Here is a 115,343-nt window from a genome sequence, read left to right as displayed (position 1 = left end):
GGAACAGAAGTTGGTGGGCACGATTTGCTTTTGCTTGTTCTGTTTTATCAGCAACGCGTTTATCGAGCAACTGCACGATGTGCCAGCCGAAGGTACTTCTGAATGGCTCACTGATCTCATTTTGCTCGAGCGACATTAATGTATCGCGAAACGCAGGCACATAGGTGGTTGGATCTGTCCAGTCATATTCACCGCCTTTAAGCGCTGAGCCGGGGTCTTCCGAGTGCTCTTTAGCCAGTTCGGCAAAATCGGCTTTACCGGCACGCAGGTCTGCTGCAAAGCCCGCTAACATATCCCGCGCTTTTTCTTCACTGAGGATAATAGACGGCTTGATCAGAATATGGCGAGAACGCATTTCAACCCGCTCGACAACCTGACGACCACGGATATCTTGTACTTTCAGAATGTGGAAACCGGCACCCGAGCGCAGTGGCCCTATGATGTCGTCTTTCTTTTTGCCTTTGACGGCTTCTGCAAACAGGGTGGGCATTTCATTGATGCCCATCCAGCCCAGCTGACCGCCGTCAAGCGCTTTTGCACCGCTGGAAGAAGCGATGGCAATGCGTTTAAATTCGCGGCCTTCATTGAGAAACTCAATGACTTTTTCGGCGCGTTCGCGGGCATCCTGAATGTCTTCTGGATTTGCTTTGCTTTCCACTTTGATCAGGATGTGGCCGATGTCATATTCTTCAGACTGGCCTGTTTGTTGTGCCAAAATTTGTTGTAAGTTGGCGATTTCCTGCGGGCTGATATAGATACGGCGATCCACCGCTGCGCGTTGCACCTGCGATACCATGATCTCAGTACGAATCTCTTCCCGGTAAGCCTGGAAGCTCTCTCCTGTGGCTTCAATGGAATTACGTAAGTCGGCGATGGTGCCGCCCTGATCTTTGGCCATGTTGGCCAGTGTCTGATCAAGTTGCGCGTCGGAAATTTCCATCCCCATACGTGTTGCCATTTGCTCCATCAACACTTGATCAATGAGCTTTTCAATGGCCTGGATCCGAAGCACCTTGTCAGACGGCAGCTCGGTATTTTGTTGCTCGGCCTGCTCTTTTACACGGTTAATGATTTTATCTACTTCACTTTTGAGTACCACACCGTCGTTAACCGTTGCGACTACTTTATCCAGCTGGACACGCTCTGCCCAAACGGGTTGTGCCAGCGTCATACTTAAAATTGGAACTAATAACAGCTTTTTTAAATTCATAAGAGTCTTTGTTGTTAATTATTTAAAAAGAACGGTCTGCGGTAACCAAAGATACCCGAACGTAGTAACTGGCTAGCATCATATCTTGATTTGCTGCCTAACCCTTTTAACACAAAATTGATACCAAAGCTTGTGTCAAAAATGGCGTCATCACGTGAAATCGTTTGGTTGAGATCCGTTTGTATCTGGCGTTTACCTGTTATGCGCACCGCCCAGCAGCACGATTCGTACTGCAGACCGGCAAACACTTCAACGCTGCGGCTTGCCGTCAGGTCGCGATGATAGCTGGCAATCAACTGCCAGTTTTCATCTATGGGTAAACTACTGAACAGACCGATTTGATCAATTTCGTATCCTGAGACATCACTGGCGTAGTGATGGTTCAATTGAACGAGTTTTTTATTGCTGCCCCGGTAGTCGAGCGTCATATGAGACTGGATCAGTTCTTTCTCATCGGCATCATACTGCAAACCGGCGGAGAAGTACCAGCGGCGATGCCAGTGCAGCATACTTTCGGCCGCAAACAAGGCGTTGTAATTCTTGCTGCCAAACTCTTGGGTATTCTGGTTGAGCGGGTTGCTTTCCAAAGATTGTTCTGTGGGCTTGGCGGAATCACTTAAGTACAGGATCTGGCCCATGCTTAAGTTAAAGCGTTCGATGTTTTGAGTGTCGAACAAACGGGTGGTTGCACCCAGGGTAAACTGGTTTGCTTGCGCAATAAAGTCGACACCCGAGAAGCGTTGCTCGCGAAACAGACCAAAAAAGTCATCCTGCATTTTTATGGTGTCATACAAGGCAATACCGGATTGGTCCTTTTTAGGGGTGTATAAGTATTGGATCTGTGGCTCCAATGTTTGCGTACCTTGCTCTAAAATAAAGTTGGTCGGACGCTCCAGGTTCAGCTGGCCGTGTAAACGTAGTTTAGGGAGGGTACGGGAAACAGATTTCTTATACTGAGATTGCGCGAATGCCTCGTCTCCTTCCTGCTCATAATAGGTATGCATCAGGCTCAGATTGGAGGCGAAAGACCAGGCATGGGCATTGTAATCATAAGAAATACCCGGTTCGAGATGCACTCGGGTTGCGTCTGTCACCGTCAGCTCATCGTTAGTAAAGTGACTTATTTGTCCGGTGAGTCCCCAATTAAAGCCCTGATAGTTACGAGTGACATGATTCACAGTCAACTGAGGTAAAACGGCATAGGATTCCGTATGGTTACCCAGAACTTCAAAGTTTTGTACTTTCAAATCGACAGACCAGTCTTCTCCCAGGTAACTGAGTTGCCCGACACGATAGAGCTGCGTGTCTGTTTCATTGGCGTACTGGGAATCGAGGTCTGAGATATAGGCATCATCACTGACATTGGTGATGTCGACGCTGGCGCGCCAGTTTTCATCAAAATAACTGTTTTGCGTCCAGTTGACCAGGTAGCGCTCATCCAGCTGTTTGGCAGAGTCGTCCTGCTCCAGAAATTCAATAGCGAGCTGACCCTGATGTTGTTGGGTCAGATAGCGGAATTCAGAAATCAGCTGAGTGCCTTTTTTAGACATATAGCGGGGTGTGATGGTTGCGTCGTAGTTGGGTGCCAAATTTAAGTAGTAGGGCACTGCAATCCCTAAACCACGGCGACTGGAGCTACTGATGGTTGGCGTTAGTACACCTGATTTGCGGCGATCATCAATGGGGAACGTAAAATAAGGCACATAGATAACGGGCGTATCGAGTATTTTCAGGACGGTATTGTGGGTTTCTCCCCAGCCACTGTCGCGGTTCATGACGATATTACTGGCCTCTATCGACCAAAACGGGGTTTCTCCCGGACAGGTGGTAAAGCTGGAATTGAGCAGGTCTACCTGGTTGCTGGTCGCATGCAGTTTCTCGGCGCTGCCGTGGCCATTTTGCTGAGTCAGCCAGTAATCGGCCCCCAGCAGACTGAATTCATAGTCTTTAAGGTTGGCAAACATACCGGTACTGTTAACGAGTGTATAGGCATCCTGAAACACCAGTGGACCGGTGGCATTGAGCAGCCCCTGTTGTTTGTCAATCAGCGCAGCCTGAGCAGATAAGCTCATTACATTGGAGCTTATTACTACATTACCGCTGAATTCAGCGCTGTCGACGCCTTGCAATTCTACATTATCGGACTGAATGTCGATGGCGCCTTTGGGTAAATCAGCGAGGGGTTGCCAGTTTTTAGGCTGAAAGTAGTCTTTACACTGAAGGCCATCAATGTTCGAATTAGCAAAAGTCGCTGTACTGATTAGGGGAAGCACGAAAAGGCCCCAAGCTTTGCTCATTTATCAACCTTGTTTGCCGAAATTCATTTTCAAGCCAGACATAATAAATGAAAAGCGTGTTAATTACAGTAGTTAAGAATAGGAAATAGTAAGAAAAATGACCCCAAGCTTGTCACCTGAGGTTGTGTCCCGAGCGCAGGCCAGAGCGGCCTTTTTACACAACCATTTTTATGCTGAGCCACAGCAGGTCACGGCCCTTGACGGAGACGCGAGTTTTCGTCGCTACTTTCGTATTACGCACCGTGAAAACACTTTTATTTTGCTCGATGTTGCCCCTGAGGCGGGCAACGTCAGTGCCTTTGTTGAGCTGAACAAAGTATTCAGTGCAGGTCAGGTCAGGGTGCCGCAGATCTTTGCTGCGGATTGTGCGCTGGGGTTTGTGTTACTGGAAGACCTTGGTGCGCAGCATCTGGCGGACAGACTCAGTGCACAGTGCCATGCACAGCAAGACTATGAGTCCCTGATCAACATGCTGCCTGACATTGCCCGACTACCTGCGAGTCCTTATATGAAACCCTATGATGCGGCTTTCATTGATATGGAGCTGGAAATTTTTAGTGAGTGGTTGCTCACTCACTGGTTGGGTTTTGAAATTAAAGAGCACTGGCAGCAGCAGTGGGCAAGCCTAAAGCAGGCTCTGGTGGCTAATATGCAGGCGCAAACCCAGGTGACAATGCATCGTGATTTCCACAGCCGTAATATCATGTGGCACAATCAGCAGTGGGTGGTTATCGACTATCAGGATGCCGTTCAGGGACCGGTTACCTATGACGTTGTTTCGTTACTTAAAGATTGTTATCACAGGCTGCCCGAGGCGCAATTTAATCATTTGCAGCGCCACAGTTTCGAGGTGTTAAGTCAAGCCGGGCTACTGGCCCTAAGTGATTATGAAGAGTATCAACAACAGCTGGCTTTGACCGGGTTGCAGCGCCACCTTAAGGCCGCGGGGATCTTCGCACGCTTATACTTGCGCGATGGTAAACCGGGTTACTTAAAGAACATTTTGCCAACTTTGCAATACATTCAGGACGCAGCAGAGTGTTTTGATGCATTTCAATGGCTTGCAACCAGTTTGCAATCCGAGATAATACCTTTAGTAAAGGCTAAACTGGAACAGCAACAATGAAAGCAATGATTTTGGCCGCGGGCAGGGGCAAGCGTATGATGCCGCTGACGGCCACCATGCCAAAGCCCATGCTGGAGGTAGCGGGAAAGCCCTTGCTGGCATACCACGTAAGCCGTCTGGCAGATGCCGGCGTGACTGATATCGTCATTAACCTTGCCTGGCAGGGTGACAAGATACGTGATTATTTTGCCGATGGCTGTGCGTTTGGGGTGTCTATCCAGTATAGCGAGGAGCCCGAAGGGGGCCTGGAAACCGCGGGCGGCATAGTCAGGGCATTGCCTTTGTTGTGCGACGAAGGCGATACCTTTATCGTGATCAATGGCGATATTTTTACCGATTACGCAGTCCATGATCTGTGCCGGTTGCATCTGCTTCCCGGTGAAGCACATCTGGTACTTGTCGAAAACCCGCCACATAATCCGCACGGCGACTTCCCGCTGGCTCATCAGAGCAATAAGGAGCAGGCCTATACCTTTGCTGGTATTGGTTTGTATCACAAAGACTTCTTTAATGAAGTCAGTGAACAGGTTGTGGCGCTGGGGCCGATGCTCAAAACAGGTCTGGCCCAAGGCCGTGTCTCGACGGAACTTTTTTTGGGGCAGTGGCAGGATATTGGCACGCCTGAACGTTTAGCTCAGATTAACAAGACAATGGAGCAGGCTGATGTGGGGTAAGTTGCTGGGCACCGCCTTTGGCTTTTTATTTGGCAAATGGCTGGGGGCAATTCTCGGCTTTTATCTGGGTCACTTGTTCGACAAAAGCCTGAAACAGGATTTTGACAAGGTCGGCGGGTTTCAGGGTTTTTTGAATGGCGATGATCTCAGTGAGCGTCAGGCACTGTTTTTCTCCAGTTGTTTTTCTGTAATGGGACATATCGCTAAATCGAATGGCCGAGTCAGCGAAGTCCATATCCGTGCAGCAACGGCATTTATGGATGAAATGGCGCTGGCAGGAGACGACCGTCGCGAAGCGCAACATGCATTCAGAGCTGGCAAAGAGGCTGATTTTTCGATTAAGGAAGCGGTCCGTGAAGTCAGAGAGGCGTTTGCCAGACGCTATGATCTGCTGCAACTGTTTTTGGAAATTCAAATTCAGATGGCCTTTTCTGATGGCCACGTTTCTGAGCAGGAGCAAGCATTGCTGCGCGAAGTCAGCAAGCATCTGGGTATCTCTCAGGCTCAGTTTGGCTTTTTACTCAAGCGCTACCAGGCGGAATTCCGTTTTCGCCAGCAACGTGCTCAGTGGCAGTCGCAGCAATCTCAGCAGCGCCACAATCAGCAAAGGCAGCAACGCAGTTCTGCACGAGAGCCTCAGCACAACGTGATATCTCGCAGTGAAGCACTGGCCGTGCTGGGGCTAAGTGACGGAGCATCTGACAAAGACATCAAACGTGCCTATCGTAAGCTGATGTCACAGCACCACCCGGACAAGTTGGTCTCTCAGGGTCTGCCCGAGCATATGATGGAAATTGCTAAACGGAAAAGCCAGAGTATTCAATCAGCTTATGAGCTCCTGAAGCAAAAACGTTAAAGCCAGAGTATCCAGTCAGCCTATGGGCGCCTAAAATAAAAACGCAGCAGCTGAGGGGCGTCTGTGCTGAAGTAAGCCAAAGCAGTATTGCCAATCAGCTTATGGGCTCCTGAAGCAAAAACGTTAAGATTCAATGTATCATCAAAGGCGTCTTAAAAACCCCGTTAACTCTTTGCGCAGCCGCTGATGCTGCATCGGCTGATGTTGTTGACCGAAGAGCTCTCTTTGGCGGTAGTCAAGTTTACTGTTGCGTCTGGCCCAGCGTCGGCGCTCGTCTATGGTATCCAGTACCAGAGGGCTGTCAAAGGTGTAGAAGACATCCAGCAGCGCCGGGGTGACCAGCGATAAACTGGCGGGCAGGTGGCTGTTGCGCTGCGCATTGGCCAGCTGGGCACTGACGGTGATCAGCGCATCGACGCGAATGCTGGGTAACGTGGCCAGGTACTCCGCAAACAGGCCGGCGCTGTTACCAAATGCCACAATGGCAATGTGCTCGTTCTGACGTAAGGCCAGTGTTTTATACAGAGCCTCAAAGCGCGCGACCAGCGCGGCTTTGTAATTGTCCAGCGCCAGTTCACTGAGTACCGGGATGGCAGTACTTTTTACTTCATTTGGCGCCTCTTCGATTATGCCCGTTGCAATATCGCCGCTGTCAATCAGGTCGGGTACCGGCAGGGTATAAGTGTCGTAACCGTCATCTGTCAGCGTTTGGTGTAAGTAACTCAGGCCATTATTGTAGAGCTGACTTTGTTCAAGTCCGGGGAGTAATACTATGATACCGCGCTTGGGGGCTGCCATGTACTCGGAGAATAGCACGGCTATCTCCTGCTCTTCATCTTTGATGGTCAGCAGCTTTTCGCTGCTCAGCCAGTAGCGCAAGTCGCTGTCAAATTGTGATGATTTACTCGGTGGTGGCTGATGCTCTGCAGCGTTGGCTTCGCCTGTAACAGCCAGGCCGAACAACAAGCTGAGGATCAGAAGTAACCGGGAGTTTGTAAACATATTGCGCGCACCTTACCTTTCTTTGCCCTGTTATCGGCAAATTCCCGTAAAGCTTGAGCCCATTGTGAGCGCTGCTATGTGCAGCGTCACAAAATTTCGGTAAACTCGTGCCGAAAAAAATCGATGGAGAGTGCTTTGAGCAATAAAACTGACAGCAAACGTGATTTTATCTGGTTGTTTTTTAAAGGGGCTGGTATGGGCGCCGCCGATGTTGTTCCGGGTGTTTCCGGTGGTACAATCGCCTTTATTACTGGCATTTATGCCCGCCTGCTCGGGGCTATCAAAAGTGTCAACCTGGATGCCATCAAAACCCTTAAAACGGACGGGTTTAAGGCGGCGTGGCGACATATAGACGGCACCTTCTTGTTGGTTTTGTTTGGTGGCTTGCTCACCAGTGCTGCATCTCTGGCTAAGCTCATCACCTATTTGCTTGAGCATCACCAGTTGTATGTCTGGTCTTTCTTTTTTGGTCTGATCATCGCCTCCTTTGTTCATGTTGGTAAGCAAGTGACCCGCTGGCATATGCCGACAATCGCTGCGTGCCTGGCAGGGGCCGCTATCGCCTATATCATTACTTCTTTGGCACCTGCCGAAGCCGTACCGCAAACCTGGTATTATTTTGCCGCCGGCGCAATCGCAATTTGTGCCATGATCCTGCCGGGTATTTCCGGCAGTTTTATCCTCTTACTGCTGGGTATGTACGGACATGTATTGAGCGCGGTCAATGAGATGCAAATCATGCTAATTGCGCTGTTTCTGGGCGGGTGTGTTATCGGCCTAATGGCGTTTTCGCGGTTGTTGTCGTGGCTGCTGAGTCGCTTTGAGCAGGTGACGTTTGCATTGCTGTGTGGCTTCTTGCTCGGTTCGCTGAACTTGCTGTGGCCCTGGAAGCAAGTATTGACCAGCTATACCAATTCTAAGGGGATCGAAAAGCCCCTGATGCAGGCGAACGTATTGCCGGCAGAGTTTGCCCGGTTAACCTCTCAGGACCCTCAGGTTTTGGCTTGTGTGTCTCTGGCAGTAGCGGGGCTGGCGCTGATCCTACTTATCGAATGGATAAGTAGCAAAGACGCATAATTGCGCCAGCCCTGAGGTCAACTGATAAAATTTCATGCTCTTTTCATACGGGCGTGTGACACTGTTCACACGCCCGTTTTTGTTGGCTATCAGAGGCGTGCACGACTCACCGTGAGAGGCGGTTTAGACTTGTGTCGAATGCAGATAAGACAAAAAATGTGCTATCAAGTAGCCGCGCTAAAATTAACCAAGTTTTAACTCTGTTTCGGACCTAATAACTTATGAAAAACTCGCTTTACGCTCTGCTCGCCTTACTCTGTGTGCTCTGGCACCCGGTGGCCCTATCGGCTGCTGCAAATCATGTTGCAACCCCCATAGATCTCACCTCGGCCACCCTTGGCTGGATCTGTATTGCCATTTTTGTACTGGCCTATATTCTGGTCATGCTGGAAGAGAAGCTGCATATGCGTAAATCTAAGCCTGTGCTGGTGGCGGCAGGTTTGATCTGGATGCTGATCGGTGGCTATTACGTCATGAATGAAATCCCCGAGCTGACCGAGCACGCTTTTCGCCATAATCTACTTGAGTTTTCGGAACTGATGCTGTTTTTGCTGGTGGCGATGACCTATATCAATGCCATGGAGGAGCGCCGTTTGTTCGATGCGCTGCGGGTGTGGATGGTGCGTCGCGGCTTTAACTTTCGTACCCTGTTTTGGCTCAGCGGGCTGCTGGCCTTTGTGATTTCACCGATTGCCGATAACCTGACCACCGCTTTGCTGATGTGTGCGGTTGCGATGAAGGTGGGGCAGGGTGATAAGCAGTTTATTAACCTGAGTTGCATTAATATCGTTGTGGCTGCCAATGCCGGCGGCGCGTTTAGCCCCTTTGGCGATATCACCACGCTGATGGTGTGGCAGGCCGGTATCGTCCATTTTGCTGAATTCTTTTCGTTGTTTTTCCCGGCGCTGGCGAATTACCTGGTGCCAGCTTTGATCATGAGCCTGTTTGTGAAGAATAAGAAGCCAGCAGCAAGTGACGAACAAATTGAGCTAAAACGTGGCGCAAGGCGCATCATGGTGCTCTTTTTGGTCACCATTGCCACGGCGGTTTCCTGCCATAGCCTGCTACATCTGCCTCCTGTGCTGGGGATGATGATGGGCCTGGGTTACTTGCAATTCTTTGGCTACTTCTTGCGTACCACCTTGCCCAATTCTCTGGATAAAAAGCGTGCTGCGGCGCAGCAGGCAGGCGATCAGGAGCGTTTACAAGCGCTTGGTAACGTGGTGCCCTTCGATGTTTTTGCCAAAGTGTCGCGGGCTGAGTGGGATACCTTGTTATTTTTCTACGGCATTGTTATGTGTGTGGGCGGGTTAGGGTTCCTGGGTTATCTGAGCCTGATGTCTGAAGTGCTTTATGGCGGCTGGTCCGCAACCGCCGCTAACGTGTTCCTTGGGGTGGTATCCGCCGTGGTGGATAATATTCCGGTGATGTTTGCGGTGCTCTCAATGCAACCCGAGATGTCCCATGGTCAGTGGTTACTGATCACTTTGACCGCTGGCGTGGGCGGCAGCTTACTGTCCATCGGCTCAGCGGCAGGGGTGGCGTTAATGGGTCAGGCCAGAGGCTATTATACATTCTTTGGCCACCTCAAATGGACGCCGGTCATTGCATTGGGCTATGCCGCCAGCATCCTGGTTCACTTGTGGTTAAACGCCGAGCTATTCACTGTGTTTGATTAGATACTCGGTGAGCACGTCTTCGTGTGCCGCTACCCAGCGGCCATTGACCGGCTTGGCATCATTGATAGCCCCGCTGAGCGGCACAGCTTGCAAGGTGCTGCCCTGTTTACCAATCATCACGCTATCGCGATTGCGGCTGACGGCATTTACCGCTTCCAGCCCTAATTCTGTGGCCAGCAGGCGATCTTCCGGCGCAGGACTGCCACCGCGCTGAATATGCCCCAGTACACACACGGCGCTGTCAATGCCTGCCTGCTCGGCCAGTTGTGCTTTGAGTGCCTGAGGCCCACCCGGCCAGAGGTTTTCTGCAAGCACGATCACAAAGCTGTCGTGGTTATGTTGCTGCTGCACCTGGATCTGTGAGATCAGGCGTGCCAGCTGAGGCGCGGTATCAGAGGGGTCACAGTTTTCGAATGACAGGATGGCCTCCGCGCCCGTTGCCAGCCCAACATTGAAGGCAATATGACCACTGTGTCGCCCCATCACTTCGACAATAAACACCCGCTCGAAGGCGTTGGCGGTGTCGCGAATTTTATCTATCGCGTGGGTGGCGGTCGTCACCGCAGTGGCAAAGCCTATGGTGTTGTCACTACCCGCCAGATCATTATCAATTGTGCCGGGCAGGCCGATGACCTGACCTTCCCAGTGTGCTTTGAGCGCCTCCAGACCTCTGAACGAGCCATCCCCGCCAATCACGATAAGGGCGTCAATCTGATGTTTTCTGAGTGTGTTAGCAGCTTGCTTTGGACCCTTTGGGTCGCACATTGCCGGGCAGCGGGCACTTTTTAAAATCGTTCCGCCAAATTGCAGGATGTTACCGACATCAGCATGTGTTAGTGCTTGCCATTCATCGTTGAGCAGGCCGTTATAACCATGGAAAAAGCCGATACACTCGTACTGGTGGTGCTGGCAGCTGTGTACTATCGCGCGGATGGCCGCATTCATGCCGGGTGCATCGCCCCCGCTAGTGAGTAGTGCAATTTTGGTCATTCAATTCTCTGTACTGTGGCTGTGCTATACAGTGTTTAATGTACAGCAGGGAGCAGCCACAGTACAAGACAAGCGGTTTTACTTCTGAGTTAGTGACCAGATAGCAATACTGCCCGAAATTTCATTGCCAACAATCAGTAATGGCGTGCTGGTCGGGCTGTGCTCGGCACTGACAAAGGTCATGCCTTCTGGTGCCAGATCACCTGAAATATCCGCACCCTCCTCAAGACCCCGGTTGATGAGGTAAGTCGTAAAGGTGACATTAAACGGGTTGGTGACATCATAGACCAGGATGCTGCCCATACGCTCAAGCCCGACAAAGGCATAAGTGCGCTCACCAATCTGGCCCAGTGTCAGCGCTTCCGGCTCTGCGCCTTTGGCATCAGAGCGGGTGTCTCCCTCGTTGGTGTCTTCATCGTTATTGAATTGCGCGCCATGCAGCGCGGAGGTGATCCGCACCACTTCATCGCCGGAATCGAATACCCGGGCACCATTTTGATCCCAGATAGAGAATGAGCGCGCGCCATAGGTATAGAGTTTTTCGTACTGACCATCATTGTCCTGATCGCCCATCACAGTAGTCACTTTGAGGCGACCCAGATCGTCATTGTCATTGTTGATATACGCAAAGTTATCCGCCAGGGTGAGGTCCTTGGCTCGGATCTCGTCGGTATAGGCCAGACAGCCATCATCCTTGTCGTAATCCAGTCCGCCATTGGCCGTACACTCGGCTTCATCAGCCGCAGGGAAGAAGTACTCACGCCCGTCACCCTCGTTAGCCGTGACGATAAAGTTGGCTCCCTGCCATTGATAAGTTGCAATGGAGTCCGGCTGGTACATGCCGTATAACCCCGGGTAGCTACGCAGATTAATGCCGTCGTCTTTGTCGGACGCATCCAGTCTCCATTTACCCCAGTCTTTATAACCCAGGCCTTTTATTGTTAGTGAGTTATCGCTTAGATCAACAATGGCCAGCGCATTGTTCTCTTGTAGTGACACATAGGCATAACGGTTGTCTTTGCTGACTGTGACGTATTCAGGCTCAAGATCCATGGCAACGCTGGTATTGATTACCTGTCCTTTAATCGTACGTCCGGTTGGGTTAGCGAACACCACGCCTTGCGCCTGCAACTGGGCTTGCTGATCATTAAAGGCTTCGAAACCTAACAGCGTGGCCTGACCGGCCACCTGTCCGTCGTTGATGTCGATGATGGCGATACTGCCTTGCGGGTCAACGCTGTAATCACCCGCCGGTTCACCTTCATTGGCCACCAGGATCTTGCTGCCGTCCTGGTTAAAAGTGACCATGTCAGGCAGGTATCCGACTTCGACCGACTTCAGCAGCTGAGGTGTTTGATCGGCAATATTGTAGACCAGCACAAACCCGGTTTCGCCGGTCGCACGCGCCATTGCAACGGCAAGCATATCGCCATGAATGGCCAGGCTGTTCGCATCGGCTGCCACCTCTTCACTGACTGCAATGGTCTGAGTGACCGTTAGATTGGTATTTGTGACAACCCCCTGGTTGTCTTTGCTGAGTTTATCCGCGTCGATCTGCGCAGCCGCAATGATAGCAATTTGTGGAGTGTCGCCGGAGCTGTCAAGCGCAAAAATACGTTGACTGGCTTTATGGTAAGCGACGATTTCAGCAGCTCCCTCCGGACTTGCCACGTTCAACACGGCCCGACCAACCAACTGTGCTGACAAGTCGCCACTCATGCGGGCACCACTTTCTCCCTGCGGCCCTTGCTCACCCTGTGCACCGGGGTCACCTTTATCGCCTTTCTCGCCGGGTTGTCCTGCCTGGCCAGTTTCACCTTGCAGGCCTTGTTCGCCTTGCTTACCTGTTTGTCCGTCGTCGCCATCCAGAGCACAGCCGCTGAGTAGGCCCAGTAGCGTTAGTGAGATCAGTGTTTTTTTCATTGTCTTTATTCTGTGTTGTGAAAATCACTGTCATTAAAACAGGGATAATTGACATCAGAATGACAAGGGAGGGTTAAAGAAAAGGAAAGAGAAAATGGCCCTCGCACTGGGTGCGAGGGAAACCAATGATGACGGCCACTCTAAGATTGAGTGAGACGGTCAAGCTCTGCGCGTTGCGCGCTGGGTAAGTTATCAACCACTATCTGATAGGAGTCATCTATCATGCGTTTGATCTCTTCTTCCGGGATGCTGCCATCCAGTATGATGGTGTTCCATAGTCGTTTATTCATATGATAACCCGGTACAATTGCAGCGTACTTATCGCGTAACAATAGCGCTTCATCCGGATCACACTTTAGGTTAAGCCACCAAACTGGCTCACCATTCTCACCCATTTGACCCTCTTTCCCTTCATATAAGGTAGCAAACATCTTGTGCTGTACCTTGTAAACGTCCACGTCCTGTGCAAACGGTTTTGTGATAAAGGTCCCAGGCTTAGCCTGTAAATACTCATGTACGAATTTCTGATCCATAGCCCGTGTCCTTGAAATAACAAATTAAATTAACAAAACATGGGGCTGATTTTAGCAGCTTTTGTGAGATTTCTGTAATTGGGAATAAGTAAAAACTATCAGTCAGTTAAGACCAAATAGGAATATACCTGAATAACCTTATCTAAGCTGCGCAACAATATCAGTATATTTCACTCAAACGAGAAAATAACGTCTTAAACTGCACAGAGGTTAACCAGTCCATTTATCTTTACAGTTCCAATTTCAAATCTGCTCAAGGAGGAGTTTACTCCCACTCTTTGACTGCTAACCACACCATGACCAAATGACAAATGCCCACTTCATTAAACATTCATCCGACGGTAGATAGGGGAGGCCCTCTCCACATACGGTGAAAGTGCAATCAAATTGGCACGCATAAGCTTACAATCCCGTTCGGCTTAACCTAAGTGTAGGAAAATCAAACCGGATCGCCAGCAAAAGTAGCAGGTGTTCAGATCTGCCCGTGATCTAATCCGCCACTTTGCTTCACTTATATTAGTGTCAACGCAAATAATGCTTAGTTAAAATAATAAGTTAGCGATTATTTGCGCACTCAGGAGAGCGCTCTCACGGCAACCTGAATGAGAAACCAAGCGTTTCTGGGGACGTATTAAATTAAATAATGCAATATTTTGCAACAATTTAAGTGTTTTTGCGTGCTTTTTAGACTTATTGTACACTACGCGAGAAAAAAATTACCCATTTACTTAACGTGTCGCAGTGTCTGGCTTGACGCGCACGTCCGAAACGAGATTACGGAGGCTGAGTGCTGTTATTGTATGCTGTATTGATGTGCCTGGGCGGATTGCTGATGCTCAATGAATTGCGTTGTACCGGAGTTACAAGGCGCTCCTGGGTGCTGTTAGCTGCGTTAGCGGGGCCTATGGTGTGGATCATGTTTCGGGCACACTATCGGCTGGCCTGGCTCAGACGGGTCGGTCAGCGGTATTCAGTGTTGCGCGCCTGACTGGTGTGGTAACGGAAAATAGGGGTCAGTTAACCAGCTGCAAAGAGGGCTTTTCGCTATGCTGTGAGCGCAGGAAGTGTTCAAATTCTTGAGCGGAGAGTGGTTTGGCGTAGTAATAGCCCTGAATTGTCTGGCAGTTCAGACGCTGTAATTGATGCAGCTGTTCTTCATGCTCAACGCCCTCTGCCACCACGTGCAGGCCCAGGTTATGTGCAATCGTGACTATTGAGTCTACCATGTTGCAACCGCGCTCTGTGTTCATATCATCCACAAATGCTTTGTCTACTTTGAGGGTATTTAGCGGAAACTGTTTGAGATAGGCGAGCGAAGAGTAGCCAGTGCCAAAATCATCCATGGCCAGGTGGATCCCGCGTGAGCTTAAAGAACGCATAATTGAAATTGCTTCTTGTGGATCGTCCATAACCGTTCCTTCCGTAATTTCCAGTTCGAGAAAATAAGAAGGAAGTTGATTCTTTTGCAAGATGAGGTCTATCCGCGCGGTGAGGTCGGGCAAACTAAACTGTCTGGCCGACAGGTTCACAGCAACCCGGCCGTTGAACAGGCCCTGATCTATCCAGCGTTTAACATCCTTACATGCTTTATCGAGTACCACTTCACCTATTTCGACAATCTGACCCGTTTCCTCTGCAATGGGAATAAACAACCCCGGACTGATCACGCCTTTTTTGGGGGTAATGAAACGCACCAGCGCTTCCATTCCCACCAGAGCACCGGTAGCAATGTCCATTTTGGGTTGGTAGTAAACCACAAAGTGATCTTCTTTTAATCCAAAGCGCATGAGGTTTTCAATTTGCAGGCGTTTAACCGCTTGCTCATTCATTGAGTCATTGAAAAACAGGTAGTGGTTGCCTTTTTGCTTGGCATGATACATGGCGGTATCGGCATTTTTTAGCAAGATCTCCGGTGTACTGCCATCTTCCGGGAATAACACTATGCCCACTGAAGAGGTGATCACCAGCTCATGATTGGCCATTTTAAACGGCGTCGCGATGACGGCCAGAAACTGTTTAGCGGCCTTGGTAATGGTATGAATGTCGTTGGTGCCCGACATCACCAGGGCGAACTCGTCGCCCCCCAGGCGGTAAAAGGTATCCTGCTGGCGGCATAACTTATTGAGTCGCATGGCCAGTTTTGCCAGCAAGCTGTCACCCAGCTGGTGGCCAAGGGAGTCGTTAATTTTTTTAAAGTTATCTAAGTCAAAGACCAGCAATGCGTGATCGCGCTTCTGATCGACCAGCTTTTTCAGGTTGGTGAAGAACAGGTTGCGGTTGGGCAGGCCTGTGGTGCGGTCGCGGTTCGATAAGTTGTGCAGTTGCGACTCGGCTTTTTTACGCTCGGTCAGATCAGAAAAGACCACAACATAATTGGTAATGTGGCCGTGGTTGTTCTTAATCTCATCGATGGAGATTTCGATTGGCAGCATAGTTCCTGTTTGATCGTAGAGTTTCAGCTCTTCCTGCCAGTGCTCACTCTTTTTTAATGCGGCCTTAATCTGGCGGATAAACTGAGCATCGTATCCGGGGAGCTTAAATTCCGTATTGATATACTGCTCTCGCACGCCGCCGAAGATACGAATATAACTCGGGTTTAAATCGACCAGACGAAAAGCGTGATCATAGATGGCAATGGCGTCGGTCAGCGACTCTACGCACTTGGCGAACAGGTTCAGGCGCTCTTCCGTGCTTTTAAGGTGGTTAATATCACGGATGGTGCCCGTCATGCGCAGCGGGTTGAGGTTTTCATCTTTGGCGATGATTTTGCCTTTATCCAGGACCCAGTGATATTGATCCAGGCTGTTTCTAACCCGATAGGTGGCTTCGAAGAAGGCGGTTTTTTCCGCGAAATGTAACTTTAGCTGTTTTTCTACCAGTGGCAGGTCCTGGGGGTGGATCAGGCTGGCGTTGGGAATGAGGTGTGCACCTGGGGTGGTATCCATCATAAACTTGTCGTTTATACGATTGATTTCGCCACTGCGAATGTTCCAGTCCCAGAGGGTATCACCGCTGCCTTCCACGGTGCTTTTAAGGCGTTGCTCTGAATGCCGCAGTGCCCTCAGTGCCCGTTTCGTTTTGTGGTTAGAGACTGCCAGATAGAGCAAAGTCGCAGTTGTGACAACGCCCACCAAAATAATCAGTGTCAAATGTTGATTTTGCATAATACCTGCGGCCAAGGGCGCACTCATCGTCGGCCAGGCCAGAAGCAACAAAATAGATGTAATTGTTTTTATAATTGTTGTTTTCGTCATAAGGCTTAAAGAGTCAATTACAATTGCTAATCTAATCTAAGCCCCAGGCAGAGTCAAAAAGAAAGTCAGAAAAAATCCCTATTTTCGGGCCCGGCTAGCATGTCTGAGCGAATTTCGCGCATTAGATCCGCATGATAGCCGGGAGCTGACGGTGTGTGAGACAGGTCCGCAAGCAAAGCCCGATACCGCGGCGCGTGCTTGTGAAGCCGCTGCATGGTTACGGGCGAGAGTTAATTACATCTGAGCGTGATCCTGGCATGCTGTTTTGAGAGCAGTTTGATTATATCGTGTTTCAGGGTGTCAAAGGTGAGCGCATCGAGCGCTGCTATCAGCTTCTCCTGCATGGAAAAGGTGTGATCATCGGTGCCAATGGCTATCCACAAACGCTGTGAGCGCAGCCGCAGATTTTTGTCCTTTTCTGCAATCTGAGCGTGCAATGCCGCTTTCACCTGCGTCCATTGAGTGGCTTCATAGCCATCCAGCTGGGCAACTAAGTCAGCCATGTATTGGTGATGGCGTTGCAATAAAGTGTCACTGTCATAACTGGATGACTGCACGTAAAATGCAATGCCGGCACGGGTATTAAAGGGGGCGTAGCCCGCACCAACCAGATATCCCAGCTGCTGCTGCGTGCGCAGCGACTCAAAATAATCCTGACTGATCAGCTGATTAAACGCCATCACTTTGACTTTATCTTCGACACTGGCTGTGGGGGCCTGGATATACTCAACGAATGCGTGCTCCGCACCCGGTTTTTCAATGTGCACTTGCTGGTGCGAAGTGATTGGGTTGAGTGGTTTTTTCAGGTCGTCGAGAATTTCACTGTAGGCAAACAGGGCATGAAGCTGCTTTTGCATGTCGAGCGCATGATCCAGCTGCCAGTTGCCGTGCATAAAGGCCTTAATATGAATGGCCCTGAAAAAGTCCTCGCGAAACAGACAAAACTCATTGAAGCTGATATTTTTCAGCGCCTTGGCTAGCTGCTCTGGGGTTGGATTCCAAGGCATCAGATGTGCGCCCAATAAGCTGAACAGCTCGCTGACGGGTTTACTCTTATTGTGGTTTTTCCAGTGCCGGATCAGTTGCTTCTTATATTCAGCAAAGCGGGTTGCACTAATGGGTTGTTTTAGCAAGGCTTCGACCAGTTGCAACACGAGCTTGAGCTGACTGGCAGACAAGCCAGCGGTTTGCAGCGTTAAGCCGCCCTGATGAGAGCTGAGGTGGTAGCTCAAACCCGCCAGCTCTGCGGCATAAAATTGCTCGGCCACACTGTCCATAAATAGGTCGGCGAACAGCCGGGTCATGGCCATGCTTTTGTGGCTTTCTACTGAGCATTGCGAATCGATCTCCAGGTAAAAGTGGCCTTTGGTGACACGAAAGCGGGTGTCTTGCTTAAACCAGAAGGCAAACCCGGGTCTGTCGGTGAGCAGGGTTGGGGTTTTGCGACCAGGCTCTATGTCGTACAGACGGTTCTCGAACGCCAGATAAGGATTGGCTGCGGGCAAGCGCATCTCGGGCAGCGGCGTGGTAATGTTGGCCAGGGTTTGCAGCCACTCTGCATTGATGCGCTCGACCTGGTAAGGTGTATTATACCACTGTGCGACCTTGCGGGTGGCGTCGTTTTCACACGTGATGTCTGGGTGGATCAGGATCAGGCGCATATTGTGCGGTGACAGCAGGTCCATGAGCTCTTCATGCAGGGCATGATTGAAGGCGGTCATACAGTAATCACCGTACAGAATGTCGTCTTCGTCATAATGGTGCATATTGATGCTCAGGGCGCTGACCCAGTCGAGCAATTTACTTTGCTCCTGGTTTTCAAACGCCAGTTCCAGCAGGCGCTTTTTATCTTCATACAGCGCTGGTAAAGACGCGAGCTGTTCGGTTATCAGACTGATGTACTCAAACAGCATTTCGACGATGTCTTCATAGTATTCAATGCCATCGTCGGTCAGTGCAAAACTGATATTAAAGTCTTTAAAGTTACTGCCATCGACACCGCCCCCTGCGGACAGGGCATTGATCCAGCCATTTTTCTTTAAAATGGCGTACAGCGAGCCGTCGCCTTCATAACCCAGTAGGTGAGCTAAAAAGCTGAGGCTTTTAAACTTATAAAGGCGCTCAACATCGGGCATGGCAAAGCTGACAATCAGCTTTTGCATGTGTTTGCGCGGCTCTATGTGTAGCAGCAGCCCCAGGTCCTGCTGGCGATATAAAGGGACCTGAATGGGTGGCTTTGGCGTATTATTTCCGCCAATGGCACTAAAATAGCGCTTTGCCAGCCTGGCCAGCTCATCCAGGCTATGAGGCCCGGCTAAGACCAGGGTCATCCACTGCGCCTGATAGTGGGCGCCAAAGAAGGCTTCTATCTCTTGTTTAAAGTCTCCGCTGTGGTCGGCCAGCGTGTTATGGTTACCCACGGAGAACTTAGCAAACGGGTGGGCTGGGTTGACGGTCTCTTTGTGGACCTGAATGATCCGACGATTATCGTCTTTAACCTTGAGGTTAAACTCAGAGTCAATGGCGTTGCGTTCATCCTGCAGCGCGTCCTCTGCAAACAGGGGGGCGTAAAAAAATTCACTGAATCGCTCCAGAGCTTGTTCAAACAGCGGGGCGCGGCAATCAAAAAAGTAGCAACTGTGTTCGGTGCCCGTCCAGGCATTACTTTGCCCACCGGCCTGGCTGACAAATTGCGAAAATTCTCCCCGGACAGGAAAACTTTGGGTACCAAGAAACAACATGTGCTCAACAAAGTGCGCCATGCCCTGACGGCTCTGCGGATCGTCGAAATGGCCAACATTGATAGCCAGTGATGCGGCGGATTTATTGCTTGATGTATCTTCTACAAGGAGAACTTTAAGACCATTGTCCAGTGTCAGGTGACGATAATTTCTTTTATCATTATTACTCAGTTTCAATTGTGTGCCGCCGATATAATGGTTAGAGACGTGGCTGCTGTTTCCGGGCTACTGCTGGCAACCGACACTTTGAGTCGTTGCGATAGCCGGTCACCTCTGAATTAGCCTGTATTTAAACTTAAGGTTTAGGTGCTTTTGTTTTAATATAGCGGACAATTTGGGGCAATAGCTACAGCTTGCTTTTAATTTTCTTGCCAACTTTCGGAGTGCTATGAAAACAATTCTGATCATGCGCCATGGCGAAGCGGGTCCTATGCAGGCCAACGATGCAGCCAGAACACTGACATCGCGCGGTCATACTCAGGCTGTTGAGATGGGCCAGTGGCTAGCTCAACATTATCCGCCACAGGCTGTTCTTGCGAGCCCCTACGTCAGGGCGCAGCAGACGGCACAGGCAGTACTACAAAATAACTCAGTGTCGTTTGAGCAGACCTGCCAGGATATTGTGCCCAGTGGCAATGCCGCTGTGGCAATCGACTACCTGGAAACCTTGATAAGCATGCATGACACCCTGGATACCTGGTTGGTTGTGGCGCATATGCCCATAGTCAGTTATTTGGTTGACCAATTGGTACCGGGCGAAATGCCTATCTTTGCAACGGCCTCAGTTGCAGTGATCCAGTATGACCCAGAAACACTTAAAAGTGACTTAGTGAAGCTAGTAAATCCAACAAGCTAATAATTTGACCCGGTGCGGTCTAATGTCCTCCTTTTCATAACGGCGCTTTTATACAATGGCGTCGCTTTCATGACACCGGTTACCACCATTGGGCGGATGGTATCCGGTTGCATTATCTATAGTGACTAAACACGGTATCTCGATATGAGTCTGGCTTGCTTTGCAAACGGGTAAGCTGTGCTTTATCAGATAATATTGTGGCTGGTGTATGTTTTTCAGGGACGTCACTAGCGGGCTGTTGATGAAAACGAGACAATGACACCTGTATTTCAATTCGGTAAATCCTTTTCCTGCCATCATATAGGTAAGAGTTTGGTAAGGACAAATGTCCTTATTTTGAGGCTTTTTGTTGCGAAAAGTTGTTAACTCTTAGCTAACTTTCACGATATTTACAAAAATGTGGAAAATTTATATGCATAATTGCAGCAATTTGAAAATTTGCTGCTATAATTACGGCCGTCTCGTTCAGCCTCACCTAGTTGCTTTGCACTCTCGCTAGTGAGGTCCGCGCTGCTCGTCATTTGCGCGTAAAATTGAGCGAACCAGCCATTGTGATACGGCGCCCAAATCAAAACCGTTGAACTCAAGAGTGCATACAAAAGGTTAAATCCCAACATGAAAGCAATGAAAAGATCTACGTTAGCAACTTTAATCAATGCGACGTTGTTCTCTGCTGTAGCAGGTACTTCATTCTCTACGCTTGCAGAAGAAGCGCAAGCCAAAAGCAATCAACTGGAAGTGATCCAAATCACCGCGCGTAAGCGTGTTGAGAACGCACAAGAAGTGCCAGTTTCTGTGTCTGCTTTACAAGGCGACAACCTGGATGCATACAGCTCTGCTGGTATGGATATCCGCTTTATGAATGCGAAGATCCCGAGTCTGTCGGTTGAATCTTCATTCGGACGTACATTCCCACGCTTTTATGTTCGTGGTCTGGGTAACACCGACTTCGATCTGAACGCCTCTCAGCCAGTTTCATTGGTGGTTGACGAAGTGGTTCAGGAAAACCCTATTCTAAAAGGCTTCCCAGTATTTGATATTGCCCGCATCGAAGTATTGCGTGGTCCACAGGGAACGCTGTTTGGTCGTAACACGCCAGCAGGTCTGGTTAAGTTCGACAGCGTAAAACCAAGTCAGGAATTTGACGGCTATGCCGCGGTTTCTTACGGCAGCAACAGCTCAATTGACTTTGAGGGTGCGGCTGGTACTGGTTTAACAGACAAACTTTCTACCCGCGTCTCTGTATTGGTTCAGGACAAGCCTGACTATATCGATGTGAAAGCGCCTGGCTTTGAAAAAGAAGATTCACTGGGTGGCTACAACGAAATGGCTGCACGTGTACAATTTTTGTATGAAGGTGACGACTTTACAGGCCTGTTGAATTATCACGTGCGTGACCTGGACGGCCGTCCTATCGCGTTCCGTGCTAACCTGATTGAGAAAGGTTCGAACAACATTAACCCATTGTATGATAACGATGTGGTATACCATGATGCGGCATCCCGCTCTACTCAGGAAGTCGACACGCAAGGCCTGAGCCTGAAGCTTGAATGGGATCTGAAAGAGCACACTATTACCTCTATTAGTGGCTGGGAAAGTGCTGAAATATACTCTCGTGCAGACGTTGACGGTGGTTACGGTAATAACTTTGCCCCAACAATGGGCCCTGGCTTTATTCCGTTTTCTTCTGAAACAGCGGATGCCATTCCTGAGCATGACCAGTACACACAGGAACTTCGCCTTTCAAGTAACTTCTCGGGTGACTTCAATTATCAGGTTGGTTTATTCCTGTTTGAAGAAGACCTGACTATTGAGAGCTACAGCTTTGACACTGGCACATACGATGAAGCCGCTGGTAACTATGGCCTGCAAAACGGCTATGCGGTCCAGGAGCAAGAGACGTCGGCATGGGCACTGTTTGGTTCATTTGATTACAGCGTGTCTGAGCAGCTGGACGTGACACTGGGTCTGCGTTACTCAGACGACGAAAAAGATTTCTACGCAAAAAGAACGGATAACCCAACGCCTTGGAACGGTTCTCCAGACTTCCTGGAAGGCCGTGCGAATCCAAGTGACAGCCATGTAAGCTGGGATCTAAGTGCAACTTACAAGTTGACGGATGATGTGAACCTGTTCGGTCGCCTGGCAAACGGTTTCCGTGCACCAAGTGTTCAGGGCCGTATCCTGTTCGGTGACGTCGTCACTGTGGCTGAGTCAGAAACCACTAACTCAATCGAGTTTGGTGTGAAGTCTGATGTGTTGGACGGTCAGGGCCGTGTGAACGCAACCGTGTTCTACTTCCAGATGGATGACCAGCAGCTGACAGCCGTAGGTGGTGGCTCTAACTTTAACCGTCTGATTAACGCCGATAAAACGACTGGCTATGGTTTTGAGCTAGACACAGAGTGGGTGTTAACGGATGAGCTAAACGCGACCTTTAACCTGAGCTATAACAAAACCGAGCTGGAGGATGACACCTTGGCAGTTGCGGTATGTGCTCAGTGTACAGTCACTGATCCGACTTACACAATCCAAGGTCCAAACGGTCCTGAAGCGCGTGCTATTTTAGACGGCAACAGCCTGCCACATGCGCCAGAGTGGATCTCAAACGCCACTTTGCGTTACACCAAAGAGCTGGAAGACGGTGAATTCTTCGTATACACCGACCTGTCTTATCGCAGTGAAATCGACTTCTTCTTGTACGAGTCGATTGAATTTAAAGGTGAGGCGCTATTTGAAGCCGGTGTACGTGCGGGCTACGCGTGGAACTCGGGCGACAACGACTACGAAGTATCGGCGTTCGTTCGTAACTTGTTCGATGAGCAGGTGGTTATCGGTGGTGTAGACTTTAACAACAACACAGGTATGCTGAACGAAGAGCGCTTTGTTGGTGCTGAGTTCAAAGTGAAATTCTTTTAATTTCACCCTAAATTAAACTGAAAACCCGTGAATGGTCGCCATTCACGGGTTTTTTTATTAATACTGTCATGCAACTAATCCCCGGGGCTGGTAAAGTACGGGGAAACACAGAATTAAGAGGAAGAAACTATGTCCGCATTTTGGAATTACCGCGTTATCTATTGTGAAGCCAACAAAGATGCGCCAGAGCAGTATCAGGTACATGCGGTTGAGTACAATGAAAATGGTAAAGCGGTCAACTGGTCAGAGACCGGTGAGTCACCGTATGGTCAGAGCATTGATGATCTGAAAGCCGACTTTACCCGATTACAAACGGCATTCGATAAACCGGTGCTTAAAGTAATCCGCAAGCCACGCGGCTACGAGCTGGTAGAAAAAGACAGCGGTGAAGTTGCACACGAAACGCCACCGGCGAAGCCAGAATAACCCTATAAAATGGAGCACTAATGAGTTTAAAGGCAATCTTATTCGACTTTGATGGAACGCTGGCGGATTCGGAAGCGCTCCATTATCACAGCTGGCTACGCGTATTGGCGCCTTTTGGCATAGAGTACAGCGAGCAGGCATTTTGTGATGAGTTTTCTGGCGTGCCCACGCTGAAAACTGCCCAGGTGCTGCGGGAGCGCCACAAGCTGCCCTCGGATGCATCGGCATTATGTGAAGAAAAAAACCGCTTGTTTGTCGAGACTGCGGCCACCATGCAACCCAGGCTGATGCCTTATGCACGTGAGATCCTGAAATTTGCTGCACAGCAGGGCAAGCTGGCACTGGTGACTGGTAGTACCCGTGCAGAGGCCATTCCCGTATTAGAGCACTATGAGCTGCTGCACTTCTTTGACTGTATTGTTACTAAAGATGATGTGACTCAGCCAAAACCCCACCCCGAACCTTATCAGCAGGCTTTGCGTTTATTGCAGTTAGAGCCAGAGCAGGCCATTGCCATTGAAGACACCACAACCGGGCTGACTTCAGGGTGTGAAGCCGGATTACGGGTTATGGTTATTCCCAATCTGCATTCAGCAAAGCAGGACTTTTCCCGGGCGAGCTGGCAAGTATCGTCACTACAAGCGGCACAAGCAGTGCTGGCCCCCTTATTCAGTCAAGACTGATCCGCTCAAGAATAGTCTGCTCAGTTGCAGCTGGCGATTTTATCAGTCCGCGCTATGCTCATAGGGATTGAATAAATTAATCCCTGTCTACAAGGAGTGTAGCGATGAACACCAAACTGATAGGGTGGCTGCTGCTGGCGTGCCTGAGCCAGCTGCAATACACCTATGCAAATCCCACCCCAGCCGTGCAACTGGCCAAAGTCTACCAGGCGCAACGGCCGGTCACGCACTACCTGAGCAGCGAAAAATTCGATGGCGTCAGGGCCATCTGGGATGGCAGGCAGCTGCTAACCCGCAGTGGTCAGCCTATCAATGCCCCGCAGTGGTTTACCTCAGCATTACCCGATATCGCGCTCGATGGAGAGCTGTGGGCCGGGTATAAGCGCTTTGAGTTTGTCAGTGCGGTAGTGCGTCGTCATCGGGCATCGGAGCAGGACTGGCGTCAGGTACAGTATCTGATCTTCGATGCACCTGACATTGACGGCCCCTTTGCGCAGCGTTATCAGGCTTATAGTCGGCTGATAGATACGCTGGCGCAGCCACATATTCGTGCGGTTAAACAACATCATTTTGCCACCAAGGCTGAGCTGGATGGCTTTTTTGCGCAGGTTTTGGCACGCGGCGGAGAAGGGGTGATGCTGCATGAGCGCCAGGCAATCCATCAAAGCGGCCGAAGCTCGGCAATCCTGAAATACAAACCGTATTTTGATGCAGAAGCGCAAGTGATTGCGCATCTGCCGGGCAAAGGCAAATATCTGGGCATGATGGGGGCCATCCGGGTTAAAACCCCTGAAGGGATTGAATTTAAGATTGGCACCGGCTTTAGTGACGCGCAGCGCCGGGAGCCGCCTCCGATTGGCAGTCAGGTGACTTACCGCTATCAGGGAGTCACCAAATTTGGCAAGCCCAGGTTCGCGCGCTTTTTGCGTATCAGGCAGCCTTTGTAAAAGGTCGGTGGCAGTTCAGTTGTCCCAAGCTTTTACTTACCACCGCGCTGTGATACAGTGCGCGACCTTTTTTATGGTCGTGAGGTGACAAATGATAGCTGGATTTGATTACGGTAGCTCTAATTGCGCAATCGGTGTGATGGATAACGATAACGTGACGCTGGTACCGCTGGATCAGGGCAAGCCTTATCTGCCGTCTACGCTGTATGCACTTCACAACAGCCTGGTGAGCGAGTATGTGGCGCACAACCTGGCGGGCTCTGCACTGGCTGCGGATTATCAGAGCGCACGTAAACCGTTATTAAACAGTGCAGCAATGGCACGACGAGAGCTGGATTTAACGCCTGGTGAGCAAGGCGTGTTTGTCGGGCAGCAGGCCATAGAAGAATATATTGCCTTTCCGGAAGAAGGGTATTTCGTTAAATCGCCCAAGTCTTTCTTTGGTGCCGTGGGTCTCAAGCCGGCGCAGCTGGCATTTTTTGAAGACATTGCCACGGCCATGATCATGGAGCTGAAGCGTCGTGCTGAACACCACTTACAGCAAACGCTTAGCCACACAGTGATTGGTCGTCCGGTCAACTTTCAGGCCATTGGCGGGGAGCAAAGCAACCGCCAGGCGATAGATATCCTTACGACTGCCGCAAAGCGCGCCGGATTTAAAGAAGTGGCGTTTTTGTATGAGCCGCTGGCTGCGGGGATCGATTACGAGTCACGTCTGAACGAGGACCAGCAGGTGCTGGTGGTGGACATTGGCGGTGGTACCAGTGATTGCTCGTTCGTACAGATGGGACCGGGCTTTCGCGATAAAGCCGATCGCAGCGCCGATTTTCTGGCCCATACCGGCAAGCGCATAGGCGGGAATGACCTGGATATCGCGCTGGCTTTTCATACTCTGATGCCGGTTTGCGGTCTTGGCAGCCAGTTTACATCCGGCCTGCCGTTGCCAAACCCGCTGTTCTGGCAGGCATGCAAAATCAACGACATTCAGATGCAAAGTGATTTTTACAGCGCACAAATGCAGCGAGAGCTAACAGGTATGCTCAGAGATGTTTGTGAGCCTGAAAAGCTCGAGCGATTACTGAAAATTCAGCGCAATAAGATGACCCATCAATTTGTCCGTCAGGGAGAGCTGGCCAAAATTGCGTTATCCGATCAGGATTCATACAGCGCGCAGCTGGACTTTCTCGATAAGGCCCTGAGTGTCGACATCAGTGCGCAGGAAATGGCTGAGTCGGTGGCCAGCTGTCTTGAGCAAGCGGCCGTGCTTGCTGAGCAGGCCATTGCGGATGCAGGCAGGCGTCCTGATGTGATCTATCTGACGGGTGGTAGCGCTCAGTCTCCGTTGTTAAAACTCGCGCTGCAACAACGTCTGGGCGACATTCCTATGGTCAATGGTGATAACTTCGGTAGTGTGACCGCTGGCCTGACCAAATGGGCCAGCCGTTTATATCAATAAATAGTCGCTCTTATAGCGCCAGACGATCTGTCAGATATTGCTCGTAATCGGGCAGCTGGCGCTCAATGGGGGTGGTCATCATCATAGATGACAACAACATATCTGCGGTCGTTTCATTACAGGCAACGGGGATGTTCCACACCGCGGCCAGCCTAAGCAGTGCCTTAACGTCTGGGTCGTGCGGCTGTGAAGCGAGCGGATCCCAGAAGAAGATCAGCATGTGAATTTCACCTTCAGCTATTTTAGCACCGATCTGCTGATCGCCGCCCATCGGACCGCTGAGCAGCTTAGTAACGGCTAACCCCGAGGTTTTTTCTATGAGGTTACCGGTTGTCCCCGTGGCATACAGCTGGTGCATAGCGAGCTTGTCCAGGTGTGACTGACACCAGCTTACCATGGCCTGCTTTTTGCCGTCGTGCGCAACCAGCGCGATGCGTTTTTTAGCCGGAATGACCTGCGACTTGGTATCCATACTTACCTCATAATAATAAATTAATTGCCAGTGCGATAAAGATAAAGGCAGAGATCCTGTCTATCCAAATAGGCGCACTGGGGTGAGCGCGAAAATAACCGGCGATTTTATCGCCGCTGTAAACATACACACAATCAATGGGAAAGGCCAGAATTGGGTAGAGTAAACCGAACATGGCAAGTTGTACCGTGGTCGATGTGCTCAGGCTCTGATCGACAAACTGGGGAATAAAGGCAATAAAGAACAAAGCAACCTTAGGGTTTAGCACTTCGGTCATCATCGCCTGAAACATCACATTTTGCTGCTTTTTATTGCTGACGTGGGGTTTTTCTTCATCGCACTCATTCGACTTGGACAGGGTATCTTTAAACGTGCGTATACCCAAATAGGCAAGGTAAGCGGCACCTAAATATTGCACTGTGGTGTAGGCGGTCTCAGATGCTTTGAGAATGGCCGATAAGCCAATTACGGCAAAGAGTGTGTGTATAACGCCACCCAGGGCAAAGCCAAATGCGCTCTGCATACCGGCTGAGCGGCCATTGGTAAAGGTCTGAGCCATTAAAAACGCATTTGAAGGACCTGGTGCAATGGCAATAATAAAGCTGGCAAATAAAAAGGAGGCGAGTAATTCGGGGTTCAGCATGACGGGCTCTGTTTGGTATTATTGCGCTTAGTGTAACCAGCTTAAAGAAAAAAGCCCATAAAAAATGCGGACATATGCCCGCATAAAAAGGTAAATCTTGGTTGGGAGATACCAACTTTGTCAGGTGCTCAGGCGCACATTACTCGTGCACCATCACACAGACACTTTGGTATCAGAACACAACAGTCTGAGTCTCAGAGCAAGCCGATGTGCTGCCTTGCTCACAAACCTGGTAAGTGTAGCTACCACCACCTTTGCCACTGATGCTATCTGTGTAGCTATTATCATTGCTGGTTGTGACAATCTTGCTACCGTTACGGAAAATATCTACCTGAGATGTTGAGGCGCCTTGCCAGTTCAGGTCTACATATTTGCTGCCTTTTGATTTGTACCCGTTTGCTGTGAGTTGCAGGTCGCCACCATTACCGCCACCGGCACAGCCATTGGCAGTCAGATACGCATCTGCGTCTGCTGCTTTAACAATGCCGTAGCCAAAGTACACATCTTTACCTGCCGCACCGCTATCCTGTGCCGTTGCTTTGAGTGCGGCGCGAATTTCCTGGCCAGTACACTCAGGGTGGTTTGACCAAACCAGGGCTGCAATACCAGATACAGCCGGTGTTGCCATTGAGGTGCCGCTCATCAGGCCATAATCCGATGTACCAATCACAATGTTTGCGCTGGAAGATGCCAGCAGGGCGGTGCGGTCTTCAAATGCGGCGCCAATTGCCGGGATGCTCGTGGTATTGGTATCACCCAGTGTGCCGTACAGCATGCCTGCTTCATTATTGATAATGATAGCGCCGATGCCGCCAGAGTTCTCACAGTTAGCGACTTTGTCGTGGAAAGAAATATTGCCCCTGTCAATCAGACAAACTTTACCACTGGCGCTGGCGTCGATGGCTTCCGCGGTGCCCATAAAGTATACGGACGCAGTAACGCTGCCACTGTTTTCCATCGCGGATGAAGCAAATGCTGTCCCGTCAACGCTCAGGCTGGATGAGGTTGCCAGGCCAGCCGGGTAAGTAGACAAAGTATCTACGCCACCGGCCGTTATTTCAACACATGTGGTTTCATCTTCACCGGCATTTTTCCCTTTGCCACTTTGACAGCTTGGGAACTGAGAAAAATCAGCAATGTTATTGTCGGCATCATTTGCACCCACCATCATGACTGACGGGTAGCCCGCCGGGTAAGAGCGTACATTGTTACCATCGTTACCTGCTGCTGCAACCACCAGGCCGCCCGCATTATTAAAGCTTTCGAAGGCATTTTCTTCGGTGCTGTTTGCGCCGCCGCCACCCAGGCTCATGCTGATGATGTTGGCACCTGCCTGGCTACACAAGTTGGCTGCGTGAGCCAAGTCTGAAGAGTAACCCCAGCCTTCAGCGTTGAATACTTTAATGATGTGCATGTCTACACCGGGTGCCATACCAATCACACCGATATTATTGTCCGCAGCACCCACAGTACCGGCTACGTGCGTGCCATGTGGGCCACCATGCTCATACCAGTTACCCGTGCCAGAGTCATTGTCTCCGGTGATGTTACCCCAGATAAAGTCCGGGTTTGACATGTCCAGACCAGAGTCGATAACGCAGACTTTCATACCGGCATTGGCGTCAAAGGTCACCTGGTTGGCTTGTGACTGATAATACGCATAAGGGGCAACCTGTTGCTGCATCGGGTCGCCGGCATCATCGTTGTATAAGCCCATCAGCTGACGCTTTTGATCTACTTCAATCAGTTTGATGTGCGGGTTGTTTAGCAGCCCCTTTACTTCACTAAGCTCTTTGCCGCTAAAAGTGGCTGCCAGGAAGCCATCACCGTCAATGTGCAGCTCTGCACCCATCTTTTTAGCCAGGGCTTTGACTACGCCCTTCTTGCTGTTATCTACCTGGATGATGTATCTGTCGTCGCTGGCTTGTGCGGTGGCGGCTGCGCACAGGCCGGCCAGTAGTAGTGAGGTTGTGAACTTGTTGAATTTCATTCTTGTTATCTCTTAGTTTTAATTATTTTAACTTGGTTACATTGCTAACGTCCGGTTAACTGTAATTAAGATAAACGTAATATTGCGCTAACGTAAAGAAGTATTTTTCCTCTAGGGTGGAACTTTTAGGAATTAATTATTCTTTATTTAGAATGAAATAGTATGAGTGGAAGTCCGGAAGGGTGGATTAATTATTCTTTTCTACGAATGAAAATTGGTATCATTATCTATTTAGTGCCTAAATTGAGAATAATGATACCGTTTTTAATGTGGCCGATATCAGGCTGGACTATGCAGGTTATCTTTGCAGCGACTAAACAGCAGGCATAAAAAAGGCAAGCCGAGCAGCAGGTGTACAGCCAATTGTTGCGGGGCTGGCAACGCCAGGGGCTGGCTGAGCATAGCCAGCAATCCGGCGCCACTCATTTGCATTACCCCTATCAGCGCCGATGCCGTACCGGCCTGATTGGCAAAGGGCGCCAGTGCATTGCCTGCTGCGGCACCCAGTGTAAAAGCAAACCCGACAGATGCCAGATACATGGGCAGCAGATATGCCAGAGGGTGGCTGTGTGGCGCGAGCAGCAGTAACACACCGCCGAGGGTAAATAAGCTCAGGCCAAACCGCAGCGCCTGTTGTGAATTACGTTTAATGAAATGCGGGGCGATAAAGCTGGCGGCAATGCTGATGGCGGCATTGATGGTAAACCACATGGTAAATTCCTCAACCGGGCGCCCCAGTTGTGTCATGAGCCAGCCCGGGGCACCAACCACGAACACCAGCATAGCGGCCATACCAACCATAGTAATACACGCGTTGAACATAAACTGAGGGCTGCTCAGCATAGGTCTGAAGCGACGCAAATCAAGCAGGTGGCCTGAGTATACTGTGCTTTCGGGTTTGGTTTCCCGATACAGCGCCAGTACCAGAATGAGGCCGATGGCAGCAAAGCCACTCAAAAAGGTAAAGTTACTGCGCCAGCCAAATTCCAGGGTCAGCCAGGCGCCCAGGATCGGTGCCAGTGCCGGAATAAAGCACACTATGCCGTTGAGATATGTGATCATCTGGCCACTGCCTTTATGGCCAAAGCTATCCCGGACGATGGCAAATGCACTGACAAAGGTGGCGCACGCGCCTAGGCCCTGCAACACGCGCGCGACCATGATCCAGTGCCACTCATCCAGCAACGTGGCCAGCAGTGCGCCACTGCCAAAGAGTAAGATCCCGGACAGGGCAACCGGGCGTCGGCCATACTTATCGGCCAGAGGCCCAGCAAGTAACTGGCCCAGGCCCACAGCCAGCATATAGATACCGACGGTTTGCTGGATCTGCGCTTCGCTCACAGCCAGGTCTTGCTGCATATTAACGAAGGCGGGTAAATACAAATCGATCCCCAGTGGACAAAACACCACCAGTAGGGCGAGTATAAAAATCAATAGTTTGCTGGTTTGTTGCTGCATGCTGTCTCCTTAGTGGCGGGTATTGTAGGGAAGCTAAGAAAAAAAGACAGGACAAAGCGCCGGGATCAGACAAATTTCTGTGTACTGGAGACAAAAAAGCCGACCACGTGGCCGGCTTGATTATTGATTGAGTGTCAGTATTTATATCTAACTAAGGAGATTCAGGCAGTACAAATACTTTCAGCAGAGTTTTTGATTGCGCCCGCGCCAGCGATGGCATTAGCAGTACAGATACTCTCTTCTGTATTGTCAATTTCTTTACCTCGGGTACGCCTTCCGCCTGCGATGTTAGCGGTCATCAGTACCGGTAAGCGCGTGGTGTCTTTAGACAGCATTTTGATGTGTTTTTTAGTGAGCTTCATTCTATTTTCCTTATTTTGCTGTTTTTCTTTTTGTGCCTGTTTGTTTTAACTCAAAATTTTAAACTAGGCAATCGTTTGTTTTTTATTCTGGTTATTTTGTGCTCACTGTCCAGAGGTCCTGGGCTGAGCCTGGCCATGCGTATCTGAGACCAGAATGCTCTGCCAGTGCCGTCTCGGAGCCGGGCTGCCAGATTCATTTGGCTCGCCAAATCGGGCAAAGAAAACCGGCAGCTCTGCCTGGCTCAGGCTCTCGGCCAAAGCTTGTCTGGCGTTGTCGTGTTGCACCAGCACGCTGATCGGATGCATGGCCCAGCCCCATTGTTGCAGCCTGAGCCACATAGCACCCAACCCTAACCCGGCGCGAAATAAGGCCTCATCGCCTTCCTTCGTGGTGCTCAGCGCCAGATACTGTGGCCCCGCTTCAACCAGTTCCGCCAGGCCCTGCGCCATCTTGGCTGGTAACCCCAGTAACTTGTTTAAGCCGCTCAGTCGCGGATGAAATGCCACTTTAAAAAAGGTTTTAAAACTGCCAGAGACCGGTCCAAACAGGTTATGCAGATAGAACCCGTCTTCATACTGGCGACGTTCATCAAAGCGAATATAGCTGTAGGTTTCACGCCAGGCGGCCCGATTTGCAAAATCCAGTCCGGCATAGGTCCGCGTCAGGCGTGCCAGTGCCTTGCCATGGGTGTGCTGATAATAAATACCCAGCGTAATGGGGTAGGGTTTCAGTAATGTGTTCAGCTCGCTGTGTTGCTGCGCACTGAGCGCAGTGTTGCGATAGGCAGAGCGCACGGTGTGGCGTTGTTGCAGCTGCTCAGACAGGCTGGCAAAGGCGCTTTGCTGTTGAGGTTGCTCTGGGCCGGGCATAAAGCGAATGAGGGCCCTGTCTTCGCCAGCTAATGCCTGTTGCTCTTGTGCATCGCACCAGCGCCAGTGTAGCGGATAGCCGCGCAGACGCACCAGCTGTTCAAGGAAGTGGAAAAAAATCCCACAGCTGAGCAGCATTTCACGCTCCAAAGAGGGCAGTCCGGTTAGTTTTCGGCGCTTGTCAATGGCCAGATAGCCGCAGTGGATCACGGGATCAAAGTGCACCGTCCAGGGCTGACAGTTATGCGAAGAAGGTGCCAGACGTGCCAGTTGAATGGTCTCTGCCAGCGCGTGTTCAAATGTACAATGGGTCATGTTGCGCTTCCATGTCGGTTAAAAAAAGTGTCGGGGTGACTTTTGCGTTGCCAGCGATACACACTGCACAGCAAAAGTAGAGCGTTTGCCACAGCCAGTAGCAGGCCATTGTAAGCGCACCACTTTGGCTGGTGACACGGCCACCGCTGACGGCGCCACACTTGAGATCGGGTTGGATCTGGATGTCGCGAAAATCAAAGGGCAGGCCCCGGCCATGTAACTTAAGATATGCCTCGCGAACTGACCACAGCGCGCTCTGAGTGAGCATGTCGGCTGACAGCTCTCTATGATTAAACAGACGCTGCTGGCTGGAGCGTGAAAAGCCACGATAAACCTGAATATCGATACCCAGAGACACCGGGGCGGTAGCAACTGCGTACCAGTTTTGGCTATGGCTGGCAGACAGGCTCAGCAGGGGCTGGTTTTCGCCCGCAAAGCCAAAAGGTTGTCCGCTGGGTGTATGGCAAAGCCGAACGTGGCCCGTGCAGTTAGTTTGTTGCAAAGCCTCGGTCGCCAGTATCCGGCACTGCTGTTTTACACGACTCCCCTGGCTTAAGCGTGGTGCGTGCGCAGAGGGGTCGGCATATTGTCTGATGTAGAGCTTGGGCGAGACGGGGGTCTCACCCACAGGCGCAACCAGCTGTGGTGCTATCACTGCTGATATCCCTGCGCTATCCGCTCACCTTTAAACTCTTCGACCACCTCGGCCATTTCATCAAAGCGGCTGACCAGGCTTTGGAACAAGGGCGTGGTCATATCCTGCTCAAACGCCTGCTCGGATTCCAGGTAGATGGTTTCAACAAAGTGAAAGGGGGCATCGGCTTCGCTGGACGCTTCAAATACGGCAAAGGCTTTGACTGAGTCCAGTTGTTCGCAGGCTTTATAGTCGGTGGTTTCTACCCAGTCGCGAAACGCACCCAGGTGGGCAATATTTTTTAAACGAATTTTGTGAACGATGAGTTTCATTATGATTCCTTTGAATGAGTTTGAATTAAGGTCAGATGATAATTAATGCCCCCGGTACCAAAGGCATTAATGGCACCAATGCGCTGTTTGTCAGCCAGCCATGGCCAGGGCTTGGTCTGCTGAGGCACGACTGCGGGAATACTGTCAAAAGGCAGAGCATCATTCAGTTCGCCCACAACCGGGGTGGGTGGAATACTGTCATGCTCCAGTGCAGCCAGCATTTTTGCCAGACTGATGGCACCGGCACCGGCAAAGCAGTGACCAAAGTTGTATTTGCCCGAGCCCAAGTAGAGTGGCTGCTGGTGTTCGCGGCGATAGGCGGCGCACAGCGATTCCAGCTCGGCCTGATCGCCCAGCGTGGTGCCTGTGCCATGGGTTTCCAGATACTGCACCTGCTCGGGATTAACCGACGCCAGCTGCAAGGTTTTATACATGGCCAGTGCCTGGCCCCGGGGGTCTGGCGCTGTCATAGAGCGACTATCACAGGAGCCGGAAATGGCATCTATGTGGGCAATGGCGTGTGATGTGCCGGAGTTTGCCTGTAGTACAAACAGGCCGCCACCATCACCTGGGGTAAAGCCATCGGCCCCTTTGGCAAAAGGCCGGATGCGCTGCGCTGAGAGCATCATTTGTGCGCCACACAGAACCAGATCGCGCTCCAGTGTCGCGGTTTCAATACCCGCGACCACAATGCCGTCATAGCGTCCCGATTGCAGCCCTCTGACCGCGTTGTGCAGTGCCGCCATCGAGCTGGCACAGGCGGCTTCAATGGCGATACAGTCGGCACCGGGCATGCCCAAGTGCTCCGCCAGTAATCGCGCGCCCCCGAGGCCGGTTGCCCCGTACCAGCTCCAGCGGTTGATGGCGGGCGGGGTGGGCTGCGGCAACTGAGTAGGCGCAGCGGGTAGTTGATCCCACAGTGCGCTTGCCCCCGCCTGACGATCGGCATCCAGCGACAAATTACAGGCCAAAATTACGGCAGGGCGCTTAAATGCGCCTAACTCTATTGACTGTGCTGCCTGCAGCAGTCGCAGCTGCGACACATCCAGACGCGCTTTTTTAGCCGGCATCATAGCTTTGTTTAGCGTCACATCAAGCGGATTATGGCTGTCAAAGCTCATCGCAGTATTGATATAGGTGCTGAGCTTTTGCGGTGTATCCCTGACGAAGGCCTGTGTATTGAGTTGCTGCGCTGACTGGGGGCGCAACAGGTCATCGCCATCAGCCAGGGTTTGCCAGAAACGCTTTGTATCATGGCCCAGCGCGGTAATGGGCCGGTATTGTGTGATGGCGACTTGCGTGTCGTGGCATGCAGTATTGTCGTAGTTCAGGTCGGTGTGGATCTGCCAGTCTGGCCCCAGGCAGGCAGCACCTGCGCAGCTTGATGCACCACTGAGGTACATGCCAAGTAACTGATAAAAAACCTGACTGGCACCGGCGAAGTAGCCCGCTGGTGCCTGCTCTGTGTCTGAGGTCGTGATGGTGCCAAGCTGCATCAGAACTGGCCAGTCCTGCTGCTGTGCAACGGCAACGGGGCAGACTACCAGGCTGATGGCACCTTCCAGCCAGGGTTGCTGAATTGAGACGCCTTGCTGGTGCAGCATTTCGCTCTGATACGAGTGATGAAAACACTGAATGCTGGTCAGTACCGCAAGCAGACTGTCCTGATAGCGAAAGTTGTCCTGCGCCGCCTGCAGCAGGCGTAAGCCTCCAAGGTCGCCGCCATCCAGGGTCTGACATTTGCCCCGGGTGTGAGCAAAATGGGCAATGCGAGCGGGAATGGTCGAGGCCATTTCGCCAACCCGGTCGTGCGATGTGGCACCTAAGGTACCAGCAAGCGCTTGCTTGTAGGCATCAATCTGTGACCGCGCGTTTTCACCGCGCTCCAGTTGCTCAGCGAGCGTACGCAGCGCAGTTACTTTGGTGGCGTTACGATAGGCGGCATCGCTGCCCATATGGGTGGCACACAGCTGATCGCAATGATCGCGTAGCGCATCGCTCAGGGTCAGCTTGCTCAGTGCTTCTTCGGCACTGAGCAACGCCATCCGGGTTTCACGACTGACGGCTTTGCGAAACAACGGCGGAATAGAAAACTTCTTGTAGTCAAAGTGGTCGGTGTCTACCTGACCCCCTTGCAGTGGCTCACCGGCAACTGTCCAGCCAAAGGGGCTGACAAACTGGCTCGCCCGCCAGGCACGCTGTTGCATTATGGTCGCAAAGTCAGTGCCGCCGGGCAGGGCGCAGCCAATCCCGACAATGGCCAAAGGAGAAGGTGCGTGTCTGCTCATAGTTTGCCTCCCATACTCATACCAACTCCGCCAGGCGTCTTCGGTCCACTTTGCCATTGGCGTTGAGTGGTAGCTGCTTAGTGACCACCACTTTGTGTGGCAGCATATAGGCGGGCAGCTGTTGTTTTAAATGCTGCTTTAACGCCAGCAACGAGGGTTTCTCGGCGCCGTCTTTAAGTGTGATCAGCGCAATCAGCTTATGCTGTAGCTCGTCCTGCGCCAGATGCAGTGCGGCTTGTTCAATGGCCGGGTGCTGATGCAGCAAAGACTCAATTTCGCCCAGCTCAACCCGGTAACCGTTGAGCTTAACCATATCGTCGATACGACCGCGATACACCAGTCCATTCTCGCTCAGCTCGACCAGATCGCCGGTTGCATGGCACTGCTGTTGATGAAACGCCGCAGCGCGCGGTAGTGCCACATTGGCATAACCCGGGGTCACGCAGGGTCCGCCGATCAGCAGCTCACCACTTTTGCCCAGGCTTTCTGATAAGGGCGTTTGTGTGCCAGACTCGTCTATCAACCAGCCTTCCAGAGCGGGCAGCAAAGCACCTATGGGCAAATGGCGCAGTTCGCTCAGTTGCGCTCTGTTAACCTCCCAGGCAACACAAACATTGGTTTCGGTTGGCCCGTACCAGTTGTGTAATCGGGTGCTTGTGGGCAAGCAAGTGAGCAAGCGTTGCAGCGCCGCCACCACAAACGGCTCTCCGGCAAAAATGACCTGTTTCAGGGTGGCAGTATGACTCTTGTTCAGCTCGCCACTGCGGGCCATCATGGACAAAATGGAGGGCACGCTGTACCAGATACTCACCTGGTGCTTCTTAATCCCCCGGATCAGGGCCAGCGGGTCTTTTTGCTCCTGCTCAGTGATCAGCCAGACGCAGGCACCTGTGCGCACTGCTGCAAACAAGTCAAAGGTGCTTAAATCGAACGCCAAGCTGGCATGATTAGCCAGTGTATCCTCGCTGTCTACCCGGATGGTGTCGACTGCCCAGTCGATGAAAAAATCCAGCATATCGTGACTTATCTGCACGCCTTTGGGTGTGCCGGTTGAGCCAGAGGTATAAAGTATTGCGGCAATGTCGGTATCCCGGTGCTGGCGTAAGCGCGACATATAGGCGGCGAGGTCGTGCTCATAGTCGTTGCTGTGGGCCAGACTGTCGAGTGTATTCAGCCAGTCCTGATCCAGCACCAGGGCCGGCTTGGCAGCGGTTATGATGCGCTCAATCCGGGCCTCGGGCTGGCTGTAGTCGATGGGAATATAATGATTGCCACTGAGCCAGCAAGCGTAAATGGCGGCAACGGTATCCGGCTGTTTGGGTAAATTTAGCAGCACCGGCGCCTTGTCCAGACCCAGCGCGCATAGCGCATTGGCAATTTGGCTGGCACGCTCAGCCAGTTGCGCATAATCCCACTGCTGCTGGGCACAGATCAGCGCCGTTTTATGCGGTGTCTGCTGAGCATGGCTCAGCAGATTCAGCGCAAAACGGGCCGATGACGGAATTGTCGTCATACTCAGGCCTCCGCCAGTCCTGCTTTCACGTCCTGACTGAGTGGCACGCCCACTTCCAGTGCCCCTTCAACCAAAATACGATAGGCCTCATCCAAATCCGCTTTGGTGTGCTCACTGGTGATGCTCAGGCGCAGGCGCGCATCGCCAACAGCCACGCCCGGGAAAACCACGGTCTGACAATACAAGCCACGGGCACGTACGGCGCGTCCCAGAGCCAGGGTTTTAGCATCATCACCGACCACCACAGGAACGATGGCCGAGTCGGAGTTTTCCAGATCAAAGCCCGCCTGCAACATCAGGTTACGGAAGTAATAGATATTGTCCCACAGCTTGGTCAGGCGCTCTGGCTCGCGCAGCATCACATCAATCGATGCAATCACACCGGCTGCAACGTGGGCCGGAATGGTTGCGGCAAACACGTAAGAGTTGGAGTAGAAACGCAGGAACTCCACCACATCGCCATCACCACAGACAAACCCGCCCAGGCCAGACAGGGCTTTACTCATGGTACCCAGCTCCAGGTCGACTTCGCCTTTCATGTTAAAGTGCTCGGTAGTTCCTGAACCGGTTTTACCCAAAACGCCGGTAGAGTGTGCATCATCGACCAGCACGCGAGCGCCATAGCGCTTGGCCAGCTTCATCAGGCGCGGCAGGTCGACGATGTCGCCGTGCATGCTGAACACGCCGTCGGTCACAATCAGTTTGCCACCAGGGTGGTCGGCATATTTGGCCAGCGATTTTTCCAGGCTGTTCAGTGAGTGATTGTAGATCTTGCGCTGTGCACCGGCCAGCTTACAGCCATCTGTAATGCTCATATGGTTAATGGCATCGGTAAAGATCAGGTCGTGTTTCGAGGTCAGGGCGGAAATACAGCCTAAATTTGCCGAGTAGCCAGACGGGTAAACAATACAGGCTTCGCGGCCTTTTAGTTTGGCCAGCTTGCGCTCCAGCTCCAGGTGCAAGACGTTACTGCCAGCAATGATCCGACACCCTGTGTTGGTGGCACCATACTGGCCAGCGGCATCCTGAATGGCCTGGATCACTTCGGGGTGGTTAGACAGGCCCAGATAGCTGTTGGAACCAAACATCAGAAACTCACGACTGGTGCCGGTGACTTCATCAAACATGACTGCACGGTTTTTACACGGCGTTTCCAGTGGCATACCGTACCAGTAAAGTTGCTGCGCCTTTTTCTTGTCGTAGAAAGCTTTAAACTCACTGGCTTTGTGGAATAAATCCGGGTGCTGGATCCCGACAAAGTCGCGCATGGTGCGAGTGTCGCCATCGTCACTGTCTATCTGGTGCTGTACTTCGTCATTTTTTGCGGCTGGATTGAGCAGCTCATCAATCAGCGGGTTTTTGCTCACCAGCTCAGCGGCCCATTGTGGGCCTTTTTCTTCTACCAGTAAGCTGGCAAACGCCTGCTCCAGCTCAGCCAGTGTTTTACAGCCAGGAATGTTTAAATTGTCTCTGAGTCCCAGGGCTTTGAGCAGCTCGCCCTGAGCTGAGACCACAGTGACTGAATCGATACCTAAGTCGCTCTCAATCTCGGCATCCATACTCAGGTCATTGGTGTTATAGCCGCTGAAGCTGGCAAACACCGAGCGTACCTGTTCACGCAGCCAGCTGTGCGCATCTTGTGGGCTATCGGCACTGACTGTCGCTTTGACCTCGCTGAGGTGAAATTCTTGTGCAGCGATTTGCTCAACCGCATCGCCAATACAGTGAATATTCTGAATCGACAGCGGATTTTTAAGCTGTAGTTGCTTAGTCAGTGCTGCGGTCACTTCGGCCAGGGCAATGGAGTCGATACCAAAGTCATTTTCCAAATGACTGGTCAGGTCCAGGGTATTGGCAGGGTATTCTGTAAGCTCAGCAAATGTCTTCAGGACTTCCTGTTGCAGGGTTTCCATAATATCCGGATTTACTTTTGGATTCGTGGCACTCATTTCAAGCCTCCTTATGCTTGCTCTGTCTGAAGGCGTTCAACCAGGCTGACCATGGCATCGACTGATGCAAAGTTGCCCGGGTGGATCTCCTGCATACCTATGTTTAACTGGGTTTCTTGTTTGAGGTAATCGACCAGGTCAAAAATGGCCGCCGAATCAACGATATTTAATTCAAACAAGGGGGTTTGCGACTCAAGGCCGTCTGTTTCGCCGTCGAGAAATTGCTCGGCGATATGGTCTAGTAATTTTGTGGCTAACATCCTGCTACTCCTTCTGTTAGTGCCCGATCAGGCTTTTTCGCCGACGATCAGGGTCCGTGGCCCGGGGATCTCAAGAATGCGGGCGTTGCTGAATCCGGCTTCGTGGAAGCGGGCCAGGTATTCTTCACTGCTGCTTTCAATCCCCCCGTCTGTGGACACCAGCATATTCAGTGACAGCAAAGCGGTGAACTCAGGACCCGACTTGTCATCGTTCAGCGGCGTTTCTGAGGCAATAAAGCGGCCACCGGCTGGCATGGCGTTGTAGATATTTTTCAGTATGGTGATCTGAGTTTCTGGCGCATAGTCGTGCAGCATCCAGCCCAGGTGAATGAGGTCGTAATCGCCGATCGGCAGGTTACCGGCGATGACATCGCCTTCCACGACTTCGATGCGATCGCCATAGCCTTGTTCACCCAGCTTGTCGCGCAAAAATGCCGACGCCTGAGGTAATTCACAGATGGCCAGCGACACGCCCGGGTGGGCATTTGCCACGGCAATCGGCAAGGTGCCAATGCCACTGCCGATATCCAAAAAGGAGTGGTGCTGGGAGAAATCGTAATCTTTGACGAAGCCTTCGATGAAGGGAGCGGCAAATTTGCCCAGAAATTCCTGGAAGTCTGCTACGTCATCCGGGTTTTGATACAGAATGTCGAACCAGCTGCGATTGTCACCAAATACCGCTTCACGTTGATTGGTATCGCTTTTTACCGCGCTGCTTAGCTCGCCCCACAAAGGGTATAAGAAAGTATCAATGTGGCGGCCCAGCCAGCCCAGCCACATCGGTTCATCACTCACCAAAAAGGCGTGATGCTGGGCAGGCAGGTGGTACAGGTCGTGCTGTTTAGTGAGATAGCCCATGGCATTTAGCGCGATCAGCATTTGCTCAGTAGAGCGCAGCGGTGCGTCGATTTTGTCTGCCAGTTGCTGAGCGCTCAGGTCCGTGTCGCGAAAATGATCAAACAGTTTTAACGATAATGCAGCGGTCACGGCTTTGGCCTGGAAAAAGCCCATCATGTGGTTGACGACGTCTTGTTTGTTGAGAGTCATAAGTAATCCTTATCAATCATGTATTACGTTGTGGGTCGGGCCTGGTTGGCTGCGCGACCCGTGTTCCTTAATCTAAAAAGGTCGAAAGTTCTTCACAGACCGCAGAGAAAGCGCTGACAAAGCGGTCAATCTCAGGTTTAGTGATCACCAAAGGTGGCTGGATCCGGATCACCGTTGAACTGTTGGCGGTGACAAAGGTGAGGATCTGATGGTCCAGACAGAATTTGGTGACAAACTTGAGGCAGAACATTTCGCCCAGGGTTTGTTCCATGCGTTCCATGGCCGCCTGCAGGTGCTCGCGGACCGGATCGGGCAGGAACTTCCAGGTGCTGTGCCAGTCTCCTGGCAGGCGGGTGGCAAACTCTCTGGCTGAGGCGGCCACGGCCCCGTCAAAGGTTTGCTCAAACTGGATCCCCAGCATCAGACCTTTACCGCGAATTTCGGCCACAAAGGGGTATTTATCGGCAATGGCCTGGAGCTCAGCTTTGAAATAGCTGCCCAGCTCATCAGCACGCGCCGCCAGATCCTGCGCAACGATCTCTCGCAGGGCGGTCAGTGCGGCCACTGAGGCGAGGTTGCCGCCACCAAAGGTGGAGGTATGTACTAAGAAGCGATCTGAGGTGCCATAGGCACGCTGCCAGACATCGCTGCGACACAAGGTCGCGCCGATGGGCATGAGTCCGCCGGACAGCGACTTTGAGAGCATCAGCACATCGGGTTCGATGCCTTCCCATTCACAGGCAAACAGCTTCCCGGTGCGTGCAAGACCGGTCTGGATCTCATCGACCATCAGCAAAGTACCCGTATCCCGACAGATCTGCTGAACGGCACTCAGATATCCGGCTGGTGGCACATGCACGCCGCCTTCACCCTGAATGGGCTCTATCATCAGTGCCCCCACATCATCACGTTGCAGGGCTTCACGCAGTGCATCCAAGTCGGCAAACGGCACCTCAACCATGGCCTGGATCAGCGGCTGGAAGTATTTACGGTGTTTCTCCCGCCCGGTAATAGACAGCGCCCCCAGGGTTTTACCGTGATAGCTGTTTTTCAGATAGGCAATGCCTGGCTTACCGGTCGCGGCCTTGGCCAGTTTAATGGCCGCCTCAACGGCTTCTGTACCTGAGTTACTGAAAAACACCTTGCCCATATCGCCCGGGGCCAGATGACACAAGACTTCAGCCAGCTTGGCGGTGTGCTCTGGGACAGAAATATACTGAATAAAGTTAGGGCCCTGTTCGTCGAGGAAGGTCTTGACCGCTTCGCTGACGGCGGTTGGGTTATGGCCCAGGTTCAGACAGCCATAGCCCGCCACCATGTCGAGATAGCCTGTGCCTTCATTGTCATACAAGATAGTGCCTTCGGCTTTACGGAACACATTGTCGCAGCGCTGTTGTTTTAAAAACTCCACCATCATGGGGTTAATAAACTGATGGTGACGGTCCAGGGTGTCTTCTTTGGCTGGATCCTGGGCCAGGATGTTATCGATAAAGGTCAGCCGCTGGCTGGTGTCGCCTTTGTCGATGGCATATATGTCCTGATGGTAATAACGCTTCAGGTTGGTGACATGCTGGCGGTCAATACGTTCACCAAAGGAGGCCAGCGGATAGGCATAAAAGCCATGCTTTTCGGCCAGTTCGCCGATTTCTAACACCTTTACCGGCTCCAGGTAACGACCCAGTGAATAGTTCTCACGGCGCTGCTCCAGGGCCAGCACTATGGTTTCGGCCATACAGCCATTGAGCTGTTGTTTGATGGTGACATTCAGTGACTCACCACCCAGTTTCACTGCGTCGGTTGCCGTTACGCAGCCGCCATCGATGATTAAAATGTCATCGCGGGCCGGACGGGCATCGACATTGACGTCCCGCGGCAGCGCCACATCAATGAAGATGGAACCGGGTTGCAGTTTCGCTACATCAATCACGTCACCGGCTGAGGTGGCCCCGGCAAACAGCTTGCATTCGCCATACAAGTCGTCCGGGTTGCCGGTCAGGCTCACCCGATGGTGGTATTGCTCCGGCAGGTGGCTGAGCATGTCTGCTTTGTCTTTGTGACCGGCGCGGTGCAGCAGCTTCAGATTAAATCCTTCGGCGAGCAATAAACGGCTCAGTGCCAGGCAGATAGAACCCGGGTACCCGACAATGGCGACAGTTTCTTTTTCCGGATTGATGTCCAGCCATTCTTTAATCTGCATCAGCGCCTTGTAGCCGGCATAGGTGGTCAGCGAGTTGCCCGAGGTAATGGGGATCGGGGATTTGGCGGCGGTGGCTTCGCCGCGCCGACCAACGATTGAGGTAAAGCCACCCAGACCAACCAGCTCTGCGCCGTCAGCCACAAACTCTTGCACACCGGCGACCACGCGCTCGGCAATGCCTCTGGGATCGGCAATCATCTCTTCGGCTATCAGTGGCATGTATTTGATCATGCCTTCACAGGTCGCGCCGCTGGCTGAGGTGATTTTGGCAAAGTTCATAAACGGAACCAGGTTGGCTTTGCCCCACAGTTCACGGTTGTAGCCGGTATGCTGATCCTGGGTGTTGCGTTGCAGCAGATCGAGCATTTTAACGTAGCGTTTCAGGCCGACTGAGGTCGGGTGGGCGATAAATCCAAACTTCATGAGTTAACTTCCTGTGCTGGTGGCGTATCTGAATCGGTGTCGGAGGTAAGAGGCTCGGCGCTGTCGCGTTGCCAGCCTTTGGCAGTGGCCAGTGAAATGCCATCTCCTTCGTTGTTGTGGCCCAGTACCACGGAGAACAGCGTCAGGCGTTTTTGTGCCGTCAGTGCTGTGCGTACTGCCGTTTCATCGAACTGGGTCAGGGTCTGGGCGGAAATGTCAAAGTCCCCGATCTGCTGCTCAAATTGAGGCTGCTCTATGTTGACCAGGCGCATCTGACGTGAGGTGCGGTTGAATAAGATCCTTTCCTGATAGGTGTTGATCACCGACAGACCGCCATTGCAGAAATAGAACACGCTGATGCTCTTATCGAGCAGCTGAGGGTGAGTCAGAATGTTGTCGATAAACGCCGGTAAGATATCGGGCACTATGCCTTTGGCCCCGTCGCCAATAAAGGCGATAACATTGGAGGGGCTGGTATAAGCCAGATAGCCACTGGCCAGCAAAGCGTCGCCCATCAGGGCACGACCATACCAGCCAGAAAAGCCGCGGCGTGTTTTGGCCACGTTACGCACGGCGGAAATGCCACAGCGACCGACATCATAGACACCGGTATAGTCAAAGTTTTCGTGTTCAATTAAATCTTCTATCACGCGATTGAGCTGACAGAAAAAGTAGTTCGGTGACATTGGCAGGCTGGGTAGCTTACTGAGCACATCAGACTGGGTATCCGGGTAAGCCATGATCCGCGCCATACGTCTGGCCCGCAGCGATTCGCTGACATTGAGGTGCTTTTTCACCGCCTGCAGGAAATCACGACAGCGCATATGCAAATGCAGATCGGCAAACGGCGACAGGTGGGTTGCTTCTTTGGTCAGTTGCACCAGGTGGACCTTGCGCTCCAGGCGGCCATCTGAAAATGGCGTGGCAATCTGAGCAACCCGGCTTTTGAGCATAAACAGGCACTGCTCATCTGTACTGTTGAGCTTGTCTTTGGTATGAAAGTAGTTGTAAACCCGCGGCGTATAACCATAAATGGCCAGCGTGCCGAGGAAGTTGTCATTGCGTTTACCCTGGTAATATTTAGGCGCCGTGCCCGGGTGGGCCAGGCTGTCTACCAGCGCAATGCCTGCTTGCTGGGCTATGTCATGGATCAGAGCATATTCATCCTCACTGACCGGACCGAGCTGCCAGACAAGCTTTTCCGGTCCGTTATTGATAAGCTCGATGGCCTGACGGAGTTCGTCGGTCATGACTTCAATGGGCTCATCGCTTGGGCTCGCAGGCAGGGCTTCGAGTGCAGGTAAATCCAGTTCCAAAGAAGACTCGAGCACATTCTGAGTGGCCAATACCACAACCGGTCCCTGACCCTGATGATAGAGCCGGTAAACTTCTGCCAGGTTTTCACCTATCTGTTCAATTTCATCCATGTATACATAGGGAATGCGCTTAGCGGCCAATACTTCGCGCATGTCCTCACTGGCCGTGATGGTGCCCTGAAAGCTGTACCACTGACTCAGGCGGTTTTCGGCGACCACAATGATCCCCTGCGCTGCCGTTTCTTTCAGATTGGCCAGGGTACCTTTAAATTCATCCATCATGCCGGATGTGACCACGGCCAAAAACGGCATGCGGTAGAGCTGCCAGTTGGCAATCGCACCACAGGCAATGGCGTGCTCATTTGGGCCTCTTAGCACCAGGGCGCCTTGCTTTTCGGCGTGGCGGTCGAGGTGGCCGATAAGGTTGGAAACCACAGAGCCGGTATAATAAGACACCAGCCAGTGCTCGGGCGCTGTTCGGGCAAAGAAGTTGATTAGCTGGTCGCCCAGGGTATTGTGCAGCTCCAACGAGCCAACAGGTTTGACCCGGCGGTTGGCATAATTCATTTCGAAAAAGTCCATCCACAGTCGTAACAGCTCGGTCTGGAAAGTGGCCGGATCGGTGCTGCGCACGATTTCACGATATTGCTGTGGCAGGTAGCTGTAGGGCGTGCGCAGCGCGCGGATAAAGGTCACGGTCGAGAAGCTGGTGTAGAAAGCCGGAATGCCGATTTTCTGCATGGCGCGGTAAAAGGCATCCAGATCGCGGTCAATTTGATCTATGCTGTCGTCTTGAAACCCCATCGAGGTTTGGTCGTAAAATAGCATGCCGACCTGAAAATCCGGTTGCTCATTGAGCGCATTGCTGTGGATGATTTTACCGGTCGCTTCGGCCAGGCTGGCGCACTGAATGACCTGGATATTGATGGCTTTCTTTTGCCCTTTTAAAAAGTGGATCGCTTTGTCTCTCACTTCGTCGTAAAGCGGGCAGGGCACCAGGGAGGGGTTTTTCAATACCAGCTCTGACTGGATGTGCACCCGGTTAAAGACGTATTCACGAATGTCGCTCAGCACGCTTAACCCGGTATGAAAAAATTGCTCGTCACGGGTTACGACAATCACACCCACGGTGATGGTATCTTGCTTGGCCCCAGTGCGCGGCGTCTCGGCTTGCCATATATGCTCAAAGCCGGATACGCTCGACTGAGTGCTTAATCCTGTAATGCTTGTCATAATTTATTCCTTCTGCTGCCTGCTAAAAACTCGGTTCGCTTGGAAAATTGCACGCAACGACCCGCAACGGCGGCAGCACGCTACTTGCCGTTGTACTTTTAAGTTGAATGTTGGGTATGTTGCGGGTCAGTGACCCGCATAGGATCTCGCTATTCTCTTTGGATGATCACTGTGCCCTGGTCCCCATCAAGGATCAGCGTGTCGCCGCTTTTTATGGCCGCAGTCGCACTGTGTAAGTTCACTACGGCCGGAATGCCGAACTCTCGGGCCACGATACAGCTATGAGACAAAGTGGAGCCGATGTCCGTCACGACCCCACTGGCCAGAGCGAACAGCGGTGTCCAGCTGGCATCGGTAAAGCGGGCGACCAGAATTTCTCCCGGCTCCAGCTCACCAGCCTGGGCCTGCAAGTCGGTGATGACGCGGGCTTTGGCAACGACTTTGCCGGGGCTGGCTGCCAAGCCACTCATTGAATCGCTATGCGCTTGCGAGGTGGTTTTCATTTTGGGCGTATAAGGCCCAATAATGGCCATTGGCGGCTCTTCGGCATGGAGGTTAAACAAATGACTGTGGCGGTTGGCATTGAGCAGCGACTCGCTGAATGCCTCGGCTGCACCCATGCGCCCGGCGACATAGTCACGCAGTCGGTTGAAGTCGATGTAGGGTAAGTCTTCAACCTTGGCCAGGTTGTCTCGCTCCAGCCGTGATAACACCTCCAGAATGATGCAGCGATAGAACCAGGTTTCGGTGATAAACGTCGGGCGTGTTGCTTCGCGGCGCTCTGCCATCACGCCATACAATTTAATGATGGTTTTGAGTTTAAACCGTGCCCCTGCTGGCAAGGCTTTAAAGAGTTGCTCGCTGTCGGCTTCGCGCAGGCTCTCGGTTTCTTTAAGTTTTTTCTCCAGGTCCACCGGGTGTTTAAGGTACATTTTCATGACCTGCAACAGGTAACTTGGGTCGTCACGCCAGCGCGGAATACTCAGCTCAAATTCCTGCCGGCCGCGGGCACCAAACTCTAGTAAAAAGGCTTCAAATGGACCCTGCCAGAACGGCTGTCCCAGTGGATGAGCGGGCAGTATATTAACCAGCTCTTCGGCTTCAAAGCGCTCAAATACGGCTTTTAGTTCATTGTTCTTTTGAACATGTTCTACCAGGTCGATGATCCCACGTGTCACCTCAATGGTACGCAAATTGTTCATCGAGGCTTTGATGCGATTTTGCAGCCCTTCACCTTGCTCTTTAAAGTGCTCTTCACAGGTTTCCGCCAGGGCATCGTACAAAGCAAATGACTGCAGGAAAAACGGCATGTAGGCTGCACAGGAATCGAGGAAGTACTGGTCGATGCGAGTCAGCTCTTTATCCAGCTCACTGAGTGACATACTGGGCAGGTCCAGTGCGAGAAAACGTTTGGTCTCGTTTTCTCGCAGGGCAATCATGTCTTCAACGATTTTGCCTGCATTGCGCATATTGTGCACTTGCTGTTTTAGCCAGTGCCAGGCACTTTTGGCGTAATCCCAGCCCTCGACGCCGCGACCATAGGGGTTGCGATAATTACTGAAATCTATGTCTGAGGTGGCATAGCGGGTGGTAAATTTCATTTCGTCCCGGGTGGGCGGGCACTGGCGCAACATGTGTGCCGAGCCGGAGATATTCAGATATACCTGGCCCTGGATATAGCCCATGTAAACCTGCCAGTCACTGATGTCTGACAATCCCATGGTCTTGATAGCGGGGCCATGAATGTGCTTTTGGTAGAATTCACAAAATGACAAACCAAGCGGCGTCATCAGTCCAGTGACTATTTCGCCGGTGTCCATGCGCGAAAAGAAAGCGCCGTCTTTGATGCGCTGATCTTGCTCCCACGGATTGGCGTAAATGGGCTCGGCTTTACTGGCCTGAGTGGTAACCGGGCGCGCCTGGAGCAGCCAGATCTTGCCATCTTTCAGGGCCCACTCGATATCCAGCTCGGTCTGGTATAAAGCTTGTGCTTGTTTAGCCAGCGATAACAATTGCGCCAGTTGCGCGTCATTCAGACTGGCGGCTTGTTGTTGCTCTGGCGGGGTATTCAGTAAAGTCACCTGACCCTGAGCATTGCGCTGACAATACTGAGGCTTAGTGCGGATCTCCTGTTGCAGAAGTGCACCGTTTTCTTTGTCCAGAATAAAGCTGTCGGTACTGACCTGACCCGATACGACGCCTTCGCCCAACCCCCAGCAACTGTCAATAACCACCTTGTTGGTATCGCCACTGAGTGGATCCTGAGTGAACATTACCCCGGCTGCATCGGCATCGACCATAGTTTGCAGCACCACGGCAATGGCGGTATCGGCGGCGCTGCTGTTGCGATATCCGGCGGCACGCTCTGCCCATAATGAGGCCCAGCATGCGCGCACTTTTTCCATCACGCTGTCGCTGCCCTGCACATGCAGATAGGTTTCGTACTGACCGGCAAAACTCTGGCTTTGACCGTCTTCGTCCAGGGCGGAAGAGCGCACGGCGATTTGTGCGTTGTCGCCTAAGCCCTGATAGGCCGACGCGATAGCGGCGCGCAGCGGCTCGGGAATGTCGGCGCTGAGAATGGTGTTCCGGACCTTGTCGAGCTCAACAGTACTGAGCAGCTCATCGGACAGCGCGGTGTTGACAAACGTCTGATATGCCTCTGCGGTGATGCAAAAGGCGGGTGGTACAGGCAGACCTGCACGGATCAAATGATTCAGCGAGTGGCCTTTGCCGCCCAGGTGTCCTGATTCCAGTTGTTCGTTGCCACTGAGGGCGACGACGAGTGATTGACTCATGATACCGTCTCCTTATTGCGCGGTATGGCGGTTGTATCCGTGTGTTGTAATGTTTGTTTGACTTGTGTTGCAGCCTGTTTGCCGGCGAAAATAGCACTCTCAAGATTGCCTATCCCCACGCTGTCCTGATTGGCAAAGTGCACACTCCCGTGCGGTTGTGAAGCACGCTGAAATACTCCACTGGCCTGCTGGCCTATGATCGAGGTGATAAGGGCGTCGGGCCAGTACCAGATCTGAATGTCTTCGACGATGCGTGGGTCGACGCCGATGTTGTTCAGCATCAGTGAGATTTCCCGATAGGTTTGTTGCTGCAACCCGGCAAAGTTGTTCTCTGCCGTGCGACCCTGGCGCTCTGGGCGGGTAGTGGGTTTGAGTAAAGTCAGTACACCTCCCTCACTGCGGCTATCGCTGTCCATCCAGTTGGCAACCAGGCAGGTGCCCGCTTTACACCAGGCGTATGGCTGCTCGGGGTGGTCCGGTTCAATCAGGTAACCGCCAAAGGAATGGCTGAGCACCGGGCGTGATAGCAGCGCGTTGGCCAGATAATAGTCTTCGTGGCGGATAGCTTTGATGGCATTGACCTGATCTTCGGGCAGTGTCGGGAGCCAGTCGGTGACGCTATGCTTGGGGGCGGCCCAAATGAGTTTCTTCGCCTTTACCGACATATTGTGGTGTTGCACCTTCGCGGTCAGTTGCACGCCTGCCTCAGTATTGTTGAGGTTGACCAGCGCGACATCGCTTAGCAATGTGACGTTAGATTGCTGATGCAGGTGGGCAACCAGCGCTTCACTGATATGGCCGTTGCCGCCAGGTAAAGTCACCAAGTTACCGCGCAGGTAGCCAACCAGAAAATGTAAGCCCACATAAGCGGATACTTCATGAATATCCAGGCACTCGACTCTGAGCGTGGTTGTGACTGCATTTTCAACCAACTTGCCAAGCTTGCGAGGGGGTTTTAGCTCATCCGGGAATGCGGCGGTTTTTTCCGGCTCAAACAGATAACTGTACAAAGACAGGCTGTCCAGTTGCACCATGGCTTCTTTGCTCAGGCCAGCGTTTTCCTGCCAGGGTACTTGAGGGTAGCGCGCAGTGCCCGGAGCAAAGCCATCCAAAAACGCATACAGGTCGGCAAAGATAGGGTCGCCCAATTGCTTTGCGGCAACAACGTACGGTTTGCCTATTACGGCATTGAGCAACAATTGTCCCGTTAGCCCCCATACTGCTGGCTTGAGCAGGTAGCGGGGAAATTTTATGAAGCCTAAAGTGATCTCATTGAGGCACTTGAGCAGTAGAATAGTATCGAAGAAAACCAATGTATCTTCGGCATTGCTTTTAAATTTTTTCTCCAGCCCCAGTTTGGTTAGTAACTGATCCATATCGGAGCCAGCAACCGGTTGCTGAAAACACACGCCGGCAATGGGGTGAGACAGGGCACGGTGGGTATTGCAGCGGGCATTACCACCAAAGGTCGGGCTTTTTTCCAGTACCAGTACCCGCTCTGTGGTGAATTCACTGGCGGCGGTCAAGCCTGACACTCCACCACCAACAATGATCACATCATAATCTTCGGCCAGTTTAGGTTTGTCGGGTGACTTAGCCTGGGCTTTGGGTTTAGCAAAATCCTGACTGCTAAACACACGTTTAGTGTCAGTACGACGGAATTGCTGCCGTAACATATGAAGCGCTGCGATAATAAAGATGGCATCCAGCGGGATCACTTGGGGCTGAGCGCGGTGCAAAATGGTAATAAACACCGCCATCATGGCCAGTTGTGCATAGATAACAAAACGGGTCCAGCGAGGGTTGAGCCACAACACCAGGCCCGAGCCAAATAATGCGACGGCAACAACGACATTGGCAATATCGCCATGCTGCGCAAGCAGGTTGCTGAGCCCTTCATACCAGGCGCCCTGATTGGCGATGGCGGCCTGACGCAGAATGTCGGGGACATTTTCTAACTGTGGAAATGCTTTGGCCAATCCGGCCAGCATATAGAGTACAGCAAAGATCCGTTGAACTAGCATGTTCAGGCTCCTCTTAAGCCAAGTTTTCGGGCGATGATCTCGCGTTGAATATCGTTAGTACCGGAAAAAATACGACTTGGTAGGGTATCCAGCAGCACCTGTACAATGCCCATGTCGGCATCGATTGCAGCACCACCGAAGGTGGCAATGGCATCCAGTGCGGACTGTACGGCGTAATCCGAAATCAAGAGTTTGCTCATGGCAATGTCTATTTCGGCATCCTGTCCCTGATCGTACTTCCAGCCCGCGCGATACAGCATCAGGCGGCATTGCTCCAGGCGCAGCTTGATATCAATGATGCGATTTGAAACCGACTGAAAGTGACCGATTTTCTTACCAAACTGTTTGCGTTCCCGGGCGTAGCTGAGGGTAGTGTCGAGTAACCTGTCCAGCGCGCCGACGAACAGCGCGAACAGGCAGCCTTTTTCCCAGATCATTGAGTCGTGGAAAATCGCCCCACCGGCGCCTTCAAAGCCGATGCGTTGAGATTCCGGGACAAATACATTGTCAAAAAATACATCTCCCATTGGACAGCTGGCCAGGCAGTCTTTGGTTTGACCGGCGTCGGTTGACAATCCGGGTGTGTCCCTGGGAATAATGAAAGCCGATACGCCCATAAAGCCGTGATCTGGGTTGGTTTGCGCGTAGGCAACAAAGACGTCGGCGAGTGGGGCATTGGTAATATAGGTTTTTTGACCATTGAGCCGGTAGCCCCCCGCTTCTTTGACAGCGGTGGTTTTCATACTGTAAATGTCGGAGCCTGCGCCGGGCTCAGTGGCCGCATTGGCTGCCATCAACTTACCTGCGACCAGGGGCTCGAGAAAGTCGCGTTTTAACTCATCACTGGCGAACCGCGCGATGGGCATTACACAGGCAAACAAATGAGCGCACAGAGAGAACGACAAACCCAGATCCCGGCTGCCTTTGCCCAGTGCCTCCACCATTAACATGGTATTAAGGGCACCCAGGTTGGCACCGCCGTAGGTTTCTTCAACAGCGAGTCCCGTGAAACCAAACTGGGCAGCCTGCTGCCAAAGTTCCGGTGCGAAGTGATGATCGCGCTGGCGCTGGTGCGCATCCTTGTCTAACACTTCAGCAGCAAAGCGAAGCGTGGAGTCGTATAACTCGGTCTGATAGTCGGAAAGCTTAAAATCCATAATATTGCACTTTGAGTTGGTTGAAATACGGCTTTTGCATTAAATGCTATTATGGAGATATGTTAATGTACCTGTCAATATTGTTAACTTGTGTTTTTTAAATGTTTTATTTGGGTTTTAAATTTGTGATTCATATTTTCTGCATAGTTTTATGGTAATTGATTCAACAATATGTTTTTAAAGACTTTTTGTTTTTCAATTTGGGTGTACTTATCATTGGTACAGAGTGTGGTTGTAAGTTTTTATTGTTAAGTTGTTATTAACTTTGTGTTTTTTAATCACATCAAAGCAGACTGCTTGTCTGAAATTTGCTCAGGGCTGGGTTTTAGGTGTTATGCTTGCCAACAGACGGATATGCGTGGTTTTTCTAACCCCGGTGCCAAAATAGCAGGCCAGATATGTACTTTTGACTATCCGTTATTGACATCGCACGTTCACATGGTACAAAGAATGTTCACTTAACTAAGAAGAATAAATTGATGGTACTGATGACTGCACACACATTGCTTAATACCTGGCTGAATAATTCAGTCTGGGTGTGGCTGAGTGTCCGCGGTTTGTAGGTGTCTATTACTAACCGCAGCAGTATCAGCGGTTAGTCATCATTGTGTATTTCCAACCTCTTATACTGCTCCGATTTAAAGGAGTTCATTATGCCAGTTCAGGCATCTTATATTATGGTTATTATCATCTGGTCGACGACCCCGCTTGGGATTGTGATCAGCAGTGCTGGCATGTCACCAACCCTGAGTGTTTTTTTGCGTATGGCGATAGCTCTGTTATTGTGCTTTATCATCATATGCATTGGCCGCTATCGGGTACCTGTGTCCCAAAGAGCCTGGACTTTATATGGTTATTCCAGTCTGGGGATTTTTGGTGGCATGTTACTCAGTTATCTGGCCGCACAAACTGTACCCTCAGGCGTGATTTCTCTCATATTCGGTCTGGCTCCTGTGTTATCGGGGCTGCTTGCGCAGCGGCTACTAAACGAAGCCCGTTTTAGTCTTATCAAATGGCTGGGACTCGCTTTGTCCATGGTGGGTTTGTATCTGGTTTGCATGTCACAACTGAGTGAGCTGGCGCTGGCACCGCTGGGCTTGTTGTATGTACTCGGAGCGGTGAGCTGCTTTAGTCTCAGTGGGGTGATGATAAAACGTGTGAAACTGGCAATCCATCCGCTGGCTTCGACTTTTGGCGCCTTGTTGCTGGTCACCCCTATGTTTGGTCTGGTGTGGTGGCTGACGGATGGTCAGCTGAGCATCAACAACTGGCAGATGAGCGCTGTACTGGCTACGGTGTATCTGAGTGTCTTTGGCTCTTTAGTCGGATTTATTGCTTATTTTCATGTGTTACAGAAGCTTAAAGCCAGTACGGTTGCACTGACAACCCTGATCACGCCAGGGTTTGCGATGCTGCTGGGAGCATGGTTAAACAACGAGCAAATCACACCGACTTTGCTGGCTGGTGCGGCTGTGATCATGGTGAGTCTGGCGGTATTTCAGTTTGGTGATAGTGGCTGGGTTGGGGTGACCAACAGGCTGAAAAGGCGATTGTTATAAATCGTTACATTGGAGTACTGATCCGAGGTTGGGAACATGTTAAGCTTGTTGAACTAACAAAAGGGACATGTCGTTGACCGCCTGGTCACATGCGCCCTGTGATGTGACAATTATTATAATTATAAAGCTGAAGGACGATGAAGTTAACATTTCAAGATTTCGAGTTTGACTGCCAAAATTTGGCATTGTCGAAACAAGGTCGAAAAATAAGCATAAAAGAAAAGCCAGCTATGTTACTGGGCTTGTTTTTGTCTGATCCACAGAAGATCTACAGTAAAGCTGAGATCCTCGAACATGTCTGGCCCGGCAGAACCGTGACTGAGCAAGTGGTATTTCAGAATATTGGCCACTTGCGCGCGCTGTTCGGCGATGATGCAATTAAAACCTTCTCTAAGAAGGGCTATCAGTGGCAGCTGCCTGTGCAGTCATCGGAGCCTGTTGTGGCAGAGTCCGAGGCCAGTAAACCGGATCCTGCGTCTGCCCCAGCACCTGTTACAGCAGGTTCGGAGCAAGTTCCAGAAGAAGCGCAAGGTCTGCCCTGGAAGTGGTTGGCACCATTGGCCGCTTTGATTATCGGGGCGGCTGTCGTCGCGTATATGGTTTAAAGGGCTTGAGCGTCGCACCTTGTCCACTCGGGTAGGCGCCGGGTGCTGCGCATAGGCAGTATCTGCTGGCTCAGTCCATTTATTTAATATTCAAGCTTGTCTGTGATCTGCGCTGTTTCAGCGTTGACTGCTTCTGCTATTGATTGGCATTACGCCAAAGTGAGCGGTTGACAGGCTTGTTAACTTTGTATTAATTTTTTACTCCTTATATTGATGTTCAAACCCCATGTTTAGCGATTTATTGTGAATATCAGGTCAAAATGAGCCGGTACGATCGATAAGTTTAAGTTATTTTGGATTGCAAAGATCATCACCAAGGAGCGCTTTTGACAACCATTGCCTACCATCACGACTCGAAAACCATTTGTACAGACAGCCTGACCTCGACCAGCCAGACTATTGTGTCCTGGTCAACACGCAAGTGCCAGCGGGTGGAAGATGGCTACGTGTTTGCCTCTGGCAACTGCGCTGAAATAGAGCATTTGATCACGCACTGGCAAGATAATCAGTTTGATGACATTGCCTGTACTTTCTTTTTTGTTGCCGACAGTGGCGCTGTTTTCTTTGGTGAAATTCGTCATGGTCGCCGTTTTGTGGAGCCTTTGTCGTTGAACTGGGCCATTGGTAGCGGCGCCAATTGGGCCATTGCTGCTATGGACTTTGGGCGAACCGCATTTGAAGCCGTTGAGTACGCCTGTTTACGGGATAAGTCCAGCGGCGGCACTGTGATGACCTATCGGCACAATGAAAGAGCGCTGTGGCTACGCACGCCGCTAAAGGCTAATTCATCGGTGAGAGTGAACTGACAGAAACCTGGTAGTAACTGGCGATAAGCGTGAGTCGATGTGCCGACTCTGCGCGCCCACGCACGTGAGCCATCACCTTAGCCAGGTTATCATTGTTTGCACCGCTGAGTTTTCGCTGCGCCTCACACAATGCCAGCCAGGCTGCCAGCTCATGCTGAGGCAGTTCATGCTGATGCGGATTAAAACTTAAATAGGTTTCCAGTGCATTTAAACTTTGGTGATTACGAACCACCAACGCCTCGCCCAGCGATTCATTACGCTCAAACAACAACAGTGAACGAATGTAATTAAAAGGAGGCTGAGGGTTAGCAGGGTTCACGAACAGACAATGCAAAAACGTATTACCCTGATGGTTAGTGGCACTAAACGCGTTCGCCGCCTGCAGTGCCGGCATAAAAAAATCTAATCGCTCTGTGGTATTGATCCCGGCAATGACGCCTGCTGGCAGGCCATGCTCGCTAATGCAGTGGGCCACAATGTTTTGGTAATGTTCATAATTTGCCGGGTGATTATCGGCGGCCTCAAAGCAATGCCTGAGCTGCGCCGTCCTTTCGCTGCCTGTGGCTTGTTCATAGCAGTGTTTTATGCGCGCCAGGTCGTGGCTGTGTATTGCCTGGATCATGCTGGTCACCGCCGCTGTGGGGTCCGCTGATGTGTGTGCCGTGTTATTGTGGTTTGCCATAGATATTACCTTTACCAACAGAATAGTCAGTATGCCATATCCGCATCGTCTGTATAGATATGACAATAATTATGTTGATGACTGAGTTGTTTTCCCAGTATTTGTGGCGCAAAAATAGTCGAACACGGATTAAAAATAAACGGTACAATGGTGCCATCAGATAATCAGGAATGATGTGAATGAAGGACCTGACTCAAGGAAAAATTATTACTCACCTTATCGCGATGGCCGTGCCTATGGCGGCTGGCATGCTAATTCAGACCTTGTACTTTCTGGTCGACCTTTACTTTGTCGGTGCCCTTGGCGCAGCGGCGCTGGCAGGAGTGAGCAGTGCAGGCAGTGTGTTCTTTTTTATTATGGCGCTGACTCAGGTGCTCAATATCGGCTGCGGCACTTTGGTTGCACATGCGGTTGGCAGAAAAGATAGAGCAGAGGCCAATGCGTTATTTCATCAGAGTATGCTGATAGCCGGCGGCTGCTCTGTGGTATTTGCGGTGCTCGGTTTTGGGTTCGCGCATCTGTTTTTTGATTTCATGACGCCTGACGCGGCGACCCGTCAGGCGGCTACTAACTATTTTTACTGGTTTTTGCCAACTCTGTTATTACAGTTTGGACTCACTGTGATGGCCGCTGCGTTGCGTGGCGCCGGAGTGGTAAAGCCTGTGATGTCAATTTCAATGCTGGCTATTATCATCAACATCGTGTTGTCACCCGTGTTGATCTCCGGCTGGGGAACCGGTAACGCGCTTGGGGTTGCTGGTGCCGGGTTGGCCAGCTCATTATCTGCGTTGTGCGCTATGGCGATGACGCTGTGGTACTTTGTCCGCAAAGTGGATTATCTGACTATGCCACATAAGGGACTGGTGCCCGACCGTAAACGTATGTTGAAGGTGATAAATCTGGGGCTTCCGTCCGGGGGAGAGTTTTTGCTCACCTTTATGTATATGTCGGTGATTTATTGGGCGCTTAGTCAGTTTACTGCCAGCGCTCAGGCAGGCTTTGGGCTGGGTGTCAGGATCATGCAGGTACTCTTTTTACCTGTGATGGCGGTTGCCTTTGCGGCCCCCGCAATCGCAGCTCAAAACTATGCGGCGGGCAAATTTGAGCGTGTACAGCAAACCTATCGTTACACCAATATACTCACCTGCGTGCTGATGGCGATGTTAACACTGGCCTGTTTGGTTAATGCCAGCTGGTTTTTTGCCCCTTTCAGTGACGAGCCTCAGGTCATACTGGTTGCAGCCACCTTTTTAGGATATGTCAGTTTGAATTTTGTCCCAGCCGGTTACACCTTTGCCGCTTCGGGTATGTTTCAGGCGCTGGGGAATACCTGGCCGGCGCTGTATAGTACGGCCTGTCGATTTGTGCTGTTTGCCGTGCCAGTGGTGTGGTTGGCGGGACAGGCGGATTTTGAAATCGAGCAGATCTGGATGTTTTCTGTTGCCACTGTGTATTGTCAGGCAGCGATCAGCTATTTGCTGCTGCGTCGTGAAATGAATAAAAAACTGGTATACAGCGATGAAGCCATGATGCCACCCCCCGTACGCAGTTAAGCTATCTGGTAGCCTTGTTGTAAATCTAATAATCGGGCATTGGCACAAAAATCCACGCTTGAGCTATCCTTAAGGGGCAGTCAATGAATTGATGGTCACCGGGGCTCAGGAGACAGGTATGCATAAAGGTGAAGTGGATTACGGAGAGCGACATCCAAAGGTGTTGATGATTTGCGACGATGCCCACGAAATGGTGGGGGTGTGTAAAGTTATCAGCTCTCAGGTCACTGCATTCAGAACGCTGGAGGGCACACGAGAGGCGCATAAAGTCATCCGCGAGGGCAAGCCGCCTGTGCTCATCTTTGCCATGTTACATGTTAAAGCAAGCATAGAAACCTATAGCTCACTCGCGCGACGGGAGGTGTTGGGTTATCCGCACAAAAGCATCTTGTTGTGCGAAAATAAAGAATCCGGGGTTGCCTTTCGCTGCTGTATCAAAGGCATATTCAGTGATTACTTTGTTTTCAAACCTATGTATGAAAATTACCGGCTCAGAATGATATTACACAATATTCTGCAACAGGCCGAAGACACTCAGCAGATCACAGAACTCAAAGAAGAGCATTTTGGCCGAATTGATAACGGCCTTAAGCAACTGATCGATCAGGCTGCCAGCTACCGGGTAAACACTGAGCAGTCCTTCGCGCAGGTTAGGGAATCGCTGGATGAAGCGCAGGAAGAAGACGAAGTAAAGGCGCAAATGCTGCAGCAGCTGAAAGAAAAACATGTGTTGCCTTTACTGGACAAGCTACAGCACCAGCTGGTCAAAGATATTCAACAAATCACCCAACAGCTCAATGACAGCCATTTTACCCTGAATGAACTGGTCGACATGTTCAGTAGTTCACATACAGCAGTGTTTAACTCTGTAATGGATAGTGACAGCGCTCATAAAGACGCATTAGAGCACGCAGAGCAAGAGCATGCGGCGCACGAGCATGAAGATGCGTCTCATGCATATGATACCCATGATGACGCACATCAGGAATCGATGCATGATGAGGAAGCCGGGCATGCCTTCGATGACGTGCACGTATCGTCGCCAGCGACACCCAGAGACAAGCGGATCATGATAGTCGAAGATAACGAAATTTATCGCGAAATGATCTCCGGGATATTACGCGAGCAGGGCTTTTCGGTCGATGGTATGGAAAATGGTCTGGCGGCGATAAAAGAGCTCAGAAAGCATCGCTATGATATGATTTTTATGGACTTATTTATGCCCGGCCTGGATGGCTACAATACCACGAAAAACGTCCGGGCCATCGAACATTGCCGGGCAATACCCATTGTGGCGCTGACCAGTAACCGCAATAAAGATTTGATCCGCAAATGGGCTTCACTGGGTCTTGGCGGTTATATCGTGAAGCCATCGACAAAGCGCAGCATTCTGGATGCGGTCAATAAGCTGTTGGGCACAGAATGTGCCTGAGTAAACAAAGAGTGAAGGGCGTCGCTTAAGCGGATAATTCAGACCATGTTTTCAGGCCTGGTTGATCAGGGCGTTAAGGGCTTTGACTTCCTGAGCAATACTGATAAGCAGCAAACGGCAATGTGGGCGGTCAGCCGACAAGGCGGCTTCTTCCAGCTGTGCCAGGTATTCACTGCAACGCTCTGCGCCTATGGCACGGGCGGATGTCTTAAGAAAGTGGGCATGCTCCTTGAGTTCAGGGTAAGCTGCGCTGCTGTAGGCACTTAAAAACAGCTTACAACTGGATTCTGCCTGAGTAACAAAATCGCGCTGAAAGCGTGTTATGGTTGGCAGGTCCTCCCCAATCAGGTCAACCAGGGTTTGCTGATTCAGTCTGGCCAAATGTGCATTATTACTTTCCATACCATTTCTCTATCACAGATTTAAAGCGTTCGAGCTGAACGGGCTTGCCAATACAATCGTTAATACCGTACAGGTGACAGTTTTCCAGTTCATTTTTCACCGCCGCCCCCGTTACCGCGACAATTGGTATAGCCTTAAGCGCCATTTGTTTTTCGGCCTGGCGGATGCGCTTGGCCATTTCATAGCCATCCACCACTGGCATATGGCAATCAGTCAGGATCAGTTTGTATTTGTCCTTGCGCCAGCTTTCAAAACCCTGCTCACCATTTTCGGCGAGCGTACAGGTGTAGCCCAGTTTCGCCAGTTGTTTGACCATCAGATTTTGGTTAAAGGTGTTGTCTTCTACCAGTAAAATCCCCGGACGAAGATCTTGTGTGGCAGCAGGGGGGGCCTTGCTATCGGGCTCTGCTGTAGAAGCCGTCGGCGCAGCGTGGGGAGCTGTATGAGTCAGCAAGTGCATTACCTGACGGGTGATGCCATAGCGTGTCGCCAGGTCGATATGTAGTGGTGCTGCATCTGGTAGCAATTGCCTGAGTTGTTCTGTATGTCCGGTCTTATGACAGGCTAATACCCGGTGTTCTTTTAATATATCCCGATATTTGCTCAACTGAGCCAGGTCCTGCTCGGATTGAACAAAGCAACAGACTAAGGTACTGCTCTTGCTGGCAGAGGGAAGCGTATCCAGCGTCACCTGATGTAATTGATCGGCAAGCTCTTTCAGCACCGACAGTGGATATGAGTCTGGTTGTTGCTGTTGAGCGGATGTGACGTATACATGCTGGAATAAGGTTGTGGCATTGTGGTGGGAAAATCTGTGTATCGGAATACATACTCTGAAAATACTGCCACGATCCAGTTTACTCTTTAGCCCAATTCGCCCTCCCATCAGGTCGATTATTTTCCTTGAAATAGCCAAACCCAGGCCGGTACCGCCATAGACTCGGGTGGTTGATTTATCAGCCTGAGTAAATGGGTGAAAGAGCTTTTTCTGGGTTTTTTCGTCGATGCCGATACCATTATCTTTGACTAAAATACTCAGTTCACCCTGGCTGTGACTTTGCAATTGCCAGTCTACCTCAATGATCACATTGCCACTGTCTTTGGCTGGGGGTCCACTGAACTTAATGGCATTACTGAGTAAGTTAAATAATACCTGGCGGATGCGGTTTTCGTCACTGTAGAGCATAGTCGGGAGCTGCTGAGACTCAATGGCCTTGAGGCTGACGCGACGCTTTTCCGCGTTTGAGGCAAAGGTCAGTAGCACGTTGTGCAGCGTTTTAGAAATATCAAACTCTCTGAACTCCAGTTCCAGTTTACCGGCTTCAATCTTATTGATGTCCAGAATGTCGTTCAGTATGTCGACCAGGTTTTTGGCTGACACAGAAGCCGTTTCGAGCAACTCCATTTCCTCAGGATCATGTTTTTGCAGTGACAGCAGCTCTAACGAGCCGATGATGGCGTTCATCGGGGTTCTCAGCTCATGACTGATCATTGCCAGAAAGTCAGACTTGGCCCGGCTGGCTCGCTCTGCTTTGGTGACTGCGCACTTGAGATCTGAGGTACGTGCTTTTACGCGAGATTCTAGTTCGGCATTGAGTTTGGATAACTCCATGTTAGCACGATAAACCTCGGATTGATCGACACAGACACCATCGAGGCGATAGTTGTTTCCATAGCCGTCCTGCGCCACCACACCTTTGGCAAAGATGTGCAATTCACTGTTGTTAGGTAAAATAGCGCGGAACACATGTTCAAAATCCTCCCCGCTCTCCAATGCTTCTTTGAGTCCATTGGAGACTCGCGCACGGTCTTCCGGATGAATGCGTTCTAACCATTTCTCATAGCGGCCGGTGTCCTGCGCAGCCAGGTCGAAGATCGCGCTGGTTTGCGGATCCCAGTCCCAGTACCACTGATCGTTTTGCCGACTGACACACCAGGTGCCCACTTTACCGGCTTCCAGGGCAATACGGCGGCTCTCATGGGCGCTGTTGAGATGGATCAGCATCTGCTTTTCCTGAGTGCACTCACGCAGGGTGCCAAACAGGCTCAGGTGCGTCTCGCTGTTACGGCGCTGATCACCACTGAGTTCAAACCAGTGTGGTACAGAGTCAATGAGTACTCTAAATTCGAACTTGAGCCGCACGTTAGACTGAATATGTTCTTCAATGAAGCTCAATGCCAGCGGGCGGTCGTCTTCATAGATCAGGTCGGTGAAATCCTCCCAGCTGGTTAATGTCTGACAGTGTAGCAGCGCACAAAAAGTATGAGAAAAGTAAGGGTTTTCAAAGGTGGTGTCCACCTGCCAAACCCCAATATCACCGCACTGCAATGCCAGCTCGGCTAGCTCACCGAGGTGCGGCAGGTGTTGATGGTTGATCGGACTGAGGATCAGGCTGGTGTCGGTCGTTAATTGGCTGCTGACTATGATGTTGAGCCGTGTACCTGAAGGCAATATGGCCAGCGCGGCGCTACCCGAAGCCTGGCTTAGAAAAGGACTGCTTTCTTGCTCACCGGGGGCGGCAAGCTGGCACAGGTCAAAAAAGCACTGAGGTGAGTCTTGTTCGGCCTCCAGGCCTAATAGTGCAGCCGCAGCCTGATTGAATGCCAGTATTTGCCACTGCTGATTAACACTGAGTAGTGCGAGATCCAAACTATGGATGTCCATTTCTTTTCCCTGCCTGACTGTGTCTAGCTTTATTATTGTTCAAATCATACCAATTTGCTTAATTAAATGTTCCATTTTGAGGCGAGAAAATAGCGGCGATAACAAGGCAAAAATTTTGCTATTCAGTTGTTCTAAATAAGAAATTTTTAACACAGTTAGCGTCATATTGGCTCCTTCAAATTGAACAGGTATTAAGTGAAATTGGTATTATGGTTGTTGGGGAGAAATCCACTCAGATAATTGTACTTGGATGATGTCGCGCAGGTTAGCGGATATAAAACAATCCCGAATGATTTAAGCCGTTTTGCATCCACAGGTAAAGGAAAGCGATTTTGCCTATCTCAAAAGATTATCTTATATACAGAAGGCTCCAAGATCTGGAGCCTTCTGCTGTGATAAATCAGAACTTGTTGGCCGGCGGCCAGTCTGGGTTGGCGATTTCATCTTCACCCACAGCGCTGTTGGCTTCCAGAGTAATCGCATGTGGCGTGTCTTCCTTGGGGATAGAGACTTCGACAACATAATTGTTGTGCGGATCGGTTCTGATCTCTTCCATCACTGCCATTAACTCACTCAGGTCAGTGACCCGACGACCTTCACCGCCGAAGGCCTGGGTAATGTTAGCAATTTTCCAGCTGGGCAGGTCGTTGTAGCTGTAGACTTTATCGAGCAGTTTGTCCTGATAGTCAACCGGCGGTGTTCGGAATGGGTTGGGGTTGACCAGGTACTGTTCAATCCCATAGATGCCATTGGCCAGTACAAACACCACCGTATTTTGCCCGTAGGCATGTTGATCGGCAACCGCCTGGCATGTTTCGTGAAAAGCACCATCACCCACCACCACCACGGCTCGTTTGTCCGGAAACGCACATTTAATGCCGGTGCCTGCGGGTACCGAGTAGCCAATCGACAGCCAGGCGGCCTGAGCGACAAAGCCATCCTGTGAAGGTATTTTTACACTCTGCGCGCCAATCAAGGGGAAACCGGCATCCACCGCCAGAATATCATCCTCACCAAGCCATTGGCTGAGGGTGGCAAAGAAGCTGTCATAGCCAAGCTGTGTATCCGCTGACTGGCTCTTTAACACTGGCTGCTGCATGCGTAACCCTTTCAGGCTGGCGGGGTGTTGCTGCGCCAGCGCACTGAATTCGTCGATCAGGCATTGCAGATAGTCTTTGAGCGTTGCCGAAGCATAGTAGCTTGCACCCACGTAAACGCCGCCCTGGGCAGCCAGTACGGTACGGCTACTGCGAATGTCCTGGTTGCCGGTGTCTTTACCGGTTGTCCAGGCACCCACACCCACTAATATCCCGTCGTCTCCAACCAAAGACTCCACTTCTGAGGGACTCATGGTGACACAGCCTTCAAACCAGGGATGTGTTTCTGCGATCACCGACTTGCTCAATGCGGAGGTGACAAAATGAATATGTCCTTCGGGCACAGTATGGTTGCGATTGATCACTTCCAGCAACTCTAAAAAAGTATCCCGCAGGCCGAAACGTTGCAGCTCTATGCCCGCCCAGAAGATACTTTTTGGCTGGCTAAGCATGAGTTCAACCGTGGCTTTGGCAGCCTGCTGTGCTTCGCTTACCGTGACACTGGCAGGGTTATTTAGTGCCAGCGGTTGCGCAGGTGCAATACAGTCTGCCCGCCAGACATCCTCACTGACTTCAAAATACACCGGGCGGCGCTCGGTCAGCAAAGCGGCCAGGGCGGAATCTATCTGGAAAGGCGCCTGGTTGGCATTGACTATCCGCTCTGCTGCGACGGTAACAGGACGAAACATGTGAATATCAACAAATTCATAGCCCGTAGTGTGCGAGTAAAGTAAACCGGCATTTTTTGAAATCTGATCTTCTTTGTTGGTAGGCGCACCATTGATCAGGATCACCGGTACTTGTTCAACAAAGGAGCCGGCAATGGTATTGAGCAGGCTGAATGCGCCGACACTGTAGGTGACGTACAAAGCGCTGGGACCTTTCAGTCGGGCATAGGCATCTGCGGCAAAACCGGCACAAATTTCATTGGCGTTGCCGTTTATCTTGATAGGCGAGTGGGAGTCGGCCAATATGGTATCGAGCAAAGCCGCTGTATAATTACCAGCGACGCCAAACATTTGGTCAACACCTATCTCTTCCAGTCGTGCTTTAAAATAGTCGGCGACAGTAAAATTTGGGGTTGGTTGAGTCATTTATTCTCTCCTGAGCAAGCTGGGTGGTGTATTCAGTATTGTTGGATAAGGGCACCCAGGCAGGTGCCCGATACCGGATCACTTAATATCGAAGTAACTGAGGTTAACACCCAGTACATTTTCAACTTCTGAAGGCTTCTCAACCGGTGCACTGCCAGCCGAGAAGTTAGGCTCAATGTACTGATTGATAAGCTTGCTGGCATTTTCCTCGTAGGCCACCTTGATGGCTTCAGAAGAACTAATGTGCGTCGTTTGCTCGTAGACTTCGCTCAGTGGCTGCAGTCCAAACCCTTGCTTGAGCGCCAGATCGGTAGAGCGCAGTGCGCCCTCCACCCAGCCCTGGTAATCAGAGAAGGCTTCCCCGCAGGTAAACAGGTTTGGCAGGGGTTCAGTCAGCTCGGCCATGACCTTTTTATCATCTGCTCCAACGGCCCATTGGTGTACGCCAAAACCAAACTGCTGGCTGGGTGGTACATCAAAATGGACACTGCCTTGCCAGATCCGGGCACTGGTCAGAATGGGCTCCGGCACATAGTGCGTATTGAAAATATCCTTAAAGAAGCGCGTCGCCTGCTCCACGACAGCCGTAGAAGCCGGGTAGATATCGCCCGGAATGTCAGTGACATACTCATCCTGATGCGGGTGATGATACGTTTCACCAATATTTTGCAAAGCACTCCAGAAATTGATGTTCAGGTAGTCACAATAGATAGTCAGTGCGGCGGGGCGTTCGTATTTTTCGTTGCCGATATGGGCCAGCTTGGCCTGCGTGCTTTCAGATGGGTCGGTTTTACGTTCCTGATACATCAAAGCGGCAACCAGCTCCTCATTAACTGCATAAAACGGATAGACGGAGCCGGTGGGCAAATCGGCAAAGTTGGGCCCAAATTCAACGGCCGGACGTCCGGTCGTGCCGCGTCCCCACCAGGCATTGTCGTAATACAGGTTTATTTTCAACAATGGTTGATTAGAGGTCGACTGCAGCGTGTTCCATAAGTGCTCGGAGCGTTCTTTGTCTAGGGTATTAAATGCATTTGAACGGACAAACAGCTTCTCCAGTGCCAGGCGAGGCAGAGCGAGGATAACTTTGTCAGCGGTTACCTTGCCTTTGTGATTGCGTCCGTTGTCATCGGTGTGCAAATAGTGCAGTTCATAATGCTTGTGCTCTTCGATATAAGAGATTTCTTCAATGCTGGTTTGCAGGTGAATATTATCCGTGCCTATTTTATCTACCAGCGCGTTGGGCAGTGTACTGAATCCGTCTTTGAAGGTTTTAAATTGCACACCCGCCGGGAAGTCTTCCAGCAGCTGATAGGCAACCCCGGCGTTCATCTGAGATAAAAAGGTGCCATTGAAACCCAGTACACGATACAGCATGTTGATACATTCCTGAGAATACCCCATCGATGTGTACAGATCCCACAAGGTCCACTCATTGAGCGTTTTGCCCTGCCATTGGCATTCCAGTCGGAAAGCCTGCCAGAATTCAGGACCTCTCACCTCGGGACGGGCTTTAAACTGGGGGTTGGCTTGCAAGATGCGGTTGAACACCACGTTCACTATGTCTTTTGGATTCACGCCTTGCTCTGAGGGGGCCAGGTTGTATAGTTCAGACCAAATTTTGTAATTGTCTTGCGCTGCGGTGTTGACACTAAAGCTTTTACCACGGAAAAACAGCCGGTTATCACCACCGCTGTTCATTGGAAAGGGTACAATCTGGTCTTGCAGATCCAGGTTAAGAAACAGCGCCATTAAATCGTCCATGCCATCAAATAAAAAGCGCATGCCGCCTTGTTCTTCTTTTACCGTAATGGTGGGCGGCGTATCACTGCGTTTGTTCTTGAATTGAATGAGATCTGAGTCAAGGCGGCCGCCTGTACGGTTAGAGCGCTCAAAAATGGCAAGGTTGTCGCAATTTGCTTCGTTTTGCAGGCGCCATGCGCTGTATAATCCGGCCATACCAGCCCCGACAATGGCAACCTTGAGATGCTTAGGGAGGCTTTTGTCGCTGATCTCATTGCCAAAAGAATAATGCGTCATAGTAGTTCCTTAATTCGTTATTTACCGTTTTTGTCACAAACGACGGCAACAATCTTTACGACGACTTCTGTTCAGTTGTGTGGGCCTGTGTGCGTTGTCTTGAGGTGAGGGCTGGCAAGCAAGAATGTGGCAAAAGACACCAGCTTGATTACAGTGCTGACACCAAAAAGACATAATCCACATAAAATGTAGCACAAGGGTTAATTTTTATGCGGTTTGCGTTCAAAAAAATACAGCAAGTAAACTAGTAACCTGATTATTAGGCAGTTTAACTGCATTGCTTATCTCTTTTTATCGCAGCTGTCTGAACTTTGGAAACTTGAGCCGGTTGCAGAAATATTGCACACTCTTAAACGGGGACACCTGGTGGTTAGGTGCCATTTTTTATGTGAGAGATGGAAGGATGCGTTATCTGCTCAACCAAGTCGAAGTAGACCTGCTTAAAGGCACCGCAGTGACGGGCGAGGGCGCAACGGCCATTCGGGCCAAGACGCTGGCGGTGCTGCAGCTATTGATCCAGCACGCCGATCAGGTGGTGACCAAAGCCCAGTTGCTGGATACCGTCTGGCAGGGAGTCGTTGTGCAGGAGCAGGTGCTGGTACAGTCAATTCGTGAGCTGCGCGAGCTGCTGGGTGCAGACAGCATCAAAACTCATCCGCGTATTGGCTATCAGCTGACGGTCGAGGTTATTCCCGTTCAGAGTGTCAAAGTAGCGCGTTACTGGCGTGCAGCCGCTGTGTTTGGTGCGCTGCTGCTTGCCATTGTCTGGCTCGGGATGAGTTGGCAGGGGAGGACAAGAAGTCATGTAGTGCAGCCCCCCACAGTGGCATTTTTACCGGTTGAGAATGCCATACTGGATGATGTGCATGCGACAGTGCCGTTGCATGGGCTTGCTTATTTAAGTGAGCATACCCAGTCGTTGTCGGCGCTGCGCGTTGTCGGTGCAGACCATGTGTTAACGACCTTATCCCACAGTCCCTGGTACTCGGATGAGACCGCCCAGATCAGACTGTCGCGGCGTCAGGATGTACGGCAACTACAGGAACGACTCGGTGCTGAACTACTTATAGAAACTCGCCTCAGTGGCTTTCCGCAGGATATGCAGTTGCAGTACACGCTGCACTTTAGCTTTGGTGCCGAGCAAGGCGTTGTTTTCGGCTCTGGCCCTGAGCAGGCTTATCAGGCACTGATAGCGAAACTGACAGAGCGATTTGGTGAGCATGATCAGACGCTCGACGTGCAGCGCAATCTGGACTTCAGTAATGACGCCTTTGCCCGTGGAGTGCAGTTTTATTTGTCGCGCGATTATCAGCAGGCGATAGCGTTTTTGCGCCTGGCACTGAGCCATTCCGACGATCCCTTAACGGTCAGGCGCTATCTTGCTGCGAGCCTGGCAAATCAGGGAGAGGTTGACGCAGCTCTGCTGTTGCTGCGCCAGAATATTAAGGCGACGGGGCATGATGTCGTGACCCAGCGTGAGCGTATGCGCGCCAACCTGATGATGGGTTATTTACTCATCAACTGGTCACAGCAGGCAGAGCGTGAGCAACAGCTGGCGGAGGCTGAAACTTACATTTTGACTGCGCATGAGCAGGCCAGTAGCGGCTCCGATCAGTTGTTTATTGCCTATGCACTGGAAGAGCTGGGTAAAATAAAACGCATTCAGGGCCGCTACAGCGAGGCTTCGCGCCTGTTGCACTCGGCGCTGCGCTATCATCAGCGTTTTGATGCCATTTATGGTCAGACCAATGCCTTGATTGAGCTTGCCCGAATTGCAACCGAGCATGGCGAAGACCAGGAAGCGACACGTCTGTTTGATCAGGCGCATAGTGTGGCAAAGGCCAGTAACGCCATTCCCAATCAGGTTTGGATATGGCTGGCACAGGCTGACTTGCTGCGTCAGTCGCGCCAGGTTGAGCAGGCAAACCAAATGGCATCCCGTGCCAGGGAACTTGCCAAAGACGCAGATGATCCGGTTCTGATTGAGCGGGTTGAAGCCTGGTTTGCCAGCGCGCCTATTTATACTGTCAACTGATCCCGCTACAAGCTACAGTAGTCTTCATAGCGCGACGATGCCACGGTATCTTTTTGGCTAACCTGTTGGTTGCGCAGTTGCTCAACCTGCCTGGGCACCTCGTTGACGGCAACTATCTGGTCTTTGACAAAATAGACCCAGTCGACGTCCTGATAGTATTGCCGCATCTCGCTGGAGTTGACGATTTTGTTTGGGTCAAACCACTGGTTAAAGTTAATCGACATCGCCACTTCCGGATAAACATCACTGCCATGTTGCGCGTAGAGCTTGCCGTTGATGTAATATTTCAGGGTGTTATTACCCACCTGCAACACTAGCGTGTTCCAGCCTTGCAGTGGGTTAATGTCGTAATCATAGGCGTTGACCTTGGTCCAGGGGGTGAGTTGAAAGGTCTCCCAGGAGGTGGCGAACAAGGCATGGCGGTCGGTGCCCCAGCCGCCATTAGGCAGGTATTCAAAATCCATTTCGCTGTAATTCTTATCCATGGGGGCGGCCAGCGGGCTGATCGCATAAAATGTCTGGATCACCCCGTCACCATCCGGTCCATACTGGGGCTTATCAGTAAAATAGATCCGAGCGGCATACGTCCCCTCGAGGTATTTTCGATGATGACACACCTGCACATGGCGGGTATTTTCGGCGCTGCCATCGGTTTTTGAGGTTAACCGCATAACCCGGTTCTGCGGGTTGTGGGGATCAGCATGAAAGCTCACTCCTTCATGCCACCAGGTGGCATTTTTGATCCCCGGATGGCCGACATCTGAGCGCAGTTGCCAGCCATTTTTTTGTGCCTGTTCGAATCGGGTATAGCTAAAGTCGTCGAACATTATTTGCACGGGCTGTGCGCCCAGAGGTTGGCTGGTACAGGCAGTCAGCAGGGTGGTGCCTAGCACGGTAGAAGAATAAAAGAGAGGGGTTTTCATCGCGTATTCCTTGTTGTTATTGGACGGGAACAGCGTTGACCGAAGCACCCGGATAAGCCAGTTAAAAACGCTTAAATCGCAGGTGCTTACTTATTAAAAAATATTAAGTCTTTGAATTTATTAGATTGAAATTAAAAATGAGCCTTAGCTCTTCCTTAAGCAGGCTCATTGGGCTAGTAAGCTGTGTTAATTCTGAACATCGACCTCCTGGCCATCGGTCAGCCGCTCAGCACCTCGCACCGCGACTCTGTCCCCGACAGTCAGCTGGTGGCTGGGCTTGGGGGTGATGGCAACCAGCTGGCCCTGACCTTTGCCGACGGTCACCGGGATCTGCGTGGCGGTATTACTGGCATCGATTTTAACCACATGGATCCCCTGCTTGCGCAGGATCAATGCGTCACGATTGACCAGTAAAGCTTGTTCACTGGCTGCCAGCGGTACGGAGACATCCACCAGCTGTCCTACAGCCCAGTGTTGCTTGTGAGCGGAGTCATCCGCTTGCTCGAGCATCGCGCGTACTTCAAAGGTTTGGGAGCGCGGATCGGTGGCCGGGATCACGGCGCTGACACGTGCTATGGTTGTTTGTGGGGCGTCCAGGTTACCGGCACTGATCGGCAGCTGCTGGCCTGAGCGCACATAACTGAGGTATTTAACCGGCACATAAAGGCGCGCTTCAAGCTGGTGGATATCCACCAGGTTTAGTAACTCATCGGCCCGACTGACGTCCCGCCCTGCGCGGTGGTAGCGTTTGCTGACGATGCCTGAGAACGGCGCCGTCACGGTTGCCCGGTTGAGCTTATCTTCAATCACTCTGAGTTCGACTTCAGCCAGCGCTATATCGGACAACACCAGGTCATGGGCATTCTGTACTTTATCGACCTGGCTGGCCGCAGCGCTGCTGGTTTTGGCCAGCGCCATCAGGCGCGTGAGCTCTTGCTTTTGAAACCGTAAATTGACTCGGGCGCGTTTGAGCATTTCTTGCTGGCGGGCTTTTTCCAGCTCCAGCGGCAAGGTATCCATACGCACCAGCACATCGCCTTTGGCCACTTCTAACCCCGGCTCTGCGACATAGTGCAAGCGACCCGACACACCGGCTGTGATTACCATGTCACGCTTACCATGCAAGGTACCATTGACGGCCAGCTGACTGGTGAGCTGCCCCTGCGAGACGGGCTCAACGGCTACCGGCTGTGCTGCGTTGGCCAGCTGGCTAATGGTGACGGCGCAGGTCATCAGGACGGTGACCAAAGCACGTTTATATTGACTTACTAACATTGTGCGCTCCTACTGATTCGCGACCAGATTTAACTGAGGTTTGTCGTTATCGTTATTGTTATTGGCCTTAGGGGTTGGTTGATTGTCCGAACCAAGCTGTAACAGACTGGGCATCAGGACCAGGGTAAACAGGGCGCTGATGGCCATGCCGCCAACGATCACTGTGGCCAGACCACGATAGATTTCTGATCCGACGCCTGGCATCAGCATCAGAGGTAACATGCCAAACAGGCTGGTCAGGGTGCTCAGATACACAGGACGGGCACGCATCAGCACTGCCTGCTCAACGGCGTCGCGACGACTCATGCCCTGCGCCTGCGCATGACGAGTTTGATCGACCAGCAAAATGGCGTTGTTGACCACCAGGCCAAGCAGGATAATAAAGCCGATCATGGTTAGCAAGTCCAGCGACTGAAAGGTAAACAGGTTCAACACATAAAGCGCCATAACGCCTCCGGCAATGGCCAGCGGCATAACCAATAGCACCAGTGCACTGTCGCGGACTGACTTAAACAATGCCGTCATTAATAAGAACAGAATAAACAGCGCAAGGAAGAAGTTGAGTGTCATTTCTTCTATAGCGCTATTCATTTTTTGGGCATTGCCACCAAGGATCACGCCGGCCGTTTCTGGTAATTGCGCTTTGATCTTGGGCATCACTTGCTTTGCCAATATCGCCTGTGCCTGTTGCAGACTCATTGCTGCGGGTGGCGTGACTATGATACTGACTGTGCGGCGGCCATTAATTCTTTGCAGCTGGCTGGGTCCGACGGTGCGCGTCACTTGCGCCAGTTCACCGAGTGTCTGGATCCCGGCATCCGGTGTATACAGTGGCAGGGCTTTGAGTTCTTCCGGTGAGTGCCAGGGCTGTGCCCGTAAAATCACGTTCATCCGCTCATTGCCGTTAAAGTATTCGTTGATAAACAGGCCGCCGGTAAAGGCCTGCACCGCCTGCGAGACATCCTGACGCGTTAACCCAGCCTGAGTTATACGTCGGTCATTGGGGTACAGTCTGAGTTCCGGCTCTGACATATCCAAACGTGGTTGTGGTCGGGCGGTGGCATCAGGCATCGCCGTTTTTACGGCCTGCAACGCTACTTCAGCACCCGCTATCAGGTCGTCCATATTTGGCCCGGAAAGCTCAATATTAATGTTGCGGCCGTCACCCCCGTTGGCAATGTTGATCATTGAGCCCCGGAAAAAGAACACCTGGGTGTCGGGCAGGTCGACAAAGATTTCTTCCCGGGCTACCTGCATCAACTCCTCAACTCGCTGCGGGTCGGCAGAATAAATAAAGCCACCGGCGTTGGCACCAAAAATGTAAAAGTTAAAGTCTTTGATCCCCGGCTGCTTGTCACCATGATAGTAAGGCATCAGGCGGGCTCTGACGCGTTTTAGCAGCTCTTCTTCCATGTAAGCCATATTACCGCCAGGAGGGGTCACCAGGCTAAAGAAAAAGCCGTCGGTCGGAGCGCGAGGCATAAAATCGGTTTTGGGCAACATAGTTAATGTGACCAGCGCAGAGCCGCCAAGTAATGCACATACCCAGCTGAGCTGCTTGACTCGACTATTGGTCAGGCGCATGATCAAGGCGGTCAGCTTTTTCCAGTAACGCTGGTAGGGGTCGGTTTGTGTTTTGCTGTCAGGCAAGTAACGGTTGGCAACTGGAATAATGGTCAGGGCACATAGCATAGAGGCAACGACGGCGATGGAGAGGGTCAACGCCAAATCTGAAAACAATTGCCCCTCAATACCGGCCATAAATAAGATAGGCAGAAAGATGGCGACACTGGTGGCCGTAGACGCAAAGAGTGCACCGGCAACCTGACCGGCACCGCGCAGCGCGGCTTTATAGTCATCAAAGCCATTGGATTTCAGGCGGGCAATATTTTCCTGCACGATAATAGCGGCATCCAGTACGAGTCCCACGGCAAAGGCCAGCCCTGCCAGGGAAATCACATTCAGGCTACGATCGAACACGTTAAGGGCTAAAAACGCGACCATCAGAGACACAGGGATAGTGGCGGCAATGATCAGCGTGGTTTTTAGCCCGCGGAAGAATAGCCAAAGAATGGCCAGGGACAATAAGACGCCTAACCCCAGATTACTCTTCACCAGTAACAAAGCATTACGTATATGGATAGAGGCATCAAAGCTGAGCTCGATGGCAATACCCGCTTCGGGTAGTGGACCGGCGTTGAGCTCGGCTATTGCCTGGTTGATGCCATCAAGCAGGGCAACCGTGTTGGCCCCATTGGCCCGGGACACGGTAATGTAATAGGCGGGCTTGCCGTTACGGCCACTCATCGCCCGGCGGTCGGAGTAGGTTTCGGCAACGCTGGCAACATCACCCAGATAGATGGGGCGCTCTCCCGAGTAGCCAATGCGCATTTGCAGCATGTCTTGCAGGTCGTATTGGCCGGTAAAGCGCACTGTATATTGACGCCGACCTACATCGGCAAGACCACCTGAGGTATCTCTGGAGCTGGTCAGAGTCTGCCTGATCTGACCTAAGGAGATCCCAAGCGCAGCAGCCTTGTGAGGGTCAAAGGTGATCCGCAGCTCCTTTGGCCGTTCACTGGCGAGGTTGACTCGGGCAACGCCAGGAATACTGGCCAGACGTGGCTCGACGAGTTCTTCAATGGTTTTCTGGAACTGTGCCATATCCAGATCCAGGCCATCGCCCTGGTAATTAAGTGGGGTGACCAGCAAGGAAGCTGCATTGGGCCCCGCCGGGCCGCCATTGCCTCCGGCGCTGACCACCGGATCTATGGCGTCAAGGGGCAGTGGTGGTGCTTGATTTAGGTTGGTCAGTACATCCAGCATGGCCTGCTGCATGTCGGTACCGACCGCAAACGTCAGGGAGATAAAACCATTGCCACGGTTGATGGTGGTATTAACCTCCAGTGCGCCGGGGGTATTTTTAACGGCGCTTTCCAGCGGTTCAATGATCACTGATTCTATTTCTTCTGGTGCCGCTTCCCGCCAGCCAGAGAATATGGTTATTTGTGGTTGTTCTATATCCGGCGTAAGTTGGATCGGTAACTTAAAAATACTGAGTATGCCAAACAGTATTAGCAGCACCAGGATCACCACGACAGCGGCGGGGTTTTTCAGTGAATTGCGTGTCAGGTTCATAACAACGTCCAAGTGTTGAGCTTCACTGTGCAGTTTAATGAAATGACAAAAAACTGCTACTGGCAGGTAATGCCGTGTTTTTGAAATTCACGACAAATCGCAACATATTAGCGGTGATTGACCATATCGTAATACCTTGTAACGATTTTGAGGGTTTAGACATATTTATCATCGCTAAAACCAGGCAAAAGGTGAACGTTTTTTCAACTCGTTTGGCCCTGCTCGCTTTGCTTACTGATTACGCCTGCTAAGTCTGTGGATCATTCATTTGCTAATCCAGATCAGGAAATGTCATGAAAAAATCCATGAATTGACTACTTTTTGACAATAATTTCGGGTAAGCTTCGCGCGCATTCGCGCGGACGCTTGGATTTTAGCTAATCAGTGGTGTGCCGGACGAACAAAAATGAATTGAGCTTAGAAGGAGAGTTGAGATGTTTGTTGCGTTAAAGTGGGATCATCAGATAGGTGCCCATTTTGTTTCCTGGATTGTGGTTGAGTGTTCGGCCGTAAGAGAAAAGTTTGGCTTACCTCAGGCCTTACCACCGCGTCGTGATGTCGCCTATTTTGTCGACCCCGCCACCGCTGAGGAAGACGCAAAAGCGTTTGCTGACTATAAAAATGGTGTGAGCAGTGTTGATACCTGTGGCGACTACGCCCCTTATCTGTCTGATCATCATGGTTACTGCCACTACGCCTGGGATCACACCTATCTGGAAGAGCTGGTAAAGCACGCTGTCCTGTACTGGGAAGATGGTAAACACACTCGCCCGGAACCGGTTCGCGATGATGTTGCTTATTTTGCCTGCCCCAGAGACTCAGAGGAAGATAGCCGTTTCTTTGCCCAGTATAAACTGCAAACTTCGACACAAACACTGGCACGTTCTGCATAATGACATTGCCCGCCGTAGAGGCGGGCTTGCATATTTTTCTATTGGGCAGCGAGGACATCAGCGTTTGTAAAAGCTGGGTAGCCAGAAGGTTTGAAACGATTCAGGTTAGTCAAAAAGCGGCTGTCTTTGACCGGTAAGGTTGCTGAGCCATAATCATACTGGTTTAACTTATCGCGCAATCCCTGATTGTCTATGCCATCTCCGGACATTTCGTACCAGCTGATTATCGCTGGCGTCACAAAGCGATTGTATCCGTTCTCAGCCACTTCATTCGACTTGGCGAAGCGAAACGCGTGGGTGAGGATCCCGTCTTTGTGATAGACAATTTTCAGGTGACCATTTTCAAAAGGCAGCTCGTTAGCGGGTTTAGTGTATAGATCGCCATGAGCGCTGTAACTACCATGAGTGACTACGCCATCTTTGGTCCAGACTGCAACATACTCCCAGTCATGGCGGTGTCCACCGCCGAAGTAGGGGAAAACCTGATCTTTTTTAAAGTACATTGCATAAAAATGGCCACAAAAACGACCCAGATCTGTTTCTGCACAGGCATAGCGGTGAACGGTATTAGAGGTATTCAAAAACTGGCTGTCACGGCAACTACCGCCAAGACTGCCCGAGGTTTTAAGGCCTGCATTTTGCTGGCCGGTACGGCTGATCCCTGCGCTGGGCAGACAGCCGTCACCGTCAAAATCGAACACCGGCTCGGTGGCGTTGATCACATACCCTGCAGGTACTGCTTCATCGAGTGCGGCAAAATCATTTGCCAGAGTGCTGCCATGAAACAGACCGACAGCCGTCAGGCAAAGGGTGAGTGCACGAGGGTTGGATGTTGTCATAATTATTCCTTACATCATAAGTCGTTGTCATTGTGAGGCGACAATATGACATAAGGGTAAATGGTATGTGAAGTATTTTGTGCTTTTTAAGTTAATTGACTTCGGTGTCTAACTTTTTAGCAAAATCGGCCTGGACTATTTCCAATGCGGCCAGCACTTGCTCTGCTGGCACTTCATTTTGCTCGAGTAACATGATTAAGTCGACAGCCAGTTTAATGTGTTCGGGTGCCTGATCTAAGGTATTTTTCGTCATGGTTGAAATTGTTTCTTTTTAGCAATTTGTGCCAGTGCATAGTCAACGGCTTCTTTTACACGTGCTTCCATTTCGGTTCTTTCGTCGGTTGGCAGATAGAACTCCATGTCTACGTCGTAGCGGATGTAGCGCGCAGGCAAACGGTTTAATGCGGTACAGCAAAGATCAGCCATGACATCTTCATCATACTTGTGGTCCAGGCCGCGTTCCTCAATATTTTCGAGCACAATCTTCTCGTAATAATTGTGCAGATCATCATGAAGTTTCATTGTCGTGCTCCATTTTGAAGTTATTGTAATTGTACAACATAAACCACCTCTGTGGTTAATGCTACTGGCAATTTTAAAATGGCTGTTGTGTCTATGTGGAACGGTTATTTTCAGGGACGCGGCAGGTTGAAATGTTCCGGCCAGACCTGCTGCAAGGCGATAAACAGTTGCAGATGTACATCGACTAAGCGGCTAACATTGCGCTGATAGCCACCACCGAGTGCAGCCATCAATGGAATATGGTGTTGCCTGGCATGGTGCAATACCTTGCGGTCTCTGGCCTGAACCCCTTCGAGGCTGATAGCCAGGTGCCCCAGTTCATCGCGGTGGTAGATGTCGGCGCCTGCGTTATACAGTATGATGTCAGGTTGGTGGAGCCGGGTACACAAGCCCAAAGCCTCATTCAGCGTCGCGAGGTAAGTGTCGTCTGAGCAGCCAACAGGTAAAGCAAAGTCATAATCGGACTGACGTTTTAGCTTGGGAAAGTTTTGCTCACAATGCAGCGAGCAGGTTACTACCTGAGGGTCCTGGGCTAGAATTTCAGCACTGCCATCACCCTGGTGCACGTCGCAATCCAATAGCAATACCGTATCGGCTTGGCCGGTGCGAATGAGGTGTCTGGCGGCAATGGCTAAATCGTTAAAAATACAAAAACCCGCGGCCGCGTCGCTAAAAGCATGGTGATAACCGCCGCTCAGGTTTGCGGCAAAGCCATACTCCAGCGCCAGTTGGCAGGCTTCCAGCGCGGCCCCGACTGAGCGCAAAGTACGCTCAACCAGTTGCTCCGACCAGGGAAACCCCATGCGTTTGATAGCGCTGGCTGAGAGTGTGCCATTAACAAATGCGGCCACGTAGTCGGGGTCATGGCATAGAGTGAGGTCTTCCTCTGAGGCGACCACACTGGGCTGGGTGAGCCTGCTTGCACAGGGGGTCTGGGTGAGCCTTTGATAAAGCAGGCGATATTTCTCGATGGGGAATCTGTGTTTTGGGGGCAAGCACAGGTCGCTGTAGCTGGGGTGGTAAAACAACATAACGTGGCGCTTATCCTGTTCAGGAGCGGGATTGCTTTTCTTGTTGCTGAATTTTATCTTCGGTTGCGCTGATGGCTTTACGACAACGTCCCAGTCGCCCATGCAGGGCGAGTATTTCTTTATTCAGCTGAGCGGCTTGCTCGGGAGATGCTTTGATCAGCTGATCCTGGCGTAGTGAGATCATTTCCTGTAAACGGCGTTCAAATTCATGGTTTTGCGACAGCTCCTGGTAGAGCTCATGAGACGGCTGCATGATTTTTTTAACGGCCTGACGATACACTTTCGCCTTTTTGTGGGGCTGAAACCGGTTTTCTTTGGCCCAGACAGGGGTGGATTTAAGCACTTTAATAATGGCTTCGATCTGCTCACCAATGTGCTCTACCGCATATTGTAGCGCATGCCGCTGCGACGGCGGCGGCAAGTGTGCCAGTGCTTCTTGCACTTCGTCTACATAATCACTGAGTTTCAGGCTTTTGCTGCGAAACACGTGGCTGTCAAACAGGCTTGGTTGCGACTGAATATAGCGGTTTTTATCAAACCATTTCGCCTTATCAAACTGTTCGGCGTGGTGCTGCAGCTCAGCCACGCGTTGTCTGAGTTTATCCAGTGGCAGACTCATACCATATACGCCTCAAAAATCAGTTTTGCGGTTAACATGATGACCACGGCATTAAACAGGGGTTTGATCAGCCGACTGCCAAACTTAATCGCTGAGTGCGCGCCAAGCCAGGCGCCGAGCATCAAGAATGCGCCCATCGTCACCCCCAGCAGGAAATTGACATGGCCCAGTGCAACAAAGGTGATCAGCGAGATAAAATTCGAGACAAAATTCATCGAGCGGGCCAGGCCACAGTTGAGCAGCAGGCTCATTTTATACAGCATGTCATTGGAGGCAGTCCAGAAAGTACCGGTACCGGGACCTGCCAGTCCGTCGAAAAAGCCCAGAGACAGACCCTGCAGCCACTGCTTAACTTTAAGTGAGCCGGTTTTTTTGGGCAGGTCGATGGAGTCGCTGTGGCTCATTTTGCCAAACAAGCTATATAGCGCAACCAGTAATATGATGACCGGGATCAGCTTATTGAGAAACTCGATACTCAGCGAGTCTACAAGTAAAGTGCCCAGCGCAGCACCTATGGCGGTGGCCAGCACGGAGGCTGCCCAAAATCTGGGGTTAAACAGGTTCTGCTTGTAATAGGTAAAGCTGGCGGTTAAGGAGCCAAAACTGGCAGCCAGCTTGTTAGTGCCCAGTGCCATATGAGGCGGCAAGCCTGCGGTGAGCAGTGCGGGCACTGTAAGCATACCGCCACCGCCGGCGATTGCATCTATAAAGCCTGCGGCCAGGGCAACTGTACATAATAACGCCCAGGTAGCTGGGTCTAAAGCAAATTCGAGCATGGATCAGTCTATTCGTTTGGCAAAGGGTGGCAGCGTGTCCAGCATCGCCTTGCCGTATCGTTTGGTAACCAGGCGTCTGTCAAGAATCGTGATGCGGCCAGAATCCGTTTCTTTACGCAGCAGTCTACCACAGCTTTGCACTAATTTCTTGGCGGCGTCCGGCACTGTGATAGATAAAAACGGATTACCACCTTTCGATTGGATAAATTCGGCCTGGGCTTCTTCTACCGGAGACGTCGGTACCGCAAAAGGGATTTTGGTGATCACCAGGTTTTCAAGATATTTGCCCGGCAGGTCGAGCCCTTCAGACAAACTTTGCGTGCCGAACAAAATGCTGCCCGCACCCAGGTCAATGGCAGCGCGGTGACGTTTTAGCAACTCGTCACGTGACAGCTCGCCCTGTACCAGGATCTGCCAGTTTTGTTTGCGTAGTTTGGCAACCACGTGGTCCATTTGCCAATAAGAGGCAAACAACACCAGGTTGGCCTTTTTCTTGTCCAGATAGTCGGGCAACGCTTCAGCCAGATAGTCGCTGAATGCCTTATCGGTGGGCTCCGTTTTGGTTTGCGGGATATGTAACTGGGCCTGCTTGGCATAATCAAACGGCGAGTCGGCCTTGATGTATTTTACCCCTGGCTCATTACTCAGTCCGCTCTCTCTGGCGAAGTGGTCAAAGTTGCCCATGGCGCTCAGGGTGGCTGAGCACAAAACGGCGCCGGCACATTCGCGCCAGAGGTTATCCTTGAGATAAAAGCCCACTTCGATGGGACAGTCACATAACAGGTAATCGTGGTGGTGCTTGTAATCCAGGCGTTTTATCCAGCGAGCATGTGGTGTGCCTTCGCCTTTTGTGGCATAGCTGAACCATAACTTGTTAAGCTGCTCCAGGCGGTTAATATACTGGCCGCTTTCTGCCAAAATGGGATCAGCCAGAAAGCCCTGCACATCGCCATCGTTGACATCCAGAGTCAGCGCATCATGCATTTTGCTCAGCGCACGCAGCGCATCCTGCGTGGCATCCGCGATGTCTTTGGCACGCGCTTTGAGCTGCTCCGGCACTTCACCGTGTAAAAAGCGGTGGGTGTCATCGTCATTATAACTGTAATCCGACTGGTCGAGCATGTCTCTGACTTGACGTAACACTTTGCCCGCATCATTGGCGGCGTCGTTGAGTTTAAAATTTTGCCCGATGGCTTTTTGTGAAACCACAACGTTGGCCATTTTACCGCTGAACTTCAGCAGTTTGTCGAGCCATTCTATGGTGCCTTTGATGGTTGCCGCAGCGGATGAAAAGTCGCGGGTGATATGCGGTAAATGGTGCGCTTCGTCGATCACATAAAAGGTGTCTTCGGGGTCACTCAAAATAGTACCGCCGCCGAGCTCCAGATCGGCCAGTAACAGGGCGTGGTTTATCACCAGCACATCCATTTGGGCAATTTTTTGTCTGGCCAGATGAAAAGGACACAAGTTATGAGACTTCATTTGTCGCTGGCAGGCATGCTTATCGCAGGCGATGAGGTTCCACACTTTATCGGGAATGGTGTCTGCCCAGCTGTCTCTGTCGCCTTGCCAGCGCTTTTCCTGATAAGCTTTTGCCAGTGCTTGTAAGCAGCGCTGCTCCATTGCCGACAAAGGTGAGCTGGTTGTTGGCATCAGGGACAGTTGGGTTTCTTCGCCACTGACGGCTGCCAGCAGTTTTTGCACGCAGATATAGCGCTGGCGCCCTTTCACCAGGTCAAATTTAAAGTCGAGCCCGGAATGTTCTTTAAAAAAGGGCAGCTCTTTATTGAGTAACTGCTCCTGCAGCGCAACGGTGGCGGTTGAGATGATCAGTTTTTTCTTTTTTGCCAGTGCCATGGGCAGGGCGCCCAGGCAGTAAGCCAGCGATTTACCCGTACCTGTGCCGGCTTCAATCACGCAAATACGCTGAGATTTGTGATAGTCGCCCCCCAGGGTTTTAGCTATTTCTGCCACCAGATAGTTTTGTCCGGCACGCGGGCGAAAGCCTTCGAGTTGTTCAGCTATGTTGGTGTGCGCCTGACGGATGGTTTTTTTTAGAGAATCTGACAGCATGTAGGATCGCTTAAGCAAAAAAGTATGGATATAATTACAGGTATTCTATTTTAGGCGGGGATCCCCTTTGGCACAAGCGGTATATCAGGGCTTTATCCTGTCACGACAACAAATCCACCTCAACAACAGGCTGCACCTGTGCTACTGGCTGAAATCGAGTGAAGGATTGCTGAAGGTGATCACGCAGCCGCAACAGGCAGTCTTATTCATCCGCACGGAAGACGCCGCAAAGGCGCAACAGCGACTCTCTGCGTATCTTAAGGGCATTGAGTTCAGGTCGCTTGCGCTCAAGCACTTTGATCAGTCGCCGGTCACAGGGCTCTATTGCCGCACATTGAGTGATTACTATCAGTGTAAAGAACACTTGTCTGACTATATCACCTTATATGAGGCAGACATTCGTCACGCAGACCGTTACCTGATGGAGCGTTTTATACGCGGTGGTGCCTGGGTCACAGGCCATGCGGTAAAAAAAGCGGGATTCATCGAGATCCAGCAAGCGCGTTTAAAACCGGCACCCCAATTTGTGCCTGAGCTGTCCATGCTGTCGCTGGATATAGAGTGCAGCGGGGAAGGGGTGTTGTTTTCCGTCGGTCTGGTCTGCCAGACTCAGCGGCGCGTTATTATGATAGGAGAGCCACAGGCAAGTGATGTCGATGTGCGCTGGGTCAACGATGAGCTATCGTTATTACAGGCGCTGGTAGAGGAGCTGAATCGTCTGGACCCGGATGTGATCATCGGCTGGAATGTGATTGAGTTTGACTGCGCGGTGCTTCATGAACGCGCTGAAGCCTTGGGGGTGACACTGAGTGTGGGTCGTGATGGTAGCCCAATGCAGGTATCAAAGGGCAACTTTACCCGGGTCCTGATCCCGGGTCGTGTGGTGCTTGATGGTATAGATACCATGAAAAATGCCACGTATCATTTTGAAACCTTCAAGCTCAGTTATGTTGCCCAGCAGGTGCTCGGAGAGAGTAAATTGCTCACTCAGGATGACCGGCTGGAGGAGATCATCCGTTTATTTCACCATGATAAGCCAGCTCTCGCCCGTTATAATCTGCAAGACTGTGTACTGGTGTGGGATATCTTTATAAAGCTGTCTTTACTGGAGTTTGCCATTGCCCGAACTCAGCTTACGGGTCTGGAGCTGGAGCGTATGGGTGGATCGGTGGCGGCATTTACAAACTTATATCTGCCTTTATTACATCGCAGTGGTTACATTGCGCCAAACCTGGGGGAGCATGGTCTGACATTCGACAGCCCCGGAGGTTATGTAATGGATTCTCGGCCCGGGTTGTATCAAAATGTACTGGTGCTCGACTTTAAGAGCCTGTATCCCTCAATTATTCGTACTTTCCATATTGATCCCATGGGCCTCATTGAAGGGCTCAGGGCACCCGAGGAGGCCATCCCCGGTTTCAACAAAGGCGCGTTTTCCAGAGCGCATCATCATCTGCCTGAGCTGGTTGCACAGTTAGCACAGGCCCGGCAGGAGGCCAAGGACCGGGGTGACAAAATGCTGCAACAGGCGATTAAAATCATCATGAATAGCCTGTATGGGGTGCTGGGGTCTCGGGGCTGTCGGTTTTATGACCCGCGTTTGTCGAGCTCAATTACCCTGCGTGGCCATGAAATTATGCAGACCACACGCCGCTGGATAGAAGACATGGGCTATGAGGTTATCTACGGCGATACCGACTCAACCTTTGTCTGTGTGCCTGAGTCTCTTAGTCCCGAGCAGTGCCGGCAACTCGGTGAGCGCCTGATGAAGGAGATTAACCAGCGCTGGGCGCAACATATTGACAGCCAGTTCAGTCTGCCTAGTTATCTGGAGATTGAGTTTGAAACCCATTACAGCCCATTCTTTATGCCGACTATTCGTGGGCAGGAAACAGGGTCTAAAAAGCGCTATGTCGGTCAAGTACAAACAGAGGAGGGGACCGAGTTGGTGTTTAAGGGACTGGAAACGGTGCGCAGCGACTGGACTGAGATTGCCAAAGCGTACCAGCAGGCGGTGATCCGGGCCTTATTTGATAATGAAGATGTAATAGCGGTGACCGAACAATACATTGCATTGATAAATAGCGGGCTGGTTGATGATAAGCTGGTCTATAAAAAACGCCTAGGCAAGCCTCTCAATGCCTACGTTAAAAACATTCCACCTCATGTCAGGGCAGCGAAAGAGGCGCACAGCACCGGGTCCAATAGAGCGCTCGGTAAGGGGAGTCAGGTTGCCTACTATATTAGTACAACAGGCCCCAGGCTGGTACAGGGGGGATTGACTAACCCTGATTACAGCCACTATATAGAAAAGCAGATCTTACCTATTTATCAGATGCTGCCGGAAGTTGATCTGGATGCTATCACTTTACATGGTCAGCGTACGCTGGATCTGTCCAGTGATTTGTAAGTGCGTGCAAGCGGTTTTTTAGCTGCTTGTAAGCAAATTTCATTTTCCGCTTATTTCCCGCCCATTCCAACAAAGTTATGTGAAACAGGGCTTTGTTTGAATGTAAACACACACTAACAAATTTGGTAATAATTTGTTTTACTCTCTTTTTTAGCATAAAAAACCAGCAAACAGACTGAATTTTAAAATATTTTTTTTAACTTAAATGCGACTTGCATTTTTTACCTTATATTGGTCCTTGTGTCTTTTGCATACAGCCTGGTTGTGAATTCAATTAAAAAATACATTTATTTTGAAGTGAGTGGTAATTAACTTTAAGGAGCTGTTAAAACCTTGGGTTTTGGTTGTGTTTTTGCTGTTCCTGACTGTTAAGTGTGGGTCGTTTGACGCTTAACACAAGTCGCGATTAGTATCCGTCGCGAAAATTCAGAGCGTGCTGAAATTAGCTCGGCAAGCTCGTTATAAATACCAACAATACTCATGCTTACCGCCAAGTGTAAGCCCAGGGAGAAAACACATGTTGAACACTAAAGTAACTAAGGCCGTGCGTTTAGCATTGGCATTTGGTGCTGCGTCTACGGCTGTGCTAGCACAGTCTGCGACCGCTCAGGAAGGTGCTGAAAAAGTTGAACGCATCGAAATCACAGGCTCGCGAATCAAGCGTGTCGACATGGAAGGTGCAAGCCCAGTTGAAGTAATTTCAACCGCTGAATTCGAAGGTCAGGGTCGTGTTTCTGTCGCCGAAGCACTGCAAAGCGTTACTTCTAACAGCTTTGGTTCTATTATCCCAAGTTCAGGTACTAGTGCTCAGTCACAATCAACCGTGAGCCTATTGGGTGCTGGTGCAGGCCGTACTTTGGTGCTGATCGACGGTAAGCGTATGGGTAGTTCACCTTCATTGAACGGTGGTGGTGCTAACCTGAGCTCAATTCCAATGGCGGCGGTTGAGCGAATCGAAATTCTGAAAGACGGTGCTTCTTCCATCTATGGTTCTGACGCGATTGCCGGTGTTATCAACGTTATCCTGAAAAAAGATTTTGAAGGTGTGTCTTTCGATATCCAGGTAGGTCGCCCTGAAGCAGAAGGCGCAGACTCTAAGCAAATGTCAATGGCATTTGGCGTAAGCTCTGACAAAGGTAACATTACCTTTGTATACGACCACCAACAACGTAACCCAATTTTCGACCGTGACCGTAGCTACACAGCCGCGTCAATGGAAGATAAGAATAAAGATGGGCTGATCTCTATCTACGACGAAACTGTCGGTATCAGCTATTCTGGTGCGACTATCAAAGGCCCGGACGGCATGTTGGCGTCTCCAAAGTGTGATGAACTGACCAAAAATGTCGACGGCTTCGTGGGCGTACTTGACCAAGGTAGTGCGCTAGGTGGTGTTGGCGGTGGTCAGGTTTGTGGTTATGCATTTGCCGACGTTTCTGCCAACATGGCTTCGACTAAACGTGACTCGGCGATGGCGAGCATCACGTATGAACTAACCGATGACCTGGAGCTTTTCGGTCGCGCTATGTTCAGTCGTAATGATTCATTTGGTCGTTATGCGCCAGCTGCTGCCAACTGGAATGATATGGCAGCAGACAATGAACACAACCCAACAGGCGAAGTGACTAAAGGTTATTTCCGTTGGTATCAACTGGGTAACCGTGACGGTGAAGTAACGGACTACCAGCAAGATTACACCTTAGGTCTGAAAGGTGCCTTCGGTGACACAGCTGAGTGGGAAGTGTCGTATCACAAAGCACGTTTGGATTATCGCGATGTTGGCCGTTTTTATCTGAGTAAAGCGGGTCTTTCTCACAATACGCTAAATGATATTGCGCTTGATTCAGAGCAAGGTATCGCCAACATGCGTGCCACCACTTACACAGAAAACCAAAGCGAGCTGGACCACCTATTCGCAGGTATCGGTTTTGAGTTTGGTGAATTCAACGACGCTGCTATTGCACACTACATCGGTGGTGAGTACTTCGATATGACATTGAATTCTCGTTACGATGCGCAAAACGAAGCCGGTCTGATTGGTGGTAGTGCTGGTAGTTCAGGTGCGGGTGAGCGTGATGTGACTGCTGTGTTCTATGAAGTCCAGGTGCCTATCATGGAAAACCTGACACTGAGTGCAGCATACCGTTATGATGACTACAGTGACTTTGGTGGTGAAGGTAACCCAAGCGTGAAGCTGGACTATCGTCCGATTGACGATTTGTTACTTCGTGCTTCTTACTCTGAAGGTTTCCGTGCACCATCTCTGAAAGAGCTAAATGCTGCTGACTCAACAGGGTTCCCGAAAGCTACCGACTATGTATTCTGTGATCAGCAAGGTATTGCAGCATCTAAATGTACTGAAGCGAGCTATGAAGAACTGCGTCAGGGTAACAAAGAGTTGGGCCCAGAAGAGTCAAGCTACATGAACCTAGGTGTTGTCTACTCTGGCTTTGAGAACGTATCTATTAAAGTAGACTACTTCGAGCTTGAAGTAGAAAACTTGATTAGCCTAATAGATGTTCAGGACCTGGTTGACCTTCAGTCTGCAGGTGCATATGACGCACTGATTGCTGAAAGACCTGCTGTTAAACTGGTACGTAATGCAGATGGTTCAATCGAAAAAGGTTACACGCAGTATTCAAACGGTGCGTTCATGTCGCGTAAAGGTTTCGATATTGATGTATCCTACAAGCTAGAAACTGCATTTGGTGACTTTAAATTCAGAAATGTAACGACACTTCTGACAGAAGTGGGAGAAGATATCTACTTCAGTGGTCCAACAATCAATGCGAAGAAGGCACCAGAGCAGCCTGAACTTCGTTCACAGTTTACAGTGAACTATGCTGTTGATAACTACTCTGTTAACTGGACAACTGATCTTATCGACAACACATATCAAACCGAGACCAAACAGCGACTTGATTCAGGTCAACAAGTAGTTGAGTACTCAGGTACACTACCTACTTATGTGACTCATAACCTGAACATTAAGTACTTCAGCGACGGTTACGGTACGTTCACTCTGGGTGCACGTAACCTATTCGATAAAGGTGTAGTGTACAACAACAATGGTTTCTATGTAGATTACCCACTGTACAATGCAGGTCACATCGGTCGTGAGATCTTCGGTGGATACCGCATTAGCTTCTAATGAGCAGATGAAATAATCACTAATTTCAAAGCCCCGTCAGGGGCTTTTTTTATGGCAAAAATTCACAGCAATCCCGCCCCCCTCTCCGTATGCTCAGTCACCGTCATTTTCAGGCCATCAATGTTTTGTAAACCATCAGTAAGTCAATTGGAAAGTAACCTGGCGGCTATTTTTTCATCGCAAAATCATCTGGTTCTTTAGGGTTGGGAAAAGGTACTTTTTAAAACATGTTGTTCACAACCTCATGTTTAACATAAGGTTGTTTGTTCTTTTTTGATCATTTTGATGTTTACTGTATGTAAAATGGGTAAGTTCCTTCTATCGGTAATTGCAAAAAACACATCAAGTGATGTTGACCTGGTGTCTGTTTGTTGTTTAAGATGCGTCACTAAGTTACCGTTTTGGTAAAAATACAAAGCGTTTGTTAACGCAAAAATAAATATAACCATCTTGTATGGTCCAGGGAGAATCCAATGTTAAATAATAAAGTAACAAAAGCGGTTCGCTTAGCGATCGCGTTTGGTGCTGTGTCAGCAACTGCATTCGCAGCCAATGCTGAACAAGGCGAAGAGAAAATCGAAAAGATTGAAATCACCGGTTCTGCTATCAAGCGTACAGATCTGGAAGGTGCTTTGCCTATCGACGTAATCGACGCATCTGACATCGCAAAATCTGGTGTAACAAGCGTGCCAGACCTAGTCGCAAACCTACCTGCGATGCAGGGCTTCACCGCTGCTGGTGAATCAGTAGGTGGTGGCGGTGGTGGTATTCAAACTGCTTCACTTCGTAACCTTGGTGCTGAATATACGCTGGTTCTTGTTAACGGTCGTCGTATGGCATCATCAGACTCTGGTTCAAGTATCGACATCAACTCAATCCCTTTATCTGCGATCAAGCGCGTTGAAATCCTGAAAGACGGTGCGTCAGCACTGTATGGTTCAGACGCTATCGCGGGTGTTGTTAACTTCATCCTGAAAGATGACGTACAAAGCACAACTGTAAGCGCGCGTTATGACAAGCCTTCTGATACATCGAGCTCAAACTTCTCAATCACGACAGGTTTCGGTGATTTAGACAGCGATGGCTTTAACATCATGGCAAGCTATAGCCGCGATGAGCAGGATAACCTGCGCTCAGTTGATCGCGATTTCGCCAGAACAGGTTTTGTAGAATTTGAGCATGCTGGACAAGATTTAGTTGCAATCGCTGGTTCTTCAAACGCAATCCCTGGTAACGCTTATGTTAGATATTATGAGCGTGACGAAGCAGGCGCGTATGTATTGGACGATGAGGGCGAACGTAAGACCAAAACTTACTCACTAAACCCTTATAAAGAAGCCAATGGTTCATGTCACACAACCAGTGCACCATCTGGTAACGCGTGTCAGTTTGACTACACCAGCACACTTGAGATTCAGCCAGAAAGCACACGCGATAACTTGTTCCTGCAAGCGGTTGCTACTGTGACTGAAGACATGGAAGCTTATGTGACTGCATCTGCTTCTAAATTTGAGATGACAACACGTATCGCGCCATACCCAACAGGTGGTTTCTCACTTGATGAAAACAGCGCGCTGATACAAGACAATGTCATTAAATATCTGCCAGACAACGTTAAGGCTGACATGGTAGAAGGTGGTGTATCTGCTCGCTGGCGTGTACTGCCAGGCGGTAACCGTACCGACGAGTGGAGCACAACTACAAACCACATCGTAGCGGGTCTGCGTGGTGAATTTAACGAGTGGTCTTACGACTTTGCTATCACAAGCTCAGGCGCTGAGCGTGAGCAGAACCGTATTACAGGTTACCCGCTGGAAAAAGAATTCATGGCACTGGTAACGTCAGGCGCAGTTAACATATTTGAGGCGCCAGAAAAGCTGTCTGACGACCAAAACAAAATGGTTGCAGACACTATGTTCAGTGGTCTGTGGGAAACAACTGACACTGATTTGCTAGCGATTGAAGGTAAAACATCAGGCGCTATCGCTGAGCTAGATGCTGGTACTGTATATCTGGGCGTTGGTTTTGACTACCGTCAATCGGGCTACTCACTGACCAATGGTGAAGGCCAGAATGCTGAAGTCGTTCTGTTCGAATCTGCTGGTACTGAGTTCGACCTTGAGCGTGACAGCTACGGCGCATTTGCTGAAGTAATCGTGCCAGTGATGGAGAACTTAGAAGTAACTGGTTCACTGCGTTACGACGAAATCGGTGAAATCACTGACTCAAAGCGTACTGGCAACCAGACTGTGAACGATAGCGCTGATGATACAACTTATAAAGTCAGTATCTCTTACCGTCCAACTGACGAGCTATTGCTACGTGCAAGTTACGGTACAGGCTTTAAAGCCGCAACTATGCGTCAAATTGCAGCACCTCGTCTTGAGTTTGGTGTAACGGCTTCTCCATATGATTGTCCAGCTGGCCTGGCTCCTGAAAAGGCGCGTTACTGCTACCAGGACAAGTTGCAGTATGATGTATACCGTGAAGGTGAGAAAGACCTTCAGCCAGAGACGTCTAAGCAATATACGTTTGGCTTCGTTTGGGCAGGTGATACAGGCACAAGCTTTGGTCTTGACTACTGGAACATCGAGATGGAGAACGAAGTTCGCCGTCTGACTCAGAATCAAATCTTCGGTGACCCAGTCACTTATGATGACCTTTTCACAACTAAAGTTGACCGTGGTACAGGTAATACAGTACTTGCAATCATCCAGCCTGCGCGTAACGTTGGTCAATCTCGTACTTCTGGTATTGACTGGCATGTAGATTTCACAACTAACTTCTCATTTGGTGAGTTGAAGTCTAGTCTAATGGGTACATACATGATTGAAGACGAAAGTCTGCGTGTAGGTACAACTGACGTGTGGGACACCAGCCTGGGTAAAGTAGGTACTGATGAAGAAGTTGCTTTCCGCAACATCATCAACTTCAACAATACTTTAACTCACGGTGATTTCACGCACAGCCTGAACCTTAAGGCGCGCAGTGGTTACACTGATGCATCAGCAGACGTGAGCTTCTACGTTGCAAAAGCGGACGATTGGAACTCAGCAGTAGACGGTAGTGTTATCCAAAAACACATTCCAGTTTACATGACGTTCGACTACCGCCTGGCATATGCGTTCGGTGACAATGCAAATGTTGCATTCGGTATTAAGAACCTACTTGACAAAGAGCCTCCGTTCACTCTGAACGCGGCAGCTGGTCACCAGGTTGGTTACGACCCACGTTATGCTGATGCATACGGTCGTACTTTCTACCTACAAGCAGATTATACTTTCTAATTCTGCCTGATTAAGTAAATACTTAATAAGCCCCTGCAAGATGCAGGGGCTTTTTTGTTGTGAAATATAGAAGTTGTTTGTTGCGAAAAGAGGTATTTACATTATCCCTTTTATCGCAACGAGGTGTATTCCCCTTTAACCCCGAGTATTTAAGCTCAATTCCAGCTGGCCTGATACCTCCAAAAATTTGAACAACAGCAATGTTTTGATACGCCAAAACTGACGATTTCCAGGTCAGAAACGCTTATAAAACAGCCTGATTATGAGTGAGATAATTTTGCTTGTGTAAGTTTTTGTTTTTTATCGATATTTTTGTTTCCTTTTTAGGTTTTTTGTTTCTATTTTAAAAAAGCTTGTTGACCTTTTGTTTTTCATGCGATTAGTATGTTTCACCAATATGGCTAAAAGTGTACGCACTTGTTACCCATATAAAATGAAGAAAATACATAAAAACAATGCTTTAAAAGAACTATTTAAAGCCAGGGAGAAAACAAATGTTAAATAGCAAGATCTCGAAAGCGGTCCGCTTAGCACTAATGTACGGTGCAGTATCTGCTACAGCTTTTGCAGCAAACGCAGAAGAAGCAGAAGAGAAAATCGAAAAAATTGAGATTACAGGTTCGAGCATCAAAGGTACAGACCTTGCTGGTGCGCTACCCGTAGATATTATTTCTGCAGAAGATATTAAAAATACAGGTGTATCTTCAGTCGGCGACTTAGTTGCACAAATTCCTTCAATGCAGGGCTTTACTACGCCTACTTCATCGGTTGGTGGTGGTGGTACTGGTCAGGCAACAGCATCACTTCGCGGTATCGGTGAAGACTACACCCTGGTACTTCTGAATGGCCGTCGTATCGCGCCACTAGATTCAACAAACACCGTTGACTTAAACTCGATCCCACTGTCTGCTATTGAGCGTGTTGAAGTACTAACAGATGGTGCATCAGCACTTTACGGCTCTGATGCGATCGCAGGTGTAATCAACTTCATCCTGAAAGATTCAGTGGACCAGTCTACTATCTCTGTCCGTGCAGACCGCCCTGATGATGGTGGTGATCAGCAAAGTATCAGCTTTACGACAGGTTTTGGTGATTTTGACCGTGATGGCTACAGTTTCGTAGCGTCTGTAAGTTATGACACACGCGATACGCTGCGTTCAAAAGATCGTGAATTTGCAAAAACGGGCTTCCTTGAGTTTGAAGTGGATGGTACTAAGTATTGGGATCTGAGAGCATCACCAAATGCGATCCCTGGTATTGCTCAAGTTTTTGTGGGTACTCGAGACGAAAATGGCGCGCCTACTGAAGGCTCATATACAAGAGTGTTCAGCCCTTACTATGCTGCGAATAAGTCATGTGCACCGGATACTGCTGTAGCACCATTCGGTAACCTGGGTGGTGTTGACTGTTGGTTCGACTACACAAGCACATTGGAAATTTACCCTGAAGATGAGCGCACTGCATTTGTGTTGCAGGGTGACTTTGCCATCAACGATAGTATGCAAGCATTCACAACGCTGACGTACACTGATTATCAAATGATCACGCGTATTGCCCCTAAGCCAACAGGCGCAATGAATTTAGGTAAGATTAACAGCGCTGATTCGGCTGACAGTCCGCTGTATACCAAATACGTTAAACCGCACCTGACAGCTGAAGAGCAGGCAAATGCTTCAGAATTCCGCGCAACATGGCGAGCTTTACCTGGTGGTAACCGTACCAGTCAGTACGACAACAGTGCATTGAACTTCACTTTAGGTCTGGAAGGTACACTGTTTGATAATGTAGACTTCAATACCGCAGTGGTCTACTCAGAGTCAACGCGTGATGATACCATTATTAACGGATATCAGAATGACCAGTTTGTTGGTAATGTAAGAGACGGCAACATTGATATCTTCCTGACACCAGATGAGTTTGCTTCTGACGAAGGTTCAGTAAAAGCTATCGAAGACGCGACCTGGCGTGGTCTGTGGACTACCGTTGAAACAGATATGCTGTCTTTCGACTTCCGTGCATCTCAGCCTATTTTTGAGCTACCAGCAGGTGAAGTGTATGTGGGTTACGGTGTAGATTATCGTAAGAATGGCTATGCATTCACTCGTAGTCAAGCTCACCTAGACAGAGCTTCAAATGCCCCAAGAAGCGAAGTTGATTATGATTTAAGCCGTGCACAATATGGTGCATTTACAGAATTCCAGGTGCCTGTACTGGAAGACCTGTCAGCAAACCTTGCATTGCGTTACGATAGTATCGGCAAAGTGAAAAATGACATTCCAGACGGTAATACATACTCGTCGGCAAGCGACACTACATATAAGTTCAGCTTACGTTACAACGCAACAGACGACCTTGTACTTCGTGGTTCAATCGGTACTGGCTTTAAAGTTGGTTCATTACGTAGCTTCGCACGTCCTCTGTCTTATCAGGGGGTAACGGGACCAAGCTTTACGTGTCCAAACTTGGGTGATCCAACTCGTGAGGTATTCTGCCCGGTCGGTAAAACTCAGTATGAAACTCACCTGAAAGGCAACCCTGACCTGAAACCGGAAGAGTCAGAACAAGTTTCAGTTGGTTTTGTTTACTCGCCAACCTCAGACACGACCATTCAGTTAGATTACTGGAGTGTTGAGATCGAAGGTAAGGAAGAAGTACCAGACCACACTTACATGTTTGAAAACCTGGGTACTTTCAATAAGAACTTTGTTGTTCATCCGACCAACTCAGATCCAGACCTAAAACAACTTGCTGTTGAGCGTCAATATCTGAACCTAGGTAAAACGGAAACATCTGGTGTTGACTGGAGATTTGAGTTCAACAATGAGCTAAGCTTTGGTCAACTGAAGACGACTCTTCAGGGTACACATATCATTGAGTCGCGTTACACTGCGCCAGGTGTTGTACCTTACGAATGGGAATCTAGCTTGGGTAGATATGGTAGTGATGAAGACGTTGTATTCAAGAATGTAGCAAACATCCAGAATACTTTGATCCATGGTGATTTCTCTCACACGCTTCGCCTTACTTACAAGTCGGGCTGGCGCGACGACCGCGTAACTGTTTACCACGGCACGATTGCTGAACCTGTAATGGAAACTGTATATGATAAAGACGGTAAAGAAGGTAAGGCATTTGTAACCGAACAAATGCAGCTAAAAATCCCTTCGTATACCAAAGTTGACTACAAAATCGACTACTTAGGGTTTGAAAATACTGTGATTACACTTGGTGTTAACAACCTGTTTGAGAAAGAGCCTCCGTTCTCATTGGGCGCTCCAGAAGGTCACGTAGTTGGTTATGAAGGTCGTTACTATGACCAGCTTCTACGCACTTACTACCTGAGCGTAGACTACAGCTTCTAAGAGAGCTTCATAAGAAAAGGCCGCATTTAGCGGCCTTTTTTTAAGGTTGTTCTTCTAATGTATATTTTAATAACTTGAAGCTCTGATTTGATTATTTTAAAATTTTATCGTATAAATTTATTGATAATAATTATATAGCTAATAGCAAGGAAAAGTTATGAAAGTTAGAACTCTATTATTTTTAGCCGGTATAATTTTACTGCTATCGGGTTGTAATAGCACCAGCCAGTCTCAGGACGACGCAGATCTCGCGAATAATGCAGGCTACCGATGTGAACAAACTCGTTCACTGGGTTCACATATTCCAACCACGTATTGCTCATCAGCTTTAGATAGGAAGCTCGCAAAAGAAGCGGCAGCGGATGAATTACGGAGTATTCAGGCCTCTCGTCCTACGGTTGATCTTGAAACGGGCAAGCACAGATAACCCGGTTAAGCTATATCTGAATTAAGCAGCCATATTATTATAATTGCTAAAGTTGGCTGCTTTCCCCTAAGCTTGGTCATTATTTTCTCATTAGATTTATATGTATATTTTAATAATGCGGCTTTTAGTTTGACTGACCTTGTACCTTGTTGTATAACTTAATTGATAATAATTATTTTTAAACACCTCAGGTCGTAAGGAGAAGACATGAAAATCAAAGCGTTACTTTTTTTAGCAAGCTCCGCTTTACTCTTGGCTGGCTGTAACAGCACGAATAACACTAGCGATGATGGCAGTCAGGCAAAATCAGGATATCGCTGCAAGCAGGTTCGTGCTTTGGGTTCTAATATCCCTAAAACTTACTGCTCTAATGCGCAACAAAGAAAAGAAGCCCGTGAAGCAGCACAGGAAGAGATGAGAAATAGACAAACAACAACACCAACCTTTAACCGTGGTGGTTAGTCTACTGGGGTATCCGTTATTTTATCTTTGCTCCAATTGTGAATATCGGAAAACCTAACACCTGAGAGTTTGTATCAGCTCTTGGGTGGTTCAGGCTCCAAATACCTTAATGTTTAAGGTTTTATTAATGCGAATTAAGTTATAGTAAAAGATTGCAGGGTAGAGCTGGATATATCAATACGCGCTGCTTTTTACTTTACATCCACCACTTTACTCGCCTTTTTATAACGTATTTTAAATCCCGACCAAGTGGGTAATTCCCAACGCTTTGGTGCATCTTTGCGATGACCTTGAATATAATCGAGGGTAATGCGTTTGGCGGTAAAACTATAAGCCACACTCATGGTTAATTCAGGTAGGACAACCTCAAGTGGGAACTTTTCTATAAAGGGTTCAATGATCCAGTCCTCCATGGGTAGATAAAACAGGTCCTGCGCCTCAATCAGCATCAAATCTTCCTGTGCTTCAATACCCAAGTCCTCTAGTGCTTGTGTCAACCACTGAGCTGCACTCGGCACTGCTGGCATTTCACTTTGCTCATGTTGATGATATAGCTTTTGATAATCCAGCATGCGACTGACCTGCTGCCAGGCGCCGGCAAACAGTTGGTTTTGCTCAATTAACTTAACACAAGCCGGGATCAGTTGAGAGCCTGTTGCGATGTGGCTTTGTCGTTCCAAAGCGACGCCAGCATAGTGGCGGATAAGCTCAACCCAGATGGTGTCTTCTTCCAGGTAGGCCCGCTCCAGCGTAATGTCTGTTTGCGCATGCTGTATCAGCAACGAGCGCGTTACTGGGGCTGCAAGCGTAGCCAAGGTGGTGGCCTGTTTAACGCCTTTGCCCGCCAGTGCATAGGTATCCAACACCAGGATAGCTGCGCATGTGTCTGGCACACGGGATTCTTTTGCTGGTACCACTTCACCCTGACCATTGCTAAAGCCACCGCGACGGTTGTCCTTTTTGATATATAGCCAGTCCGGGCGTACTGAGGCAATTGCGCTGAGCAGCGCATCGCGATCATAGCTGGCGGCTTTGTCCAGTGGTGGCAAAGAGAAAGCCTCTCTCAGTTGCGTACTGAATTGTTTGGCCTCACGCAGGGCATCTTCCTCTGCGCGTATACCTGGCGCTTTGCCCCGTAGCAGTGCGATGACCAGCTCCAGGTCGCAGCTATGGGGCAACGCCTTGCTGAGCGCGTCAAGTTGCTCTGCTGAGCTTGGTAGTTGATACACTCGTGCTGGCACCGACATCACCGCGACGGCATCTATCATTGCCTGGCGCAGGCGGTTATCCGGCATTTTGGTTATCAGGTGACCCAGTTCGACATCGACGGGCAAAGGGTAGAGCTGCTTGCCAAGCTCGGTGGCACGGCTTTGTGCGTCAAGCGCGTCGATTTTTCTGAGCAGGTCGAGTGCTTTTTGTTTTGAGCTGGCAGGCAGCGGGTCGATGAAGCTCAGCGAGTCGATACCATCGGTGGCACAGCCAGCAGCCAACACCAGCTCGGTGAGCGCCTCTCTTTGCACTTCGGGCGGGGTTCTCTCTATGAGAGGCGCATATTGTCCATACAGGCGCAGACAGAGCCCTTCCTGAGTCCGTCCGGCGCGGCCCAGGCGCTGTTTTGCGGAGTCTCTGCCGATTGCATCCAGGCCCAGTACCGTTTTGCCATTTCTCAGGTGTGTGCGCCGCTCCAGGCCCGAGTCGATAACACAGGTAATATTGGGAATGGTCAGTGAGGTCTCTGCCACATTGGTTGCCAAAATGATCCTTTGTCTGGGCTGCTGATGCAGGGCAAGCCGTTGATCATCTGGCGCACAGCCACTGAACAGAGGGACAACCAAAGCATTGAGTGCTTTGAGCTGAGCGGCGCATTGCACGATTTCGCCTTTGCCGGGAAGGAAAACCAGAATGTCGCCACGGGTATGGTGCAGCGCATACTCGCAGGCTGCTTTGACTCTGTCACTAAGATTGTCGCGACTTGGCATTGCACGCATATCCTTGGCAAGAAATCGCTCTTCTACCTCGAACATCTTGCCTTTGGATGTCAGCAGCGGCGCGTCGAGGTAACTGACCAGCCGCTCTGCCGACAAGGTGGCAGACGTTACGACCAGGCGATGCTTTCCCTGTTGCTTTAACATGGCCAGTAACAGGTCCATATCCCAGCGCCGCTCATGGAATTCATCCAGCATAACGATGGCAAAATCACTCAGGTGGCTTTCAAAATACCAGCGCAGTGCCACACCCGGCGTTACAAAGACGACCTGGGTATTTTGCTTAAACTGGCCTTCAAAACGGATAGCATAGCCTATCTGCTCACCAAGCCCACTGTCTTGTTGCTCGGCAACATACTCAGCCAACGAGGTACAGGCGATCCGCCGGGGCTGGATCACTAATACCCGACCTTGTTGGGCTGCCCAGACAGGCAGTTGTGTGGATTTTCCTGAGCCAGTGGCTGCGGCCACAATGACGTTGCCAGAGGATAGCAGGTGACAAAAATCGGCTTTGATCTGTTCGATGGGCAGAGACATATGGACTTGATACTGTTAGATATTTTTTAAAGTGCTGAGGATTTTAACAAATCCTGCTTGAAAAGGCTGCCTGCAAGGCGCATCTCAAAGTAAAATATCAACGCGTAAAACCTAATGACAGAAATCAGTTTACTCCTTGCCCTGGTGGTGTTCTGTGCCATCTACTGGCGGCTCGATGATATCAAGCGCGCTTACTGGCAACATAAATATAAAACGCAGTCACTCAGTGAGTTAGACAGGCAGGTTCTGCTGCGCTATATGCCTATCTATCGCAATATGACGGACGCAGACAGAGCGCGTCTCGAGCGCCATATCCTGTGGTTTTTGGGGGAGAAGCAGTTACTTGGCCGTGACGGCCTGAAAACCAATCGGGCTATGGCACTGATCATCGCGGCAGATGCCTGCCTGCTGGTACTCAATCAGCCGTGGCCACTGTATCCCAATGTTAAAGAGATCTTACTTTACCCCAGCAGTTACTATGCCGGGCAAAATAGCCGTGACAGTGCTGGGCTGGTGAGCTTTCATACTGTGGTGCGTCAGGGAGAGTCCTGGCCCGGTGGTACGCTGGTGTTGAGCTGGCATGACGTGCTGGAAGGCAACCGGCTACCAGAAGACGGGCATAATCTGGTGTTTCATGAATTTGCCCATCAACTGGATCAGCAAACTGGGCAAACCAATGGTACGCCTCAGTTACCAAAAGGCATGAGTTACAAAAAATGGGGGGAGGTGTTGTCTCGGGCCTATCAGCAACTAAAAACTCAGCTGGCGTATCACATGCCTCACGTGGTGCATGAATATGGCGCGACCAACGAAGCGGAGTTTTTTGCGGTGATCACTGAAACCTTTATTGAAAAGCCACTGCAACTGAAACAGGAAAATCCCGAATTATTTCATCTGTTGAGCGAGTACTATCGATTCGATCCGCGCGACTGGGTAAAGTAGCCATTGCGATGATCGCTTGGCGTTTAGCCTGTTGTTAAATTACAGGCATAAAAAAACCGCTTCAAGGGAAGCGGTTTTTTCGTCTAAATCAGATTATGAAAAGCTGATCTCGCCGCGCTCTTTGCGCTTATTGTCACGCTTGTCACCACGTGGATCTTTGAAGCTGCGCTTGCGGTCACCACGGCCTTCGCCACGTTCGTTACGGCCTTCAAAGCGACGCTCATCACGACCGCCTGAACGACGTTCACCACCGCGACGCTCGCCACCATTGCCCTGATCGGCAGGGTGCGTGCTCTTGGTCATCTTCATTGGGCGCTGACAAATGTAAACGCTCTGGAAGTGTGACAGCGTATCTGCTGGCATATCCTGAGGCAGCTGAACAGTGCTGTGCTCATCAAACAAACGGATCTCACCGATAAACTTGCTTGAGATATCAGCTTCGTTGGCAATCGCACCAACAATGTTCTTGACCTGTACGCCGTGCTCACGACCTACTTCGATACGATAGGTATCCATAGGACCGGTGTTGCGACGTGCATTGCCTTTACGTTCACCACGCTCACCACGACGCTCGCGGTTTCCGTCACGGTTACCATCGCGTTCGCGACGTTCACGTTGCACCTGAATTTCCTGAACTTTCAGCGGCGACTGCTGCTGTGCCAGGCACAGAAGTGCAGCGGACAGCTCAGTTTGGCTCAGTTCCAGCTTTTCAGCCATGCCCTGTGCTACTTCACTGAAGAACTCGATGTCTTTGTGATCCAGCGCCAGGCTTAGCTTGCCTTGTAGTGCTTCAATACGCTTTTGCTCAACGACTTTCGCGTTAGGCAGTTCAACCTGCTCGATGTCAGAGCGGGTATGACGCATGATGTTACGTAGCAGGTAACGTTCATTACCTTTCACGAACAGGATAGCTTTACCTTTACGACCAGCACGACCTGTACGGCCGATACGGTGTACATAGGCTTCGCTGTCTTGCGGGATATCATAGTTGATAACCAGGCTCAGACGATCTACGTCCAGACCACGCGCTGCAACGTCAGTTGCGATTACGATGTCTAACAGACCGCTCTTCAGACGCTCTACCGTACGCTCACGGGCTTGCTGGTTCATGTCACCATTCAGTGGTGCCGCAGAGAAGCCTTCGCGTTCAAGTAGTTCAGCCAGCTGAACAGTGTCGTTACGAGTACGCACAAACACGATTGACGCATCGTAATCTTCCGCTTCTAAGAAACGTACGATGGCTTTGTTTTTATGCGTCGTTGCACGCCAGTAAACTTGCTCAATTGTATCAACAGTCGAGTTACGTGGCGTGATTTTTACTTGCTCTGCGTTATCTAAATACTTAGAACAAATAGATTGGATCTGCTTTGGCATGGTTGCAGAGAACAAACAGGTTTGCTTCTCTACCGGTGTTTTTTCCATGATGCTTTCAACATCATCGATAAAGCCCATGCGTAGCATTTCATCGGCTTCGTCCAGCACTAAGGCTTTCAGATCCGACAAATCAATGGTCTTACGGTTAATATGGTCAATCAAACGACCCGGTGTTGCCACAATGATCTGTGCGCCACGGCGTAGTGCACTTAGCTGCACGCCATAGCTTTGTCCGCCGTACAGAGCCAATACTTCAACACCTTTGGTGTATTTAGCGTATTGGTTGAAGGCTTCCGCGACCTGTAAAGCCAGTTCGCGTGTTGGAGTCAATACTAATATCTGTGGTTGCTTAACGGATGCGTCAACATTGTTTAATAGCGGCAACGCGAACGCCGCCGTTTTGCCCGTACCCGTCTGCGCTAGTCCCAGCACGTCCTTTCTTTCTAGCAATAACGGTATACATTGAGCCTGGATCTCAGAAGGTGATTGATATCCCAGCTCTTCGACTGCCTTTAAAATTGCAGGAGAAAGATCTAAAGATTCAAACGTGACTGGTTCTGACATTAATGCGCCTCAACAAGTTAAAAGAGGCGGCATTGTACAGCAAAGAAAAAACAATTGCTTGCATAAATTGGCACTAATTTTGTAGGTATTTGATATTGGTCAAAAAATAAGCTTATTTATTTTTTTGAGCTATCACATTGGCAGGTAAGTGGCTATTTTTAAGGGAAAATCATGCCTGAATTGCAGCTTAATAGCGACTCAGGCAAGGGTAATACGGCACTGTGTTACTGATACAGGCCCAGATTCTCTTTGGCATAGGCTTCAAATTCGGTAAAGCCGCCAATGTGGTCCTGGTCGACGAAAATTTGCGGTACCGTCGGGCAAGGCTTGCCTGCGGATTTTTCCAAATCGGCCTTGCTGACACCTTCTTTATTGATATCAATGTAACGAAACTTAAAATCGTCGCGTTCATTGGTCAGGCGTTCAGCCAGGTCTTTTGCACGGACACAATAAGGGCAGCCTTCACGGCCAAAAATTACAGTAAACATGGGGGTCTCCAAATCATTCTCATTGCTAACCAGTATATCGGCCTGCGTACAGAATGAAACCGCCAAAAATCGATGGTCATGATTGAGAAAACCGATGACGCCTTAGGAGCGATACACCGTTTTGATGAGGTGGTAACCAAATTTAGTCTTGACTGGACCGTGGACTTCATAAAGCGGCTTTTTGAACACCACATCATCGAATGCTTTAACCATATCGCCTTTATTAAACTCGCCAAGGTCGCCACCGCGCTTTTTCGATGGACACAAAGAATGCTGTTTGGCCAGTTTGTTGAAGTCGCCTCCTTTGGCAAGCTTAGCTTTTATGGCAAGGCACTCTTTTTCGGTTTTAACTAAGATGTGGTAAGCACAGGCTTTTGGCATGATTCAGATCTCCGGACTATCAAAGGCGCCGATCATGCAAGGAGAAGGCCGAAAACGCAAGCCTCAATTGCCTGCGTCTGGCCTTTTCAAGGGAAGTGTTAGAAGGTCACGCTAAACCCAATCGACGGGCGGATAGAGAAATCATCTTCCTCTTCTTCTATGTACAGGTCGTTAACGGACTTAACTCTGTCGTAGTCCAGGTCAATATAGGCAATGTTTTCCTGGCCATAGGCATTCATGAGTTCAAAGATCAGCTTGCCATCGTTGCCGAATAGTTCGGTCTTACGCTCAAAACGAATATCCAGGCGGTGATACACTTTGAACCGCTCTGAGAAGGGCTCGCCATAGACAGGTAAAAAGCGGCCATCGTGGTCGGGGTTTTCTCTGACACCGACAATGGGGGTATAGGCCTGGCCGCTGCGTGCGGTAAAGTTAAAACCACCTTGCCACTTTTCATTGATCTCGTAATGGAATACGGCATTAAACACCAGCGGCGTATCGGCGAAATAGTCGCGGGTGATATTCTGGCTAAGATCGGTGCGCTCACTTTTGGCATAGCTCAATGCCACCCAGCCATACCAGTTATCGGTCTTGTTTTTGTTGATCAGCAGGTCTACACCATAGGCGCGTCCTTCAACGTCGTTGCTATACAAATCAGCGGCATTGGGGCCGTCGTCGATGGCAAGCGGAAGATCATCCATGGTCTTGTAATATCCCTCAATTGACCAGCTCCACTCATTCTCCAGTTGCTGACTGAAGCCCAGCGTATAGTGATCCGACACCTGAGATTTCAGCTTGGGGTTACCAATTTCTGGCAAAATGTACTCCACATTCTGCATGCGATTGTAGCGACCCGCCTTGGCACTGATGGTGCTGTTTTCTGTCACATAGTAACTGATTGCGAGACGAGGCGAGGTGAAGGTTTCATCGGTGTATTTATTGTGCTGGCTTTGTACTCCCAGCTCGCTCTGCCAGTCATCGCTCAACTGCCAGATATGTGCCAGGCCAACAAAACCGCTGTCGATGTCTATGCTGCGCTTGCCGCTGATCCGCTCACCTTTTTTCAGGTCGCAGTCGGGATCCAATTCAGTACACAGGTACTGAAAGGTGTCGTAGCTATATTCTGTTTCGTTATCAAAGTAAGCAGCATCTAAAACCAGCTGGTGAGCTGGGTTGATACGGTAGTTCAGGCGTGCCTTGTAGGTATATTGTTTTTCCGACTCTTCTTCAAAATAGCCGGCAGAAACCGTGGCGCGGCGGCCATATTCCAGTCGGCCTGAATGGTCCAGCGCACCAATCCCCACACGCAGATGCAGCTTGTCATTATAGTGGTCCCACAACACGTTCTGGCTGTTGAACTCCCTGATAAACCGCGCGTCCCCCTGAAACTCAGGGGTCTTTTGCGCCAGCTCGGAGCGTTCGTTAAATCCGGCTGCTGCCGAGTCTTCTGCGCCGGTAAAGTTGAAGGTCAGGGTGTTGTTGGCATTAATATCCCACAAAAACTTACCCTGATAGTCGTGATCGTCCGGCGCATCATTGATGATCACACCGGTTGGCTCTCCGTCATCATCTTCGAGCTCTTCACCTTCTTCAAAGAATAAAGGGAGGGTACTTTTGCGCCCCGAAACATAGAAAGCCGTGCTGTCGCTAAGCTGACCTTCCACAAAGACACCGGCATTGAACATGGTGAGATCGAGTGTGGTGGTGATTGGCTGATATTTGGGGTTGCGCAGGGTGACGTCAAATACTGCGCCCGTTGCGTTACTGTAGCTGCTGCCGTAGCCAGCTGAGTAAAGCTGAAAATCCTGAATGATATAGCGATTGAAGATAGAGCTGCCAAAGTCGTGGAAAATGTAACCCGCAGGCATAAAGTCCACTTCGAACATGTTGTCGCTTGGCGAAGAGCCGCGTACGGCGGGTTCACTCATGGAGCCACCGGCGGCAACCACACCGGGTAATGCATACACAGCCCGCAATGGATCGCCCATTGCGCCGGGCATCTCAATCAGTTTTTCTGTGTCTTCTGTGATCTCAGAGGTGATTGAGCTGCGCTTATAATGCACCTCAATGTGTTCTATGTCTGCATTGGTGTTTGCCTGTATCTGAAATGCCATGCATAGCATAATGGGTGACAGTGCAAACGGTTTTTTGAGTGACGAGCGCGTCATGATAGTCCCTTGTTGAATCTAAGCTGAATAAGAATTGGGACTAGTGTATGAGAATAAATCGTACCTTTGTTTTACCTAAGGGTAAGAAATTGTCGACAACTCAAACACTTTCTTACACTTACAAGTCTAGAGCCTTACGCGTATCCCCAGCTCGCTGGAGTAACCCACAGAGCGCTCGACTACCTTAAGGTCAGCAGACAAAACATAATAGGTGGGGTAGGCCTTAACCTTGTAATCTGAGCCTGTGTGGTGAGTGCCAAGCAATACTGGCATGCTTAGCGCCAGGTCATCGACAAAGGCGCGGACCGCGTCCGTGCTCTCAAAATCCAGCGCTATTGCCACCGCATTCACTTTCCCTTGCTCATGTAATTTATTGAGGTTAGGCATGCTGTAACGGCAAATACTGCACCAGGGGGCGAAGAAATAGACGACTGATTGCTGCCCTTGCAGCGACTTAATAGACACTCGCTGTGCAGGTTGTTCAAGTAAAGGCAGCGAAAAATAAGGCGCCGGGGCCTGGCCATCGTCCGCCAGCATACCGAGTTCCTGATATGCGGTGACTGCCAGAAAAACAATGGCAAAAATATTGAGCTGAATAAGCGTTTTTAACATGTGCGCTCGCAAATTTTAATTTCCGAGCGCGAGTATAAATAAAACCATGGTCACAGCACAAATTAGTCGTAGATATTTTCTCCCAGGTATCGCTTGGCTTTTTGCGCCTTGATGCGGGTAAGGTCTACCAATACCAGGCCATCAATACAATTGTTGAAGTCAGGGTCAATGCTGAAACTCAGAAAGTTCACCCCGTCTGGCTCACACAGCTCGGTATACTGTTTAAACAGCGTCGGCACCTGTGCGCCCATGTTTGCCATAATGTGCTTGAGCTCGGCAAAATCCTCTTTAACATCATGACCACAAAATAACTGCGCAAAGGCCTGCTGCTGTGATGGCGTAAATTTAAACTCGTTTTTGGGTGTGGCAAGAGATGACAGATTGGCAAAGTAATGCTGGTAATGGTAAATCAGCATGGCTTTGGCTTTATCCGGCAGTGCATTGGACAAACTGACTGCGCCAAACAGATAACGATGTTGTGGGTAGCGCTTCACAAATGCGCCAATTCCGTACCATAAATAATCCAGGCTTTTGCGTCCCCAGTATCTGGGCTGCACGAAGCTTCTGCCCAGCTCCAGACCTTGCTCGAAGTAGGGCTGCATGTGCTCCGAGTAATTAAATAAACTGGTCGTATATAATCCTTCCGCGCCCTGGTTGTCGAGCACGGTTTGAGCGCTTGCGAGTCGATACGCACCAACCAGCTCCAGTTGTTTAGCATCCCACAATACCAGATGCTGATAATACATATCGTATTTGTCGATATCGCGGCGTTTGCCGCTGCCTTCGCCGACCGCACGAAACGCAATCTCTCTTAGCCGACCCAGCTCGCGGAAGATTGGGGAGCTGCCCTGATACTGATAAAGGTAGATTTGCATACCATCCTGGGTTTCACCGAGCCGCTCACAGCTTTCAATTGCTTGCTTAAGGTCTTTTTTACATTCGGGCACCGCAATAGGCGTCTGAGTTTTCAGCGGCAAAGATTTTTTTGATGTCAGTCGGTACAGCTGCTTGCGGATCAGGGCCACTACCTCTTTGTCTTTGAGGTTTTCCAGCAAGTAAGAAGCCGGCGGAATGCTGGCACCAATTTCAAATTCCAGTGACTTTTGTCGCTGTTTAAACATTTCTTTAACCAGCAGCAGGCTGGCTAAAGGTTTGTAGATCATAGACGTGCCGTAAAACAGCGGGCTGTTTTTTGCCTTAATATAGATAGGCAAAATAGGGCAGTTGGCTTTTTTGGCCATACGTAAAAAACCGGAGTTCCACTTGCAATCTTTGATGCCCGTAGGTCCAAGTCGGGACACTTCTCCGGCAGGGAAAATAAGTAAAGCACCTTCCTGTTTAAGGTGGTGCTGGATATTGGCCAGCTCCTGCTTGCGACTCGCCCCGGATAGATTGTCTACCGGCAACAGCAGCGAGTGCATGGGGGTAATGGACATCAGCATTCTGTTGGCAACGACTTTCAGGTCCGGGCGTACCTGTGCCAGTACTTTGATCAACGCCAGTGCATCTAATGAGCCGATTGGGTGGTTGGCCACAATCACGACACTGCCCTCGCTGGGAATGTGCTCTATTTGTTTAGGTTTGAAGCGCGCATCGAAGTCCAGCTCCTCCAGTACCTGCTCAACAAACTCGAGCCCCTGGAGGTGAGGGTAGGTATCTGCAAAGGCGACAAACTCTTGCTCATGTAATAAGTAACCCAGGCCTTTTTTAACTAAGCCTTTTACTTTTGGTGAATTTTCTAATTGAGGCAGGTTTGCTTCAATGACCTTATCAACACTGATCATATTTCGATTCTCAAGTTTTATAACCGCTTTTCGTCAAGATTAAAAACTCTCCATGACAAACAAGTTGCAACTGTATGTCAGTTTGATGGCCGTCGCGTAAGTACACCTGAAGGTTAGATTTTTTGCTAAAGTAGTCGCGATTAAAAAACACTAAGGGAAAGAGCATGGCATTTTTAGTCTGTGTAACGGGCAGAGACAACAGCAAACTGATGGCAGAGTTACGCGCGAGCCTGCCAGATGTGGACATAAGAGAGTGGCCCGATGCCGGTGAACTGGCTGAGATTGAGTTTGTGTTGGCCTGGAACGCGCCTGAGTCGTTGTGGCAACAATTACCAAATCTCAAAGTCGTCCAGTCGTTTGGTGCCGGGGTCGACGGCATCACGTTATCTGCTTTACCAGCTGATGTACAGGTGTGTCGCATTGTTGATCCCGCGCTGGCAGACGACATGGCAGAATATGTGCTGGGGCATGTGCTGGCCCATAAGCTGCGTCTGGGGTTGTATTATCGTCAGCAACAGCAGCGACTGTGGCGTCCTAAAAGGGCCTGCGCTGGAAATCGGGTTGGGATACTTGGACTTGGTCAACTGGGGCAGGTGGCCGCCACTAAGTTGCAACGCAATGGTTTTGAGGTGTTAGGCTGGTCAAGAAGCGAAAAAGCGCTAGAGGGCATTACGCAATTCTGGGGACAGTCGCAATTAAGCGAATTTGCGTCACAGTGTGATTATGTCGTCTGTCTGTTACCTCTAACAGCCCAGACGCGCGGTATTTTGAATAAAGCGCTGTTTGAGGCAATGCCCTCGCACGGAGTACTGATCAATGTTGCCCGTGGGGCACATCTCAATGAAATTGACTTGCTTGATGCACTCGATAATGAGCAAATTGCAGCAGCCACGCTGGATGTGTTTGCATCAGAGCCGCTTGCGGCGGAGCATGCGTTCTGGGATCACCCAAAAATCACTATGACCCCGCATGTAGCGGCGCTGACGAGTCTTAAAACTGCGACGGCACAAATTGTTGCAAATATGCAGGCAATGCAAAAAGGTCAGCCCTTGTCACATTGCGTGGATTTGAAACTGGGGTATTAATCGTAATTGCTCAGCCTTTTACATCAGGCTGTGCGCGGTTGAAGGCTCGATACGGGTCCAGAAATCCTTGTCGGTGGTAAGTGGTTAGGTGCTCTGGTAGGCGGCGCTGGGCGACAATTTGTTTTGGCACAAAATACTGTATAAAAAAACATCTTGTGACATCTAATTACATTCAGTAAGTTATGAGAAAATAATAATAAAGAGTCGCTTTTTATGAATAGTAACCAAGGTGGCGTTAAGCTCTCCGTTGTGCTTTTTAGCGTTATTGTGTTGGGGGTAATGGCGTGGTTCAATCAGGCCAATGCTGAATCTCAACATACGATACAAGAAGCGGACGAGGAAGTGGTCGTAACGTCTTCCTCACAGACTTAAAAAGATAGCAGCACATGCTGCTATCATCGTTTGGCGTGTCGCTCGCGATTTTCCACTTTTTTCTCTTCGCTTTTCTTCAATAGCACGTAAGTGGCGCCGTTACCGCCATGGCAGCTCAATGCCGAGTGGAATGCCAGTATTTGCGGCATCTCCTGTAGCCACTTGTTGCAGTAGCTTTTCAGAATAGCCGGAAAGGGTTTGCTTTTTAAGCCAATGCCATGACGAATAAGAAGTACCCGGATGCTGCGTTGATGGCAGTCGGTGATGAAGTCAAACAGTGCTTTTCTGGCTTCACGAAAAGGCTTGCCGTGCAAATCCAGCGTGGCGTCAATCTGATACTTGCCCAGCCTGAGATTCTTAAATACCCCTTGCTGAACACCATCTTTTTTGTAGCTCAGCAAATCGTGTGGATCGAGCAGGTCAACATATTCAGTGGAGAGAAAATTTGGATCGAAGTCCTGCTCCTGCTCTGCGGCTTCTCTGCGTGCAAGTTGCGCCAGGGTAGGTTCGTTTTGTTGACGTCTGAGCTCTGCTTTTTTGTCTTGTGCTAAGGGGACAACGTCCCCCATCGAGGCGAGAAAAAGTTCTTCATCTGTCATGGCCATACTACGTCTCCAAAACCAATGGGTGTGGCCAGATTGTAGCGCAGGCTCAGAAATTAGAAAATATCTTTAAGCCTGGCAGTTTGCTTTTTACTGCCTGCCAGTTGCGCGTGGCAGGCATCTCAAAGGCGTACCTAAGGCGTACCTAAGGTGTACCTAAGGCGTATTATACTGTTCGTGAGTGAAGAGCTTAAACAGATAAAATGAATTAATCAGAATCAAACCCAGGTTTGAGATCACTGAGGTGTTCATCAGATCGAGGCTGAACAAAATAAACAGGATGCTGCAGGTCGCCAATGCTGCACCACGCAGCAAGGTTTTATGGTTAATAAAAAAGGCACCAAATCCTAGCACTAGCAGTAATAAATTAAGTAGCCAGTCAAATTCGTTCGGCATGATCGTCAAAGTACTCCGGGTTGTTCAATAAAGGGGCGCCATTATGCGCCCCAACCCTGGTCTCTTCAAACGAGTATTTTTGTGTTTTTCAGATTAGTTTTTTTAATCCAAAATCAGTGCCATCAATGCAGAGATAAAGCCTTGTTGTTTGATGATTTGATACTTCTGACAGGAGTCTGGGTCACGCTCATCCTGACAAAGATAAAGCATGTTCCGCTCTAAGGCTGGACGAATATGTAGGTTTGAATCGAATAAGATGGGGTTTACTCCGGGCAAACCGGGCCAGTATACACTTTGTGCAACCAGGCCGAGCTTTTCATAGGTGATGAGCTTAGGCTTGGGGAACAGGATAACGAGAAGTAAAACGACTGCAGCGACGATCCAGCGCGTTTTGCCAGACTTAGCCTGTGCCTGTTGCTCAGCGGCCAGCTGGGCTTGTTGCTGGAGTTGCTGTTGTTGTAGTGCCTTCTGTTGCTGGGGTGATAAACGTTTCTTTTGTCTGGGTTGTTTTTTCTTTGACCTGGCATCGACCTGACCGAGTAATGCCTGTTTTTTTGGTTTTTGTGCCATGCTTTGCTATAGCCTTTTGTTTGCAGGACTCTATAATAGTTCTATGCTAATAATAGCGCATTTCAATTGACTAGCCCACGGGAAAGGATATGGAACAACAAATCTCTATATTAATTGTTGATGACGTAGGCACTGTTCGCAGTTTCTTACATCAGACCCTGATGCACTTGGGGATCGATAACGTAAAAGAAGCGTCAACGGCGAAACAGTGTATTACGGCATGTGAGGAGCAGCACTTTGATATTGTGTTCTTGGATATCGAGCTACCTGATGGAGACGGAAAAGAGCTTATCGCGGAGCTGGCTGAAATTAACCCGGATATTAATGTCGTTATGGTGTCGGCTCATTCAACCGTAGATAATGTGAAAGATGCCATTGAACGAGGGGCGAAGGGGTTTGTTGTTAAGCCTTTCTCACCAAAGAAAATTGCCGCCATGTTGAAAAAGTTTTATCCAAAACTAGAACTCGCTTAATTAGTTTCTTAGCAGGGTGTTACTGGCACTGCGCCCTGCACACTATTTATTGAAGTAACAATGCTTGTATGAGTAGGTTTGTCACAACTCAGCCTGGCAAAAACAATCAGGCATAAAAAAACCGACTTACGTCGGCTTTTTCATATCCAAATCCACAATTATAGTGCTTTGATTTTAGCAGCTAGGCGGCTCTTATGACGAGCAGCTTTGTTTTTGTGGATAAGACCTTTAGTTGCGTAACGGTCCAGGATAGGTGTAGCAACAGCGAAAGCTTGCTGTGCAGCTTCTTTGTCACCAGCTTCAATTGCAGCGATTACTTTTTTGAAGTAAGTACGCATCATTGAACGACGGCTTGCGTTGTGCTGACGACGTTTTTCGCTAGTGATAGCGCGTTTTTTTGCAGACTTGATGTTAGCCAAGGTATGCTCCTAACAATCTTAAAATAAGCTTAGTTTAAAGGCCGAGGAATATGCCCTTTTTATTCTTTAAAGTCAATAAAAATTCCCCTCGGCTGGTCAATTTGTTTGCATGTCGTACTTGTCCCTAGCCCCTCGCAGCCTTAAGCGGCTAGTTGGGTTGCACGACAGCGAGTCTGAAACGATTGGGTGCAATCACATTCTCAGATCTTATACCAAGTTCGCACCGCTCTATGGCGCAGCCCTCAGCATTCTGGCGCTATTGTAACAAATCCCCCCACGGTCTACTAGAGTGTTCGTGTCGATCCTTTGCATCGACAGCAATTGAGACCCATTCGAGTCGGTGCCCACGTGCTACGCGCTAAAGGGGCACTGTTTTGTCAGGCTTGTACATCAGTATTTATCTGTAATGGCTTGTGGCATAATTGCGCGCAAATAACAACGTGGGGAAAATGCGTGGCGAAGGGGCTGTTTAAATCGGGCATGATAGTGAGTGCCATGACCATGATATCCAGGGTGATGGGGCTGGTCAGGGATGCTGTGGTGGCAAACCTACTGGGAGCCGGGCTGGCTGCCGATGTCTTCTTATTTGCAAACCGTATCCCGAATTTTATGCGGCGACTTTTTGCTGAAGGCGCTTTTGCCCAGGCATTTGTGCCTGTACTCGCTGAAATCAAAGAGCAACATGGCGACGATAAGGTCAGGCTGTTTGTTGCGCAGGCAGCTGGCACTTTGGGCACGATCTTAATGTTGGTGACGCTGATTGGGGTGATTGGCTCGCCAGTTATAGCCGGTCTCTTTGGTACTAGCTGGTTCATTGACTGGTGGCAGGGGGGCGAAAATGCTGAGAAGTTTGTGTTGGCCAGCGCACTGTTGAAACTGACTTTTCCTTATTTATTTTTTATTTCTTTGGTTGCGCTCAGCGGGGCCGTACTGAATGTCTATAACCGATTTTCGGTGGCGGCATTTACGCCGGTGTTACTGAACATCTCTATTATCAGCTGCGCTCTCTTATTACATGACCGGTTTGAGCAAGGTGCATACGCTCTGGCTATTGGGGTGTTTGTTGGCGGGCTGGTACAGTTTTTATTTCAGCTGCCCTTCTTGGCGCGGCTTGGTATGTTATCTAAACCAAAATTCGCCTGGCAGTCGCCTGAGGTCGTCAAGGTACGGAAACTGATGTTGCCGGCCATGTTCGGTGTGTCGGTTAGTCAGATAAACCTGTTGCTCGACACCATTATCGCTGCAGCACTAGCAACCGGCTCAATCGCCTGGTTGTATTACGCCGACAGGTTAATTGAGTTTCCACTGGGACTGTTTGGCATTGGTATTGCGACGGTGATTTTGCCTGCGCTGTCTAAACTGCATGCAAAAGATAGTATTCAGGAATTTCAGCAAACTCTGGATTGGGGCGTTCGCTTCGTGTTATTCCTGGGGATCCCCGCGATGGCAGGCCTGATACTCATTAGCCCTTTGATTATTTCTGTGTTGTTTGGCCATGGCGCATTTGCGCAGAGCGAGCAGGATAATATCGGCGCTGTAAGTGGTGCTGTGACGGCTTATTCGGTCGGTCTGGTTAGCTTTATGCTCATCAAAGTGCTGGCTCCCGGTTTTTTTGCCCGACAGGATACAAAAACCCCCGTTAAAATCGGCATTATTGCCATGTCTTTAAATATGCTGTTTAACCTGATGCTGGCACCCTTTATTGGTTACCTGGGGCTGGCGCTGGCAACTGCTTTGTCTGCTACGTGTAATGCGGCCTTGTTGTATCGCTATCTTAACCAGGCAGGGGTATATCGGGTATCGCCGTTTACGCTGATATTTTTTGCGAAGTGTGTTGCTGCCAGTGTGGTGATGTCGGGCGTCTTGGTGTGGCTGAATCAGCTTTTGCCCTGGCAGGGCAACGACCTTATGGGGCAGATTGGTATATTAGGCTTACAATTGGTGGTTGCAATACTGACTTACTTCGCTGTCATGTACCTTTCTGGGGTTCGGATTAGTACGATCCGAGATAGCTCAGCGGCTGGAGCGGGCGCAGCATAGGCTTTATTCGCATTTGCTGGCAACTTGGGTATAATCGGGCTTTTATACTGCTTTAGTAATCACAGGTGTTTGTTGTATGCAATTAATCAGAGGGATCCACAATATCCGACCTCACCACTACGGCTGTGTGTTGACGATAGGAAACTTTGATGGCGTACATCTGGGGCACACCGAGGTGCTAAAGGGCCTGGTTGAAGATGCACGGGTACACAACTTGCCAAGTACAGTGATGCTGTTTGAGCCACAGCCACAGGAGTTTTTTGCCAAAGCGCAGGCTCCAGCGCGCTTAACCCGGTTGCGGGATAAGCTCGCTTTACTGGCGGATGTGGGCATTGAGCGCGTGATTTGCGTGAGCTTTAATGCTCGATTTGCCAACTTCCAGGCTGAAGATTTTGTCCGCCAGGTACTCTGCGCCAAGTTAGGCGTCAAAGCGCTGACTGTTGGTGACGATTTTCGTTTTGGCAAAGGCCGGGTCGGAGACTTCTCTATGTTGCAGCAGCTGGGCCGTGAGCTGGACATGGACGTAAAAGACACGCAGAGTTTTCGACAGCATAATAGCCGGGTTAGTAGCACCTTGATCCGCGCTGCGCTGGCAAGTGGTGATGTGGCACTGGCTCATGAAATGCTGGGCCACACTTATGCGATATCAGGGCGGGTGATCCATGGTTGGAAGAAAGGCCGTGAGCTGGGGTTTAAAACAGCCAATGTGGCACTTAAACGTCAGGTAAGCCCTGTCCAGGGCGTATTTGCGGTCCGTGTCAGAGTGCATGATACCTTGTATCACGGTGTAGCTAATGTTGGCACTAAACCCACCTTGAATGGCAAGCAGGCATTACTAGAGGTACATATCTTTGGTTTTGACCAGGAAATTTATGGTCAATTTATAAAAGTGGAGCTTTTACATAAGCTCCGAGATGAACAAAAATTTGAGTCATTGCAGCAGTTAACTGAGCAAATTGCCCAGGATGTGATTGCTGCAAAACACTTTTTTAATAATTTTAAGTAGCCGATACGGAAAGTAAAGTAAATGAGCGACTACAAGCATACGTTAAATCTACCGGAAACCGAGTTTCCAATGCGTGGCAATTTGGCACAACGCGAGCCGAAAATGCTTAAGAAATGGTACGAGCAGGACCTGTATGGCCAGATCCGAATTGCCAAAAAAGGTAAGAAGCCATTTATTTTGCACGACGGCCCTCCTTACGCCAATGGTAATATTCACTTAGGTCACTCTGTAAACAAGATCCTTAAAGATATTATTATTAAGTCAAAGACACTTTCCGACTTCGACGCACCTTATGTGCCGGGCTGGGACTGTCATGGTTTACCGATTGAGCTACAGGTCGAAAAGAAAGTTGGCAAGCCGGGCAAAAAAGTCTCTGTTGCGGAATTTCGTGAAAAGTGTCGTGACTACGCGCGTAAGCAAGTTGACGGACAAAAAACAGACTTTAAACGCCTCGGTGTGTTGGGGGATTGGGATCGCCCATACCTTACCATGAACTTTGATTTTGAAGCGAATGCACTGCGTGTGCTGGGTCGTATTATCAAAAATGGTCATCTGCACAAAGGTGCAAAGCCCGTTCATTGGTGTACAGACTGTGGCTCGGCCTTGGCAGAAGCAGAAGTGGAGTACCAGGACAAACAATCGCCTGCGATTGATGTCAAATTCGACTTTGTTGATGAGCAGGCGTTGCTAAATGCTTTTGTACTGGCAGATGAGCACCAGGGTACAGGCCCTGTCAGCACTGTGATCTGGACAACGACACCCTGGACCTTGCCTGCCAACCGCGCAGTGGCTGTTCATGGCGGCCTGGAGTACGCGCTGGTACAGATTGAAGATGAAGGCCAAGAGCAACGTATGGTTTTGGGCTCAGAGCTGGTTAAAGATGCGATGGACCGGTTTGGGTTTAATCGTTATCACGTGCTGGGCTATGCCAAAGGTGCGGTACTAGAGAACCTGCGTGTCGCGCATCCTTTCTATGATTTTGATGTGCCTGTGATCCTGGGGGAACACGTCACAACGGATTCAGGTACCGGTATCGTTCACACTGCACCAGGTCACGGCCCGGAAGATTTCGCAGCAGGTCAGGCTTATGATCTGGAAGTGGCCAACCCGGTTGGCGCCAATGGCGTATTCCTGCCAGACACGCCAGTGTTTGCCGGTCAGCATGTGTTTAAAGCTAATGAGGCTATCATTGAGCACCTAAAAGAAAAGGGCGCGCTGGTCCATCACCATGCCATGACACACAGCTACCCACACTGCTGGCGTCACAAAACTCCGATTATCTTCCGCGCCACACCACAATGGTTTGTGAGCATGGATCAGGCGAACTTGCGCCAGGATTCTATGGCAGAAATTGGCAAAACTCAGTGGATCCCTGAGTGGGGCGAGAACCGTATTGCTAACATGGTTGAGGGACGCCCGGACTGGTGTATCTCTCGTCAGCGTACCTGGGGTGTGCCTATTGCCCTGTTTGTTGACAAAGATACCGGTGCATTACACCCGCAAACTGAGAACCTGATTGAAGAAGTCGCCAAGCTGGTTGAACAACAAGGTATTCAAGCCTGGTACGACCTGGAGCCTGCCACTTTACTCAATGAAGCGGATGCACAACAGTATGTGAAAGTGCAGGATACGCTGGACGTATGGTTCGACTCGGGCGTAACACACGCGTGCGTCGTTGATGCACGTGAAGAGCTGACGGGCCCGGCAGATCTGTATCTGGAAGGTTCAGATCAGCACCGTGGCTGGTTTATGTCGTCGATGATGACATCGGTGGCCATCAACGGCCATGCACCTTATCGCCAGGTTCTGACACATGGTTTCACCGTGGATGAGAAAGGCCACAAAATGTCAAAGTCGCTGGGGAATGTTATTTCACCTCAGGACATCATGAATAAGCTGGGTGCCGATATCCTCCGTTTGTGGGTTGCATCAACCGATTATACAGCAGAAATGACGGTTTCAGATCAGATCTTTAAGCGTGCAGCAGATCGCTACCGCCGGATCCGTAATACCAGCCGTTATCTGTTGTCTAACCTGAGTGGTTTCAATCCGGCGACTGATTTAGTTGCTGTAGAAGACATGATTGAACTGGATCGCTGGATTGTCAGCCGTGCAGCACAATTGCAGCAGGAAATTGTGGAAGCTTACGACAACTATCAAATGCTGGTTGTGACACAAAAGCTGATGAACTTCTGTACCGGCGAGCTTGGTTCGTTCTACCTTGATGTGATCAAGGATCGTCAGTACACGGCTAAGAGTGACAGCCATGCGCGTCGCTCTTGTCAAAGTGCGTTGTACCATATTGCAGAAGCGATGACGCGCTGGATGGCGCCAATCATGAGTTTCACGGCGCAAGAGATCTGGGAAGTATTACCAGGTGAGCGTGGTGAGTTCGTGTTCACTGATGTCTGGTACGATGGTTTGAGCCAGGTGAGCGAAGGCCAGCTGAACAATGACTTCTGGCAAGAGCTGCTGGCGGTGCGTGACGAAGTCAACAAAGTACTCGAAAGTGCCCGTAAAGAAGAGATCATTGGTGCGACCTTGCAGGCTGAAGTTACGCTTTACACTGGCGGTGACCTGGCAGACAAACTACAGACCCTGAAGGACGAACTCAGGTTTGTTCTGCTGACTTCTAAAGCCCAGGTTGAAGTAGTTAACACAACCCCTGAAGACGCGGTTGCAACTGAAATTGACGGCTTGTTTATCTCAGTGAAGGCAACCCAGGCGGCCAAGTGTGATCGTTGCTGGCATCACTGTGAAGATGTTGGTCAGCACGAAGCGCACCCAGAGCTGTGTGGACGCTGTGTGACTAATGTTGACGGCGCTGGCGAACAGCGTCAGTTCGCTTAACCCAGGAGTATTGCATGACCAAATCGACCGAGCGTAGTGGTCTGGTGTGGTTGTGGCTGAGTCTACTGCTGTTTGCAGTAGACTTTGGCACGAAAGCACTGGTAGTCGCAAATATGCGGCTCTATGAGTCTATCGAATTACTGCCATTTTTTAATTTTACTTATATGCACAACTATGGCGCCGCGTTCAGCTTCTTAAGTGAAGCAGGCGGCTGGCAGCGTTGGTTTTTAAGTGCGATTGCTGTGGCAATCAGTGGTCTGTTGGTTTACTGGCTGAAAAAACTGCCTGCCAAAAACTGGTTGCTGTGCAGTGCCTATGCTTTGGTTCTGTCTGGTGCTTTAGGTAATCTGTATGACCGCCTGACGCTTGGCTACGTAGTAGATTTTCTACATTTTTACTATCAGGATTGGCACTACCCGGCATTTAATGTTGCTGACATGGCCATTGTTGGCGGTGCAGGTTTATTGTTATTTGACGCCATTTTTGGTGACAACGCGGATACGCAGGAGAAAAAGGCATGAGTGAGCAGGTAATAGGCCCGCAATCCGAAGTTTTATTTCACTTTTCAATAAAACTGGCTGATGGTTCTGCAGCAGACTCAACGAAAGTACATGACAAGCCAGCCAAGCTTTTTATGGGCGATGGCAGCTTGACTGAGAACTTCGAAAAATGCCTGCTTGGGCTTCAAGCTGGTGACAGTAAATCATTTGAGCTTGAACCACAAGATGCCTTTGGCATGCCAAATCCGGACAACATTTATTATGTTGATCGCAGCAAGTTTGGTGCCGATACCCCGGCCGAGGTAGGCAGTATTATTGCCTTTACTCAGCCTGACGGTACTGAGCTACCAGGTCTGGTGCGTGAAGTTGCCGGCGATTCTGTCACCGTTGACTTTAACCACCCGTTGGCGGGGCAGAAAGTGACCTTTGAAGTCGATATTTTAGAGGTGAAAAACTAATGGAGATCTTACTCGCCAACCCACGTGGTTTTTGCGCTGGTGTCGATCGTGCTATCAGCATTGTTGAGCGTGCCCTGGATATCTTCGAAAAACCCATCTATGTACGTCACGAAGTGGTGCACAATAAGTATGTGGTTGACGGTTTACGCGCGCGCGGAGCGGTGTTTGTTGAGGAACTGGATCAGGTGCCTGACGACAGTATCGTGATTTTCAGTGCGCATGGCGTGTCTCAGCAAGTACGTCAGGAGGCTAAGCGCCGTGAACTGAAAGTGTTTGATGCGACCTGTCCTTTGGTGACCAAAGTCCACATGGAAGTCACTCGTGCCAGCCGCAAAGGAACGGAATGTGTGCTGATCGGCCACCACGGACACCCGGAAGTGGAAGGCACTATGGGTCAGTACAACAACCCGGCTGGTGGAATTTATCTGGTCGAGACACCCGAAGATGTGGCAACGCTGGAAGTGAAAGATCCCAGTAATTTGTTCTATTGCAGCCAGACCACACTGTCTGTGGACGACACCTCAGATGTGATTGAGGCACTGCGGGCGAAGTTTCCACAGATCCACGGCCCACGTAAAGATGACATCTGTTACGCCACGCAAAATCGTCAGGATGCGGTCAGAGATTTAGCGAACAAGGTTGACCTGTT

General features: G+C 50.2%; 87 protein-coding genes (2 of these 87 cut by a window edge). 35 read left to right on the top strand and 52 right to left on the bottom strand.

The genetic code is table 11. The features are described from left to right. Both surA and lptD read right to left on the bottom strand, forming a co-directional pair. Positions 1–1,210: the 5' portion of a peptidylprolyl isomerase SurA gene (gene surA, locus C3B51_RS01295; protein ID WP_125716210.1), read on the bottom strand. Its footprint begins 77 nt before the window's first position; the window shows 1,210 of its 1,287 coding nt (coding positions 1–1,210); the start codon lies at positions 1,208–1,210; its stop codon lies off the left edge, out of view. A 14-nt stretch (positions 1,211–1,224) separates the two neighbouring features. Then, positions 1,225–3,507, bottom strand: a complete 2,283-nt coding sequence (gene lptD, locus C3B51_RS01290) for an LPS assembly protein LptD (RefSeq protein ID WP_130243905.1) — start codon at positions 3,505–3,507, stop codon at positions 1,225–1,227. A 97-nt stretch (positions 3,508–3,604) separates the two neighbouring features. Between lptD and C3B51_RS01285 the strand changes: the two genes are divergently transcribed. Genes C3B51_RS01285 through djlA form a run of 3 tightly spaced genes read left to right on the top strand, consistent with a single transcriptional unit; the run spans position 3,605 to position 6,163 of the window. After that, positions 3,605–4,633: an aminoglycoside phosphotransferase family protein gene (locus tag C3B51_RS01285; protein ID WP_130243904.1), complete on the top strand. Its 1,029-nt coding sequence runs from the start codon at positions 3,605–3,607 to the stop codon at positions 4,631–4,633. Next, on the top strand, positions 4,630–5,307 hold the full coding sequence (gene murU, locus C3B51_RS01280) for an N-acetylmuramate alpha-1-phosphate uridylyltransferase MurU (RefSeq protein ID WP_130243903.1): 678 nt from the start codon (positions 4,630–4,632) through the stop codon (positions 5,305–5,307). Before C3B51_RS01285 ends, murU begins: the two co-directional genes overlap by 4 nt. Then, on the top strand, positions 5,297–6,163 hold the full coding sequence (gene djlA / locus C3B51_RS01275) for a co-chaperone DjlA (protein WP_125716214.1): 867 nt from the start codon (positions 5,297–5,299) through the stop codon (positions 6,161–6,163). The genes murU and djlA overlap by 11 nt, the downstream gene beginning before the upstream one ends. 141 nt (positions 6,164–6,304) lie before the next feature. Here the strand turns inward: djlA and C3B51_RS01270 are convergent, their stop codons facing one another. Then, the gene (locus C3B51_RS01270; RefSeq protein ID WP_125716215.1) at positions 6,305–7,165 is read right to left on the bottom strand and encodes a DUF3530 family protein; all 861 of its coding nucleotides are present in this window, start codon (positions 7,163–7,165) and stop codon (positions 6,305–6,307) included. Positions 7,166–7,300: 135 nt separating this feature from the next. Between C3B51_RS01270 and C3B51_RS01265 the strand changes: the two genes are divergently transcribed. Beyond that, complete coding sequence (locus C3B51_RS01265) at positions 7,301–8,242, top strand: DUF368 domain-containing protein (RefSeq protein WP_430929829.1); 942 nt, start codon at positions 7,301–7,303, stop codon at positions 8,240–8,242. 221 nt (positions 8,243–8,463) lie between these two features. Continuing rightward, complete coding sequence (gene nhaD, locus C3B51_RS01260) at positions 8,464–9,921, top strand: sodium:proton antiporter NhaD (RefSeq protein ID WP_206074679.1); 1,458 nt, start codon at positions 8,464–8,466, stop codon at positions 9,919–9,921. Here the strand turns inward: nhaD and C3B51_RS01255 are convergent. The 3 genes from C3B51_RS01255 to C3B51_RS01245 form a co-directional block, all read right to left on the bottom strand. Next, a complete protein-coding gene (locus C3B51_RS01255; RefSeq protein WP_130243902.1) occupies positions 9,901–10,911 on the bottom strand; it encodes an ATP-dependent 6-phosphofructokinase in 1,011 nt (336 codons plus the stop codon). The two genes, nhaD and C3B51_RS01255, sit on opposite strands and share 21 nt — an antisense overlap. A 78-nt stretch (positions 10,912–10,989) precedes the next feature. Continuing rightward, complete coding sequence (locus tag C3B51_RS01250) at positions 10,990–12,834, bottom strand: choice-of-anchor I family protein (RefSeq protein ID WP_130243901.1); 1,845 nt, start codon at positions 12,832–12,834, stop codon at positions 10,990–10,992. Positions 12,835–12,974: 140 nt separating this feature from the next. Continuing rightward, positions 12,975–13,367, bottom strand: coding sequence for an MmcQ/YjbR family DNA-binding protein (locus C3B51_RS01245; RefSeq protein ID WP_125716218.1), 393 nt, complete (start codon positions 13,365–13,367; stop codon positions 12,975–12,977). Between the two features lie 787 nt (positions 13,368–14,154). Here C3B51_RS01245 and C3B51_RS01240 point away from each other — a divergent pair. Next, entirely contained in the window at positions 14,155–14,355 is a 201-nt protein-coding gene (locus tag C3B51_RS01240; RefSeq protein WP_130243900.1) for a hypothetical protein, read from the top strand. Positions 14,356–14,380: 25 nt separating this feature from the next. On the opposite strand, the gene C3B51_RS01235 is transcribed toward C3B51_RS01240, so the two are convergent. Together C3B51_RS01235 and C3B51_RS01230 are read right to left on the bottom strand one after the other, a co-directional pair. After that, positions 14,381–16,621, bottom strand: a complete 2,241-nt coding sequence (locus C3B51_RS01235; RefSeq protein ID WP_130243899.1) for a putative bifunctional diguanylate cyclase/phosphodiesterase — start codon at positions 16,619–16,621, stop codon at positions 14,381–14,383. Between the two features lie 230 nt (positions 16,622–16,851). Continuing rightward, positions 16,852–19,539 carry an insulinase family protein gene (locus tag C3B51_RS01230; protein ID WP_130243898.1) on the bottom strand — a complete coding sequence of 896 codons (2,688 nt, stop codon included), beginning with the start codon at positions 19,537–19,539 and terminating at the stop codon, positions 16,852–16,854. A 211-nt stretch (positions 19,540–19,750) separates the two neighbouring features. Between C3B51_RS01230 and sixA the strand changes: the two genes are divergently transcribed. The 6 genes from sixA to yegD all read left to right on the top strand — a co-directional run bounded on the left by sixA (position 19,751) and on the right by yegD (position 26,649). Further along, a complete protein-coding gene (gene sixA, locus C3B51_RS01225; RefSeq protein WP_125716221.1) occupies positions 19,751–20,218 on the top strand; it encodes a phosphohistidine phosphatase SixA in 468 nt (155 codons plus the stop codon). 615 nt (positions 20,219–20,833) lie between these two features. Continuing rightward, entirely contained in the window at positions 20,834–23,137 is a 2,304-nt protein-coding gene (locus C3B51_RS01220; RefSeq protein WP_125716222.1) for a TonB-dependent receptor, read from the top strand. Between the two features lie 129 nt (positions 23,138–23,266). Further along, positions 23,267–23,563 carry a hypothetical protein gene (locus C3B51_RS01215; protein WP_125716223.1) on the top strand — a complete coding sequence of 99 codons (297 nt, stop codon included), beginning with the start codon at positions 23,267–23,269 and terminating at the stop codon, positions 23,561–23,563. Between the two features lie 20 nt (positions 23,564–23,583). Further along, entirely contained in the window at positions 23,584–24,246 is a 663-nt protein-coding gene (locus C3B51_RS01210; RefSeq protein ID WP_130243897.1) for an HAD family hydrolase, read from the top strand. A gap of 104 nt (positions 24,247–24,350) precedes the next feature. Beyond that, positions 24,351–25,193 carry a DNA ligase gene (locus C3B51_RS01205; RefSeq protein WP_130243896.1) on the top strand — a complete coding sequence of 281 codons (843 nt, stop codon included), beginning with the start codon at positions 24,351–24,353 and terminating at the stop codon, positions 25,191–25,193. 91 nt (positions 25,194–25,284) lie between these two features. After that, positions 25,285–26,649, top strand: a complete 1,365-nt coding sequence (gene yegD / locus C3B51_RS01200) for a molecular chaperone (RefSeq protein WP_125716226.1) — start codon at positions 25,285–25,287, stop codon at positions 26,647–26,649. Positions 26,650–26,659: 10 nt separating this feature from the next. Here the strand turns inward: yegD and C3B51_RS01195 are convergent, their stop codons facing one another. The 18 genes from C3B51_RS01195 to C3B51_RS01110 all read right to left on the bottom strand — a co-directional run bounded on the left by C3B51_RS01195 (position 26,660) and on the right by C3B51_RS01110 (position 51,930). After that, on the bottom strand, positions 26,660–27,121 hold the full coding sequence (locus tag C3B51_RS01195; RefSeq protein ID WP_125716227.1) for a methylglyoxal synthase: 462 nt from the start codon (positions 27,119–27,121) through the stop codon (positions 26,660–26,662). Positions 27,122–27,128: 7 nt separating this feature from the next. Then, positions 27,129–27,764: a LysE family translocator gene (locus C3B51_RS01190; RefSeq protein WP_125716228.1), complete on the bottom strand. Its 636-nt coding sequence runs from the start codon at positions 27,762–27,764 to the stop codon at positions 27,129–27,131. A 172-nt stretch (positions 27,765–27,936) separates the two neighbouring features. Next, a complete protein-coding gene (locus C3B51_RS01185; RefSeq protein WP_130243895.1) occupies positions 27,937–29,754 on the bottom strand; it encodes a S8 family serine peptidase in 1,818 nt (605 codons plus the stop codon). A 279-nt stretch (positions 29,755–30,033) separates the two neighbouring features. Next, on the bottom strand, positions 30,034–31,212 hold the full coding sequence (locus C3B51_RS01180) for a multidrug effflux MFS transporter (RefSeq protein ID WP_130243894.1): 1,179 nt from the start codon (positions 31,210–31,212) through the stop codon (positions 30,034–30,036). A 161-nt stretch (positions 31,213–31,373) separates the two neighbouring features. Further along, positions 31,374–31,574, bottom strand: a complete 201-nt coding sequence (locus C3B51_RS01175; protein ID WP_046005703.1) for a hypothetical protein — start codon at positions 31,572–31,574, stop codon at positions 31,374–31,376. Positions 31,575–31,676: 102 nt separating this feature from the next. Next, positions 31,677–32,759, bottom strand: a complete 1,083-nt coding sequence (locus C3B51_RS01170) for a prodigiosin biosynthesis protein PigM (protein WP_130243893.1) — start codon at positions 32,757–32,759, stop codon at positions 31,677–31,679. Beyond that, positions 32,740–33,414 (bottom strand): 4'-phosphopantetheinyl transferase family protein, encoded by a 675-nt coding sequence (locus C3B51_RS01165; protein ID WP_165389095.1) that lies wholly within the window; start codon positions 33,412–33,414, stop codon positions 32,740–32,742. Before C3B51_RS01165 ends, C3B51_RS01170 begins: the two co-directional genes overlap by 20 nt. Next, the gene (locus tag C3B51_RS01160; protein WP_125716234.1) at positions 33,411–33,725 is read right to left on the bottom strand and encodes a RedY; all 315 of its coding nucleotides are present in this window, start codon (positions 33,723–33,725) and stop codon (positions 33,411–33,413) included. The genes C3B51_RS01165 and C3B51_RS01160 overlap by 4 nt, the downstream gene beginning before the upstream one ends. Further along, entirely contained in the window at positions 33,725–36,013 is a 2,289-nt protein-coding gene (locus tag C3B51_RS01155) for a polyketide synthase (protein WP_130243891.1), read from the bottom strand. Before C3B51_RS01155 ends, C3B51_RS01160 begins: the two co-directional genes overlap by 1 nt. A gap of 16 nt (positions 36,014–36,029) precedes the next feature. After that, the gene (locus C3B51_RS01150) at positions 36,030–37,526 is read right to left on the bottom strand and encodes a D-alanine--poly(phosphoribitol) ligase (RefSeq protein WP_130243890.1); all 1,497 of its coding nucleotides are present in this window, start codon (positions 37,524–37,526) and stop codon (positions 36,030–36,032) included. A 2-nt stretch (positions 37,527–37,528) separates the two neighbouring features. Further along, positions 37,529–39,475, bottom strand: a complete 1,947-nt coding sequence (locus tag C3B51_RS01145; protein ID WP_130243889.1) for an aminotransferase class I/II-fold pyridoxal phosphate-dependent enzyme — start codon at positions 39,473–39,475, stop codon at positions 37,529–37,531. 11 nt (positions 39,476–39,486) lie between these two features. Beyond that, positions 39,487–39,735 (bottom strand): hypothetical protein, encoded by a 249-nt coding sequence (locus C3B51_RS01140; protein WP_046005709.1) that lies wholly within the window; start codon positions 39,733–39,735, stop codon positions 39,487–39,489. Positions 39,736–39,762: 27 nt separating this feature from the next. Beyond that, positions 39,763–40,782, bottom strand: coding sequence for a methyltransferase (locus tag C3B51_RS01135; RefSeq protein ID WP_125716238.1), 1,020 nt, complete (start codon positions 40,780–40,782; stop codon positions 39,763–39,765). A 67-nt stretch (positions 40,783–40,849) separates the two neighbouring features. Then, a complete protein-coding gene (locus C3B51_RS01130; RefSeq protein ID WP_130243888.1) occupies positions 40,850–43,402 on the bottom strand; it encodes an aminotransferase class III-fold pyridoxal phosphate-dependent enzyme in 2,553 nt (850 codons plus the stop codon). Continuing rightward, a complete protein-coding gene (locus C3B51_RS01125; RefSeq protein WP_130243887.1) occupies positions 43,399–45,951 on the bottom strand; it encodes a biosynthesis protein PigD in 2,553 nt (850 codons plus the stop codon). The genes C3B51_RS01130 and C3B51_RS01125 overlap by 4 nt, the downstream gene beginning before the upstream one ends. Positions 45,952–46,100: 149 nt before the next feature. After that, positions 46,101–48,749: a PEP/pyruvate-binding domain-containing protein gene (locus tag C3B51_RS01120; RefSeq protein ID WP_130243886.1), complete on the bottom strand. Its 2,649-nt coding sequence runs from the start codon at positions 48,747–48,749 to the stop codon at positions 46,101–46,103. Continuing rightward, positions 48,746–50,773: a DUF6041 domain-containing protein gene (locus C3B51_RS01115; RefSeq protein WP_130243885.1), complete on the bottom strand. Its 2,028-nt coding sequence runs from the start codon at positions 50,771–50,773 to the stop codon at positions 48,746–48,748. The genes C3B51_RS01120 and C3B51_RS01115 overlap by 4 nt, the downstream gene beginning before the upstream one ends. 2 nt (positions 50,774–50,775) lie before the next feature. Beyond that, positions 50,776–51,930, bottom strand: coding sequence for an acyl-CoA dehydrogenase family protein (locus C3B51_RS01110; protein WP_130243884.1), 1,155 nt, complete (start codon positions 51,928–51,930; stop codon positions 50,776–50,778). Between the two features lie 653 nt (positions 51,931–52,583). Between C3B51_RS01110 and C3B51_RS01105 the strand changes: the two genes are divergently transcribed. The 3 genes from C3B51_RS01105 (at position 52,584) to C3B51_RS01095 (ending at position 54,900) form a co-directional block, all read left to right on the top strand. Next, positions 52,584–53,489, top strand: coding sequence for a DMT family transporter (locus C3B51_RS01105; RefSeq protein ID WP_130243883.1), 906 nt, complete (start codon positions 52,584–52,586; stop codon positions 53,487–53,489). Positions 53,490–53,626: 137 nt separating this feature from the next. Next, positions 53,627–54,094 (top strand): winged helix-turn-helix domain-containing protein, encoded by a 468-nt coding sequence (locus tag C3B51_RS01100; protein WP_130243882.1) that lies wholly within the window; start codon positions 53,627–53,629, stop codon positions 54,092–54,094. Between the two features lie 326 nt (positions 54,095–54,420). Further along, positions 54,421–54,900, top strand: a complete 480-nt coding sequence (locus tag C3B51_RS01095; protein WP_130243881.1) for a proteasome subunit alpha — start codon at positions 54,421–54,423, stop codon at positions 54,898–54,900. Here C3B51_RS01095 and C3B51_RS01090 read toward each other — a convergent pair. Then, positions 54,875–55,582 carry a hypothetical protein gene (locus C3B51_RS01090; RefSeq protein ID WP_125716247.1) on the bottom strand — a complete coding sequence of 236 codons (708 nt, stop codon included), beginning with the start codon at positions 55,580–55,582 and terminating at the stop codon, positions 54,875–54,877. The genes C3B51_RS01095 and C3B51_RS01090 overlap by 26 nt on opposite strands. Before the next feature lie 179 nt (positions 55,583–55,761). On the opposite strand from C3B51_RS01090, the gene C3B51_RS01085 reads away from it, so the two are divergent. Further along, the gene (locus C3B51_RS01085) at positions 55,762–57,135 is read left to right on the top strand and encodes an MATE family efflux transporter (RefSeq protein ID WP_130243880.1); all 1,374 of its coding nucleotides are present in this window, start codon (positions 55,762–55,764) and stop codon (positions 57,133–57,135) included. A 118-nt stretch (positions 57,136–57,253) separates the two neighbouring features. Then, positions 57,254–58,567 carry a response regulator gene (locus C3B51_RS01080; RefSeq protein ID WP_240701828.1) on the top strand — a complete coding sequence of 438 codons (1,314 nt, stop codon included), beginning with the start codon at positions 57,254–57,256 and terminating at the stop codon, positions 58,565–58,567. 51 nt (positions 58,568–58,618) lie between these two features. Here the strand turns inward: C3B51_RS01080 and C3B51_RS01075 are convergent, their stop codons facing one another. The 4 genes from C3B51_RS01075 to C3B51_RS01060 all read right to left on the bottom strand — a co-directional run bounded on the left by C3B51_RS01075 (position 58,619) and on the right by C3B51_RS01060 (position 65,865). Beyond that, positions 58,619–58,969: an Hpt domain-containing protein gene (locus tag C3B51_RS01075; RefSeq protein WP_125716249.1), complete on the bottom strand. Its 351-nt coding sequence runs from the start codon at positions 58,967–58,969 to the stop codon at positions 58,619–58,621. After that, a complete protein-coding gene (locus C3B51_RS01070; protein WP_130243879.1) occupies positions 58,959–61,634 on the bottom strand; it encodes a PAS domain-containing hybrid sensor histidine kinase/response regulator in 2,676 nt (891 codons plus the stop codon). Before C3B51_RS01070 ends, C3B51_RS01075 begins: the two co-directional genes overlap by 11 nt. 400 nt (positions 61,635–62,034) lie before the next feature. After that, entirely contained in the window at positions 62,035–63,825 is a 1,791-nt protein-coding gene (locus C3B51_RS01065; RefSeq protein WP_130243878.1) for an alpha-keto acid decarboxylase family protein, read from the bottom strand. Positions 63,826–63,903: 78 nt separating this feature from the next. Further along, positions 63,904–65,865, bottom strand: a complete 1,962-nt coding sequence (locus C3B51_RS01060; RefSeq protein ID WP_125716252.1) for an FAD-dependent L-amino acid oxidase — start codon at positions 65,863–65,865, stop codon at positions 63,904–63,906. A gap of 403 nt (positions 65,866–66,268) precedes the next feature. Between C3B51_RS01060 and C3B51_RS01055 the strand changes: the two genes are divergently transcribed. Further along, the gene (locus tag C3B51_RS01055; protein WP_130243877.1) at positions 66,269–67,900 is read left to right on the top strand and encodes a winged helix-turn-helix domain-containing protein; all 1,632 of its coding nucleotides are present in this window, start codon (positions 66,269–66,271) and stop codon (positions 67,898–67,900) included. A gap of 5 nt (positions 67,901–67,905) precedes the next feature. Here C3B51_RS01055 and C3B51_RS01050 read toward each other — a convergent pair whose 3' ends face one another. The 3 genes from C3B51_RS01050 to C3B51_RS01040 form a co-directional block, all read right to left on the bottom strand. Beyond that, positions 67,906–68,823 carry a glycoside hydrolase family 16 protein gene (locus tag C3B51_RS01050; RefSeq protein ID WP_130243876.1) on the bottom strand — a complete coding sequence of 306 codons (918 nt, stop codon included), beginning with the start codon at positions 68,821–68,823 and terminating at the stop codon, positions 67,906–67,908. Between the two features lie 186 nt (positions 68,824–69,009). Further along, on the bottom strand, positions 69,010–70,098 hold the full coding sequence (locus tag C3B51_RS01045; RefSeq protein ID WP_125716255.1) for an efflux RND transporter periplasmic adaptor subunit: 1,089 nt from the start codon (positions 70,096–70,098) through the stop codon (positions 69,010–69,012). A 9-nt stretch (positions 70,099–70,107) separates the two neighbouring features. Further along, a complete protein-coding gene (locus C3B51_RS01040) occupies positions 70,108–73,236 on the bottom strand; it encodes an efflux RND transporter permease subunit (protein ID WP_130243875.1) in 3,129 nt (1,042 codons plus the stop codon). Positions 73,237–73,670: 434 nt separating this feature from the next. Here C3B51_RS01040 and C3B51_RS01035 point away from each other — a divergent pair, with 434 nt between their 5' ends. Next, complete coding sequence (locus C3B51_RS01035; protein ID WP_125716257.1) at positions 73,671–74,129, top strand: hypothetical protein; 459 nt, start codon at positions 73,671–73,673, stop codon at positions 74,127–74,129. A gap of 38 nt (positions 74,130–74,167) precedes the next feature. On the opposite strand, the gene C3B51_RS01030 is transcribed toward C3B51_RS01035, so the two are convergent. The 7 genes from C3B51_RS01030 to dinG form a co-directional block, all read right to left on the bottom strand. Then, the gene (locus C3B51_RS01030) at positions 74,168–74,968 is read right to left on the bottom strand and encodes an NPP1 family protein (RefSeq protein ID WP_125716258.1); all 801 of its coding nucleotides are present in this window, start codon (positions 74,966–74,968) and stop codon (positions 74,168–74,170) included. 91 nt (positions 74,969–75,059) lie between these two features. Next, on the bottom strand, positions 75,060–75,221 hold the full coding sequence (locus C3B51_RS01025) for a YbaM family protein (protein WP_125716259.1): 162 nt from the start codon (positions 75,219–75,221) through the stop codon (positions 75,060–75,062). Beyond that, a complete protein-coding gene (locus tag C3B51_RS01020; RefSeq protein WP_125716260.1) occupies positions 75,218–75,490 on the bottom strand; it encodes a late competence development ComFB family protein in 273 nt (90 codons plus the stop codon). The genes C3B51_RS01025 and C3B51_RS01020 overlap by 4 nt, the downstream gene beginning before the upstream one ends. Positions 75,491–75,600: 110 nt before the next feature. Beyond that, a complete protein-coding gene (locus C3B51_RS01015) occupies positions 75,601–76,521 on the bottom strand; it encodes a histone deacetylase family protein (RefSeq protein ID WP_130243874.1) in 921 nt (306 codons plus the stop codon). A 19-nt stretch (positions 76,522–76,540) separates the two neighbouring features. Further along, positions 76,541–77,140 carry a primosomal replication protein gene (locus C3B51_RS01010; RefSeq protein ID WP_046005732.1) on the bottom strand — a complete coding sequence of 200 codons (600 nt, stop codon included), beginning with the start codon at positions 77,138–77,140 and terminating at the stop codon, positions 76,541–76,543. Continuing rightward, on the bottom strand, positions 77,137–77,916 hold the full coding sequence (locus tag C3B51_RS01005; RefSeq protein WP_130243873.1) for a TSUP family transporter: 780 nt from the start codon (positions 77,914–77,916) through the stop codon (positions 77,137–77,139). Before C3B51_RS01005 ends, C3B51_RS01010 begins: the two co-directional genes overlap by 4 nt. A 3-nt stretch (positions 77,917–77,919) precedes the next feature. After that, the gene (gene dinG / locus C3B51_RS01000) at positions 77,920–79,989 is read right to left on the bottom strand and encodes an ATP-dependent DNA helicase DinG (RefSeq protein WP_130243872.1); all 2,070 of its coding nucleotides are present in this window, start codon (positions 79,987–79,989) and stop codon (positions 77,920–77,922) included. Between the two features lie 67 nt (positions 79,990–80,056). Between dinG and C3B51_RS00995 the strand changes: the two genes are divergently transcribed. The 6 genes from C3B51_RS00995 (at position 80,057) to C3B51_RS00970 (ending at position 93,088) form a co-directional block, all read left to right on the top strand. Further along, positions 80,057–82,399: a DNA polymerase II gene (locus C3B51_RS00995; RefSeq protein WP_130243871.1), complete on the top strand. Its 2,343-nt coding sequence runs from the start codon at positions 80,057–80,059 to the stop codon at positions 82,397–82,399. A gap of 517 nt (positions 82,400–82,916) precedes the next feature. After that, positions 82,917–85,550 carry a TonB-dependent receptor plug domain-containing protein gene (locus C3B51_RS00990; protein ID WP_125716265.1) on the top strand — a complete coding sequence of 878 codons (2,634 nt, stop codon included), beginning with the start codon at positions 82,917–82,919 and terminating at the stop codon, positions 85,548–85,550. A 473-nt stretch (positions 85,551–86,023) separates the two neighbouring features. Further along, the gene (locus tag C3B51_RS00985) at positions 86,024–88,837 is read left to right on the top strand and encodes a TonB-dependent receptor (RefSeq protein WP_130243870.1); all 2,814 of its coding nucleotides are present in this window, start codon (positions 86,024–86,026) and stop codon (positions 88,835–88,837) included. Between the two features lie 494 nt (positions 88,838–89,331). Beyond that, positions 89,332–92,199, top strand: coding sequence for a TonB-dependent receptor domain-containing protein (locus C3B51_RS00980; RefSeq protein ID WP_130243869.1), 2,868 nt, complete (start codon positions 89,332–89,334; stop codon positions 92,197–92,199). A 157-nt stretch (positions 92,200–92,356) separates the two neighbouring features. Further along, positions 92,357–92,626 (top strand): hypothetical protein, encoded by a 270-nt coding sequence (locus tag C3B51_RS00975; RefSeq protein ID WP_130243868.1) that lies wholly within the window; start codon positions 92,357–92,359, stop codon positions 92,624–92,626. Between the two features lie 207 nt (positions 92,627–92,833). Then, complete coding sequence (locus tag C3B51_RS00970; protein ID WP_130243867.1) at positions 92,834–93,088, top strand: hypothetical protein; 255 nt, start codon at positions 92,834–92,836, stop codon at positions 93,086–93,088. Between the two features lie 191 nt (positions 93,089–93,279). On the opposite strand, the gene C3B51_RS00965 is transcribed toward C3B51_RS00970, so the two are convergent. Further along, complete coding sequence (locus C3B51_RS00965; protein ID WP_130243866.1) at positions 93,280–95,610, bottom strand: DEAD/DEAH box helicase; 2,331 nt, start codon at positions 95,608–95,610, stop codon at positions 93,280–93,282. 114 nt (positions 95,611–95,724) lie between these two features. Between C3B51_RS00965 and C3B51_RS00960 the strand changes: the two genes are divergently transcribed. Continuing rightward, entirely contained in the window at positions 95,725–96,552 is an 828-nt protein-coding gene (locus C3B51_RS00960; RefSeq protein WP_125716270.1) for a M90 family metallopeptidase, read from the top strand. 93 nt (positions 96,553–96,645) lie between these two features. On the opposite strand, the gene C3B51_RS00955 is transcribed toward C3B51_RS00960, so the two are convergent. The 6 genes from C3B51_RS00955 to C3B51_RS00930 form a co-directional block, all read right to left on the bottom strand. Further along, on the bottom strand, positions 96,646–98,490 hold the full coding sequence (locus C3B51_RS00955; RefSeq protein WP_130243865.1) for a DEAD/DEAH box helicase: 1,845 nt from the start codon (positions 98,488–98,490) through the stop codon (positions 96,646–96,648). 224 nt (positions 98,491–98,714) lie between these two features. Then, a complete protein-coding gene (locus tag C3B51_RS00950) occupies positions 98,715–98,978 on the bottom strand; it encodes a GrxA family glutaredoxin (RefSeq protein ID WP_130243864.1) in 264 nt (87 codons plus the stop codon). A gap of 102 nt (positions 98,979–99,080) precedes the next feature. Next, on the bottom strand, positions 99,081–99,359 hold the full coding sequence (locus C3B51_RS00945; RefSeq protein ID WP_010382504.1) for a peptidylprolyl isomerase: 279 nt from the start codon (positions 99,357–99,359) through the stop codon (positions 99,081–99,083). A 98-nt stretch (positions 99,360–99,457) separates the two neighbouring features. Continuing rightward, entirely contained in the window at positions 99,458–101,527 is a 2,070-nt protein-coding gene (locus C3B51_RS00940) for a TonB-dependent receptor plug domain-containing protein (RefSeq protein ID WP_130243863.1), read from the bottom strand. A 126-nt stretch (positions 101,528–101,653) separates the two neighbouring features. Further along, complete coding sequence (locus tag C3B51_RS00935) at positions 101,654–102,139, bottom strand: TlpA family protein disulfide reductase (protein WP_130243862.1); 486 nt, start codon at positions 102,137–102,139, stop codon at positions 101,654–101,656. 62 nt (positions 102,140–102,201) lie between these two features. Next, complete coding sequence (locus tag C3B51_RS00930; RefSeq protein WP_130243861.1) at positions 102,202–103,923, bottom strand: GNAT family N-acyltransferase; 1,722 nt, start codon at positions 103,921–103,923, stop codon at positions 102,202–102,204. Between the two features lie 164 nt (positions 103,924–104,087). On the opposite strand from C3B51_RS00930, the gene C3B51_RS00925 reads away from it, so the two are divergent. Together C3B51_RS00925 and C3B51_RS23485 are read left to right on the top strand one after the other, a co-directional pair. Beyond that, positions 104,088–105,008 carry a 2-hydroxyacid dehydrogenase gene (locus C3B51_RS00925; RefSeq protein ID WP_130243860.1) on the top strand — a complete coding sequence of 307 codons (921 nt, stop codon included), beginning with the start codon at positions 104,088–104,090 and terminating at the stop codon, positions 105,006–105,008. Positions 105,009–105,221: 213 nt separating this feature from the next. After that, positions 105,222–105,380: a hypothetical protein gene (locus tag C3B51_RS23485; protein WP_164519165.1), complete on the top strand. Its 159-nt coding sequence runs from the start codon at positions 105,222–105,224 to the stop codon at positions 105,378–105,380. Between the two features lie 23 nt (positions 105,381–105,403). On the opposite strand, the gene smrA is transcribed toward C3B51_RS23485, so the two are convergent. The 3 genes from smrA to C3B51_RS00910 all read right to left on the bottom strand — a co-directional run bounded on the left by smrA (position 105,404) and on the right by C3B51_RS00910 (position 106,948). Further along, the gene (smrA, locus tag C3B51_RS00920) at positions 105,404–105,985 is read right to left on the bottom strand and encodes a DNA endonuclease SmrA (protein WP_125716278.1); all 582 of its coding nucleotides are present in this window, start codon (positions 105,983–105,985) and stop codon (positions 105,404–105,406) included. Positions 105,986–106,138: 153 nt separating this feature from the next. Beyond that, positions 106,139–106,378, bottom strand: a complete 240-nt coding sequence (locus C3B51_RS00915; RefSeq protein WP_010382493.1) for a hypothetical protein — start codon at positions 106,376–106,378, stop codon at positions 106,139–106,141. 102 nt (positions 106,379–106,480) lie between these two features. Continuing rightward, the gene (locus tag C3B51_RS00910; RefSeq protein ID WP_125779080.1) at positions 106,481–106,948 is read right to left on the bottom strand and encodes a hypothetical protein; all 468 of its coding nucleotides are present in this window, start codon (positions 106,946–106,948) and stop codon (positions 106,481–106,483) included. Positions 106,949–107,037: 89 nt separating this feature from the next. Here C3B51_RS00910 and C3B51_RS00905 point away from each other — a divergent pair, with 89 nt between their 5' ends. Continuing rightward, the gene (locus tag C3B51_RS00905; protein WP_010382489.1) at positions 107,038–107,421 is read left to right on the top strand and encodes a response regulator; all 384 of its coding nucleotides are present in this window, start codon (positions 107,038–107,040) and stop codon (positions 107,419–107,421) included. Between the two features lie 158 nt (positions 107,422–107,579). Here C3B51_RS00905 and rpsT read toward each other — a convergent pair whose 3' ends face one another. Further along, the gene (gene rpsT, locus C3B51_RS00900) at positions 107,580–107,840 is read right to left on the bottom strand and encodes a 30S ribosomal protein S20 (RefSeq protein ID WP_010382487.1); all 261 of its coding nucleotides are present in this window, start codon (positions 107,838–107,840) and stop codon (positions 107,580–107,582) included. Between the two features lie 453 nt (positions 107,841–108,293). Here rpsT and murJ point away from each other — a divergent pair, with 453 nt between their 5' ends. The 6 genes from murJ to ispH form a co-directional block, all read left to right on the top strand. After that, complete coding sequence (murJ, locus tag C3B51_RS00895; RefSeq protein ID WP_276319638.1) at positions 108,294–109,880, top strand: murein biosynthesis integral membrane protein MurJ; 1,587 nt, start codon at positions 108,294–108,296, stop codon at positions 109,878–109,880. 76 nt (positions 109,881–109,956) lie between these two features. Next, positions 109,957–110,886 (top strand): bifunctional riboflavin kinase/FAD synthetase, encoded by a 930-nt coding sequence (gene ribF, locus C3B51_RS00890; RefSeq protein ID WP_125716280.1) that lies wholly within the window; start codon positions 109,957–109,959, stop codon positions 110,884–110,886. Positions 110,887–110,907: 21 nt separating this feature from the next. Beyond that, positions 110,908–113,736 (top strand): isoleucine--tRNA ligase, encoded by a 2,829-nt coding sequence (gene ileS / locus C3B51_RS00885; protein WP_130243859.1) that lies wholly within the window; start codon positions 110,908–110,910, stop codon positions 113,734–113,736. Positions 113,737–113,750: 14 nt separating this feature from the next. Then, a complete protein-coding gene (gene lspA / locus C3B51_RS00880) occupies positions 113,751–114,257 on the top strand; it encodes a signal peptidase II (protein WP_125716282.1) in 507 nt (168 codons plus the stop codon). Beyond that, complete coding sequence (gene fkpB / locus C3B51_RS00875) at positions 114,254–114,694, top strand: FKBP-type peptidyl-prolyl cis-trans isomerase (protein ID WP_046006681.1); 441 nt, start codon at positions 114,254–114,256, stop codon at positions 114,692–114,694. Before lspA ends, fkpB begins: the two co-directional genes overlap by 4 nt. After that, on the top strand, positions 114,694–115,343 hold the 5' portion of the coding sequence (ispH, locus tag C3B51_RS00870; protein ID WP_125716283.1) for a 4-hydroxy-3-methylbut-2-enyl diphosphate reductase. Its footprint extends 280 nt past the window's final position; 650 of the gene's 930 nt are visible here — the first part of the coding sequence; the start codon lies at positions 114,694–114,696; the stop codon falls past the right edge of the window. Before fkpB ends, ispH begins: the two co-directional genes overlap by 1 nt.

The sequence above is a fragment of the Pseudoalteromonas rubra genome, from assembly GCF_004212645.1.
Classification (GTDB): domain Bacteria; phylum Pseudomonadota; class Gammaproteobacteria; order Enterobacterales; family Alteromonadaceae; genus Pseudoalteromonas; species Pseudoalteromonas rubra_G.
The sequence above is the reverse complement of the archived record's forward strand: the minus strand, read 5'-3'. Positions and strand labels throughout refer to the sequence as shown.

What these genes read in the sequence shown, in the direction of transcription:
- C3B51_RS01250 (WP_130243901.1), bottom strand. Translation starts at nt 12,834, where the DNA reads ATGAAAAAAACACTGATCTCACTAACGCTACTGGGCCTACTCAGCGGC.
- C3B51_RS01010 (WP_046005732.1), bottom strand. Translation starts at nt 77,140, where the DNA reads ATGAGTCTGCCACTGGATAAACTCAGACAACGCGTGGCTGAGCTGCAG.
- C3B51_RS01175 (WP_046005703.1), bottom strand. Translation starts at nt 31,574, where the DNA reads ATGAAGCTCACTAAAAAACACATCAAAATGCTGTCTAAAGACACCACG.
- C3B51_RS01020 (WP_125716260.1), bottom strand. Translation starts at nt 75,490, where the DNA reads ATGAAACTTCATGATGATCTGCACAATTATTACGAGAAGATTGTGCTC.
- C3B51_RS01040 (WP_130243875.1), bottom strand. Translation starts at nt 73,236, where the DNA reads ATGAACCTGACACGCAATTCACTGAAAAACCCCGCCGCTGTCGTGGTG.
- ileS (WP_130243859.1), top strand. Translation starts at nt 110,908, where the DNA reads ATGAGCGACTACAAGCATACGTTAAATCTACCGGAAACCGAGTTTCCA.
- C3B51_RS01030 (WP_125716258.1), bottom strand. Translation starts at nt 74,968, where the DNA reads ATGACAACATCCAACCCTCGTGCACTCACCCTTTGCCTGACGGCTGTC.
- C3B51_RS01005 (WP_130243873.1), bottom strand. Translation starts at nt 77,916, where the DNA reads ATGCTCGAATTTGCTTTAGACCCAGCTACCTGGGCGTTATTATGTACA.
- C3B51_RS01105 (WP_130243883.1), top strand. Translation starts at nt 52,584, where the DNA reads ATGCCAGTTCAGGCATCTTATATTATGGTTATTATCATCTGGTCGACG.
- C3B51_RS01125 (WP_130243887.1), bottom strand. Translation starts at nt 45,951, where the DNA reads ATGACAAGCATTACAGGATTAAGCACTCAGTCGAGCGTATCCGGCTTT.
- C3B51_RS01055 (WP_130243877.1), top strand. Translation starts at nt 66,269, where the DNA reads ATGCGTTATCTGCTCAACCAAGTCGAAGTAGACCTGCTTAAAGGCACC.
- smrA (WP_125716278.1), bottom strand. Translation starts at nt 105,985, where the DNA reads ATGGCCATGACAGATGAAGAACTTTTTCTCGCCTCGATGGGGGACGTT.
- C3B51_RS00970 (WP_130243867.1), top strand. Translation starts at nt 92,834, where the DNA reads ATGAAAATCAAAGCGTTACTTTTTTTAGCAAGCTCCGCTTTACTCTTG.
- C3B51_RS01130 (WP_130243888.1), bottom strand. Translation starts at nt 43,402, where the DNA reads ATGAAGTTTGGATTTATCGCCCACCCGACCTCAGTCGGCCTGAAACGC.
- C3B51_RS01110 (WP_130243884.1), bottom strand. Translation starts at nt 51,930, where the DNA reads ATGGATTTTAAGCTTTCCGACTATCAGACCGAGTTATACGACTCCACG.
- C3B51_RS01120 (WP_130243886.1), bottom strand. Translation starts at nt 48,749, where the DNA reads ATGAGTCAATCACTCGTCGTCGCCCTCAGTGGCAACGAACAACTGGAA.
- fkpB (WP_046006681.1), top strand. Translation starts at nt 114,254, where the DNA reads ATGAGTGAGCAGGTAATAGGCCCGCAATCCGAAGTTTTATTTCACTTT.
- C3B51_RS00960 (WP_125716270.1), top strand. Translation starts at nt 95,725, where the DNA reads ATGACAGAAATCAGTTTACTCCTTGCCCTGGTGGTGTTCTGTGCCATC.
- C3B51_RS01145 (WP_130243889.1), bottom strand. Translation starts at nt 39,475, where the DNA reads ATGAGTGCCACGAATCCAAAAGTAAATCCGGATATTATGGAAACCCTG.
- lspA (WP_125716282.1), top strand. Translation starts at nt 113,751, where the DNA reads ATGACCAAATCGACCGAGCGTAGTGGTCTGGTGTGGTTGTGGCTGAGT.
- C3B51_RS00915 (WP_010382493.1), bottom strand. Translation starts at nt 106,378, where the DNA reads ATGCCGAACGAATTTGACTGGCTACTTAATTTATTACTGCTAGTGCTA.
- C3B51_RS00925 (WP_130243860.1), top strand. Translation starts at nt 104,088, where the DNA reads ATGGCATTTTTAGTCTGTGTAACGGGCAGAGACAACAGCAAACTGATG.
- C3B51_RS01015 (WP_130243874.1), bottom strand. Translation starts at nt 76,521, where the DNA reads ATGTTGTTTTACCACCCCAGCTACAGCGACCTGTGCTTGCCCCCAAAA.
- C3B51_RS01285 (WP_130243904.1), top strand. Translation starts at nt 3,605, where the DNA reads ATGACCCCAAGCTTGTCACCTGAGGTTGTGTCCCGAGCGCAGGCCAGA.
- C3B51_RS01115 (WP_130243885.1), bottom strand. Translation starts at nt 50,773, where the DNA reads ATGCTAGTTCAACGGATCTTTGCTGTACTCTATATGCTGGCCGGATTG.
- C3B51_RS00990 (WP_125716265.1), top strand. Translation starts at nt 82,917, where the DNA reads ATGTTGAACACTAAAGTAACTAAGGCCGTGCGTTTAGCATTGGCATTT.
- C3B51_RS01100 (WP_130243882.1), top strand. Translation starts at nt 53,627, where the DNA reads ATGAAGTTAACATTTCAAGATTTCGAGTTTGACTGCCAAAATTTGGCA.
- djlA (WP_125716214.1), top strand. Translation starts at nt 5,297, where the DNA reads ATGTGGGGTAAGTTGCTGGGCACCGCCTTTGGCTTTTTATTTGGCAAA.
- C3B51_RS01070 (WP_130243879.1), bottom strand. Translation starts at nt 61,634, where the DNA reads ATGGACATCCATAGTTTGGATCTCGCACTACTCAGTGTTAATCAGCAG.
- C3B51_RS00935 (WP_130243862.1), bottom strand. Translation starts at nt 102,139, where the DNA reads ATGTTAAAAACGCTTATTCAGCTCAATATTTTTGCCATTGTTTTTCTG.
- C3B51_RS01075 (WP_125716249.1), bottom strand. Translation starts at nt 58,969, where the DNA reads ATGGAAAGTAATAATGCACATTTGGCCAGACTGAATCAGCAAACCCTG.
- C3B51_RS01170 (WP_130243893.1), bottom strand. Translation starts at nt 32,759, where the DNA reads ATGACCCATTGTACATTTGAACACGCGCTGGCAGAGACCATTCAACTG.
- yegD (WP_125716226.1), top strand. Translation starts at nt 25,285, where the DNA reads ATGATAGCTGGATTTGATTACGGTAGCTCTAATTGCGCAATCGGTGTG.
- C3B51_RS00905 (WP_010382489.1), top strand. Translation starts at nt 107,038, where the DNA reads ATGGAACAACAAATCTCTATATTAATTGTTGATGACGTAGGCACTGTT.
- C3B51_RS00985 (WP_130243870.1), top strand. Translation starts at nt 86,024, where the DNA reads ATGTTAAATAATAAAGTAACAAAAGCGGTTCGCTTAGCGATCGCGTTT.
- C3B51_RS01085 (WP_130243880.1), top strand. Translation starts at nt 55,762, where the DNA reads ATGAAGGACCTGACTCAAGGAAAAATTATTACTCACCTTATCGCGATG.
- C3B51_RS00955 (WP_130243865.1), bottom strand. Translation starts at nt 98,490, where the DNA reads ATGTCAGAACCAGTCACGTTTGAATCTTTAGATCTTTCTCCTGCAATT.
- C3B51_RS01215 (WP_125716223.1), top strand. Translation starts at nt 23,267, where the DNA reads ATGTCCGCATTTTGGAATTACCGCGTTATCTATTGTGAAGCCAACAAA.
- C3B51_RS01065 (WP_130243878.1), bottom strand. Translation starts at nt 63,825, where the DNA reads ATGACTCAACCAACCCCAAATTTTACTGTCGCCGACTATTTTAAAGCA.
- C3B51_RS01190 (WP_125716228.1), bottom strand. Translation starts at nt 27,764, where the DNA reads ATGCTGAACCCCGAATTACTCGCCTCCTTTTTATTTGCCAGCTTTATT.
- C3B51_RS01045 (WP_125716255.1), bottom strand. Translation starts at nt 70,098, where the DNA reads ATGTTAGTAAGTCAATATAAACGTGCTTTGGTCACCGTCCTGATGACC.
- C3B51_RS01270 (WP_125716215.1), bottom strand. Translation starts at nt 7,165, where the DNA reads ATGTTTACAAACTCCCGGTTACTTCTGATCCTCAGCTTGTTGTTCGGC.
- C3B51_RS01090 (WP_125716247.1), bottom strand. Translation starts at nt 55,582, where the DNA reads ATGGCAAACCACAATAACACGGCACACACATCAGCGGACCCCACAGCG.
- C3B51_RS01235 (WP_130243899.1), bottom strand. Translation starts at nt 16,621, where the DNA reads ATGACGAAAACAACAATTATAAAAACAATTACATCTATTTTGTTGCTT.
- C3B51_RS01245 (WP_125716218.1), bottom strand. Translation starts at nt 13,367, where the DNA reads ATGGATCAGAAATTCGTACATGAGTATTTACAGGCTAAGCCTGGGACC.
- C3B51_RS00945 (WP_010382504.1), bottom strand. Translation starts at nt 99,359, where the DNA reads ATGCCAAAAGCCTGTGCTTACCACATCTTAGTTAAAACCGAAAAAGAG.
- dinG (WP_130243872.1), bottom strand. Translation starts at nt 79,989, where the DNA reads ATGCTGTCAGATTCTCTAAAAAAAACCATCCGTCAGGCGCACACCAAC.
- C3B51_RS01160 (WP_125716234.1), bottom strand. Translation starts at nt 33,725, where the DNA reads ATGAAACTCATCGTTCACAAAATTCGTTTAAAAAATATTGCCCACCTG.
- C3B51_RS01205 (WP_130243896.1), top strand. Translation starts at nt 24,351, where the DNA reads ATGAACACCAAACTGATAGGGTGGCTGCTGCTGGCGTGCCTGAGCCAG.
- C3B51_RS01060 (WP_125716252.1), bottom strand. Translation starts at nt 65,865, where the DNA reads ATGACGCATTATTCTTTTGGCAATGAGATCAGCGACAAAAGCCTCCCT.
- C3B51_RS01135 (WP_125716238.1), bottom strand. Translation starts at nt 40,782, where the DNA reads ATGACTCTCAACAAACAAGACGTCGTCAACCACATGATGGGCTTTTTC.
- C3B51_RS00965 (WP_130243866.1), bottom strand. Translation starts at nt 95,610, where the DNA reads ATGTCTCTGCCCATCGAACAGATCAAAGCCGATTTTTGTCACCTGCTA.
- C3B51_RS01255 (WP_130243902.1), bottom strand. Translation starts at nt 10,911, where the DNA reads ATGACCAAAATTGCACTACTCACTAGCGGGGGCGATGCACCCGGCATG.
- C3B51_RS01195 (WP_125716227.1), bottom strand. Translation starts at nt 27,121, where the DNA reads ATGGATACCAAGTCGCAGGTCATTCCGGCTAAAAAACGCATCGCGCTG.
- C3B51_RS00940 (WP_130243863.1), bottom strand. Translation starts at nt 101,527, where the DNA reads ATGACGCGCTCGTCACTCAAAAAACCGTTTGCACTGTCACCCATTATG.
- C3B51_RS01035 (WP_125716257.1), top strand. Translation starts at nt 73,671, where the DNA reads ATGTTTGTTGCGTTAAAGTGGGATCATCAGATAGGTGCCCATTTTGTT.
- C3B51_RS00975 (WP_130243868.1), top strand. Translation starts at nt 92,357, where the DNA reads ATGAAAGTTAGAACTCTATTATTTTTAGCCGGTATAATTTTACTGCTA.
- C3B51_RS00980 (WP_130243869.1), top strand. Translation starts at nt 89,332, where the DNA reads ATGTTAAATAGCAAGATCTCGAAAGCGGTCCGCTTAGCACTAATGTAC.
- C3B51_RS01080 (WP_240701828.1), top strand. Translation starts at nt 57,254, where the DNA reads ATGCATAAAGGTGAAGTGGATTACGGAGAGCGACATCCAAAGGTGTTG.
- C3B51_RS01220 (WP_125716222.1), top strand. Translation starts at nt 20,834, where the DNA reads ATGAAAGCAATGAAAAGATCTACGTTAGCAACTTTAATCAATGCGACG.
- C3B51_RS01180 (WP_130243894.1), bottom strand. Translation starts at nt 31,212, where the DNA reads ATGCAGCAACAAACCAGCAAACTATTGATTTTTATACTCGCCCTACTG.
- C3B51_RS01210 (WP_130243897.1), top strand. Translation starts at nt 23,584, where the DNA reads ATGAGTTTAAAGGCAATCTTATTCGACTTTGATGGAACGCTGGCGGAT.
- C3B51_RS01025 (WP_125716259.1), bottom strand. Translation starts at nt 75,221, where the DNA reads ATGACGAAAAATACCTTAGATCAGGCACCCGAACACATTAAACTGGCT.
- C3B51_RS00950 (WP_130243864.1), bottom strand. Translation starts at nt 98,978, where the DNA reads ATGTTTACTGTAATTTTTGGCCGTGAAGGCTGCCCTTATTGTGTCCGT.
- C3B51_RS01150 (WP_130243890.1), bottom strand. Translation starts at nt 37,526, where the DNA reads ATGACGACAATTCCGTCATCGGCCCGTTTTGCGCTGAATCTGCTGAGC.
- C3B51_RS01050 (WP_130243876.1), bottom strand. Translation starts at nt 68,823, where the DNA reads ATGAAAACCCCTCTCTTTTATTCTTCTACCGTGCTAGGCACCACCCTG.
- ribF (WP_125716280.1), top strand. Translation starts at nt 109,957, where the DNA reads ATGCAATTAATCAGAGGGATCCACAATATCCGACCTCACCACTACGGC.
- C3B51_RS01185 (WP_130243895.1), bottom strand. Translation starts at nt 29,754, where the DNA reads ATGAAATTCAACAAGTTCACAACCTCACTACTACTGGCCGGCCTGTGC.
- sixA (WP_125716221.1), top strand. Translation starts at nt 19,751, where the DNA reads ATGAAAACAATTCTGATCATGCGCCATGGCGAAGCGGGTCCTATGCAG.
- C3B51_RS00910 (WP_125779080.1), bottom strand. Translation starts at nt 106,948, where the DNA reads ATGGCACAAAAACCAAAAAAACAGGCATTACTCGGTCAGGTCGATGCC.
- lptD (WP_130243905.1), bottom strand. Translation starts at nt 3,507, where the DNA reads ATGAGCAAAGCTTGGGGCCTTTTCGTGCTTCCCCTAATCAGTACAGCG.
- C3B51_RS00930 (WP_130243861.1), bottom strand. Translation starts at nt 103,923, where the DNA reads ATGATCAGTGTTGATAAGGTCATTGAAGCAAACCTGCCTCAATTAGAA.
- nhaD (WP_206074679.1), top strand. Translation starts at nt 8,464, where the DNA reads ATGAAAAACTCGCTTTACGCTCTGCTCGCCTTACTCTGTGTGCTCTGG.
- C3B51_RS01140 (WP_046005709.1), bottom strand. Translation starts at nt 39,735, where the DNA reads ATGTTAGCCACAAAATTACTAGACCATATCGCCGAGCAATTTCTCGAC.
- C3B51_RS23485 (WP_164519165.1), top strand. Translation starts at nt 105,222, where the DNA reads ATGAATAGTAACCAAGGTGGCGTTAAGCTCTCCGTTGTGCTTTTTAGC.
- murU (WP_130243903.1), top strand. Translation starts at nt 4,630, where the DNA reads ATGAAAGCAATGATTTTGGCCGCGGGCAGGGGCAAGCGTATGATGCCG.
- C3B51_RS01155 (WP_130243891.1), bottom strand. Translation starts at nt 36,013, where the DNA reads ATGAGCAGACACGCACCTTCTCCTTTGGCCATTGTCGGGATTGGCTGC.